The 90858-nt window shown below is 72.7% G+C and carries 90 protein-coding genes; 44 read left to right on the top strand and 46 right to left on the bottom strand.

Annotated features, from left to right (window positions below; all coding sequences use genetic code 11):
• The 6 genes from BMX97_RS27615 to serB all read right to left on the bottom strand — a co-directional run.
• Positions 1-413: 1-deoxy-D-xylulose-5-phosphate synthase N-terminal domain-containing protein (locus BMX97_RS27615; protein WP_280142820.1), on the bottom strand; the 413-nt coding region annotated here is incomplete at its 3' end.
• 69 nt (positions 414-482) lie between these two features.
• On the bottom strand, positions 483-773 hold the full coding sequence (locus tag BMX97_RS27610; protein ID WP_091754365.1) for an exodeoxyribonuclease VII small subunit: 291 nt from the start codon (positions 771-773) through the stop codon (positions 483-485).
• 129 nt (positions 774-902) lie between these two features.
• Positions 903-1415 (bottom strand): tyrosine phosphatase family protein, encoded by a 513-nt coding sequence (locus BMX97_RS27605; protein ID WP_091754364.1) that lies wholly within the window; start codon positions 1413-1415, stop codon positions 903-905.
• A 21-nt stretch (positions 1416-1436) separates the two neighbouring features.
• Positions 1437-2045 (bottom strand): HD domain-containing protein, encoded by a 609-nt coding sequence (locus BMX97_RS27600; RefSeq protein ID WP_091754377.1) that lies wholly within the window; start codon positions 2043-2045, stop codon positions 1437-1439.
• A gap of 26 nt (positions 2046-2071) precedes the next feature.
• Positions 2072-2701 carry a DNA-3-methyladenine glycosylase I gene (locus tag BMX97_RS27595; protein ID WP_091754363.1) on the bottom strand — a complete coding sequence of 210 codons (630 nt, stop codon included), beginning with the start codon at positions 2699-2701 and terminating at the stop codon, positions 2072-2074.
• Positions 2702-2857: 156 nt separating this feature from the next.
• Positions 2858-3754 (bottom strand): phosphoserine phosphatase SerB, encoded by an 897-nt coding sequence (gene serB, locus BMX97_RS27590; protein WP_091754362.1) that lies wholly within the window; start codon positions 3752-3754, stop codon positions 2858-2860.
• Positions 3755-3815: 61 nt separating this feature from the next.
• Here serB and miaA point away from each other — a divergent pair, with 61 nt between their 5' ends.
• The gene (gene miaA, locus BMX97_RS27585) at positions 3816-4748 is read left to right on the top strand and encodes a tRNA (adenosine(37)-N6)-dimethylallyltransferase MiaA (protein WP_091754361.1); all 933 of its coding nucleotides are present in this window, start codon (positions 3816-3818) and stop codon (positions 4746-4748) included.
• Positions 4749-4885: 137 nt separating this feature from the next.
• On the opposite strand, the gene BMX97_RS27580 is transcribed toward miaA, so the two are convergent.
• From BMX97_RS27580 to BMX97_RS27555, 6 genes are all read right to left on the bottom strand, one after another.
• Positions 4886-6964, bottom strand: a complete 2079-nt coding sequence (locus BMX97_RS27580; RefSeq protein WP_091754360.1) for a hypothetical protein — start codon at positions 6962-6964, stop codon at positions 4886-4888.
• Positions 6958-7392: an endonuclease domain-containing protein gene (locus tag BMX97_RS27575; RefSeq protein WP_091754359.1), complete on the bottom strand. Its 435-nt coding sequence runs from the start codon at positions 7390-7392 to the stop codon at positions 6958-6960. The genes BMX97_RS27580 and BMX97_RS27575 overlap by 7 nt, the downstream gene beginning before the upstream one ends.
• Positions 7393-7521: 129 nt before the next feature.
• Complete coding sequence (locus tag BMX97_RS27570; RefSeq protein WP_091754358.1) at positions 7522-10353, bottom strand: DUF4159 domain-containing protein; 2832 nt, start codon at positions 10351-10353, stop codon at positions 7522-7524.
• A 12-nt stretch (positions 10354-10365) separates the two neighbouring features.
• Positions 10366-11280 carry a DUF58 domain-containing protein gene (locus BMX97_RS27565; RefSeq protein WP_091754357.1) on the bottom strand — a complete coding sequence of 305 codons (915 nt, stop codon included), beginning with the start codon at positions 11278-11280 and terminating at the stop codon, positions 10366-10368.
• A gap of 4 nt (positions 11281-11284) precedes the next feature.
• Complete coding sequence (locus BMX97_RS27560; RefSeq protein ID WP_060847601.1) at positions 11285-12295, bottom strand: AAA family ATPase; 1011 nt, start codon at positions 12293-12295, stop codon at positions 11285-11287.
• 138 nt (positions 12296-12433) lie between these two features.
• Positions 12434-12883: a hypothetical protein gene (locus tag BMX97_RS27555; RefSeq protein ID WP_091754356.1), complete on the bottom strand. Its 450-nt coding sequence runs from the start codon at positions 12881-12883 to the stop codon at positions 12434-12436.
• A gap of 307 nt (positions 12884-13190) precedes the next feature.
• Between BMX97_RS27555 and panB the strand changes: the two genes are divergently transcribed.
• Positions 13191-14015: a 3-methyl-2-oxobutanoate hydroxymethyltransferase gene (gene panB / locus BMX97_RS27550; RefSeq protein ID WP_091754355.1), complete on the top strand. Its 825-nt coding sequence runs from the start codon at positions 13191-13193 to the stop codon at positions 14013-14015.
• 67 nt (positions 14016-14082) lie between these two features.
• On the opposite strand, the gene BMX97_RS27545 is transcribed toward panB, so the two are convergent.
• The 3 genes from BMX97_RS27545 to BMX97_RS27535 form a co-directional block, all read right to left on the bottom strand.
• The gene (locus BMX97_RS27545; protein ID WP_091754354.1) at positions 14083-14466 is read right to left on the bottom strand and encodes a hypothetical protein; all 384 of its coding nucleotides are present in this window, start codon (positions 14464-14466) and stop codon (positions 14083-14085) included.
• 101 nt (positions 14467-14567) lie between these two features.
• Positions 14568-16025 carry a UdgX family uracil-DNA binding protein gene (locus tag BMX97_RS27540; protein ID WP_091754353.1) on the bottom strand — a complete coding sequence of 486 codons (1458 nt, stop codon included), beginning with the start codon at positions 16023-16025 and terminating at the stop codon, positions 14568-14570.
• A complete protein-coding gene (locus tag BMX97_RS27535; RefSeq protein WP_091754352.1) occupies positions 16025-17236 on the bottom strand; it encodes a putative DNA modification/repair radical SAM protein in 1212 nt (403 codons plus the stop codon). The genes BMX97_RS27540 and BMX97_RS27535 overlap by 1 nt, the downstream gene beginning before the upstream one ends.
• Before the next feature lie 152 nt (positions 17237-17388).
• Here BMX97_RS27535 and BMX97_RS27530 point away from each other — a divergent pair, with 152 nt between their 5' ends.
• Positions 17389-17598 (top strand): hypothetical protein, encoded by a 210-nt coding sequence (locus BMX97_RS27530; protein WP_048461072.1) that lies wholly within the window; start codon positions 17389-17391, stop codon positions 17596-17598.
• Positions 17599-17759: 161 nt separating this feature from the next.
• The gene (locus tag BMX97_RS27525; protein ID WP_091754351.1) at positions 17760-19109 is read left to right on the top strand and encodes a Gfo/Idh/MocA family protein; all 1350 of its coding nucleotides are present in this window, start codon (positions 17760-17762) and stop codon (positions 19107-19109) included.
• Positions 19110-19131: 22 nt separating this feature from the next.
• Here BMX97_RS27525 and BMX97_RS27520 read toward each other — a convergent pair whose 3' ends face one another.
• Positions 19132-19524, bottom strand: a complete 393-nt coding sequence (locus tag BMX97_RS27520; protein ID WP_091754350.1) for a RidA family protein — start codon at positions 19522-19524, stop codon at positions 19132-19134.
• An 8-nt stretch (positions 19525-19532) separates the two neighbouring features.
• Entirely contained in the window at positions 19533-20678 is a 1146-nt protein-coding gene (locus BMX97_RS27515; protein ID WP_091754349.1) for a DSD1 family PLP-dependent enzyme, read from the bottom strand.
• 102 nt (positions 20679-20780) lie between these two features.
• Here BMX97_RS27515 and BMX97_RS27510 point away from each other — a divergent pair, with 102 nt between their 5' ends.
• The 3 genes from BMX97_RS27510 to BMX97_RS27500 all read left to right on the top strand — a co-directional run bounded on the left by BMX97_RS27510 (position 20781) and on the right by BMX97_RS27500 (position 25265).
• A complete protein-coding gene (locus tag BMX97_RS27510) occupies positions 20781-21701 on the top strand; it encodes a LysR family transcriptional regulator (RefSeq protein ID WP_091754348.1) in 921 nt (306 codons plus the stop codon).
• 72 nt (positions 21702-21773) lie between these two features.
• Positions 21774-23963, top strand: coding sequence for a protein-disulfide reductase DsbD family protein (locus BMX97_RS27505; RefSeq protein ID WP_091754347.1), 2190 nt, complete (start codon positions 21774-21776; stop codon positions 23961-23963).
• Positions 23964-24107: 144 nt separating this feature from the next.
• The gene (locus BMX97_RS27500; protein ID WP_091754376.1) at positions 24108-25265 is read left to right on the top strand and encodes an MFS transporter; all 1158 of its coding nucleotides are present in this window, start codon (positions 24108-24110) and stop codon (positions 25263-25265) included.
• Positions 25266-25326: 61 nt separating this feature from the next.
• Here BMX97_RS27500 and BMX97_RS27495 read toward each other — a convergent pair whose 3' ends face one another.
• Positions 25327-26466: a citrate synthase gene (locus BMX97_RS27495; RefSeq protein WP_091754346.1), complete on the bottom strand. Its 1140-nt coding sequence runs from the start codon at positions 26464-26466 to the stop codon at positions 25327-25329.
• A gap of 93 nt (positions 26467-26559) precedes the next feature.
• On the opposite strand from BMX97_RS27495, the gene BMX97_RS27490 reads away from it, so the two are divergent.
• The 7 genes from BMX97_RS27490 (at position 26560) to BMX97_RS27460 (ending at position 34759) form a co-directional block, all read left to right on the top strand.
• Positions 26560-27948, top strand: a complete 1389-nt coding sequence (locus BMX97_RS27490) for a CoA transferase (protein ID WP_091754375.1) — start codon at positions 26560-26562, stop codon at positions 27946-27948.
• Positions 27949-28181: 233 nt separating this feature from the next.
• Positions 28182-28931 carry an SDR family NAD(P)-dependent oxidoreductase gene (locus BMX97_RS27485; RefSeq protein WP_048427963.1) on the top strand — a complete coding sequence of 250 codons (750 nt, stop codon included), beginning with the start codon at positions 28182-28184 and terminating at the stop codon, positions 28929-28931.
• Positions 28932-28942: 11 nt separating this feature from the next.
• Positions 28943-29806 (top strand): transketolase, encoded by an 864-nt coding sequence (locus BMX97_RS27480; protein WP_091754374.1) that lies wholly within the window; start codon positions 28943-28945, stop codon positions 29804-29806.
• Positions 29803-30834, top strand: a complete 1032-nt coding sequence (locus tag BMX97_RS27475; protein WP_091754345.1) for a transketolase family protein — start codon at positions 29803-29805, stop codon at positions 30832-30834. Before BMX97_RS27480 ends, BMX97_RS27475 begins: the two co-directional genes overlap by 4 nt.
• Positions 30831-31715, top strand: coding sequence for an NAD(P)-dependent oxidoreductase (locus tag BMX97_RS27470; RefSeq protein WP_210187686.1), 885 nt, complete (start codon positions 30831-30833; stop codon positions 31713-31715). Before BMX97_RS27475 ends, BMX97_RS27470 begins: the two co-directional genes overlap by 4 nt.
• Positions 31716-31855: 140 nt before the next feature.
• Complete coding sequence (locus BMX97_RS27465) at positions 31856-32869, top strand: TRAP transporter substrate-binding protein (protein ID WP_091754343.1); 1014 nt, start codon at positions 31856-31858, stop codon at positions 32867-32869.
• A 12-nt stretch (positions 32870-32881) separates the two neighbouring features.
• Positions 32882-34759 carry a TRAP transporter large permease gene (locus BMX97_RS27460; protein ID WP_091754342.1) on the top strand — a complete coding sequence of 626 codons (1878 nt, stop codon included), beginning with the start codon at positions 32882-32884 and terminating at the stop codon, positions 34757-34759.
• Positions 34760-34959: 200 nt separating this feature from the next.
• On the opposite strand, the gene BMX97_RS27455 is transcribed toward BMX97_RS27460, so the two are convergent.
• Positions 34960-35757, bottom strand: a complete 798-nt coding sequence (locus BMX97_RS27455; protein ID WP_244538669.1) for a transporter substrate-binding domain-containing protein — start codon at positions 35755-35757, stop codon at positions 34960-34962.
• Positions 35758-35874: 117 nt separating this feature from the next.
• On the opposite strand from BMX97_RS27455, the gene BMX97_RS27450 reads away from it, so the two are divergent.
• On the top strand, positions 35875-36984 hold the full coding sequence (locus BMX97_RS27450) for an FUSC family protein (protein ID WP_091754341.1): 1110 nt from the start codon (positions 35875-35877) through the stop codon (positions 36982-36984).
• A 6-nt stretch (positions 36985-36990) separates the two neighbouring features.
• On the opposite strand, the gene BMX97_RS27445 is transcribed toward BMX97_RS27450, so the two are convergent.
• From BMX97_RS27445 to BMX97_RS27435, 3 genes are all read right to left on the bottom strand, one after another.
• The gene (locus tag BMX97_RS27445) at positions 36991-38106 is read right to left on the bottom strand and encodes an NHL repeat-containing protein (protein ID WP_091754340.1); all 1116 of its coding nucleotides are present in this window, start codon (positions 38104-38106) and stop codon (positions 36991-36993) included.
• A 201-nt stretch (positions 38107-38307) separates the two neighbouring features.
• Positions 38308-39120, bottom strand: coding sequence for a hypothetical protein (locus tag BMX97_RS27440; RefSeq protein ID WP_091754339.1), 813 nt, complete (start codon positions 39118-39120; stop codon positions 38308-38310).
• A 51-nt stretch (positions 39121-39171) separates the two neighbouring features.
• The gene (locus BMX97_RS27435) at positions 39172-39564 is read right to left on the bottom strand and encodes a PepSY domain-containing protein (protein ID WP_060847583.1); all 393 of its coding nucleotides are present in this window, start codon (positions 39562-39564) and stop codon (positions 39172-39174) included.
• Between the two features lie 338 nt (positions 39565-39902).
• Between BMX97_RS27435 and flhA the strand changes: the two genes are divergently transcribed.
• Together flhA and BMX97_RS27425 are read left to right on the top strand one after the other, a co-directional pair.
• On the top strand, positions 39903-42020 hold the full coding sequence (flhA, locus tag BMX97_RS27430; protein WP_091754372.1) for a flagellar biosynthesis protein FlhA: 2118 nt from the start codon (positions 39903-39905) through the stop codon (positions 42018-42020).
• Between the two features lie 70 nt (positions 42021-42090).
• Positions 42091-42621: a gamma carbonic anhydrase family protein gene (locus BMX97_RS27425; protein ID WP_060847582.1), complete on the top strand. Its 531-nt coding sequence runs from the start codon at positions 42091-42093 to the stop codon at positions 42619-42621.
• Positions 42622-42642: 21 nt separating this feature from the next.
• Here BMX97_RS27425 and BMX97_RS27420 read toward each other — a convergent pair whose 3' ends face one another.
• On the bottom strand, positions 42643-43176 hold the full coding sequence (locus BMX97_RS27420; RefSeq protein ID WP_091754338.1) for a hypothetical protein: 534 nt from the start codon (positions 43174-43176) through the stop codon (positions 42643-42645).
• Between the two features lie 14 nt (positions 43177-43190).
• A complete protein-coding gene (locus BMX97_RS27415; RefSeq protein WP_210187685.1) occupies positions 43191-44660 on the bottom strand; it encodes an AMP nucleosidase in 1470 nt (489 codons plus the stop codon).
• 120 nt (positions 44661-44780) lie between these two features.
• Here BMX97_RS27415 and tsaA point away from each other — a divergent pair, with 120 nt between their 5' ends.
• A complete protein-coding gene (tsaA, locus tag BMX97_RS27410) occupies positions 44781-45332 on the top strand; it encodes a tRNA (N6-threonylcarbamoyladenosine(37)-N6)-methyltransferase TrmO (RefSeq protein ID WP_091754336.1) in 552 nt (183 codons plus the stop codon).
• Here the strand turns inward: tsaA and BMX97_RS27405 are convergent.
• On the bottom strand, positions 45298-46452 hold the full coding sequence (locus BMX97_RS27405; RefSeq protein ID WP_244538668.1) for a GNAT family N-acetyltransferase: 1155 nt from the start codon (positions 46450-46452) through the stop codon (positions 45298-45300). The two genes, tsaA and BMX97_RS27405, sit on opposite strands and share 35 nt — an antisense overlap.
• Before the next feature lie 8 nt (positions 46453-46460).
• Complete coding sequence (locus tag BMX97_RS27400) at positions 46461-47771, bottom strand: lipopolysaccharide biosynthesis protein (RefSeq protein WP_091754335.1); 1311 nt, start codon at positions 47769-47771, stop codon at positions 46461-46463.
• A gap of 207 nt (positions 47772-47978) precedes the next feature.
• Here BMX97_RS27400 and BMX97_RS27395 point away from each other — a divergent pair, with 207 nt between their 5' ends.
• The 7 genes from BMX97_RS27395 (at position 47979) to BMX97_RS27365 (ending at position 54142) form a co-directional block, all read left to right on the top strand.
• Positions 47979-48653, top strand: a complete 675-nt coding sequence (locus BMX97_RS27395; protein WP_091754334.1) for a Uma2 family endonuclease — start codon at positions 47979-47981, stop codon at positions 48651-48653.
• Between the two features lie 72 nt (positions 48654-48725).
• Positions 48726-50069 (top strand): ABC transporter substrate-binding protein, encoded by a 1344-nt coding sequence (locus BMX97_RS27390; protein ID WP_091754333.1) that lies wholly within the window; start codon positions 48726-48728, stop codon positions 50067-50069.
• Positions 50069-51001, top strand: coding sequence for a branched-chain amino acid ABC transporter permease (locus BMX97_RS27385; RefSeq protein WP_091754332.1), 933 nt, complete (start codon positions 50069-50071; stop codon positions 50999-51001). The genes BMX97_RS27390 and BMX97_RS27385 overlap by 1 nt, the downstream gene beginning before the upstream one ends.
• A 31-nt stretch (positions 51002-51032) precedes the next feature.
• Positions 51033-51965 carry a branched-chain amino acid ABC transporter permease gene (locus BMX97_RS27380; protein WP_091754331.1) on the top strand — a complete coding sequence of 311 codons (933 nt, stop codon included), beginning with the start codon at positions 51033-51035 and terminating at the stop codon, positions 51963-51965.
• Positions 51962-52732: an ABC transporter ATP-binding protein gene (locus BMX97_RS27375; protein WP_091754330.1), complete on the top strand. Its 771-nt coding sequence runs from the start codon at positions 51962-51964 to the stop codon at positions 52730-52732. The genes BMX97_RS27380 and BMX97_RS27375 overlap by 4 nt, the downstream gene beginning before the upstream one ends.
• Complete coding sequence (locus BMX97_RS27370; protein WP_091754329.1) at positions 52719-53375, top strand: ABC transporter ATP-binding protein; 657 nt, start codon at positions 52719-52721, stop codon at positions 53373-53375. The genes BMX97_RS27375 and BMX97_RS27370 overlap by 14 nt, the downstream gene beginning before the upstream one ends.
• Before the next feature lie 17 nt (positions 53376-53392).
• The gene (locus BMX97_RS27365; RefSeq protein ID WP_091754328.1) at positions 53393-54142 is read left to right on the top strand and encodes an SDR family oxidoreductase; all 750 of its coding nucleotides are present in this window, start codon (positions 53393-53395) and stop codon (positions 54140-54142) included.
• 257 nt (positions 54143-54399) lie between these two features.
• On the opposite strand, the gene BMX97_RS27360 is transcribed toward BMX97_RS27365, so the two are convergent.
• Positions 54400-55419, bottom strand: coding sequence for an SMP-30/gluconolactonase/LRE family protein (locus BMX97_RS27360; RefSeq protein WP_091754327.1), 1020 nt, complete (start codon positions 55417-55419; stop codon positions 54400-54402).
• 147 nt (positions 55420-55566) lie between these two features.
• Between BMX97_RS27360 and vapB the strand changes: the two genes are divergently transcribed.
• Together vapB and BMX97_RS27350 are read left to right on the top strand one after the other, a co-directional pair.
• Positions 55567-55794 (top strand): antitoxin, encoded by a 228-nt coding sequence (vapB, locus tag BMX97_RS27355; RefSeq protein WP_091754370.1) that lies wholly within the window; start codon positions 55567-55569, stop codon positions 55792-55794.
• Complete coding sequence (locus BMX97_RS27350) at positions 55791-56204, top strand: type II toxin-antitoxin system VapC family toxin (RefSeq protein WP_091754326.1); 414 nt, start codon at positions 55791-55793, stop codon at positions 56202-56204. Before vapB ends, BMX97_RS27350 begins: the two co-directional genes overlap by 4 nt.
• Positions 56205-56225: 21 nt before the next feature.
• Here the strand turns inward: BMX97_RS27350 and BMX97_RS27345 are convergent, their stop codons facing one another.
• Positions 56226-57296: a malate/lactate/ureidoglycolate dehydrogenase gene (locus tag BMX97_RS27345; RefSeq protein ID WP_091754325.1), complete on the bottom strand. Its 1071-nt coding sequence runs from the start codon at positions 57294-57296 to the stop codon at positions 56226-56228.
• A gap of 254 nt (positions 57297-57550) precedes the next feature.
• Between BMX97_RS27345 and BMX97_RS27340 the strand changes: the two genes are divergently transcribed.
• From BMX97_RS27340 to BMX97_RS27315, 6 genes are all read left to right on the top strand, one after another.
• Positions 57551-58711, top strand: a complete 1161-nt coding sequence (locus tag BMX97_RS27340) for an ABC transporter substrate-binding protein (protein ID WP_060847567.1) — start codon at positions 57551-57553, stop codon at positions 58709-58711.
• A 117-nt stretch (positions 58712-58828) separates the two neighbouring features.
• The gene (locus BMX97_RS27335) at positions 58829-59704 is read left to right on the top strand and encodes a branched-chain amino acid ABC transporter permease (protein WP_060847566.1); all 876 of its coding nucleotides are present in this window, start codon (positions 58829-58831) and stop codon (positions 59702-59704) included.
• The gene (locus BMX97_RS27330; RefSeq protein ID WP_091754324.1) at positions 59701-61530 is read left to right on the top strand and encodes a branched-chain amino acid ABC transporter ATP-binding protein/permease; all 1830 of its coding nucleotides are present in this window, start codon (positions 59701-59703) and stop codon (positions 61528-61530) included. The genes BMX97_RS27335 and BMX97_RS27330 overlap by 4 nt, the downstream gene beginning before the upstream one ends.
• Before the next feature lie 13 nt (positions 61531-61543).
• Entirely contained in the window at positions 61544-62287 is a 744-nt protein-coding gene (locus tag BMX97_RS27325) for an ABC transporter ATP-binding protein (protein ID WP_091754323.1), read from the top strand.
• 242 nt (positions 62288-62529) lie between these two features.
• Entirely contained in the window at positions 62530-64083 is a 1554-nt protein-coding gene (locus BMX97_RS27320) for a UxaA family hydrolase (RefSeq protein WP_091754322.1), read from the top strand.
• Positions 64084-64168: 85 nt separating this feature from the next.
• Entirely contained in the window at positions 64169-65467 is a 1299-nt protein-coding gene (locus BMX97_RS27315; RefSeq protein WP_091754321.1) for an MFS transporter, read from the top strand.
• Between the two features lie 24 nt (positions 65468-65491).
• On the opposite strand, the gene BMX97_RS27310 is transcribed toward BMX97_RS27315, so the two are convergent.
• From BMX97_RS27310 to BMX97_RS27275, 10 genes are all read right to left on the bottom strand, one after another.
• Positions 65492-66229, bottom strand: a complete 738-nt coding sequence (locus BMX97_RS27310; protein ID WP_091754320.1) for a class I SAM-dependent methyltransferase — start codon at positions 66227-66229, stop codon at positions 65492-65494.
• 104 nt (positions 66230-66333) lie between these two features.
• Positions 66334-66471: a hypothetical protein gene (locus tag BMX97_RS33200; protein ID WP_167543925.1), complete on the bottom strand. Its 138-nt coding sequence runs from the start codon at positions 66469-66471 to the stop codon at positions 66334-66336.
• 132 nt (positions 66472-66603) lie between these two features.
• Positions 66604-66750: a hypothetical protein gene (locus tag BMX97_RS33195; RefSeq protein WP_177202375.1), complete on the bottom strand. Its 147-nt coding sequence runs from the start codon at positions 66748-66750 to the stop codon at positions 66604-66606.
• 392 nt (positions 66751-67142) lie between these two features.
• On the bottom strand, positions 67143-67658 hold the full coding sequence (fae, locus tag BMX97_RS27305; protein WP_048436284.1) for a formaldehyde-activating enzyme: 516 nt from the start codon (positions 67656-67658) through the stop codon (positions 67143-67145).
• A gap of 219 nt (positions 67659-67877) precedes the next feature.
• Positions 67878-68762, bottom strand: a complete 885-nt coding sequence (locus BMX97_RS27300) for a triphosphoribosyl-dephospho-CoA synthase (RefSeq protein ID WP_091754319.1) — start codon at positions 68760-68762, stop codon at positions 67878-67880.
• Positions 68759-69667 carry an ATP-grasp domain-containing protein gene (locus BMX97_RS27295; protein WP_091754318.1) on the bottom strand — a complete coding sequence of 303 codons (909 nt, stop codon included), beginning with the start codon at positions 69665-69667 and terminating at the stop codon, positions 68759-68761. The genes BMX97_RS27300 and BMX97_RS27295 overlap by 4 nt, the downstream gene beginning before the upstream one ends.
• A gap of 24 nt (positions 69668-69691) precedes the next feature.
• Complete coding sequence (gene mch, locus BMX97_RS27290) at positions 69692-70675, bottom strand: methenyltetrahydromethanopterin cyclohydrolase (RefSeq protein ID WP_091754317.1); 984 nt, start codon at positions 70673-70675, stop codon at positions 69692-69694.
• A gap of 104 nt (positions 70676-70779) precedes the next feature.
• On the bottom strand, positions 70780-71994 hold the full coding sequence (locus BMX97_RS27285; protein ID WP_091754316.1) for an ATP-grasp domain-containing protein: 1215 nt from the start codon (positions 71992-71994) through the stop codon (positions 70780-70782).
• Between the two features lie 5 nt (positions 71995-71999).
• Complete coding sequence (locus tag BMX97_RS27280) at positions 72000-72899, bottom strand: NAD(P)-dependent methylenetetrahydromethanopterin dehydrogenase (RefSeq protein ID WP_091754315.1); 900 nt, start codon at positions 72897-72899, stop codon at positions 72000-72002.
• Positions 72900-73213: 314 nt separating this feature from the next.
• Positions 73214-74194 (bottom strand): beta-ribofuranosylaminobenzene 5'-phosphate synthase family protein, encoded by a 981-nt coding sequence (locus BMX97_RS27275; RefSeq protein WP_177202374.1) that lies wholly within the window; start codon positions 74192-74194, stop codon positions 73214-73216.
• 307 nt (positions 74195-74501) lie between these two features.
• On the opposite strand from BMX97_RS27275, the gene BMX97_RS27270 reads away from it, so the two are divergent.
• From BMX97_RS27270 to BMX97_RS27255, 4 genes are read left to right on the top strand one after another with little or no spacing between them, the layout of a single operon-like run.
• Entirely contained in the window at positions 74502-75605 is a 1104-nt protein-coding gene (locus tag BMX97_RS27270) for a molybdopterin-binding domain-containing protein (RefSeq protein WP_091754314.1), read from the top strand.
• Positions 75599-77239 carry a formylmethanofuran dehydrogenase subunit A gene (locus BMX97_RS27265; RefSeq protein WP_091754313.1) on the top strand — a complete coding sequence of 547 codons (1641 nt, stop codon included), beginning with the start codon at positions 75599-75601 and terminating at the stop codon, positions 77237-77239. Before BMX97_RS27270 ends, BMX97_RS27265 begins: the two co-directional genes overlap by 7 nt.
• Entirely contained in the window at positions 77227-78159 is a 933-nt protein-coding gene (fhcD, locus tag BMX97_RS27260; RefSeq protein ID WP_060847555.1) for a formylmethanofuran--tetrahydromethanopterin N-formyltransferase, read from the top strand. The genes BMX97_RS27265 and fhcD overlap by 13 nt, the downstream gene beginning before the upstream one ends.
• A complete protein-coding gene (locus tag BMX97_RS27255) occupies positions 78156-78953 on the top strand; it encodes a formylmethanofuran dehydrogenase subunit C (protein ID WP_091754312.1) in 798 nt (265 codons plus the stop codon). Before fhcD ends, BMX97_RS27255 begins: the two co-directional genes overlap by 4 nt.
• Before the next feature lie 130 nt (positions 78954-79083).
• Here the strand turns inward: BMX97_RS27255 and BMX97_RS27250 are convergent, their stop codons facing one another.
• The 7 genes from BMX97_RS27250 to BMX97_RS27220 form a co-directional block, all read right to left on the bottom strand.
• Positions 79084-79692 carry a hypothetical protein gene (locus tag BMX97_RS27250; protein WP_091754368.1) on the bottom strand — a complete coding sequence of 203 codons (609 nt, stop codon included), beginning with the start codon at positions 79690-79692 and terminating at the stop codon, positions 79084-79086.
• Positions 79693-79716: 24 nt separating this feature from the next.
• Positions 79717-80574, bottom strand: a complete 858-nt coding sequence (locus tag BMX97_RS27245) for an ABC transporter permease (protein WP_091754311.1) — start codon at positions 80572-80574, stop codon at positions 79717-79719.
• A 10-nt stretch (positions 80575-80584) separates the two neighbouring features.
• The gene (locus BMX97_RS27240; protein ID WP_091754310.1) at positions 80585-81337 is read right to left on the bottom strand and encodes an ABC transporter ATP-binding protein; all 753 of its coding nucleotides are present in this window, start codon (positions 81335-81337) and stop codon (positions 80585-80587) included.
• A complete protein-coding gene (locus tag BMX97_RS27235) occupies positions 81334-81573 on the bottom strand; it encodes a hypothetical protein (protein ID WP_091754309.1) in 240 nt (79 codons plus the stop codon). The genes BMX97_RS27240 and BMX97_RS27235 overlap by 4 nt, the downstream gene beginning before the upstream one ends.
• A 65-nt stretch (positions 81574-81638) precedes the next feature.
• Complete coding sequence (locus tag BMX97_RS27230) at positions 81639-82064, bottom strand: cupredoxin domain-containing protein (protein WP_091754367.1); 426 nt, start codon at positions 82062-82064, stop codon at positions 81639-81641.
• 92 nt (positions 82065-82156) lie between these two features.
• Positions 82157-83161 (bottom strand): YVTN family beta-propeller repeat protein, encoded by a 1005-nt coding sequence (locus BMX97_RS27225; RefSeq protein ID WP_091754308.1) that lies wholly within the window; start codon positions 83159-83161, stop codon positions 82157-82159.
• A 129-nt stretch (positions 83162-83290) separates the two neighbouring features.
• Complete coding sequence (locus tag BMX97_RS27220) at positions 83291-84583, bottom strand: ABC transporter substrate-binding protein (protein WP_091754307.1); 1293 nt, start codon at positions 84581-84583, stop codon at positions 83291-83293.
• Positions 84584-84726: 143 nt separating this feature from the next.
• Here BMX97_RS27220 and BMX97_RS27215 point away from each other — a divergent pair, with 143 nt between their 5' ends.
• From BMX97_RS27215 to BMX97_RS27185, 7 genes are read left to right on the top strand one after another with little or no spacing between them, the layout of a single operon-like run.
• Positions 84727-85254: a DUF3280 domain-containing protein gene (locus BMX97_RS27215; RefSeq protein WP_091754306.1), complete on the top strand. Its 528-nt coding sequence runs from the start codon at positions 84727-84729 to the stop codon at positions 85252-85254.
• A gap of 4 nt (positions 85255-85258) precedes the next feature.
• Positions 85259-85951, top strand: a complete 693-nt coding sequence (locus BMX97_RS27210; protein ID WP_091754305.1) for a (5-formylfuran-3-yl)methyl phosphate synthase — start codon at positions 85259-85261, stop codon at positions 85949-85951.
• A 4-nt stretch (positions 85952-85955) separates the two neighbouring features.
• Complete coding sequence (locus BMX97_RS27205; RefSeq protein WP_091754304.1) at positions 85956-86570, top strand: amino acid kinase family protein; 615 nt, start codon at positions 85956-85958, stop codon at positions 86568-86570.
• Positions 86567-87958, top strand: coding sequence for a DUF6513 domain-containing protein (locus BMX97_RS27200; protein WP_091754303.1), 1392 nt, complete (start codon positions 86567-86569; stop codon positions 87956-87958). Before BMX97_RS27205 ends, BMX97_RS27200 begins: the two co-directional genes overlap by 4 nt.
• 4 nt (positions 87959-87962) lie before the next feature.
• Positions 87963-88556, top strand: a complete 594-nt coding sequence (locus BMX97_RS27195) for a DUF447 domain-containing protein (RefSeq protein WP_091754302.1) — start codon at positions 87963-87965, stop codon at positions 88554-88556.
• 25 nt (positions 88557-88581) lie between these two features.
• On the top strand, positions 88582-89118 hold the full coding sequence (locus BMX97_RS27190) for an SRPBCC family protein (RefSeq protein WP_060847542.1): 537 nt from the start codon (positions 88582-88584) through the stop codon (positions 89116-89118).
• Between the two features lie 41 nt (positions 89119-89159).
• The gene (locus BMX97_RS27185) at positions 89160-90086 is read left to right on the top strand and encodes a YVTN family beta-propeller repeat protein (RefSeq protein ID WP_244538670.1); all 927 of its coding nucleotides are present in this window, start codon (positions 89160-89162) and stop codon (positions 90084-90086) included.
• Positions 90087-90235: 149 nt separating this feature from the next.
• Here BMX97_RS27185 and BMX97_RS27180 read toward each other — a convergent pair whose 3' ends face one another.
• Positions 90236-90496, bottom strand: coding sequence for a BrnA antitoxin family protein (locus tag BMX97_RS27180; RefSeq protein WP_060847540.1), 261 nt, complete (start codon positions 90494-90496; stop codon positions 90236-90238).
• Positions 90497-90858: the final 362 nt, after the last annotated feature.

The following is a 90858-nucleotide window of genomic DNA, read 5'->3' as shown; positions in this document are numbered from 1 at the left end:
GCGAGGTCGCGGCCGATCGCCATGCCCAAGCCCGCGGAGATCGAGGTCGAGGAATGCGCGGCGCCGAAGGGGTCGTAGGGGCTCTCGGAGCGCTTGGTGAAGCCCGAGAGGCCGCCGGCCTGGCGCAGGGTGCGGATGCGGTCGCGGCGTCCTGTGAGGATCTTGTGGGGGTAGGCCTGGTGCCCGACGTCCCAGATGATGCGGTCGTCGGGGGTGTTGAAGACGTAGTGCAGGGCGACGGTGAGCTCGATGACGCCGAGGCCGGCGCCGAGATGGCCGCCGGTGACCGAGACGGCGTCGATGGTCTCGGCGCGCAGTTCCGCGGCGAGCTGGGCGAGGTCGCTCTCGGGCAGCTGGCGCAGATCCGCGGGAATGCGGACGCGGTCGAGGAGGGGAAGGTTGAGCGGTGACACCGGAGCCATCCTCACGTCCGGAAGGAGGAAACCCGCCGCCGAGTCACGGCGCGGGAGGAATGGGAGCGATCAGGCGACATCGAGCGGCGCCGTCCCGGCGGCACGTCCGTCCGCCCCGAGGGTGATGCGCTGGATGCGCGCCTCGGCCCGCTGCAGCAGCGTCTCGCAATGGCGCTTCAGGGCCTCGCCCCGCTCGTAGATCGCGACGGATTCGTCGAGCGGGACGTTGCCCTGTTCCAGGCGCTGAACGATGCCCTCGAGTTCCTCGAGGGCCTTCTCGAACGGCAGATCCGCGGTTCCGGTCGAGCCGGCGGGTGCGGAGGCTGCCGCGCGGCTGGCATCGGACCGGGCTGCGGACATGCGTGACGATGCTCCCATGATGAGCATCGGGTTATGGCGAGTGAGGTGACGTGAAACAACCCTTCCCCGGCGACGCAGGAGTGCCGATGCCCGTTTGCGCGCCAGGGCTGCCTTTCGGCCACAGTGGAATCACTCGATGGTGACGCTGAACGGCTCGCCTTCGAAGGCGTCCGCGCCGCGGCCGATCGCCGCGATGGCCGCCACCATGCGCCCGCCGCGGCCGAGCATCGCGTCCGCCACCGCGACAAGGCGCCGGTTCGGCGTCGCCGAGGGCGAGGCGAGGCGCAGCTCGCGGGCGATCTCGGCCTCGTCGCGGTCCGGCCGCAGGGCGCAGGTGGCGATGAAGGCGGCGGCGGTCGAGCGGCTGATGCCGGCGTAGCAGTGTATCACCAGGGGCTGGGCCCGGTCCCAGGCGCGCACGAAGTCGAGGAGCCGGCGCACATGCGCCTCGTCGGGCAGGACGTGGCCGTCGAGGGCGTCGGTGATGTCGCTGACCCCGACGAACAGGTGGTCGGCTTCCGCGATCGCGGGCGGCCGGACCACCGGCGTGCCGACGTTGATCAGCGTCACCACGTGGCGCGCGCCCGTCGCGTCCACGGTCTCGGGCAGGCGGGACAGGGGGCAGACGTGCAGGGTCGGCATGGTGGCGACAGGTCCTTCGTCTCAGGAAACGGAGCCGTTCTGCAGGGCATCGGCCGAGGTACCGGCCAGGGTATCGGACAAAGCGTGGAAGCGGGCCAGGAAGGCGCCTTGCGCCTCGGCGGTCGGCCAGGGATCCAGCAGGGCAGCGAGATCGGCGTCGACGCGGTCGGGCTTGCCGAAGACCCGCACGGCCTCGACCTGCGAGAAGCCGGCGAGCCGCGTCGCCTCCAGGTAGGCGCTCAGGCGGTCGGCGCGCTTGCTCAGGCGCTGCATCGCCGCATTCGGCGACGGGGTGAGCCCGAAGCGCAGGCGGATCGCCGCGAGCAACCGGGTCTCCACCGCCTTGTAGGAATGGCCGATCGCCGCCTTGAACGGCGAGATGATGTCGCCGATCACGTATTCGGGCGCGTCGTGGAGCAGCAGCTCCAGGCGCTCGGCGGCTCCGAGGCCGGGCTCGAGGGCGCCGCCGATCGCCTCGACCAGCAGCGAGTGCTGCGCCACCGAGAAGACGTGCGGGCCCGCGGTCTGGCCGTTCCAGCGCGCGACGCGGGCGAGGCCGTGGGCGATGTCGGCGATCTCGACGTCGAGGGGCGAGGGATCGAGGAGGTCGAGGCGCCGCCCCGACAACATCCGCTGCCACGCCCGGGCCGGGGCGCTCACGGCGCCGCTCCGAGGCCGCCGGGGCCCGGCAGGGCGGCGCACGGCGCGTGGCGGCAGCAGCCGACGAGGTGGTCGTTGAGCATGCCGACGGCCTGCATGAACGCGTACACGATGGTCGGGCCGCAGAAGCCGAACCCTTCGGCCTTCAGCGCCTTCGACATCTTTCGCGAGATCTCGGTCTCGGTCGGGATCTCGGCGCGGGTCTCGGCCGTGGTCTGGAGCGGGCGCCCGTCGACGAAGTCCCACAGGAAGGCCGAGAAGCCGGGGCCGCGCTCCTGGATGGCGAGGTAGGCCCGCGCACCGCGGATCGTCGCCTCGATCTTGGCGCGGTTGCGGATGATGCCGGTATCCTGCATCAGCGCCTCGACCCGCTCGGGCCCGAAGCCTGCGATCGCCTCGGGCTCGAAGCCCGCGAAGGCGCGGCGAAAGCCCTCGCGCCGGCGCAGGATGGTGATCCAGGACAGCCCGGCCTGGAACCCGTCGAGGATCAGCTTCTCGTAGAGGGCGCGGTCGTCGTGCTCGGGCACGCCCCACTCGGTGTCGTGGTAGGCGACGTAGAGCGGGTCGGTACCCGGCCACCAGCAGCGCTGGCAGCCGTCGGGATGCAGGATCAGTCCGGTCGACATCCGGTCTCGTGTCACGATGCGGGGCTGCGAGGCAAGCGACCCGGCGAACTCACGCTAGAGCATTTTCCGACGAAGCGGATGCCGGTTCGTCGACGAAAATGCGGCAAAATCAAAAACCTAGAGAGCTTCGCGATTGCAACGCGATCGTGACGCGCTCTACCCGACGAACTCGGCCGCCGCGAAGCCCTGCAGGTAGAGGAGCCCGGTGAGGTCGCCGTGATCGATGCGGGCATGGGCCGCGGCGGCGACCGCGGGCTTGGCCCGAAACGCGACGCCGAGGCCCGCCTCCTCCAGCATCGCGAGGTCGTTGGCGCCGTCGCCGACCGCCAGGGTCTCGGCCGGGTCGAGGCCGAGGCGGGTGCGCAGCTCTACGAGCGCGTCGCGCTTGGCCTCGCGCCCGACGATCGGCTCCGCGACGGCGCCGGCGAGGGTGTCGCCCTCGGTCACGAGGCGGTTGGAGCGGTGCTCGTCGAACCCGATCCGCGCCGCCACCGGCCCGGTGAACAGGGTGAAGCCGCCCGAGACCAGGGCCGTGTAGGCGCCGTGGGCCTTGAGGGTGCGTACCAGCGTGAGCCCGCCCGGCATCAGGGTGATGCGCTGCGCGATCACCGCCTCGACCGCCGCGAGCGGCAGGCCCTTGAGCAGGGCGACCCGCTCGCGGAGCGCCGGCTCGAAGGCGATCTCGCCGCGCATCGCCCGCTCGGTGATCGCCGCAACGTGCTCCTTGAGGCCGACCTCGTCGGCGAGCTCGTCGATGCATTCCTGGCCGATCATGGTGGAATCCATGTCGGCGAGGAAGAGCCGCTTGCGCCGGTGGGGCGTCACCGCCTGCACGGCGACGTCGATCGGCTCGCCGGCGAGCGCGGTGCGCAGGCGCTCGGCGAGGCCCGCGGCGGAGGCGGGCGCGCCCTCGACCAGGATCTCGGCCGCGACCTCGCCGTGCAGGATCCGCGGTTGATGCTCGGTCGCCAGCAGCGCCCGTGCCTCGGCCAGCACCGCGTCGGTGATGGCGGGGCGCTCCGGGTTTGCTATCAGGGTGGCGACCAGGGTCATCGGGGATCTCGGGGCTCGTCTCAGGCGGCGCGTCCCGGCCGCGCGCGTGAAAGGAGCAGGCATGGACGGGCGGGTTCGGGCGATCCTCATCGCAGGGCCGACCGCCTCGGGCAAGTCGGCGCTGGCGCTGGCGCTGGCCCGCCGGCACGGCGGCGTGGTGATCAACGCCGATTCGATGCAGGTCTACCGCGACCTCCGCCTCCTGACCGCCCGCCCCGCCCCGGACGAGGCGGCGCAGGCGCCCCACCGTCTCTACGGCAGCGTCGACGGCGCGGTGAATTTTTCCGTCGGGCATTACCTCGCCGCGGCCGGCGCGGCGCTGGCGGAGGCGCGAGACGCGGGCCGCCTGCCGATCGTCGTCGGCGGCACCGGGCTCTACTTCATGGGGATGACCGAGGGCCTGTCGGAGATCCCGCCGGTGCCGGACGCGGTCCGCGCCGCGGTGCGGGCCGAGGCGGAGGGGTGCGAGACGCCCGAGCTGCACGCCGCCCTCGCCGCCCGCGATCCCGAGGGCGCCGCCCGGCTCGACCCCAACGACCGCCTGCGGGTGCTGCGCGCGCTCGAGGTGCTCACCGCCACGGGCCGGCCGATCGCCGCCTTCCAGGCCGCGCGCCGGCCGGGCCCCCTCACCGGCCTGCCGTGCCTGAAGCTCTTCCTCACCCCGGACCGGGAGGTGCTGCGGGCGCGGATCGACGCCCGCTTCCTCGCCATGATGGCGGCGGGCGCCCTCGCCGAGGTCGAGGCGCTGGCCGATCGCGGCCTCGACCCGATGCTGCCGGTGATGCGCGCCCACGGGGTGCCAGGGCTGATCGCCCATTTGCGCGGGACTCTGTCCTACGACGAGGCGGTGGCGCGCGGCCAGGCCGACACGCGCCGCTACGCCAAGCGGCAGGTGACGTGGTTCCGCCACCAGGCCGGGACGGACTGGACCTGGCTGACGCCGGAGACGGCGATGGCCGCCACCGCGACCGGAGCCTGGGGCGAGCCGGGCTGACCGGCGACGCGGCCATTTTCCCTCGTCGCCGTCGGCCCTTGCCGGCGTTTCCTGCCGGCTCGCGTCAGGTGGCCGCCTGGCGGCGTCCGGCTTGAACGCACGCCGCCAAGCTCCTGCCGCGTCGGCGCGATCCGGGTTTACGCCCGTCCGCGCCGCCCCTCCGCCAGCCACATCGCCAGCACCGCCGCCGCGAGGGCCGCGAGCGCCGCGAGGCCGAGGCCCAGCGGGTAGACCGAGACGCCGCGCACCACCGCGCTGTCGCTCGGGCGAAAGCCGATCCAGTCGGAGCCCGACAGCCGCCCGGACCGCGCGAGCTGCAGGCGCGGAATCGCGATCCCGCCGCCGGCCTCGGCGAGCCGCCGCACCGAACCGCCGGTGGCCTCGGCGAGCGGGCGCAGGCGCTCGGTGTCGCTGAACACGTCGACCAGCTCGCGCGGATTGGCCGGCCCGACGCTGACGAAGGCGACGAGGGTGCCGGAGCGCAGGGTGTGCAGCCCCAGTTCCTCGGCCTCGAAGGCGGCGGCGAACAGGCCCGGCTTGTCGGGGTTCAGCGTCAGGGTGCGGGCCTTGCCGCTCGGCGCCGTCACGGTGACGGGCTCTGCGGTGTCGCCCATGGTCTGGCGCTCGACCCGGACCTCGCGGCCGTGGCCTGTGGTGGCGGCGCGCAGGGCCTCCTCCTCGAGCGCCGGCTCCTTCATCAGCCAGTGGCCGAGGCGGCGCAGCAGGTCGAGATGCGGCCCGCCGCCCTCGTAGCCCCGGGCCCAGAGCCAGGCATGGTCGGAGAGGAGGAGCGCCACCCGCCCCTTCTCCTCGCGCGACAGGGCGAGGAGCGGCAGCGAATCGGCGCCGGCCAGGATCGGGGTCACGCCGGGGCGGACCTCGGCGCCGATGAGCCGCAGCCAGTCGCCCCAGGCCGGGGGCGAGGCCTCGGAGCCCGGCAGGTCGCGGGTCACCGGGTGGCGCTGGCCGCTGTTCGTCAGCGCCGCCTTGTAGGGCCGCTCGACCACGCGCCCGTTCGGCTCGCCCGGCAGGATCGCGGCGAGCCGCGTGCGGGCGAGGCTCGCCGCCGAGGCGAATTCGGGGCCCGCCGCGATCAGGAGCGCCCCGCCCTCGCGCACGTAGCGCACGATGTTGTCGAAGTAGCTCGACGGCAGCACGCTCTGGTTGGCGTAGCGGTCGAACACGATGAGGTCGAAATCCTTGATCTTCTGCTGAAACAGCTCGCGGGTCGGGAAGGCGATCAGCGACAGTTCGGAGATCGGCGTGCCGTCCTGCTTCTCGGGTGGGCGTAGGATGGTGAAGTGGACGAGGTCGACGTTGGCGTCGGACTTGAGCAGGTTGCGCCAGGTCCGCTCGCCGGCGTGGGGCTCGCCGGAGACCAGCAGCACCCGGAGCTTCTCGCGGATGCCCTCGATCGGCAGCACCGCGCGGTTGTTGGCGGTGGTCAGTTCGCCCGGCAGCGCCTCGGCCTCGATCTCGACGACGTTGGGCCCGCCATGCTCGACCCGGAGCGTCAGGTTGAACGGCTGGCCGGTGCGGACCGACTGGCGCACCACCTCCTCGCCGTCGCGGCGGACGGTCACGACGGCCGAGCCGGTGCCGCCGCGCTCCATCACCTCCGCCCGGATGGTCTGGTCGCGCCCGACGATGCCGAAGCGCGGCGCCTCGATCAGGCGGATCTGCCGGTCGCGCTCGTCGGGCCGGCCGGTGACCAGCACGTGGAGCGGCGCCTTGAAGCTCGCGGCGGCGAGGCTCGCCGGGATGTCGTGGACGACGCCGTCGGTCAGCATCACCACGCCGGCGAGGCGATCGGGGGGCACGTCGGCGAGCGCGCTCGAGAGCGCCGTGAACAGCCGCGTGCCCTCGTCGCCGCCGGCCTCCGGCACCTCGACGAAGCGCGGCTCGATCTCGGTCAGGGTGCCCAGGCGCCGCTGCAGCTCGGCCTTGACCCTGTCGGTCATCGCCGGCCGGTCGCCGAGGCCCTGCGAGCCCGAGCGGTCGACCACCACGGCGACGATGTCCTTGACCGGCTCGCGCTCCTCCTGGACCAGCGAGGGGTTGGCCAGCGCCAGCAGCACCAGCGCGAGGACGAGGACCCGCAGCAGCGCCACCGGCCCGCGGGCGAGGAACGCCACGACGGCCAGGAGCGCGGCGAGCCCGCCCAGGGCCCAGAGGACCGGGACGGGGACGAGCGGGGCGAGGCTGAGGCTCAGCATATGATTGTCTCTGCGCGGGCTCGCCTTTGAGGCGGCCGCATGTCGTGAAGGTCATAGGGGACGGCTTGCGCATCCGGGATCCCCTCGCCCCCCGGGAATGCCGCTTCCGTGATCCGTTTCAGGGCTGCATCGAGATCCGACAGCACTTCCTCGTTCGCGATGCGCAGCACGCAGAAGCCCAGACGCTCGATCTCCTCCGTCCGCTTGGCATCGTAATCGCGGTGCCATTCGTGCTGGCGGCCGTCGAGTTCGACGACCAGCCTCCGCTCGGGGGAAAGGAAGTCGACCGTGTAGAGAAGGAGAGGTACTTGGCGCTTGAACTTGAGACCATGGAAGCGGCGGCCACGCAGAACAGTCCAGAGGCGATCTTCGGCAGAGGTCGCCTGTTGCCGAAGGGCCCTCGCGAACTGCCTCGGTTCTCGGGCCATGCCGTGTGCTCCCTCAGGAAGATACGTGCCGAGATTTCGGCAATTTCGCAGAAAAACGCGGGATCCCCTCTCCCACACGGGAGAGGGGATCCCGCGTCATTCTCGTCCAACCTTGCGATCAATTCATTTTTACTGCCCCAGCCGCTCCAGCAAAGCCGGAACGTGGACCTGGTCGGCCTTGTAGTTGCCGGTGAGCGCGTACATCACGAGGTTGACGCCGCCGCGGAACGCCATCTCGCGTTGGCGCGGATCGCCGCCGACGAGGGGGTAGAGCGCTTCCCCGCGCCGGCCGACCGCCCAGGCGGAGGCGAGGTCGTTGCCCGTGATGACGATCGGCGAGACGCCGTCGCCGGCCCGGGCCGGGCGGCGCTCGCCGCCCTCGCTCGCCGGCGGCAGGGCCTCGACCCAGGTCTGGCCGGTGGCGTAGCGGCCCGGGAACGCGTCGACGAGGTAGAACGCCTTGGTCAGCACGTGATCGCGGGGCACCGGCTCCAGCTCCGGCACTTCCAGCGTCGCCAGCATCCGCTGGAGGGCGAGGGCCTCGGGCGTCGGCGGGCCGCCCGGGCGGGCGGTCATGGCGTCGCGGGTGTCGAAGATCACCGTGCCGCCGTTCTTCATGAAGGCGTCGATCCGCCGAATCGTCGCCTCGCTCGGCGGCGGCCGGCTCGGCACGATCGGCCAGTAGATCAGGGGATAGAAGGCGAGCTCGTCCTTGGCCGGGTCGATCCCGGCGGGCTCGCCGGGTTCGAGGGCGGTGCGGCTCGCCAGCATCTGGGTCAGTCCGGCGAGGCCCGCCCGGCTGGTCTCGTCGACCGTGGCGTCGCCGGTGATCACGTAGGCGATGCGGGTGACCAGCGCCGATTCGATGCCGTTCGGCCGGTTGGCGGCGGGCTCGGCGGCGCGCGCGGTCTCAGGCGCGGCGCCGAGCACCAGGAGGCCGAGCACGAGGGCGGCCGCCGCCGGACGCCGCCGCAGGCGCGCCGACAGGCGGCCGAGGAAGCCGCCGAGCCACAGGCTCGCCAGGGTGTCGAGGGCCAGCAGCAGCAGGGCCGCGAGGAAGAACGGCCCGCGCAGGTCGCGGGTGCGGGCCTCCTCTAGGCCGCCGAAGCGCGCGCCGGCGAGCGCGGCGAGCGCGGCGAGATCGAGCGTCTTCAGGCGGTCCTCGGCGGTCAGCGCGTTGACGGCGAGCCCGCCGTCGACCGGGCCGTAATAGCCCGGCGGGTGCTCGGGGGTCGCCCGCTCGGTCCAGGTGGCCGGTACCGCCCGGGCGGTGGCAGGCGGGGATTTCAGCGCCCCGAAGCCGTCGAGAGTGAGGCGCGGGGCGAGCACCGGCGGCGCGGCGCCGGGCGCGGCGTCGGCCGTCGGCGGGGTGGTGCCGGCGAGCGCCACGACCCGGCGCAGCATGGTGACGAACAGGCCCGACAGCGGCAGGTTCGACCAGGTCGTGTCGGCGGTGACGTGGACCAGGACCACCATGCCCTCCCGGCGCTTCGCCGCGGTGACGATCGGGGTGCCGTCCTGCAGGGCGGCCCAAGTGCGCCGGGCGAGCTCGCCGTCCGGTTCGGCGAGGATCTGGCGGCGCACGCCGATATCGGCCGGCGGCGTCAGGCCGGCGAAGGGACTCTCGGGGGCGAAGGGCGCGAGCGTGCGGGGGCTGTCCCACGACAGGGTGCCGCCGAGGTTGCGACCGCCCCGGCGCAGGCGCACCGGCACGAGGTCGTCGCTACCGGCGGCGAGCCGCGGCCCGGCGAAGCGCAGGAGCAGCCCGCCCTTGTCGACGAAGGCCGAGACCCGCTCCAGGGTCGCGGGGTCGAGGGCGCCGACATCGGCCAGCACCAGCACCGAGACCTGGGAATCGAGCATCTGGCCGATCGATTCGGCGACGCCGCGCCCGCCCCTGGGCTCCAGCACGTCGGCGAAGGGGGTGAGCGCCCGCGACAGGTAGTAGGTCGGCGAGAGCAGCGGCTGGGCCTGGTCGGCCGTGCCACCGAAGACGAGCCCGACCCGGCGGCGGCGGCCCCGCTCGTCGGCCAGGACCACGGCGCCGGCCGAGTGCTCGCCGGCGATCTCGAACCGCGCGATGGCGTTGCGCAGCTCCACCGGCAGGTCGAAGCGGACCGGCGCCGCGTCGGCCCCGGCCGCGAAGGAATAATTCGTCTCGGCGAGCGGCAGGCCCTTGGCGTCGAGGGCCCGGACCGTGCCGGCATCGCGCCCGTTGGCGGCGGCCCGCACCACGCTCACGCCGATCTGCCCGCCCGACGAATCGGGGCCGGCGAGCGCCAGCGCCGGCGGCCGCTCGGCCTTGAGCACGGTGATCTCGGCGCGGTCGCGGCCGGCCACCGCCGCGAGGCCCTTCGGGAAGGCGTCGCCGTCCGGCCCGGCCACGCCGTCATGGATCCACACCACCGTGCTGCCCGGCGCCTTGTCGAGGAAGGCGGTGAGCGCCGGCAGGTGCGCGGCACGGTCGGCGAGGTGCGGCAGCGGCGCGATCGCCCGCAGGCGCTCCAGGGCCGGCCCGGGGCCGGTGGCCTCGATCCCCGTCGGGCCGGAGGCGGTGGGCAGGAGCGCCACCGGTCGCCCGGCGCGGGACGCCGCCTCGACCTCGGCGGTGGCGACGCGGAGGCGGTCGCGCCAGTCCTGGGCGGCGGAAAATCCGTTGTCGAGGACGAGGACGAGGGGAGCGCGTCCGTCGCCCGCGGCCTGCGGGGTCGGGTTCCAGACCGGCCCCGACACCGCCAGGATCAGGCAGGCGGCCGCGAGCAGCCGGAGCGCCAGCAGCCAGGGCGGGGTGCGGGCCGGCGTCTCGCGCTCGGGCAGCAGGTCGGCGAGGATGCGCAGCGGCGGGAAATCGATCCGCCGCGGCCGCGGCGGCGTCACCCGCAGCAGGTACCACAGCGCCGGAAGCGCGATGAGGGCCGCGAGGGCGGCCGGGGCGGCGAAGCCGAGGGGCAGTCCGAACATCGAGGGCGCTCCTCAGCCCGCGCCGCGGGCGGCGGCGACCAGGGTGACGAGGCGCAAGGCCGCCTCGCTCGCCGGCCGGTCGGTGCGGTGCAGGGTCAGCGTCCAGCCCTGGGCCCGGACGATCTCGCCCAAGGCGTCGCGGTGGGCGCGGATCCGCCGGCGATAGGCCTCGCCCCAGGCGGCGGCGTCGCCGACCCGCAGCGACAGGCCGGCCTCAAGATCGTGCAATTCGGCCTGGCCGGAGAACGGAAACGTCTCCTCGACCGGATCGACCACCATCACGAGATGCCCGCGGCTGCCGGCGGCCGCGATGGCGGCAACCGAGGCCCGCACCTCGTCGGGCGGTGACAGGAAGTCGCCGATCAGCACCACCTCGTCGAAGCGGCCGACGGGCGCGCGGGGCGGCAGGTCCTCGTCGAGGCCCGACAGGTCGGCCGACAACGTCTCGGCCATCCGCTCGACGATGGTGCGGGCGGCGAGCGGCCGCGACAGGCCGAGCAGCCCGACCCGTTCGCCGGCCTCCACGAAGGTGTCGCCGAGCGCCAGCGCCAGGACGAGGGCGCGCTCGATCTTGGGCGCCTGGGCGAGGTCGGAGCCGAATCCCATCGAGGCCGAGCGGTCGACCCAGAGCCAGACGGTGTGGGCCGCCTCCCATTCGCGCTCGCGGACGTAGAGCCGGTCGTCCCGGCCCGAGCGGCGCCAGTCGACCCGGCTCGCCGCCTCCCCGGCGACGAAGGGGCGGAACTGCCAGAAGCTCTCGCCCGGCCCGGCCCTGCGCCGGCCGTGCAGGCCATGCGACAGGGTCGCGGCGACCCGGCGGGATTCGAGGATCAGGCGCGGCATCCGCTCGGCGAGGGAGAGGGCTGTCTCGGTCTCGCGCCGGCCGGGGGCGCGGGCACCCGCGTCGAGGACGCGCGTCGGGGCCACCGGGTCAGAGCCGCCCGACGAGGCGGCCGATCAGGCCGGGGATCGTCTCGCCGTCGGCGCGCGCCGCGAAGCTGAGCGCCATGCGGTGCTTGAGCACCGGCTCGGCGAGCGCCGCCACGTCGTCGACCGAGGGCGCGACCCGGCCCTCGATCAGCGCGCGGGCGCGCACCGCCAGCATCAGGGCCTGGCTGGCGCGGGGGCCCGGCCCCCAGAGCAGCTTGTCGGCGATCGCCGCGTCGCCCCCGACGGGGCGGGCGGCGCGCACGAGGTCGAGGATCGCGTCGACGACGGCCTCGCCGACCGGCAGGCGCCGCACCAGGCGCTGGGCCGAGAGCAGGGACTCGGTGTCCATCACCGCCTGCGGCGCGCGCTCCTCGGCACCGGTGGTCTCGATCAGGATGCGGCGCTCGGCGGCGCGGTCGGGATAGCCGACGTCGATCTCGAGGAGGAAGCGGTCGAGCTGGGCCTCGGGCAGCGGGTAGGTACCCTCCTGCTCGATCGGGTTCTGGGTCGCGAGAACGTGGAACGGCCGCGGCAGGTCGTGGCGGGCGCCGGCCACCGAGACGAAGCGCTCCTGCATCGCCTGCAGCAGCGCCGACTGGGTGCGCGGGCTCGCCCGGTTGATCTCGTCGGCCATCAGCAGCTGGGTGAAGATCGGCCCGCGCACGAAGCGGAACGAGCGGTGCCGGTCCTGGTCCTCGTCGAGGATCTCGCTGCCGAGGATGTCGGAGGGCATCAGGTCGGGGGTGAACTGCACCCGGCGCGCATCGAGCCCCAGCACGGTGCCGAGCGTCTCGACGAGCTTGGTCTTGGCCAGGCCCGGCAGGCCGACGAGGAGCCCGTGACCGCCCGCCAGCACGGTGACCAGCGCCAGGTCGACCACGGCCTCCTGCCCGAAGATGACCTCGTGGATCGCCGCGCGGGCGCGTCCGACGCCGTCGAGACAGGCCTCCGCGGCGGCGACGATGCCGTCGTCCATGGGGGTCGCGGCGGCCGGCGCGCTGGCGTCACTCATGCGGTCTCCTCGATCGTCGCCCTCGGCACCGGCGGTGCCGACGAGGCACGACGGGTGCCTCTCGGGATCCGCGAGTGTGGATCCCTTCCCCACCGCAAGGCAAGGTCGGCGCGACGACGCAGGGCGGCGCGGGGAGCCTCAGGGCTCCCCGGCCGTGCCTACCGTGCCGGGCGCCTCGCTGTCGGCCCGCGGCTCGGCATTGGCGAAGGTCTTGGTGGTCAGCAGCGGCTCGAGGCGGCGGGCGAGCTGCTCGCCGAGGTGGCGGGTATAGGGGCCGGTGAAGTATCGCCCGCCGGCGCCGCGGCCCTCGAGTTGGTCGCGGGCCTTGGTCATCGCGTCGACCTCGGGCCGGCACAGGAAGCCGATCACCCCGGCCGCCTCGTACCAGCGCCCGGCCCGGGCATGGGCGAGCGCCGCCGGGTTGTTGCCGATGGTCTCGGCGAAGCAGTCGGTCGCCGCCTGTTCGAGGGGGGCGAGCACCGCGCGCCGATGCTCGGCGCGGGTCGCCGGGGCGGCCGCGTGGGCTGCCACGGCCAGCTCGACCGTCGCGAGAGTGCAGATTGCGCCGTACAGCAGAGCTCTCATCATCAGGCCTTCGCGTCGAATCGATCGACTGTAACCCGGCGAGCCTCGCGCCGATCAAGGGCGGATCTGCGGCAGGTTCCATCGCCGCGGCGATTTTTTCGGGCTGTGTGCTTTCGGCACGAAGCTTAGCCGAGCAGAGGCCGGGATCGCGGCGGCGCTCATCTCCTTCGCCGTGCCGCCGGATCCGTCCGGCCCCGGGGGCGGCGTCGGCCCTCCTCCCTCCGCCCGGGCTGCCCCGGAGGCCGAGGCCTTCTATGACTGTGTCACCCGGGCGCCCGCGGGGCGTGCCGCAACCCGAGGAGGCCATGCCATGTCGCAGGTCGTGCAGTCCCGCCGCCTGACCGCCCCGGACCTTGCCCGGCGCAAGGCCGAGGGGCGCAGGATCGTCGCCCTCACCGCCGCCTCGGCGCAGATGGCCGGCATCGTCGATCCCCATTGCGACTTCGTGCTGGTCGGCGATTCGCTCGGCATGGTGGCGCACGGGCTCGACTCGACCCTGCCGGTGACCCTGGAGATGATGATCCTGCACGGGCAGGCGGTGGTGCGGGGCACCGCCCATGCCCTCGTCGTCGTCGACATGCCGTTCGGCTCCTACGAGGCGAGCCGCGAGCAGGCCTTTGCCAGCGCGGCGCGCGTCCTCAAGGAGACCGGGGCCGGGGCGGTGAAGCTCGAGGGCGGCGCGCATCTCGCCGAGACGGTGGCGTTCCTGACCCGGCGCGGCATCCCGGTGATGGGCCATGTCGGCCTCACCCCACAGGCGATCAACACGATGGGGGGTTTTCGGGTGCAGGGGAAGGCGCCGGATGCGGAGCGCCTGCTCCTGGAGGATGCCCGGGCGATCAGCGAGGCCGGCGCCTGCGCGATCGTGCTCGAGGGCATCGTCGAGCCGGTGGCCCGCGCCATCGCGCAGGCCCCGGAGGTCGCGGCGCCGACCATCGGCATCGGCGCCTCGCCGTCCTGCGACGGCCAGATCCTCGTGCTGGAGGACATGCTCGGCCTGTCCGACCGCACCCCGAAATTCGTGAAGCGGTTCGGCGCGCTGCGCGGCCATGTCGAGGCGGCGGTGCGCGCCTACGCGGAGGACGTCCAGGCGGGGCGCTTCCCGGAGGAGGCGCAGACCTACGGTGGATCGTAGGCCCGCCCGTCGCGGATCAGCCTCTCGCCGGCCGCCGCGGCATCATTCTCGGCCGCGGCGCTTGCTCTCAGCCGCGGCGTTCGGCGTTCCAGCGGCCCTTGCAGGCGGTGGAGCCGGAGGTGGTCCAGGTGCCGTTGCCGCCGCCGTCGGCGGTGAGCCGGCCGACCACCTGCGCGGCCGCGTCGCCCCGGCTGATCGTCGCCCGCACGCCGCCGCTCGGCTGTACCCGGCCCGACACCGTGAAGTCGCCGCCGCCGGCGTAGCGCGCCTGGCCGTTCTGGATGATCACGCCGTAGCGGTAGGCGCGGTCGCAGGCGCCGCTCTCGGTGATGACCTCGACGCTCCAGTTGCCGTCGAAGCGGTCCGCCTTGGCGCCACCCTTGGCGAAGGCGGGCGACGCGGCGCCCGCCAGGCACAATCCCGCCGCGAGGGCGGACACGATCGTCTTCATGGTCCTCGATTCCCGATTCGGTCTGGCAACAAACTCGGCAGCCCGGGCTTGGTTGCCGCAGCGCAGCGTTTCCCCAGGGTAAGATGCCAGTCGCCGGTCCGTCACGCCGGCTCCGCCACGAGGGCCGCGGCTTGGCGCAGGTCCGCCACGAAGTCCGCATAGGCCTCTGGCCGCGCCGCGTCGGGCAGGCGCAGGAGGTAGGACGGGTGGACGGTGACGAGGCCGCCATAGGGCTTGCCCTCGAACGTCGCCGGCCCGCGGGCCCGGGTGATCGGCACCTGCCGGCCGGTGAGCGCCAGCACCGCGGTGGCCCCGAGCGCCACCACGAGGCGCGGGCCGACGAAGGCGAGCTCGCGCTCCAGCCACCAGCGGTAATGCGCGACCTCGCCGGCGGTGGGCTTCTGGTGGATGCGCCGCTTGCCCCGCGCCTCGAACTTGAAATGCTTGACCGCATTGGTCAGGTAGGCCCGGTCGCGGTCGATCCCCGCCTCCCGCAGGGCGCCCGCCAGGAGTTGGCCGGCCGGACCGACGAAGGGCCGGCCCTGCAGGTCCTCCTGGTCGCCCGGCTGCTCGCCCACGAAGGCGATCCCCGCCCCGATCGGCCCCTCGCCGAGGACGGCCTGGGTCGCGCCCGGCACCAGCGGCTCGGAGGCGCGGATGACCGCGTTCAGCGCCACCAGCGAATCGGGCTCCTGCGCCGCCATGGCGGCGAGCGCACGGGCGGGCACGCGCTTGACCGGGGCTTCGGGCGCCCGCGCGATCATCTCGCCGACCCGCCGTCCGGCCTCGCGCACCAGCCCCGGGATCGCCGCCGTCTCGGGCATGTTGTGCCAGTACTTCTTCGGCATCTCGGCCCGCATCGCCGCAAGGTTGGTGCGGGCGGGGTTGAAGGTGCTGGAATAATAGTCGGTCCAGCCGGCCTCGAAGGCGTCCTGCTCCGGCACGTCCTCGCGCCGGCCGGCGGGCCCGAAGCGCAGGGCGGTGCCGTCCCAATGCGCCGAGCCGTCGGGGGTCAGGATCGACCAGTCGAAGGACGGGAAGCGGGCGGAGAAGAACGGCGCGGCCTCCGCCAGGATGTGGTGGTCGGGCTCGAACCACGCCATGAAGCGCTCGCGCCCGCCCTCGGGCATGGTCCCCTGCTCCGCCCCGGCGCGGCGGAAGCGCAGGAAGGCGTGCATCTTGTGCAGGTCGCGCCCCACCGCCTTGCGCATCAGGTGCAGGCGGTGGACCAGCGGGTCGCTCGCCACCTCGGCGAGGTGGCGCTCGCCGTCGGCGACGCGCCGGATCAGCCGGTGGAGCAGGCCGTAGCGCTCGGGGTCGCGGTGCATGACGACCGAGGCGACGAGGCCGGCCACCGCCCGCGGCAGGGCGAGCGCAGGGCCCGTCGCGTCGGACGGGACCTCGTCGGGAAACAGCGACGGCGCCTCGCCCTCGACCCAGGTCACGGTCTCGGGCGGGATGCCGGCCGGGACGAGCCGCCGGATCGCCCCCCGGAACCCGTCGAGATCGGCGCCGGGGGCGAGCCGGATCGTGCGCGCTTGAACAGTGTGAGCCGGCATCAGAACAGGCTCAGCTGGCGCGGCGGCTCGGCGAGGCGGGCGCGCAGGTCGAGCCGGTCGGTGAGCCGGGTCGGCGCGTAGTCGGCGGCGACGAGGAACGGCCGGGCGCGCTTGAGGCCGGAGGTCAGGCGGGCCACGTCGTCGAGCCGCAGTGTCGCGTGGCGGCGCGCCGCCACGATCTTGTCCACCGCCCGGACGCCGAGCCCCGGCACCCGCAGCAGCATCTCCCGGTCGGCCTTGTTCACGTCGACGGGGAAGCGGTCGCGGTTGCGCAACGCCCAGGCGAGCTTGGGGTCGACGTCGAGGGCGAGCATCCCGGATTCGGTCGCCCCCGCCACGTCGTCGGGCGAGAACTCGTAGTACCGCATCAGCCAGTCGGCCTGGTAGAGCCGGTGCTCGCGCTGGAGCGGCGGCGACTTGCTCGGCAGGATCGAGGCGGCGTCGGGGATCGGGCTGAAGGCCGAGTAGTAGATCCGCTTCAGCCCGTAATGGTCGTAGAGCCGGGCGCTGGTGCGGATCAGCGATTCGTCGGTGCTGGCATCGGCGCCGACGATCACCTGGGTCGATTGCCCGGCGGGGGCGAAGCGGCGCTTCTCCTCCTTGGCCTGCAGGATGCGCTCGCCCATCTGGCCCATCGCGGTCTGGATCGCGGCGCCGTCCTTCTCGGGCGCCAGCCGCTCCAGGCTCGCCTCGGTCGGCAGTTCGAGGTTGATCGACAGACGGTCGGCGTAGAGCCCGGCCTGCTCGATCAGCCACGGGCTCGCCTCGGGGATGGTCTTCAGGTGGATGTAGCCGCGGAAGCCGTGGCGCTGGCGCAGGGTCTTGGCCACCCGGATCAGCTGCTCCATCGTGTGATCGGGCGAGCGGATGATGCCGGAGGAGAGGAACAGCCCCTCGATGTAGTTGCGCTTGTAGAACTCGACCGTCAGCGTCACCACCTCGTCGACCGAGAACTTGGCGCGCCGGACGTTCGAGGAGCGCCGGTTGACGCAGTAGGCGCAGTCGAACAGGCAATAGTTGGTGAGCAGGATCTTGAGCAGCGAGACGCAGCGTCCGTCCGGCGTGTAGGCGTGGCAGATGCCCGCCCCGGTGGTCGAGCCGAGCCCGCCGGCCTCGGCCTTGCGCTTCGGCGCCCCCGACGAGGCGCAGGAGGCATCGTACTTCGCCGCGTCGGCGAGGATGGTGAGCTTCTTCTTCAGGGCGTCGTCCATTCTTGCAACCTGGCCCTCGTTCCTGTTTCGTTCAAGGCGGAAGGCAGGCGATCCCCGTGGTCGAAAGCCGCATCCGGAAAGCCTGGAACCCGCCACCCGGCCCGCCGTTATCCCGTTGATTGGAGCGTTTCTAATCCACAAGGAGATGCCGCATGGCGACGAACCCGTCCGCGAACTGCCGCAGCTGCCGCTACTTCGACGACCACAAGCTCAATGCCGGCGCCCCCCAGGGCGAGGAAGGCTTGTGCCGCTTCAACCCGCCGGTGAGCCAGCCCGAGCCGCAGGGCCACGGCCTCTGGCCGGTGGTCTCGTCCCAGGATTGGTGCGGCCACTTCTCGCCGGAGATGATGGCGGGCGAGTGAGTCTTCCGCCGTAGCGGATCGTCGAGAAGGCCGGCCCTCGCGGGTCGGCTTTCTTGCGTCGGGGTACGCGTGTTCCGCGCGGGGCCGCCTCCCAGGCGGCCCGGAACCCCGCCACCCCCGGCACGTTGCGCAGGCTCCCTTTCCCCACGGATGCCTGCCCGATGCCGGACGATGTCACCGCCCTCTCGCGCCGCAGCCTGATGATGGCCGGGGGCGCCACCCTGGTCGGCCTCGGGACGGCGTCGGCCCAAGGTGCGTCGGGTCAGGGCCTGCCCGGGCCCGAGCGGCCGGTCGATACCGGCAAGGTCGAGAACGGCCGGGTGAGCTTCCCGAACTGGCGCGGCCCCTCCGACCGTCCGGCCCCGCCCCCTGCGGCGCCGCTGCCGCCGGCCGAGCGGGTCGGCTTCGCGATCGTGGGCCTCGGACGGCTGTCGCTCGAGGAGATCCTTCCGGCCTTCGGCGAGTGCCGCAAGGCCAAGCCCGTCGCGCTGATGTCGGGCTCGCCCGACAAGGCCAAGGCGGTGGCGGCGCAGTACGGTATCAAGCCGGAGGCGGTCCACGGCTACGACGGCTGGGACGCGCTCGCCCGCAACCCGGAGGTGAAGGCGGTCTACATCGTCACCCCGAACGCGCTCCACCGCGACCAGGTGCTCGCCGCGGCGGGCGCCGGCAAGCACGTCCTGTGCGAGAAGCCGATGGCGGTCTCCTCGGGCGAGGCGCGGGCGATGATCGAGGCCTGCGCGGCCGCGAAGGTGAAGCTGATGATCGCCTATCGCTGCCAGTACGAGCCCTACAACCGCGAGGTCGTGCGCCTCGTGCGCAGCGCCAAGTACGGCAAGGTCCGGCTGATCGAGGCAACCAACACCCAGACCATGAGCCTGCCCGAGCAGTGGCGCCTGAAGAAGGCGCTGGCCGGCGGCGGGTCGCTGCCGGATATCGGGCTCTACTGCCTCAACGGCGTGCGGGCGCTGATGGGCGAGGAGCCGGTTGCGGTCCAGGCGCAGATCCACTCGCCCGACGACGCGCTCTACCGCGAGGTCGAGGAGACGGTCGCCTTCACCCTGCGCTTCCCCTCCGGCGCGCTGGCGCTCTGCTCGACCAGCTACGGTGCCCACGAGACCCGCTCGCTGAAGGTCCAGGCCGAGGGCGGCGCGATCGATCTCCAGAACGCCTTCGCGTATCGAGGCCAGCGCCTGTTCGTCAGCCACCGCGAGGGCAAGGCCGAGGCCCGGGACGAGCGGGTGCTCGGGGCGAAGAACCAGTTCGCCCTCGAGATCGACCACATGGCGACCTGCATCCTGGAGAACCGCACCCCCCGCACCCCGGGCGAGGAGGGCCTGCAGGACCAGATCCTGATGGAGGCGATCTACGAGGCCGCCCGCACCGGCCAGACCGTGGCGCTCAAGGGCCCGGAGCGGAAGCCGAACCTGACCGACAAGGAGAAGGCCAGGGAGCAGGACGCCAAGGGCCTCGACCCGACCCGCGGGCCCGAGCCCGAGGAGGCGGAGTGAGGCCGCAGGCGCCTCACTCGCCTCACGCGCCCCGCACGGCGATCGCCTCGACCTCGACCAGGTAGCCGTGGTGGAGTTCCGGCACCGGCACCACCGTGCGAGCGGGCTTCGCCCCGCCCATCGCCTCGGCGTAGATCCGGTTGAATTCGGGCCAGTGCGCCACGCCGACGACGTAGGCCGTCACCCGCAGGATGCGCTCCGGCCCGCTGCCCGCCTCGGCCAGGATCGCGAGGAGGCTCGCGAGCGCCTGGCGCGCCTGGACCTCGAAGGGCTGGTCGGCGGTGTGGCTGCCGTCGGGCCGGGCGCCGAGCTGGCCCGACACGAAGACGAGGTCGCCCCAGGCCACCCCTTGCGAGTAGTGCCCGGCGGGCGCCGCCGCGTCGCGGGTGGCGAGGCGGGTGATCGGATCGGTCATGGGGGTTCCTACCAGCCGTTGATGCGGGGCCAGATGGCCGCGACGCGGTTGTCCGCGTCGAGGACATGGTAGCGGTCGTGCTGCGCGCCGGTGGCGCAGGCGTGGTTGGGCAGGATGCGCACCTGCGCGCCGATCGGAAGATCCGGCAGGCGGGCCTCCGCGCCCGGCCGCACGGCGACGATGCCGTGCTCCTGGTTGGCGTCCCGCACCATGAGGTCGGGATAGGGCCGTCCGGCGAGGTCGCAGACGAGGCCGTAGCCCTGGTCCACCGCCTGGCGGGCCGTGCCGCGGTCGCGCGAGAGCGCCATCCAGCCGGCATCGACGATGATCCAGCCCTTCGCCCGCTGGTGGCCGATCACGGTGGCGAGCACCGAGACGGCGATGTCCGCCACCGCGACCGCGCCGACGCCTGCCTGAAACAGGTCGCCGAACATGAACACGCCGGCCCGGACCTCGGTGACTCCGGTGAGGTCGCGGGCGAACTGTGCCGTCGGCGTCGAGCCGACGCTCACCACCGGGCAGGGCAGGCCCGCCGCCCGCAGGATCTCGGCTGCCGTCACCGCGGCGACGCGCTCGTCCTCGGCCGCCGCCGCCAGGGCGTCGGGGTCGGACAGGGAATAGCTGTCGCCGGCATGCAGCAGCACGCCGCGCAGGGTCGCGCCGCCCTCCGTCAGCGCCCGGCCGATCGCCACCAGGGTGTCGCGGTCTCCCGGCGCGACGCCCGAGCGGTGGCCGTCGGCATCGACCTCGATCAGCACCGGCACCGCGTCGCCGCTCGCGCGGGCATGGGCCGCCACCGCCTCGGCCTGGCCGAGGCTGTCGAGGATGACCGCGAGGTCGGTGCCGCCGGCCCGGATCGCCGCGACCCGAGGAAGCTTCGCCGGGGCGATGCCGACCCCGTAGATCATGTCGCGCACCCCGCCGGCCGCGAAATACTCGGCCTCGCGCAGGGTCGAGACGATGGCGGGGCCGGCGGGCGACGCCATCGCCAGGCGGGCGACGTCGAGGGACTTGGCGGTCTTGAGATGCGGCCTCAAGCTCACCCCGAGCCCGCCCAGGTGCACCTGCATCCGTGCGACGTTGGCGCGCAGGATCGCCTTGTCGAGGAGCAGGCAGGGGGTCTCGAGGGCGTGGAGCGGGGTCGGTTCGGCCATGATGTCCGGGCGGTGTCCGTGTCGTCTCGTCGCCCGAAAGAATCACGCCGCGCCCGGGTGCGCCATTAACGCGGCGTGCCTCCTACATTAAGTCTGACGTTAATGCTCGCGACCGACGACCTCCGCTTCTTCCTCGCCATCGCCGAGGCGCCCTCCCTCGCCGCCGCGTCGCGGGCCCTCGACGTGTCGCCGCCGGCGGTGACGCAGCGCTTGCGCGCCCTCGAGGAGCGCCTCGGCACGCATCTCGTCGACCGGGCCGGGCGCCATCTGGCGCTCACCGACGAGGGCGAGGTGCTCGCCGAGCGCGGCCGCGCGATCCTCGATGCGCTCGGCGAGCTCGACGAGGCTTTGGCCGCCCGGCGCGGGCAGGTGGTGGGCCACCTGCGGGTCGTGGCGCCGCTGGGCTTCGGGCGCCGCCACGTCGCCCCGGTCGCCGCGGCGTTCCAGGCGGCGCATCCCGAGGTCGCGATCGACCTCACCCTGTCCGACCGCCTCGGCGGCGTGCCGGAGGGCACCTTCGACCTCGCGGTGCATGTCGGCGAGATCGCCGGGGCGGCCCCCGGGCTGATCGCCCGGCGGCTCGCCCCCAACGCCCGGATCGTCTGCGCGGCGCCCGCCTACCTCGCGGCACGCCCGGCGCCCGCAATCCCGGACGACCTGCGCGGCCACGCCTGCATCGCGCTGCGCGAGAACGACGAGGACGTGACCCTGTGGCGCTTTACCCGCGACGGGCGCGAGGCGCGGGTGCGGATCGAGCCGCGCCTGGCCAGCAACGACGGCGAGGTGGTGCGCGGCTGGGCGCTCGCCGGCCGGGGCGTCATCCTGCGCTCGGAATGGGACGTCGCCGACGACCTGCGGGCGGGCCGCCTCGTCCGGCTGCTGCCGGATTTCGCGGCGCCGGAGGCTCCCGTGCTCGCCTTGCTCGGCGCCCGCCGCCGCGCCCGCGCCGCCCGCACCCGCCGCTTCCTCGACGCGCTCGCCGCCGCCCTCGACCCGGTCCCCTGGCGCGAGCCGGCTGCGTGAGGTGCACGCTTCACGCGAACGCGATGCGCGCCGGCCTCGCCAGCGCCATGGAGTCCGGGTAACCCGGAGACCATGCCCGCCCGTCGCCTCGCCCTCCTCCTCGCGCTTCTCGCGTCCTGCCTCGCCCTCGGGCCCGCGGGGGCGCAGGTCGCGGGACGCTCGAAATACGCCGACCTCGTCCGGGCCGAGCTAGTGGCGCAGGAGGGCGCGGTTGCGCCCGGCGCGCCCCTCACCGCCGGGGTGCGGCTGACGATGAAGCCGGGCTGGCACGTCTACTGGCGCAATCCGGGCGATTCCGGCCTGCCGCCGGAGATCGCCTGGACCCTGCCGGCGGGATTTGCCGCCGGTGCGGTGGAATGGCCGGCGCCGGAGCGGATCCCGGTCGGCGACCTGATGAATTTCGGCTACGAGGGCGAGGTGCTGCTCACGGTGCCGCTGACGGTGCCCGAGGCCGTCGGACCGGGGCCGGTGAGCCTCAGGGCCAAGGTCTCCTACCTCGTCTGCGAGCGCGAATGCGTGCCCGGTGAGGCCAGCCTGTCGCTCGCCCTGCCGGTCGCGCCCGCCGGCACCAGCCCGCGGCCCGATCCCCGCACCGCCCCGCTGTTCGCGCAAGGCCGCGAGCGGCTGCCGGTGCCGGCGCCCTGGCCGGTGCGGATGAGCGAGGGCGGCGCCAACCCGGTCCTGACCCTCGACGCGCCCGGCCTCCGGGCCCGCGACGTCGCGTTCTTCCCCTATTCCGAGACCGCCCTGGAGCATGCCGCCCCGCAAACCGCGACGAGCGACGCGGCGGGCCTGCACCTGCGGCTCCAGCGCAGCAGCCAGGCCGCCCCCGACGCGCCGGCGCCGCGTGCCGACGGCGTGCTGACCCTGACCGAGGAGACCGCCTCCGGCCCGGTCCGGCGCGCCTATGCGCTCGGCGAGGCGGCGCCCGCCCCGGCTCCGGCCGCCGCCGCCGCGCCGGCATCCCCCGCCCCGGCCGCGCCTGCGATCGGGATGGGAGAGGCCGAGGGCCTGTGGCAGGCCGCCCTCCTCGCCTTCCTGGGCGGGCTCCTCCTCAACCTGATGCCCTGCGTCTTCCCGGTCCTGTCGATCAAGGTCCTGAGCCTGGTGCGCCATTCCGGCGAGAGCCCGGGCCGGGTGCGGCTGCACGGCCTCGCCTACGCGGCGGGCGTGCTCGCCACCTTCCTGGGCCTCGCCTCGGTGCTGATCGCGCTCAGGGCCGGCGGCGCGCAGATCGGCTGGGGCTTCCAGCTGCAATCTCCCCTGGTGGTGGCCGGCCTCGCCTACGGGCTCCTCGCCATGGGCTTGAGCCTGTCGGGGGTCTGGCATCTCGGCGGCCGGGCCGCCGCCCTCGGCGACGGGCTGACCCGGCGCGCCGGGCTCGAGGGTTCGTTCTTCACCGGCGTGCTGGCGACGGTGGTCGCCACGCCCTGCACCGCGCCGTTCATGGGCGCGGCGGTCGGCTACGGCCTGACGCAGGGAGCGGGCGTGGCGCTCGCGGTCTTCGCGGCGCTGGGCCTCGGCCTCGCCCTGCCCTTCGCCCTGCTGGCGGCCTGGCCGGCGCTTCTGCGCCGCCTGCCCCGGCCCGGTGCCTGGATGGAGACGCTGAAGGGGTTACTGGCCTTCCCGCTCTACCTCACGGTGGCCTGGCTCGTCTGGGTGCTGAGCCAGCAGGTCGGGCCGACCGGGCTGATGGCCGGCCTCACCGGCCTCGTCCTCGTCGGGTTCGGCGCCTGGGCGATCGAGCGCGGCCGGGCGGCCGGCGATGTCGGCCGGCGCGGGGCCCAGGTCGCGGCCCGGGTCGCGGCGATCCTCGCGCTCCTCGGCCTCGCCGGGCTGATGGCGGTGCTCGACCGGGACCGCGCCGGTCCGGTGGCGATGGCCTCCGCCGACGGAATCGAGCCGTTCAGCCAGGCCCGGCTCGACGGGCTGCTGGCCGCGCACCGCCCGGTCTTCGTCAACATGACGGCGGCCTGGTGCATCACCTGCCAGGTCAACGACCGTGCCACTCTGCGGGCCGACGCCGTCCAGGCGGCCTTCAAGGCCCGCGACGTGGCTCAGCTCAAGGGCGACTGGACCAACCAGAACCCGGAGATCACCCGGGTGCTCGAGGCCAACGGCCGCTCGGGCGTGCCGCTCTACCTGCTCTACGACGGGCGGGGCGGCGTCGCGGTGCTGCCGCAGATCCTCACCGAATCGATCGTCCGCGACGCGCTCGCCGCTCTGCCCGCCACCGCCGGTCCCCGGGCCGCCCTGCGCTGACGCCCCTGGTGCCGGGCAGGCCAGCCATGCGCGAGGCCGCCTGAACCCGGGGCGGCGCCGGCCCTATGCTGCGACGCAGCAATGAGGACGGCGATGCAGCACACCCTCGACGACACCGCCCGCGCCGCGTCCGGCGGACGGTCCGTGGCCCTGGCGCTCCTGGCGCTGGCGGCGGCCTCCTTCGGCATCGGCACCACCGAGTTCGTCATCATGGGGCTCCTGCCCGAGATGGCGGCCGATCTCGGCGTCGACATCCCGACGGCGGGGCTGCTCGTCACCGGTTACGCGCTCAGCGTCACCTTCGGCTCGCCGGTGGTGGCGGTTCTGCTCGGGCGCCTCGACCGGCGCCGGGCGCTCCTGGTGCTGGTCGCCCTGTTCATCCTCGGCAACGCGCTCTGCGCGCTCAGCCCCGATTACCGCCTGCTGATGCTCGCCCGCATCGTCACGGCGCTCTGCCACGGCGCCTTCTTCGGCCTCGGCTCGGTGGTGGCCGCCGATCTGGTGCCGCCGCACCGCAAGGCCAGCGCCATCGCGGTCATGTTCACCGGGCTCACCCTCGCCAACGTGCTCGGCGTGCCCTTCGGTACCGCGCTCGGCCACGCCCTCGGCTGGCGGGCGACGTTCTGGGCCGTGGTCGGCATCGGCTTTCTGGCCGCCGCCGCCCTCCTCGCCTGGCTGCCCCGGCACCTGCCGCGGGAATCCGGCAGTCTCCTGTCGGAGATGCGGGTCCTGCGCCGCCCGCAGGTGGTGCTGGCGATGCTCTTGAGCGTGCTCGCCTCCGCCAGCCTGTTCAGCGTCTTTACCTACGTGGCGCCGATGCTGGCTGCCGCCGCGGGGGCCAGCCCCGCGGCGATCACCGGCGTGCTGCTGCTGTTCGGCGTCGGGCTGACGCTCGGCAACGTCCTGGGGGGCCGCCTCGGCGACTGGCGGATGCTGCCCTCGGTGATCGGCCTCGGCCTCGCCCTCGCGGTGGTGCTGCTGGCCCTGCTGACGATCCTGGCCCTGGTGCCGGGGAGCGCCGCCCTGATGCCGGCGACCGCCGTGATCGGCCTCTGGGGCATCCTCGCCTTCGCCCTGGTGGCGCCGCTGCAGATGCGGGTACTCACCACCGCCGACGGCGCCCGCAACCTCGCCTCGACCGTCAACCAGGGCGCCTTCAACCTCGGCAACGCGCTCGGCGCCTGGCTCGGCGGCGTCGCCATCACGGCGGGGGTCGCCTACGCCCACCTGCCGCTGATCGGCGCGGTCCTGGCGCTCGCGGTGGCGGGCCTCGCCGTGGTGGCGCATCGGCTCGACCGGTGACGAGCGCGCGCGCCCTGTGCCGGGGCGGCCCGGGCGGGGATCGCTACCAATCCGAGGCCCGTCAGGGCTCCGGCCCGACATAGACCGCCCGCGGCCGGATCAGCCCGCCGGCCCGACGCTGCTCGAGCGCCTGGGCGATCCAGCCGGCCGAGCGGCCCAGGGCGAACAGGCCGAACGCGCTCCCCCGGGGCAGGCCAAGATGCCGGCGCAGGGCGACGAGGGCGAAATCGAGGGAGGGCCGCGCCCCGGTCGACGCCTCGGCCGCCGCCACGGCGGCGCGCAGGTGGGGATCGTCGGCGAGGAGCGGCGCGAGAAGGACCGCCGCCCGCGGGTCGCCGGCCGGATAGAGCGGATGGCCGAAGCCCGGCAGGTCCCCGTGCCCGGCGATCCAGTGCCGCAGGGCGGTGCCCGGATCGGCCGGATCGAGGCCGTCCCACAGCGCCTCCACCCGGTCGGTGGCGCCGCCGTGGCGGCCGCCGCTCAGCGCCGCGAGGCCGCCGACCACCGCCGCCCGCACGCTCGCGCCCGTCGAGGCGATGCAGCGGGCGGTGAAGCCGGAGGCGTTGAGCTCGTGATCGGCACACAGCACCAGGGCCTGCCGCACGGCCTCGGCCGCGGCCGGCGCGAGGCCCCAGGCGGCGGCGCAATGCCGATGGACGGGGCGGGCGTCCGGCGCGGCCCCGGTGACGCAGGCGGCGAGGATCCGGACCAGGGCGCCGCACCCGGCGGCGAGGCCGGCCGGATCCTCCTGCGCCAGGGCGGTCGGCGCGTCCGACGTCGCCGCCGCGAAGGCTTCCAGGAGATCGCCTCCCTGCGGCCTCGCCCCGGGCCCGTCCGGCCCGAAGGCCGGGCCGGGCGGCAGGTCCCACAGCCGCGCCGCCGTCTCCTCCAGGGTCGCGGTCTCCGCCAGGACCACGGCGTCCGTGCCGCGATAGAACAGCCGGCCGTCCCGGATCAGCGTCACGGCGGTCTCCAGTACCGGAAGGCCCCAGTCGAGGGCGGCCCGGGCCACGTCCCGCGGGCGCCGTCCCCGCCGGCGGGCCTCCGCGAGGCGGGCGATCGCCTCGGCGGCGTAGGCCCGCACCCGCGGGTCGTCCGTCGGATGGGCCTCGATCAGGCCGCGGCTGACATAGGCGTAGAGGGTCTGGCGGCTCACCCCGAGACGGGCGGCCGCGTCCGCGGCGGTGAGATAGGCGGTCACGACGGCACAGGTTGATCAGAGGAATCAAGATTGACGATCTGACCTGCGCGGCGCGCTCCTGTCACCCGGATGTTCGGCGAAGGGGACGGAGCCATGACCGATGTCGCGGACACGAACGCGTCGGGGACGCCACCCTTCGACGCGCTGCTGACGGCGATCCGCCGCGCCCTCGGGGCCGGCGCCGCTCCGCCGGTGGTCGTGACCGGCGCGGGCGCCCTGCCCTCGGTGTGTCCCGTCAGCGACCTCGCGGCGGCCTCGGTCGCGGCGGCGGGGCTCGCCCTGGCGGAGCTGGTCGCGGCCCGCTTCGGCAGCCGACCGGCGGTCACGGTCGACCGGCGCCTCGCCGCCTCGTGGTTTGCCCGCTCGCTGATTCCGCAAGGGTGGGAATTGCCGCCGGCCTGGGACGCGGTTGCCGGCGATTACCGGGCCGCCGACGGCTGGATCAAGCTCCACACCAACGCCCCGCATCACCGCGCCGCGGCCCTGTCGGTGCTGGGAGCCGCCCCGGAGCGGGCGGCGGTGGCGGAGGCGGTCGCGCGCTGGCGGGCGGACGACCTCGAAGCCGCCATCGTGACGGCGGGCGGCTGCGCCGCCGCGATGCGTTCGGCCGCCGCCTGGGCCGCCCACCCGCAGGGCGCGGCGGTGGCGCGCGAGCCCCTGGTCGACTGGCAGGACGGCGAGGCGGGGCCCGACGGCCTCGCGGGCGCCCGCCCGGAGCGGCCGCTCGCCGGCCTGCGGGTCCTCGACCTGACCCGCGTGCTCGCCGGCCCGGTCGCGACCCGCGTCCTCGCCGGCTACGGCGCCACGGTCCTGCGCCTCGATCCGCCGGATTGGGACGAGCCGGGTGTCCTGCCGGAGACGACGCTCGGCAAGGCCTGCGCCCGCCTCGACCTCAAGGATCCGGCCGGCCGGGCCCGGTTCGAGGCCCTGCTCGCCGGGGCCGACGTGCTGGTCCACGGCTACCGGCCGGACGCGCTGGCGCGCCTCGGGCTCGGCGCCGCGGCCCGGGCCCGCCTGCGGCCGGGGCTGGTCGACGTTGGCCTCGACGCCTATGGCTGGACCGGCCCGTGGCGGGAGCGGCGCGGCTTCGACAGCCTGGTGCAGATGAGCTGCGGTCTCGCCGAGGCCGGGATGCGCGGCGCCGACCGGCCGGTGCCGCTGCCGGTCCAGGCCCTCGACCACGCCACCGGCTACGTCATGGCGGCGGCGGTCCTGCACGGCCTCGCCCGGCGCCTCGCCACCGGCCGGGGCTGCGCGGCGCGCACCGCGCTCGCCCGGACCGCCGCCCTCCTGCTCGCCGCCCCGCCCGCCCCGCCGGAGCCCGCCCCCGCGCCCCTCGGGCCGGACGATTGCATGGACGCGCCCGAGCCGACCGCCTGGGGTCCGGCCCTGCGCCTGCGCCCTCCGATCGTCCTGGCGGGCGTGCCGATGCGCTGGGACCGGCCCGCCGGCCGCCTCGGGACGGCGGCACCGGAATGGTGAGGGCGCGGCCCCACCCCGCGCCCACCCCACTACCCTTAGGTCAAGTGAATCAAATTCACCTCCGGCTGCAATTTCCGCGTTTGTCGCCGATCCTGCCGGCGGGCACTCTGCCTGCAACGAAACGAGGGAGGCACCGTCGAGGACGGAAGGCGACGCGGGGATGAGCCCCGGCGCCGACGTCGCTCCCTCGTGTGCAGCGGGCCGCAACCGGCCCGCCCTGGAGGGAGGACGACATGCTGCTGACCGACAAGGTGTGCCTGATCACCGGCGCCGCTTCGCTGCGGGGCATCGGCCGCGCGACCGCGAAGCTCTTCGCGAGCCACGGCGCCAAGGTGGTGATCCTCGATCTCGATGCCGGCCAGGCCGAGGAAGCGGCGCGCTCGCTCGGCGAGGGTCACGTCGGCCTCGCCTGCAACGTCACCGACAAGGCCGCATGCCAGGCCGCCGCCGACGAGGTAGTCGCCCGCTTCGGCCGCATCGACGTGCTGATCAACAATGCCGGCATCACCCAGCCGCTGAAGTTCATGGACATCGAGCCCGGCAACTACGACGCGGTGCTCGACGTGAACCTGCGCGGCACGCTCTACATGAGCCAGGCGGTGGTGCCGCAGATGCGCAAGCAGCAATCCGGCTCGATCGTCTGCATGTCGTCGGTCTCGGCGCAGCGCGGCGGCGGCATCTTCGGCGGTCCGCATTACAGCGCCGCCAAGGGCGGCGTGCTGGGCCTCGGCAAGGCGATGGCGCGCGAGCTCGGGCCCGACACGGTGCGGGTCAACAGCATCACCCCGGGCCTGATCCAGACCGACATCACCGGCGGCAAGCTCACCGACGAGCTGAAGGTCGAGATCGCCAAGGGCATCCCGCTCGGCCGCCTCGGCGTCGCCGACGACGTTGCCAATGCCTGCCTGTTCCTGGCCTCCGACCTCTCCTCCTACATCACCGGCGCCGTCATCGACGTGAACGGCGGCATGCTGATCCACTGAAGGTGACCATCATGCCCCCCATCGAAACAAAAGCCACAGAACCCGGGCGGAACGGCCCGTCGCTGGCCGAGCGCGCCTACCGCATCCGCCGCAACGCCCTGCTGATGGGCGAGGTCCAGGGCCAGGGCTACATCGCCCAGGCGCTCGGCATCGCCGACGTGCTGGCGGTGTCGTACTTCCACGCCATGCGCTACCGGCCGGACGATCCGGAATGGGAGGGGCGCGACCGCTTCCTGCTCTCGATCGGCCACTACGCCATCGCGCTCTACGCAGCCCTCCTCGAAGCCGGGATTCTTCCCGAGGACGAGCTGACGAGCTACGGCGCCGACGACAGCCGCCTGCCGATGTCCGGCATGGCCGCCTACACCCCCGGCATGGAGATCACCGGCGGCTCGCTCGGCCAGGGCCTGGCGCTGGCGGTCGGCTTCTGCCTCGGGCTGAAGCGCAAGAAGTCGGACTCGTTCGTCTACTGCCTGATCTCCGACGGCGAGCTCGGCGAGGGCTCGATCTGGGAGGGCGCCTGGTCGGCGAGCCACTGGAAGCTCGACAACCTGATCGCCATCGTCGACGTCAACAACCAGCAGGCCGACGGCCCGGCTTCGCAGGTCACCGGCTTCGAGCCGGCGGCGTCGCGCTTCGAATCCTTCGGCTGGCACGTCCAGCGGGTCGACGGCAACGACATCGACGCGCTCGTCCGGGCCTTCGACGCGGCTAAGGCCTGCGCGGAGCCAAAACCCCGCATCATCATCTGCGACACCAAGATGGCGAAGGGCATCCCGTTCCTGGAGGCGCGCGAGCGCAACCACTTCCTGCGGGTGGAGCCACAGGAATGGCAGGACGCCCTGAAGATCCTGGATGCCGGGAGGCCCGCATGAAACGCTCGAAGTACACGCGCCCGGCCTGGCTCTCCGAGGCCAATACGGGGGAACGCCTCACCACCTCGGCGATGATCGCCTCGCTCGCCGGCCCCGACCAGCGCACCGCGCCGGCCCCGTTCGGCCATGCGCTCGCCAAGCTCGCCGAGGAGCGGCCGGAGATCGTCGGGCTCACCGCCGACCTCGGCAAGTACACCGACCTGCACATCTTCGCCCAGAAGCACCCCGAGCGCTTCTACCAGATGGGCATGGCCGAGCAGCTCCTGATCAGCGCCGCCGCCGGCATGGCGCGCGAGGGCTTCCAGCCCTTCGCCACCACCTACGCGGTGTTCGCGGCACGCCGTGCCTACGACTTCATCTGCATGGCGATCGCGGAGGAGAACCTCGACGTCAAGATCGTCTGCGCGCTGCCCGGCCTCACCACCGGCTACGGCCCGAGCCACCAGGCGACGGAAGACATCGCGATCTTCCGCGGCCTGCCCAACATGACGATCCTCGACCCCTGCGACGCGCACGAGATCGCCCAGGCCGTGCCGGCCATCGCCGATCACAAGGGGCCGGTCTACATGCGGCTCCTGCGCGGCAACGTGCCCCTAGTGCTCGACGAGTACGGCTACAAATTCGAACTCGGCAAGGCCAAGACGATCCGGGACGGCAACGACGTCCTGATCATCTCGACCGGCCTGATGACCATGCGGGCCCTCGAGGCGGCCGACGCCCTGAAGGACGACAAGATCGACGTCTCGGTCCTGCACGTCCCGACGATCAAGCCGCTCGATACAGAGACCATCCTGCGCGAGGCCGGCAAGGGCGGGCGCCTGGTAGTCGTGGCCGAGAACCACACCGTGGTCGGGGGCCTCGGCGAGGCGGTGGCGGGGCTCCTGATGCGCTCCGGCACGGTGCCGAAGGCCTTCCGCCAGGTCGGCCTGCCGGACGAGTTCCTGGATGCCGGCGCTCTGCCGACCCTCCACGACCGCTACGGCATCTCGACCAGCGCCATGGTGCGGAGCATCCGCGAATGGCTGTGAGCGCCGAGCGCCCCGTCGCTTTCGTCGGCCTCGGCTCGATGGGCCTGCCGATGGCCCGCAACCTCGTGCGCCACGGCTTTCCCGTCCGCGGCTTCGACGTGCGGGCCGAGGGACGCGCCGCTTTCGCGCAATCCGGCGGCACCCCCGCCGAGACGATCGCGGCCGCCGCCGACGGTGCCGGGGCGCTGGTGCTGATGGTGGTCAATGCCGACCAGGCGGAGGCCATCCTGTTCGGCGAGGGCGCGCTCGAGCGCCTCGCCGCCGGCGCCGCGGTGGTGCTGATGGCGACCTGCCCGCCGGCCGCCGTCGCGGCCCTGGCGAAGCGGGTCACCGCGACCGGCCGGGCCTTCGTCGACGCTCCCGTCTCCGGCGGGGTCGTCGGCGCCGAGGCCGGGACGCTGACCATCATGGCGGCGGCGCCCGCCGGGGTGATATCCGGGGTGCGCCCGCTACTTGAGGCCATGGGCGACAAGGTGTTCCATGTCGGGCCCGAGCCCGGCCAGGGCGCCACCATGAAGGCGGTCAACCAGCTGCTGTGCGGGGTCAACCTCGCGGCGGCGGCCGAGGCCCTGTCGCTCGCCGCCAAGGTCGGGATCGACGGCGCGACGGCGCTGGAGATCGTCTCGGGCTCGTCCGCGTCGAGCTGGATGCTGCGCGACCGCGGGCCCCGGATGCTGGAGGAGACCCCGCGGGTCACCAGCGCGGTCGACATCTTCGTCAAGGATCTCGGCATCGTGCTGGAGGCCGGGCGCAGCGAGAAGGCGGCGCTGCCGCTGGCGGCTTTGGCGCATCAGCTCTTCCTCGCGGCGTCCGGCCGTGGGGCGGGCGCCGAGGACGATAGCCAGGTCATCGGCTCGTACCGGGCGCTCAACGGCAAATAGATCGAGCACACTCCCCTCTCCCGAGTGGGAGAGGGGTTCCCGCGCCTCTTCCTGAATCTGCGGCATCGCCGCGGACAGACCGATCACGTCCAGAGGTCGGCCCAACCGGCCCATCCCCCCATCCCCGAGGAAACGACCAGATGAGCCACACCCTCTCCCGCCGCACCCTCCTCGCCGGCGCCGCCGCCGTCCCCCTCGCCACGGTGTTCACCCGCCCGGTGCGCGCCGCCGAGTTCGAGTACAAGCTCGCCACCGGCCAGGACCCGACCCACCCGGTCAACGTCCGCGCCCAGGAAGCGCTGACCCGCATCCGCGAGGCTTCGAACGGCCGGCTCGACATCAAGCTCTTCCCGGCCAACCAGCTCGGCTCCGACACCGACCTGCTGTCGCAGGTGCGCAACGGCAGCGTCGAGTTCTTCAACCTCTCGACCTCGATCCTCTCGACCTTCGTCGCCGCCGCGGCGCTGCCGAATACCGGCTTCGCCTTCAAGGACTACGACGACGTCTGGAAGGCGATGGATGGCGGGCTCGGGACCTACGTCCGCGAGCAGATCGCCAAGACGCCGATCCAGACCGTCTCGAAGGTGTGGGACAACGGCTTCCGCCACATCACCTCGTCGACCCGCGAGATCAGGACGCCGGAGGACCTCAAGGGCTTCAAGATCCGCGTCCCGCCGTCGCCGATGCTGACCTCGCTGTTCAAGTCGCTCGAGGCCGGCGCCGCCCCGCTCAACTTCAACGAGCTGTACTCGGCGTTGCAGACCAAGATCTTCGAGGGCCAGGAGAACCCCCTCGCCATCACGGCGACGACCCGGCTCTACGAGGTGCAGAAGAGCTGCAGCCTGACCGGCCACGTCTGGGACGGCTACTGGATCCTCGGCAACAAGAAGGCGATGCAGCGCCTGCCGGAGGACCTGCGTACCCTCGTCTCCCGCGAGCTCGACCGCTCGGCCGACGACCAGCGCGCCGACATCGTGAAGCTCAGCGCCTCCCTGCGCCAGGACCTCGGATCCAAGGGGATCACCTTCATCGACGTCGACCGCCAGAAGTTTCGCGATGCGCTCGGCCGCACGACCTTCTACAAGGACTGGAAGACCAAGTACGGCGACGCGGCCTGGGAGCACCTCGAGGCGGTCGCCGGCAAGCTGGCCTGAGGGAGGCACACGATGCATGTCGATATCGCGACGGAGACGCCGGCCCTGCCGGCGGCCTCCGCCAAGCGCGCCTGGGCGCGCACGCTCGACAAAGCCCTCGGCCCGCTGATCGAGATCCCGGCCGCCCTCCTGGTGGTGGCCGAGGTGGTGGTGCTGCTCGCCGGCGTCGTCAGCCGCTACGTCTTTCACGCCCCCATCGTGTGGTCGGACGAGCTCGCCTCGATCCTGTTCCTGTGGCTCGCCATGCTGGGCTCGGTGGTGGCCTACCGCCGCGCCGAGCACATGCGGATGACGGCTTTGGTCAGCATGGCCTCGGTGAAGACCCAGGCCTTTCTGGAGGCGGTGGCGCTCGCCGCCGGCCTCGCCTTCGTGGTGATGCTGCTGCATCCGGCCTACGAGTTCGCGGCGGAAGAGATCTTCGTCCAGACGCCGGCGCTCGAGATCACCAACGCCTGGCGGGCCGCGGCCCTGCCGGTCGGCTTCGGCCTGATGCTGGTCGTGGCGGCGCTGCGACTGATCGAGTGCGCCGACTGGCGCCATGCGGTCGGGGCGCTCGCCGTCACCGCCCTCGTCGTCGTGGCGCTGATACTGGCCGAGCCGCTGCTGCGCACGCTCGGCAACTGGAACCTGCTGATCTTCTTCGTCATCGGCGTCGGCGCGCTGGTCTTCACCGGCGTGCCGATCGCCTTCGCGTTCGGGCTCGCCACCTTCGGCTACCTGATGCTCACCACCCGGGCCCCCGCCATGGTGGTGGTCGGGCGCATGGACGAGGGGATGAGCCACCTCATCCTGCTTGCGGTGCCGCTCTTCGTGTTCCTCGGCCTGCTCATCGAGATGACCGGCATGGCCAAGGCCATGGTGGGCTTCCTGGCGAGCATGCTCGGCCACGTCCGCGGCGGCCTGCACTACGTGCTCGTCGGCGCGATGTACCTCGTCTCGGGCATCTCCGGCTCCAAGGCCGCCGACATGGCGGCGGTGGCCCCTGTGCTGTTTCCCGAGATGAAGAAGCGCGGCGCCAAGGAGGGTGACCTCGTGGCGCTGCTCGCCGCCACCGGCGCCCAGACCGAGACCATCCCGCCCTCGCTGGTGCTCATCACCATCGGGTCGGTCACCGGCGTGTCGATCACCGCGCTCTTCACCGGTGGCCTGCTGCCCGGCGTCGTGCTCGGCATCACGCTGTGCATGCTGGTCTGGTGGCGCTACCGCGGCGAGGACCTGAGCCACGTCCGCCGCGCCACCAAGGGCGAGGTCGGCAAGGCGCTCGTCATCGCCTTCCCGGCGATCGCGCTGCCCTTCGTCATCCGCGCCGCGGTGGTCGAGGGCGTGGCGACCGCCACGGAGGTCTCGACGATCGGCATCGTCTACGCGATCCTCGCCGGGCTGCTGATCTATCGCCAGTTCGACTGGCGCCGGGTCTACCCGATGCTGGTGGCGACCGCCTCCCTGTCGGGGGCGATCCTGCTGATCATCGGGGCGGCGACCGGCATGGCCTGGGCGCTGACCCAGTCGGGCTTCTCGCAGAGCCTCGCCGTGATGATGAAGAGCCTGCCCGGCGGGGCGCTCGGCTTCCTGGTCGTCTCGGCGGTGGCCTTCGTGATCCTCGGCTCGGTGCTCGAGGGCATCCCGGCGATCGTGCTGTTCGGCCCGCTGCTCTTCCCGATCGCTCGCCAGGTCGGCGTGCACGAGGTGCACTACGCGATGGTGGTGATCCTGGCGATGGGTGTCGGCCTGTTCGCGCCGCCCTTCGGCGTCGGGTACTACGCCGCCTGCGCGATCAGCCGGATCCACCCCGATGCCGGCATCCGGCCGATCATCGGCTACATGGCGGCGCTGCTCGTCGGCCTCGTGGTGGTGATCCTGGTGCCGTGGATCTCGATCGGGTTCCTCTGAACAGAACCTGTGGGACGGGGCCGCATGACGGCCCCGTTCCTCCTTCGGTCATCCCGGGGCCGTGAGAACGGAACCCGAAACGACGCGGGTGGGCTATCGATACGCGATCCGGAAGATTGCCTGCCGATCGCGTATCAAATTCGGGAGGCCGGTCGAAGACGGCCGTCACGCGCCCTCGACGCCGGGTGCGTGTCGTTTCCCTACTCCGCCGCCTTCGCCAGAGCCCTGCCGTAGGCGCCGCTCTTCAGGGTCCTCGTCAGCCACTCGTCGACCGCCGCCTTCAGCGCCGGGTCGCGGGTCATCCAGTAGGCCTTGTCGGCCTTGTCGAAGGTGTCGGGCACGGCGGCCGGGCAGAGCACCCCGGCGTTGAGCCGCGACTGGTAGTCGACCTCGGCGCCGTCGGTGACCATCAGGTCGGCCCGGCCCTCGGCCACCTCCTTGAAGATGGCGCGGTTGTCGGGAAACACCCGCACCGAGGCGTGCGGGAAGTTGGCGTCGGCGAAGCGCTGGTTGGTGCCGCCGGGATTGACCACGACGCGCACCTCCGGCTTGTCGATGTCCTTGATCGTGACGAAGCGCCCCCTGTCGGCGCAGCGCACGATCGGGCGCTTGCCGTCGGTCAGGACCGGCACCGAGAAATCGGCCACCGAGGCCCGGTCGGGCGTGACGCTGACCCCGCCCATCGCGACGTCGTAGCGGTCGGCCAGCAGGTCGTCCTTCAGGGTCTTCCAGGTCGTCGGCACGATCTCGACCTTGACGCCGAGCGCCCGGGCGAGCTCGCCCGCCATCACCACGTCGGCCCCCTTGATGCTGCCGTCGGGCAGGCGCAGGGAATACGGCGCGTAGTCGCCGGTCAGGCCGACCCGCAGCGTGCCGTCCTGCTTGATCGCAGCGAGCGGCCGCGCCTGCGCCGGCACCGCCGCCAGCGCGGCCAGAACGTACACTGCACCCACGAACTTGCGCATCGTCACCGCCCTGACCTTCTGCGTCGTCGTCAATTGTTCTGTCGTACGGATATCGCACCGGTCCGGTAAAGCCCGGATGACGCCCCGGCCACAGGTCGAACGATCGCAGGCGGTTGACTCGCGGGGCCGGCACCGGCTCTGACCGCGCCCATGGCCTCTTCGTCGGACAGCCCGCCTCCTCTCCTGCGCCTCCTCGCACGCCAGCGGCCGCGGCTGACCCAGAGCCTGCGGATGACCGCGGCGAGCCTCGCGACCTTCCTGCTCGCCGAGTCCCTCGGGCTGCCGCAGGCCTACTGGGCCGTCATCACCGCCCTCATCGTCACCCAGAGCAGCGTCGGCGGCTCGCTCAAGGCCGCCCTCGACCGGTTCCTCGGCTCGGTGCTCGGCGCCTGCTACGGCGGCGCCGTCGCCTTCGCGCTGCCGCATCACGGCGGCGCCTCGACGCTGCTCGCCCTCGTCGTCGCGGTCGCCCCGCTCACCTTCGCGGCCGCGGTCTCGGCGGGCTTCCGCATCGCGCCGATCACCGCGATCATCGTGCTTTTGTCCACCACCGGCTCGACGCTCGGCCCCCTCGCCTTCGCCCTCGACCGGATCCTGGAGATCGGGCTCGGCTGCGTCATCGGGCTGGCGGTCTCGCTCCTGGTCGCACCGGCCCGGGCCGCCCGGGCGGTGACCGGCCAGGCGGCCGGCCTCGCCCGGCTGCTGGCGAGCCAGCTCGCGGCGCTGGCCCGCCTCGACGCGCAGGAGACGCCGGAGGCGAAGGCCCTGCCGCCGGCGGTGCGACGCAGCCTTTCCCGCCTCGAGACCCTGGCCGGCGAGGCCGCCCGCGAGCGCCGCAGCCGGCTCTCCGCCGCCCCCGATCCGGACCCGCTCCTGCGCACCCTGACGCGGCTGCGCCACGACCTCGTGCTCCTGCGCCGCGCCATCGCGGAGGCCGACGAGGACGTGCTGCGGGTCCACCTCGCGGAGGCTTGGGGACGGGCGGCGACCGCCGCGGCGTCCCGCCTGCAAAACCTCGCCGACGCGCTGGCCGCGGGGCTTAGGCCGACCGGTGACGGCACCGAGCTGGCGGCGGCGATCGCCGGCTACCGCGATGCCATCGACGGGATGCGCCGGCGCCAGGTGACCCGGACGCTCTCAACCGACGGGGTCGGCCGGATCTTCTGGCTCGCCTTCACGCTGGAGCAGCTGCGCCGCAACCTCGACGACCTCGCCGAGCGGGCCGTGGATTTCGCCGGGCCGGCGGGCGCCGACGGGTGAGGCGTCTCACGGGGTGCGCTTGCGCAGCACCATGTTGCCCTGGAGCAGGAACTTCTGGGCCCGCTTGCCGGTATCGACCTCGGTGGTGAAGACGTTGCCCCGGGAATCGACCGCGAGGTTGTGCACCCAGTGGAAGTCGCCGGCCATCCGGCCGTTGCGGCCGAAGCGCCCGAGGATCACGCCGTCCTCCCGCCGCAGGGTGCGGACCTCGTTGTTGGCGCCGTCGGCGTTCATCAAGAAGCTCTGCGCCTCGTCCGGCCACAGAGCGAGTTCCCAGACCGAGCCGTTGGCCCGGGTCTGCGGCTCGACGGTGAATTCCTTGACGAAGGTGCCGTCGCGGTGAAACACCTGGACCCGGTCGTTGGTGCGGTCGCAGACGTAGACGAGGCCGTCGCGGGCGACCTGGATGCAGTGGACCGGGTTGCGGAACTGCCGGGCGGGGGCCGCCGCAGGGTCGTAGGGGCCGAGCGCCACGTCGGTCGGCGGCTCGCCGTAGGCGCCCCACATCCGCTTGAACACCCCCGTCTCGGCATCGAACACGATGACCCGATGGTTGTAGTAGCCGTCCGCGACGTAGAGCTCGTTCGTCTCCGGGTCGACCTGCATGTTGGCCGGGCGGCCGAGCCGCGTGGTGTCGCGGCTGCCGGTCTGCGGCCCCGATTTGCCGATCTGCATCACGAAGCGGCCGTCCTGTGTGAATTTCAGGATCTGACCGTCCTGCTCGCCGTTGCCGGCGAGCCAGACGAAGCCCTTGTGGTTGATATGGATGCCGTGCTCGTTCTGTGGCCAGTCGTAACCCTGGCCGGGCCCGCCCCAGGACTTGACCAGGCTGCCGTCCTGATCGAACACCAGGACCGGTGGGGCCGGGACGCAGCAGCGGGTGCGGGGCGGATCCAGGCTCGCGGCCTTCTCGTCGTCGGTCAGGGTACGCGGGCGCTGGATCACCCAGACGTGGTCCTGCGCATCCACCGCGACGCCCGCGGCCTGGCCCATGATCCAGTTGTTCGGCAGCGGCTTCGGCCAGGCCGGATCGACCCGGAAGGCGGGCGTCTCCTCGGCGCGGGCCGTCCCCGCGGCCGGACACACGCAGACGAGGGCGACGAGGACGGCGATCCAGCGCATGACTTCCTCCCGGTACTGTTGTTGCCGGTACTGTAGAGGAGGATCGTCCGGCTGTCCCGGCGCTCACGCGGTGGATGTGGCGGCCGATGCCGTGTCGACCGTCGCATGCGGCGGCCGGGTCGAAAAAAGGAAGTCGGAAAAAGGAAGCGGCGGCAGGGTCGCCCCTGCCGCCGCGTTCCTCACCGGTCGTCGGTCACGGTCTTAGCGGCGCTCGGTGCCGAGCGGCTGACGGGCCGGGGGCAGCTCGTCCGCGATGCCGAGGTTCCGCTCGCGGGTGGTGCCGGGCAGGCCGGCATCGACGGTCTGGGCGGTCGGCGGGGCGCCGGCCGCGAAGGGCATGCCGCCGGTGTTGAGGCCGGTGGTGGTGCTGCCGGCCGCGCCGACCGCCGACGAGCCGCCGGCGACCGCCGCCGGGTTGGTCAGCGAGGGCGCGGTTTCGTCGTGCCGCCCGGTCCAGCCGTCCTGGCGCCAGGTCTTGGCGCGGTCGTCCATGTCGATCGAGCCGTGCTCCTTCAGGATCGAGTAGACCCGGTCGGCATGGGCGTCGTCGGCCCGCACGGTCACCAGGGTGCCGCCGCGGCGCACGCCCTCGGCGTAGCTGTGGGCGTGCTCCTCGCTGAGGCCCGCGCCGGTGAGCGACCCGATCAGGCCGCCCGCCGCGGCGCCGACGCCGGCGCCGGCGAGCGTCGCGACGAGCCAGCCGGCGGCGACCACCGGGCCGACGCCCGGGATGGCGAGCAGGCCGAGGCCGGTGAGCAGGCCGGCGCCGCCGCCGAGCACGGTGCCGACCGACGCACCGGCGCCGGCGCCGTTCGTGGCGTCGTGCGCGGTCTCGCCGGTCGTCGTGGTGGTGGCAGCGTCACGCGTGCCGAGGTGGCCGGAATAGCGGTCGCCCTGGTTGTTGGCCACGATGCTGACGTCGGCGTGCGGCACGCCCGCCGCCTCCACCTTGCGCACCGCCGCGGAGGCGTCGTCGTAGCTGTCGAACAGGGCCGTGAGGGTACGGGTCGCCATGGGCGTCGTCCTTGTGTTCGGGGAGAGGGAGGGCAGCTGCGAGGGATCGCCTTACCGGGCGGTCGAGACGTTGCCCTTGAAGTCGAGGCCGACCATCACGGTGTTGCCGGCCTGCATGGCCTGGCCGCGCCAGATGCCCTGGTCGTCCTTCTTGAGCTCCTTCACGTCCTTGAAGCCGGCCTGCTCCATGCGGCTGCGGGCCTGGGCCTCGGTGAAGCTGTTGGCGCCGGGCTCGAGCTTGGCGTTTGTGGCGACCGTGCCGGTGGAGCCCGGGTTGTTCTTGTCCATCATGTCGGTGTTGGGCCGGGTCACCGCCTCCTGGCCCTGCGACTGGGTGCTGGGCTTGGCGTCGCGGGCCGGATCGCCGGTCACGGTGGTCTGGGCCTGCGCCGCGCCGGCCCCGAGCATGCCGAGGGCCGCGAGAGTGATGAGGGTCTTGCGCATGGTCTCCTCGAACCTTGTCTGAGCGATCGATGCCTTCTCAATCATCGCCGCGCGTCTTGGTTCCGCAGGTGGAACGTCGTGGATCGAGCTTATTGCGGACAATATAGAGGGAACCGTCGAGCTTGTTCCGGTTTCCGTGGGATTGCATTGCGCGCCATGATGCGATGCACAAAATCGGGTCGGGAAAATCGTTCCGCCGGCGGGCGGATTGTTATGAGAGGGGCGCTCGCGCGGCGTGCCGCCGAGGCCGGTCGCAACGGCTCTCTCCGTGCGCATTAACCATTCCCTAACCATGAACCCGGCAGGAATTGCCGGGTAGTGGCGGGGTGTGGATCGACATGAGCGAGACGGGGGCCGTCGGCGCAGGCCGCATCTTCGCGCTGCCGTCGCGGGCGGATCTGGTCGCCCTCACGCGGCGCAGCGACCTGGTGCTGGCGGTCTCGGTGCTCGCCATCCTAGTGGTGCTGATCTTCCCGCTGCCGGCGCTCCTGCTCGACCTGCTGCTGGCGGTCTCGATCATCCTGTCGGTCCTGATCCTGATGACCGGCCTGTTCATCGAGAACCCGCTCGAGTTCACGGTCTTCCCGACGGTGCTGCTCATCACCACGATGCTGCGGCTGGCGCTCAACCTCGCCTCGACGCGGCTGATCCTCGGCCACGGCCACGAGGGCACGGCGGCGGCCGGCCACGTCATCGAGGCCTTCGGCCACTTCGTGATGGGCGGCAACTTCCTGATCGGGATCATCGTCTTCGCGATCCTGATCATCGTGAACTTCGTCGTCATCACCAAGGGCTCGGGGCGCATCGCCGAGGTCGCGGCCCGCTTCTCCCTCGACGCGATGCCCGGCAAGCAGATGGCGATCGACGCCGACCTCTCGGCCGGCCTCATCGACGAGAAGACCGCGAGGTCGCGCCGCCAGTCGCTCGAGGACGAATCCTCGTTCTTCGGCGCCATGGACGGCGCCTCGAAGTTCGTGCGCGGCGACGCGATCGCGGCGCTCCTCATCACGGTCATCAACGTGGTGGGGGGCATCATCATCGGCGTCGCCCAGCAGGGCCTGACCTTCGCGGAGGCCGGCAAGACCTACACGCTGCTGACCGTCGGCGACGGCCTGGTGAGCCAGGTCCCGGCGCTGGTCGTCTCGACCGCCGCCGGCCTCCTCGTCTCCAAGGCCGGCGTGCGCGGCCCGGCGAGCCGGGCGCTGGGGCGCCAGATCGCCAACTACCCCAAGGCGCTCGGCATGTCGGCCGCGGTGATGATCCTGATCGGGCTCCTGCCCGGCATCCCGATGCTGCCGTTCCTCGCGCTGGGCTTGGGCGCCGCCTACCTCGCCCGCCGCATCGCCCTGCTGCCGACCCCCGCGCAGGCCGACGCCGCGGCGGACAAGGCCGCCGAGGCGACCGCCGCGGAGGCCAAGGAGGAGACGGCGGCCGACCTCCTGAAGCTCGACGACCTCAAGCTCGAGATGGGCTACGCCCTCCTGCCCCTCGTCAACGGGCCGGCCGGCCAGGATCGCCTCACCGACCAGATCCGGGCCCTGCGCCGCCAGCTCGCGGCGGAACTCGGTTTCGTGATGCCCTCGGTGCGCATCCTCGACAACGTCCAGCTCGAGGCCCACACCTACGTGGTCCGGGTCAAGGAGATCGAGGCCGGCACCGGCCAGATCTTCCCGGGCCAGTTCATGGCGATGGACCCGATGGGCGGGCAGGTGCAGCTGCCCGGCCAGCACCTGATGGAGCCGACCTTCGGGCTGCCGGCGACCTGGGTCGACGCGGCGTTGCGCGACGAGGCCCAGCTCAAGGGCTACACCGTGGTCGACGCCGCCACCGTGGTCTCGACCCACCTCACCGAGGTGATCAAGGCCCACGTCTCCGACCTCCTCAACCACGTCGAGGTGCAGAAGCTCCTCAAGGAGCTGCCCAAGGAGCACGGCGAGCTACTGAAGGAGGTGGTGCCGAGCCAGATCGCCACCACGGGGATCCAGCGGGTGCTGCAATACCTGCTCTCCGAGCGGGTCTCGATCCGCGACCTCGGCACCATCGTGGAGGGCATCGCCGAGGTCGCCGGCCACATCAAGAATCCGCGCGACATCGTCGAGCACGTCCGCGCCCGCCTGGGCCGCCAGATCTGCGCCCAGTACCAGGGCCCGGGCGGCGTCCTGCCGATCATCACCCTCTCGCCCGCCTGGGAGACCGCCTTCATGGAGGCGATCGTCGGCCACGGCGACGATCGCCACCTGGCGATGCAGCCCTCCAAGCTGTCGGACTTCGTCACCACGGTGCGCGACCGCTTCGAGGAGGCGGCCCGGATCGGCGAGATGCCGGTGCTGGTCACCTCGGTCCAGGCCCGGCCCTTCGTGCGCTCGATCATCGAGCGCTTCCGCCGCGAGACCCCGGTGATGAGCCAGGCCGAGATCCACCCGCGGGCGCGGCTGAAGACCGTCGGCTCGGTGTGAGCCGCCCCGCTCCGGGCTGACGCCGCCCTCCCGCCATGCGAAAGGGAGGACAGATCACCCGGAGGATCCGATGCCGCTCTACGCCCTCGACACCGTCAGCCCGGTCGTGCCGGAGGATGCCAGCGCCTGGATCGCCCCGGATGCCCACGTGATCGGGAGGGTGCGGCTCGGCCGCGAGGTCGGCGTGTGGTTCGGTGCGGTGATCCGCGGCGACAACGAGCCGATCACGGTCGGGGACCGCACCAACGTCCAGGAGGGCGCGGTGCTCCACACCGATGCGGGCTTCCCGCTCACCCTCGGCGAGGGCATCACGGTCGGGCACGGCGCCATCGTGCACGGCTGCACGATCGGCGACAATTCGCTGATCGGGATGGGCGCGACGATCCTCAACGGGGCGAAGATCGGCCGCAACTGCCTCGTCGGTGCCAACGCGCTCGTCACCGAGGGCAAGGAATTCCCCGACAACAGCCTGATCGTCGGCGCCCCGGCCAAGGCGGTGCGGGTGCTCGACGAGGCGGCGGTGGCGGGCTTGCGCGCCTCGGCCGACCGCTACGTCGCCAACGCCAAGCGCTTCGCGCAAGGTCTGCGGCGGATCGACTGAGCCACCCGCGGCCTTGGTCGATCAGGCCGGCCCGGCGCCCGGGATCCGACCGGGAGCGTCGAGCCGCAGCCGCGTGACCGCGCAGCCCCGCCCGACGATCTCGGCCGGGCCGAGATCGGGAAACAGCTCGGCGTAGCGGCGCACCAGGGCCGCCGCGAGGGCGTCGGCATCGCGGATCGTCGGCAGCGAGATCGCGAATAGCGGCGCCGGCACCTCGGTCACCGGTACGCCCTGACGCACCGCGACGCACAGGCCGGTGCGGAACCGGGTCGGGTCGAGGACCGGCAGTTCCTCCGGCTCGCCGGGCCGGCGCCGCCCGGGCCTGACGATCGGCACCAGGGCGTAACGGATGCCGGCCCGGTTGATCGTGCGCTCGAGGTTGAAGTGGACGAGGTCCCGGCCGACCGCCGCGAGCGCGGCGAAATCCGCCTCGTGCAGGCGGATCAGCGCCTCGGCCCCGAGGGAGGCGGCGAGGTCGGCCACCGCGACGACGCGGGTCGCGGCGCCCTCCGCCACGGCGACGTGGCGGCTGTTCGAGATCGGCAGAGCGGCCATGTGGCGGGTCACCGTTACCGGAACGGCGGCTCGTCGAAGCTGCGCAGCTTGCGCGAGTGCAGGCCGTGCCGGTTGCGCCGCAGGGCGTCGAGGGTGGCGAGCCCGATCAGCAGGTGCTCGCCCACCGCCCGCTCGTAGAAGGCGTTGGCGGCGCCCGGCAGCTTGATCTCGCCGTGCAGCGGCTTGTCGGAGACGCAGAGCAGCGTGCCGTAGGGCACCCGCAGGCGGTAGCCCTGCGCCGCGATGGTGCCGCTCTCCATGTCGACGCCGATCGCCCGCGACAGGTTGATTCGCCGCCGCTCCTGCGACCAGCGCAGCTCCCAGTTGCGGTCGTCGTAGGTGACGACGGTGCCGGTGCGCAGGCGCTGCTTCAGGGCCTCGGCCCGCTCGCCGGTGACGCTGGCGGCGGCCTCCTGGAGCGCGACCTGGACCTCGGCGAGCGCCGGGATCGGCACGTCGGGCGGCACCAGCTCGTCGAGGATCCGGTCGCGGCGCAGGTAGCCGTGGGCCAGCACGTAGTCGCCGATGGTCTGCGACTGGCGCAGGCCGCCGCAATGGCCGACCATCAGCCAGCAATGCGGCCGCAGCACCGCGAGGTGGTCGGTGATGGTCTTCGCGTTCGACGGCCCGACGCCGATATTGACGAGGCTGGTGCCCTGCCCCGGCTGCCCTTGCCCGTCCCGGGCGACGAGGTGGTAGGCCGGCATCTGGAACCGGTGCCAGGGCGAGGCGGCGATGAGCGCCTCGGCCTGGGCGCCCGCCGCCTCCCCGGCCTCGACCGAGACGCCGCCGGGCAGGACCAGGCGGGCGTAGCGCTCCGGCTCGGCGACGAGCGCCTTGAGGCCGACGCGCACGAACTGGTCGACGTAGCGGTGGTAGTTGGTGAGCAGGATCCAGGGCTGGATCTGGCGCCAGTCGGCCCCGGTATAGTGCACGAGGCGGCGCAGCGAGTAATCGACCCGCGGCCCGTCGAACAGGGCGAGCGGGCGCGCCTCGTCGTCGGTGTCGAGCCACAGCCCGTCGGCGATCTCGTCGCCGACGCTCGACAGCATCGGGGTCGGGAAGTGGCGCGCGAGGTCGCTCGACGTGACGCCGCGGGCGAGCTCCGCCCCCGGCTCGACGACGTAGGGGTACGGGATCTCCTGGGCGCTCGGGCCCACCTCGATCGTGGCGCCGTAATCCTGCACCAGCGGGCGCAGCTGCTCGAGAAGGTAGGCGCGGAAATGCCCGGGCTGTGTCAGGGTGGTGGAGAAGACGCCCGGGCCCTGGAACTTCGCGGTGGCGCGGGTGATCCGCGGCATCGGTCCGGTCGGCCGGTAGGTCAGGCGCAGCTCGGGGTAGCGGAAGGTCAGCCGCTCGGCCGAGTCCGGCGGCACGCCCTCGGCGAGGAAGCGGTTCAGCGCGTCCCGCAGGCTCCCGGTGGCGGCGGTGTGCAGGCTCGCCAGGCGATCGACCGCCGTCTCGGGGTCGGCCACCGTCTCCATCGGTCTCAGCTCGTCGGCGAACACGCGATCGGTCTCCCTGATGCCCTGCGCCCCAGCCTATACCGGGTGCCGCGCCGGGGCGACCCGGATCCCGCGGGTTTCGAGGAGCGAGGTGACGCGATGAGCGCAGCGGAAACGGAATTCGGCCCGCGCCCGGGCGAGGAGACGGTCGACCTGCCCGCGGCCTACGATGCCGGGCTCTACTTCGTCGGCCGGGTGCGCACGCCCTGGACCGCGCGCGCCGACTGCCCGCGCAACTCGGCCCAGTCGGACGCGGTCTGCACCCTGGAGGTCGACCCGCGTTTCGCCCCCGCCCTGCGGGAGCTGTCCGGCACCACCCACCTGATCGTGCTCTACTGGATGGACCGGGCGCCCCGGAACCTCGTGGCGCAGCAGCCCCGCCACGCCCCGGCGCCCCGCGGCACCTTCGCGCTGCGCTCGCCGGCCCGGCCGAACCCGATCGCCGTCTCGGTGGTGGAGCTTCTCGGGATCGACGGCGCCTCGTTGCGGGTGCGCGGGCTCGACTGCCTCGACGGCACGCCGCTCCTCGACATCAAACCCTACTTCGCCTCGACCGATGCGAGGCCCCAGGCCCGCGTCGGCTGGCGCGAGGCCGACGCGGCCAGCGAGGCCGAGCTCAGCGCCGGCGCAGGCGGGCGAGCCGGGCCTTGAGCCAGGCCTTGGCGGCGTGCTGCCGTCTCGCCCGGTCGGCGAGCGGCGAAGGCGCGGGACCGCCCGGGGGCGAGAGCATCGTCTCGGCGATGCGGGTCCGCTCGGGATAGAGGTCGTCCAGCACCGCGCTCGCGAGCGTCGCGGAATCGAGCCGGTCGGCGAAAGAGGTCTCGTGCAGGGCCCGGACGATCTCGGCCTCCAGGACCACGCCGGGAGCGAGATGGCGCAGGTCCTCGTCGTAGGCGGTCTTGAGCAGCATCGCGCTGCCGCCGCAGACGAGGGCGAGGCTCGCCGCGACCACCCGCCCGTCGAGGCGCAGGAGGTCGGCGCGCGCCGTCACCGGCCCGTCGCCGGCGCGAAAGACGTCGCGGGCAAAGCCCGCGGTCCGCGGCCGGCAGGCGAGCGCGGTGCCCGCCCGCCCCTTCCAGCCGCTCTGCTCCAGGGCGAGGAATTCCGCCACCGCGCCCGCGAGGTCGCCGTCCGGCCCGACTGCCTCGACCGCGAGGGCGCCGGCCTCCTCCAGCCGCCGGCGGCGCCGGCGCAGGTCCTTGAGCCGGCCCTTGTGCGGGTGGCCCTTCAGGAAGGCGTCGTGGCTGGCGCGCCGGTCGAGGACGGGGCGGTCGAAGCCGGACACCTCCGCCCGGCGCCAGCCGTCGCGGGCGAGCGCTGCGAGGAAGGCCGGCCCCACGCCGTCCCCGGTGGGCAGGAGCGGCCACCACCACGGGCAGCCGAGGCCGCGCATCCCGGTCGCGAGCGCGGCGAGCGCCGGCGCCCCGTCGGGACCGGCCGCCACCAGCGGCGCCGTCACCGTGAGGTACGGGGAGGCGAAGGGCCGCGCGACCCGGCCCCACCCGAGGGGCCCGCGCCCGATCCGGTAGGGCAGCAAGGCCGCGAGATGCGGGCCGCGCCGCACCGCCAGGCAGGGTAGGTCCGCCGGCGCCAGGCCGTGGTCGCGATGCGCCTCCATCACCCGCCGGGAATAGTCGGGCGTCGGCCGGTCGGCGCCGGCCACCAGGGCGTCCCAGGCGGCGGGATCGCGGCAGAGGGCGGCGAGCGTCGTGACCGAGCAGATCATCGCCGCTCCGGTCGTCGTCGTCTCGGGCGTCGGCAGGGGGATCACGGGCGCGTTCATCGGACGAAGGCCGGGGTGAGGAGGCCGAGGCGGCGATGGGCCAGGAGGGCGAGCGCGGCGCCCCGCCCCGCGGTGACGAGGCTCGCGGCCAGCGCCGCGCCGGTGAGCCCGAGGAGCGGCACCAGCGCCAGGGTGAGGAGAACCGCCACGGCGAGGAGCCCGACGGTCACCGCCGCGCAGGCGCGCTCGCCCCCCAGCATGGTCAGCAGATCCTCCGCCGGCCCGCAGGCGGCGGCGAGCCCGTGGCCGGCCACCAGCATGGCGAGCAGCGGCAGGGCGGCGCGGAACTCGGGCCCGAACAGGCCGAGCAGCAGCGGCCCCGCCCCGACCACGCCGAGCCCGGTCGCGAGCGTCGCCAGCAGCGTCAGCCGCGACCAGCGCCGCACCAGGGCCTCGAGCCCGGCCCGGTCGCCCCGCGCCTGGGCCTCCGCGAAGCGCTGCGCGGTGACCGAGGAGGCGGCGTACTGGACGAAGACCACGAATTGCAGCAGCCGCGTCGCCGCGAAATAGGCGCCGACCTCCGCCGGCGGCAGCAGGAAGCCGAGCACCAGCACGTCGACGAAGTTGAAGCCGGAGCCGGCGAGATCGATCAGAGCCATCGGCAGCGCGGCCCGCAGCCACTCGCCGTGCGGGTAGAGCGCCCGGCCCGGCCGCCGCTCGGCCCACAGGCGCCGCGCCAGGATCCCGGCCTGGATCGCCAGCGACAGGGCGGTGGCGGCGAGCGTGCAGGCGACGGCGATTCCCGCCTCCGCCGGCGCGCCGAACCCGACCGCCGCCAGCATCAAGGCCATGATCAGGCCCTGGCGCAGGAGGTAGGGCGGCGCGACCGCGAGCAGCGTCCAGTTGCGGCCCCGCGCCACGCCCTCGCAGAAATCCTGCAGCGCGAAGAGCGGCAGCACGAGCGCGGCGATGAGCGCCGGGGCCCGATAGGCGTCCCCGACGAGGCCGGGCCGGAGCCAGAGCGCGAAGGCGCCCGCGGCCGCCAGGATCGCGGCGGCGGCGAGCGAGAAGACGGCGCCGAAGACCAGGAAACCCCGCTCCGGCCCGGCGGCGCCCTGTGCCCGGTAGGTCGGCAGGAAGCGGCAGGCGGCCTGGGACAGGCCCCAGGTCGAGGCGTGGCCGAGCAACGCCGTCCAGACCCAGACCGTGGCGAAGATCCCGTATTCCTCGCCGCCCATCAGCCGGGCCATCAGCACCTGGGCCACGAAGGCACAGCCCGCGGCGGCGATCCGCACGCCGAACACCGCGAGCGCGGTGCCGGCACTGCCGCCGGCCTCCGCCTCGCCGAGAGATGCCCCGGCCGCCATTCCGCCGCTCCGAACCGCGCCGCGCGAGGTTCCTGCTTAGCGGGCCGGGCTTGCGGGCGGGTTAAGCCCGCCGCGCGAAACGTCCGGGCTCGTCAGGGTGCTCGTCGGCACCCTGCACGGCCTGCGCCCGGGCCGCGGTGCTGGTGCGGGCATTCCGGCTGGCGTGAGACATGGTATCCTCGCCGAAGATGTACGGGAGCGCCCGCCATGCGCGCCGCCGAGACGCGTGACCCTCCGATGAGCCTCGACGGCTTCCTGGCCTTCCTCGCCGAGCGGCCGGCCGGGGAGCGCTGGGAGCTGGCCGACGGGGTGCCGCTGATGAACGCCCAGCCGACGCGGCGGCACGACTGGATCCAGACCAACATCCTCGAGAGCCTGCGGCAGCACAGGCGTCGTCACGGCAGCCCCTGGCGCCCGTCCGGCCCGAGCCAGGTGCCGGTGCCGGGGGAGGCCCGCACCGTGGCGCCCGATATCCTCGTCGCCCCCGATGACGGTCGCCACGATCTTTACATCGTTCCCGCGTCGCTCGTGGTGTTCGAGGTTCTTTCCCCCAGCGACACGCCGCGGCGGCGTACCTCGAAGCTCGCCGCCTACGCTGCCGTGGCGTCGATCCGGAGCGTCGTGCTGGTGCCCCAGGACCGGCGCGCGGTGACGGTGCATCGCCGGAACCCGGAGGGCGGCCTGTCCCCCGCCGCCTGCACGGAGGCCGTCGACCTGCCGGAGATCGGCGTCACGCTGACGCTCGCGGCGATCTACGACGACATCCCGCTCCCCTGCCGGCGGCCCGCCGCCGCGGGCGAGGCCGCCGTCCGCTCCCATATCTCGAACCTCTCGCTCGTGGGCGAACAAGCTATTGGACAGGAGGTCACCGCGCCCCCATGATCCCGCCCGCGGCCAGGCCCCCGACGCCAGTTCCAGAGGGGCCGGTCCGCGCGCGAAGTCAGGGAGGAAGGCATGGCCGGGACGGGTCGTGACGGGATCGTCACGCGGCGCGAGGCGCTGATCGGGGCAGGCGCCGTGGCGGGAAGCTTGATGCTGCCGGGCGCGGGCGCCTGGGCGCAAGGCGCGGGCAAGCCCGCCGAGCTGAAGGTCGGCATCGCCACCTACCTGTCGGGCCCGGCCAGCGTCTTCGGCGTGCCCGGCCGCCAGACCGCCGAGATGCTGTTCGACGAGATCAACGCCGCCGGCGGTATCGCCGGCGTGAAGGTGCGGCCGATCTTCGTCGACGAGGGTCCAGGCGTCGACCACGTCGTCGGCGAGTATCGCCGGCTCGTCCAGTCGGAGGGCGTGCACCTGATCTTCGCGGCGATCTCGTCGGCCGACTGCATCGCCTGCGCACCGCTCGCCGACGAGCTGAAGCGCCCGACGCTGCTGTGGGATTGCGGCACCCAGCGCATCTTCGAGGACAACCGCTACTCCTACGCCTTCCGCACCCAGGCCAACGCCACGCCGGAGATCCTGGCGGCGCTCCTCTACCTCCTGAAGGTCAAGCCGGACTTCAAGTCGATCGCGGTGATCAACCAGGACTACGCCTGGGGTCGCGATTCCTGGGACATCTTCCGCACCGCGATGAACACCCTGAAGCCCGGGGTGAAGGTCTCGGCCGAGCTGTTTCCGCGCTTCGGCGCCACCGACTTCTCGACCGAGATCACCCGCGTGCTGGCGCTGCGGCCCGACGTGGTGCTGTCGACCTCCTGGGGCGGCGACCTCGACGCGCTGATCCGCCAGGCCTCGGACCGCAAGCTGTTCGAGCGCGCGACCTTCGTGATGCCGCTCGCAGAATCCTCGCTCCAGCGGGTCGGCAAGGCGCTGCCGGCCGGCCACATCGTCGGCGCGCGCGGCGACCACTGGTTCCTGCACCCGTCGCCTGCCGATCCGGAGCGGCTGAAGCGCTTCAGCGAATCCTACCGCGCCAAGTACAATGCTTGGCCGATCTACCCGTGCTTCCACATGGCCCAGGCCGTCTCGGCGATGAAGGCCGGCATCGAGAAGGCGGTGGCGGCCAAGGGCGGCGGCTGGCCGACCGACGCGGAACTGGCCGCCGCCTTCAAGGGCCTCGAATTCCCCTCGCCCACCGCCAGCGTGCGCATCCGCGAGGACGGCCAGGGGCTCGAGAACCAGCTCATCGGCACGACGCTGCACTCCGACAAGTATCCGTTCCCGGTGCTCACCGACATGATCGTGTTCCCGGCCGAGTCCGTGACGACGCCGGTCGGCCAGAAGAGCGCCGACTGGCTCAAGACGCTGACCCCCGACATGGTCGCCAAGCTCCCGCAGGCGCAGGCCTTTAAGAGCTGATGGCCTGGCTGTCGGAGAACGGGATCCTCGTCGGGCTCGCCCTGCTCGACGGGTTGTCCTACGCCGCCGCCGTCTTCATGGTGGCGGTGGGGCTGAACCTGGTGTTCGGCGTGCTGCGGGTGCTCAACGTCGCCCATGGCAGCCTCTACGCCATCGGCGGCTACGCGGCGGCCTCGATCGGGCTGTTCGCGACCTCGCTCGGCGCGCCGCCCTGGCTCGGCCTGCCGATCCTGCTCGCGGCCGCCGTGCTGGTGGGCGTCGCGCTCGGGCCGCTGATCGAGCGGCTGCTCCTGCGCCGGATGCAGGACCGCGAGCCGGTGCTGCAACTCCTCGTCACCTTCGCGCTGTTCATGATCCTGGAGGACCTGCAGAAGCTGGTCTGGGGCGTGCAGCCGGTGGTGTTCGACGCGCCGCTGAAGTGGCTCGGCACCGTCGACGTGCCGTTCGGCCAGGACGTCATCCCGTTCACCGCCTACCAGCTCTACGTGCTGCCCGGCGTCGCCCTCGCGACGCTCGCCATCCTGGCCTATGTGCTTCGCTACACGCTCACCGGCCGGATGGTCGTCGCGGTCACGGTCGACCGCGAGGCGGCCCGCGCCATGGGCATCGACGCCGCCAAGGTGACGATGCTCACCTTCACGGTCGGGGCGGCGCTCGCGGCCTTGGGGGGCGCGCTCGCGGCGCCCACCGTCTCGCTGGTGCCGGGGGTGGGCGCCTCGACCATCGTCCTCTCCTTCGCGGTCGTCGCGACCGCTGGCCTCGGCCAGATCGAGGGCGCGGCGGTGGCCGCCCTCCTCATCGGCCTCGGCCGCTCCTTCGCGGTCTACGTCGCGCCCGAATTCGAGGTGGTGGTGCCCTACGCCATCATGGTGGCGGTGCTGCTGTTCCGCCCGCAAGGCCTGTTCGGCGTGGCGGAGACCCGGCGGATATGACTTGCGCTCTCACAACAGGAGGGCTGGCGCCGTGACCCGCCGTTCCGAAACGCTTCTCGCGCTCGCCGGCGCCGTCCTGATCCTCGTCCTCGCCTACGCGGTGCCGTGGCTGCGCTTCGTGCTCACCATCGCGCTCGCCAAGGGGCTCGCCGTGCTCGGCATCCTGCTGCTGCTGCGGGCCGGCCAGGTCAGCTTCGGCCACGCGCTCTACCTGGCGCTCGCCGCCTACACGGTGGCGTTCGGCGCCGTCGTGGTGCCCGAAGCCCTGCTGCTCCTCCCCGCCGCGGCCTTGCTCGCCGGGATCGTCGGCCTGCTGATCGGGCTGTTCGTGGTGCGCTACCGCGAGATCTTCTTCGGCATGCTGAATCTCGCGCTCAGCATGGTGTTCTACTCGGTGCTGGAGAAGTTCTACGCGCTGACCCACGGCGCCGACGGCATCCGGCTCCCGCCCGTCACGTTCCTCGGCCGGCCGCTCGCGGGGGAAGCGGGCGAGTGGACGGTGCTGGGCATCGCGCTGGTGCTCGCCCTCGCCTGCGGTGCACTCGTGCGGGTGGCGCTCGCCTCCCCGCTCGGCGAGGCGCTCGCCGGCATCAAGACCCGCGAGACCCGGCTCGACTTCATGGGCGTGTCGCCGAAGCGCGTGCTGCTCGCCGCCTACGTCGCCTCGGCCGTGATGGCGGGGTTTGCCGGCGCGATCATCGCGCTCACCACCCGGCACGTCACGCCGGCGCTCAGCTACTGGACCACCTCCGGAGAGCTCGTCTTCATCGCGATCCTCGGCGGCGCCGGCAGCGTGCTGGGGCCGTTCCTCGGGGCGGCGGCCTACGAGCTGACCCGGGTCTACGCGGCGGCCACCTTCGCCAATGCCTGGCAGCTGGTGCTCGGCCTCGTGCTGCTGGCCGTCATCGTGTTCGCGCCGGGCGGGCTGTGGGGGATGATCGCGAGCCGCCGGAGGGCCGCATGACCGCGCTGCTCCAGGCCCGTGACCTGCGCCTCGCCTTCGGCGGACTCAAGGCCGCCGACGGGATCGACCTCGACGTCGAGGCCGGCGAGTTCCTGGCGATCATCGGCCCGAATGGGGCCGGCAAGACCACCTTCATCAACATGACGACCGGCTACCTGAAGCCGCAGGGCGGCTCGATCGCCTTCGAGGGCCGGCCGATCCTCGGCCTGTCGCCCCGGCGCATCGTCGGGCTCGGGGTCGCGCGCAGCTTCCAGCTGCCGCAGCTCTTCACCGAGCACACGGTGCTGCAGAACGTGGCGCTCGCGGTCGCCGCCCGCGAGGGCGTGTGGTCGGTGCTCAATCCCTTGCTCCGCCCGCGCTTTCGCGACGAGGCGGCGGAGCTGATCGCGCGCTTCGGCCTCACCCGCATCACCGACGTGCGCGCCGACGCCCTCAACGAGGGCGCACGCAAGCTCGTCGACATCGCCATGGCGGTGGCGCTCCGGCCCCGACTCCTCCTGATGGACGAGCCGACGAGCGGCGTCGCGGCGGCGGAAAAGATGGCCATCGTCGAGACCCTGGTGCGGGTCCTGCGCGAGGCGGGCGTGACGGCGGTGTTCGTGGAGCACGACATGGAGGTGGTCGGGCGCTTCGCCGACCGGGTGGCGGTGTGGGGGCAGGGCAAGATCGCGGCGCTCGGGACTCCCTCCCGAATCCTCAACGATCCGGAGGTGCAGCGCACGGTGATCGGCATCGCGCCGAACGGAGGCGCCCATGCTGCGGCTTGAGGGAGCGGCGGTCGCGATCGCGGGCGCGCCGGTCCTGCGCGGCGTCTCGCTCGACGTGCCGGCCGGCGGGCGCGTGGCCTTGATCGGCCGCAACGGCGCCGGCAAGACCACGACGTTGCGCGCCCTGATGGGGCTCCTGCCGCTCCAGGCGGGCCGGCTCGTCCTCGACGGGCGGGAAGCCGGCACCGTGCCGGCGCATCACCGGGCACGACTCGGCATCGGCTACGCGCCGGAGGAGCGCAAGCTGTTCGGCAGCTTCACGGTGCAGGACAACCTGCTGCTGCCGGCCCAGGTGCTGGGCCTGCCCAAGGCCGAGGTCTCGCGGCGGCTGGATTCCGTCTACGCGCTCCTGCCGGAGCTCAAGGATTTCGCGCCCCGCAAGGCGGCGGGCCTGTCGGGCGGCCAGGGCAAGATGGTGGCGCTCGGCCGCGCGCTCATGGTCGGCACCAGGGCGGTCCTTCTCGACGAGCCGTTCCAGGGCCTCGCCCCGGCACTGGCGCTGCGCTACGCCGAGGCGCTGGCCCGCCTGCGCGCCGCGCTCCCCGACGTCGCGATCCTCATCACCGAGAGCAGCCCCGACCTGCTGCGGGCGCTCGTCGACACCACCATCCAGATCGAGCGCGGCGAGATCTCGGCCGCGTGACGCAAGGAGATTGTCTCATGAGGCTCAACGGCAAGGTCGCGATCGTCACCGGTGCCGGCGGCGGGTTCGGCGAGGGCATCGCCAAGCGCTACGCCGCGGAGGGCGCCAAGGTCGCGGTGCTCGACCTGCGGGGCGATGCCGCCGAGCGCGTCGCGAAGGAGATCGGCGCCTCGGCCATCGCCATCGCGGCCGATGTCGGCAGCGCCGAGGACGTGCAGGCGGCGGTCGCGCGCACCATCGAGGCCTTCGGCACGCCGCACATCCTCGTCAACAACGCCGGCACCACCCATCGCAACCAGCCGCTGATGGAGGTCGACGAGGAGGCCTTCGACCGGGTCTTCCGGGTCAACGTGAAGTCGATCTTCCACTTCGTCCGGGCGCTGGCGCCGGCGATGCGCGACAACGGCGGCGGCGTGATCCTCAACGTCGGCTCGACCGCCGGCATCCGGCCCCGTCCGGGCCTGACCTGGTACAACGCGTCGAAGGGCGCGGTGAACCTGATGTCGAAGTCGCTCGCCGTCGAGCTGGCGCCCTGGAAGATCCGCGTCAACGCGCTCTGCCCGGTGATGGGCGAGACCGGCCTGCTCGAAGCCTTCATGGGCGTGCCCGATACCCCGGAGAACCGGGCGAAGTTCGTCGCCACCATCCCGCTCGGCCGGATGTCGCGGGCCTCCGACATCGCCAACGTGGCGCTCTTCCTGGCCTCCGACGAGGCGGAGTTCATCACCGGCGTGGAGATGCCGATCGACGGGGGGCGGACGGTGTGAGCGCCGGTCCGGCCCGCCCCTCCCCGCGAGCGCGACCGATCGCGGGCAGACCCGGGATCGGCCGGGGAGGAGAGGCGCACGACCGTCGATGGGAAAAGCAAGCGAACCGGGCGGCGTGAATCCGCTCGAGCACCGCACGACCGCGTCGCGATCGTGCGGTGCTCTCGGGTCGCCGGGTTCGTCCCCCTGTCCTGCACCGGAGGAGATCGGGCCGTCGCGGTCCGTGAGCCTTCTTCCAACGACCGTCTTCGAGACCGTTACGGCACCATCGCGCCTTGCGTCTCGACGTATACCGCGTAGATCGACGTGCTCGCCGCCATGAACAGCCGGTTCTTCTTCGGCCCGCCGAAGCACAGGTTGGCGCAGGTCTCGGGCAGGTGGATCTTGCCGATCAGGTCGCCCGACGGCGCGTAGCAGCGCACCCCGTCCTCCTTCGGGTCGGCCCAGCCCATCGAGCACCAGACGTTGCCGTCGACGTCGGTGCGCACCCCGTCGGTGAAGCCCGGCGCGAAGCCCTCCGCGAACACCCGGTCGCCGGTGAGCCGGTCGCCCTCGACGGTGAAGGCGCGGATGTTGGCCCGCCCGCCATGGGTGGCGCCGGAATCGACGACGTAGAGGATCTTTTCGTCGGGCGAGAAGGCGAGCCCGTTCGGCCGGTCGATGCCCTCCGCCGCCACCTTGGCCTGGCCGGTCGCGGGATCGAGGCGGTAGACCCGGGTCGGCAGTTCCGCCTTGTCCTTGTGGCCCTCGTAGAACCCGTCGATGCCGTAGCCCGGATCGGTGAACCAGACCGCGTTGTCGGCCGCCACCACCACGTCGTTGGGGGCGTTGAGCGGCTTGCCGTCGAACCGGTCGATCAGCACCGTGATCTTGCCGTCGGGCTCGGTGCGGGTCACCCGGCGGGTGTCGTGCTCGCAGGTGATCAGCCGGCCCTGCCGGTCGCGGGTGTTGCCGTTCGAGTAGTTGGCATTGGCCCGGTACACGCTGACATGGCCGTTCTCGAGCCAGCGCATGATCCGGTTGTTCGGGATGTCGCTCCACAGAAGGTAGCCGCCGTCCCGGAAATAGACCGGCCCCTCGGCCCAGCGGAAGCCGGTGGCGATGCGCTCGATGGCGGCGTTGCCGACCTTGTAGCGGAAGCGCTTGTCCAGGGCCTCGACCCGCGGGTCGGGATAGCGGGTGCCCGGCAGGTCGCCGAGGGGCAGCCGGTCGGCCCGGGCCGCGACCGTGGTTGCGGCCAGGGCGGCGGCGCCCGCGAGGACGTCACGTCGGTTCATCACTCGTCTCCTCCCGTCCGGTCTTCGTGCCGGACGGAGGGGATTGTACGGAAGCGGGGCGCGGTGTCTCGCTGTTTTCTACGAGCCGACCGCCGTTGTGGCGATCGGACGGCCGATGTATATATGTCGGGTATATACGGAGGCATCATGACTGTCGCCAAGCTCTTCATGTCCGGAGGCAGCCAGGCCGTCAGACTGCCGCGAGAGTTCCGGTTCGACGGCAGCGAGGTCGAGATTTTTCGCCGTGGTGACGAAGTCGTCCTGCGCGAGCGCCCGGCCAATCTCTCCGTGCTCCTCGACATCATCGACGACATGCCCGCCGACATGCTGACCGATCTGCAGGATGGCCCGCCGCAGGAGCGCGAGGGCCTGTGAAGCCTCGCTACCTGCTCGATACGAACGTCATCATCGCGCTCAGGCGCAGGCGGCCACGCTCGGTCGTCGCTCGGTTGACGGCACTCCGCATCGGCGAAGCCGTCATGTCGCCAGTCACTTACGGCGAGCTGTGCTTCGGGGCGGAGAAGAGCGCGGACCGGGACACCGCTTTCGCTGTCCTCGCCCGGCTGGTCGCGGTCGTTCCGATCGAGATCGCCGAGCCGCGGGAAACCGGCCACCGCTATGGTGAGATCCGGGCCACGCTCGGACGACAAGGGCAGCTGATCGGCAACAACGACGTCTGGATCGCCGCACACGCGCTCGCGGCGAACCTCACGCTCGTGACCGGCAATGTCGGTGAGTTCAGCCGAGTGCCCGGTCTCGTCATCGAGGATTGGGCGGCCCAATGAGGACCGCCCGGATCCGCGGCACTATGTGCGATACGTCTCCCCATCCAACCCGAACGGCCGTCCTGCCGCCAGCAGGGTCTCCCACACCGGATCGGGCAGCGGCACGCCGTCCGCCAGGCGCTTCGCCCGGGTCCGCCGCTCCGGCTCGCCCGGCAGCAGCACCTCGCCGCCCGGCACCGGCCGCGCGCCCTTGAAGAAGTCGAGATAGGCGCGGGTCTCCTGCACCATCGCGTCCTGCGACCCGAAGGCCTCGGGTGTCATGTAGAGCGACAGCATCCCGTTGCAGAACCGCCGCGGCCCGGGCCCCGCGGTGCCCGATCCGGTGAGCGCCCCGGCGAGCAACTCGCATAGCAGGGCCAGCCCCGAGCCCTTGTGCTCGCCGAAGGCCCGGATCGCGCCCGCACCTTTGAGGTTGTCGCGTTCTGGGCCGTCGAGGGGGCCGTACAGCGTCGCGGGATCGCTCGACAGGCGCCCGTCCGGCTCGATCAGCACGCCCTCGGGCAGCGCCTTGCCGCCCTGCGAGGCGACCAGAACCTTGCCCTCGGCCACCGCCGAGGTGGCGAAGTCGAGGATCACCGGCTCGGCACCCTGGACCGGGAAGCCGGCCGCGAAGGGCGCGGTCGAAAAGCGCCGGTCGACCGAGCCGAACGGCGCGACGAGGAGGCTGCCGGCCACGTTGACGAAATGCACCGAGACGAGGCCGGCGGCGGCCGCCTGTTCGGCCCACTCGCCGATGCGGCCGAGATGGCCGGCGTGTCGCAACGCCACGATGGCGACGCCGTTCTCCCGCGCCTTCCGGATGCCGAGCTCGGTCGCGAACGGCCCGGCGGTCTGGCCGAAGCCGTAATGCGCGTCGACCAGCGCGAAGGCCGGGCCGTCGGTCACCACCTCGGGGGTCTTGTCGGCCTCGACCTCGCCCTCCTGCAGCCAGGACACGTAGCGCGGCACCCGGATGACGCCGTGGCTGTCGTGCCCGGTCAGGTTGGCGGCGACGAGGTAGCGGCCGATCCGCTCGGCCTCGGCCTCCGAGCAGCCGGCGTGGGAAAAGATGTCCCGCACGTAGGTGGTCAGGCCGCTGGCTGAGATCTGCATGGTAGAATCCTCCCGGTTTCTTGGTTCTGGGCTTCTTGGTTCCGGCGGCCGGTCGAGCCGGCCGCGCAGTCTGGCGCGCGGGAGAATGGCCGCGCCGCAGCCGCAGGTCGAGGGCGTCCGGTGCAGATCAGGCCCGGCAATTTTAATCCCGGGCCGTCGGCGTTGGGGATGGACATGGCAGCGCTGCCGGTGTCTCATCCGGGCCAAGGCCGGGCCTCGAAGCATCGGCCAATTCCCACGGGAGGAACATGCCGATGAGGACGACGCGTCGCGTTTTCCTGAAGAGTGCGGCCACGGTCGCGGCGGCCGGCGTCGTCGCGCCGTCGATCATCCGGCCCGCGAGCGCCCAGGGCGGCACGGTGCGGATCGGCATGGTGCTGCCGGTCACCGGACCCGGGGCGGATGCCGGGCGCTTCGCGCTGAACGGCGCCAAGATCGCGCTCGAGGCCGTCAACAAGGCCGGCGGCGTGCTCGGCAAGCCGCTGGAGCTCGTCACCGAGGACGACCAGACCACCAATCCGGGCGCGGTGCTGGCCTTCTCGAAGCTCGCCTCGCAACCCGACCTCGTGGCGTTCCTCGGCTCGATCCGCTCGACCCAGAACCACGCCATGGCGCCGGACATCCTCAAGACCGGAAAGCCCGTGGCCTTTGGCGGCACCGATCCGGTGCTGACCCAGCTCGGCAATCCCTGGCTGTTCCGCTTCCGCCCGAACGACAGCTTCTCGGCCCGCGTCATCGCCGAGTACGGCGTGACCACGCTCGCTAAGAAGAAGTGGGCGATCATCCACTCGACCGACGCCTTCGGCACCAGCGGCGCCAAGGCGCTGACGGAAGCCCTGGGCAAGGCCGGCGCCACGGTGGCGCTGGACCAGGGCTACACCAACCAGAGCCAGGACTTCACGCCCGTCGTGCTGGCGATCCGCCAGTCCGGCGCCGACGTGATCGGCTCGTACTTCACCTTCGAGAACGACCTCGGCATCTTCGCCCGGCAATTGCGCCAGCTCGGCGTGCAGGCGCCCTGGGTCGGCTCGGCCTCGATCGTCAACGTCACGGCGCTCAAGCTCGCCGGGCCGTCGCTCTACAACACCTATGGCGTCGCCGATTACGCGGAAGAATCGAGCGACGCGGCGCGCAACTTCGGCAAGGCCTACCGGGGCGTGATGAAGCTCGCCCCCGACAACCAGTCCTCCTGGACCTTCGACGCCGTGACGGTGCTGGCGAAGGCCATCAACGCCGCCGGCAAGACCGACCCGAAGGCGATCCGCGAGGCGCTCCTCGCCATTCGCGGGCACGAGGGCGCCGAGGGCACCTACAACTTCGACCAGAACGGCGACGGCCTGCACGGCTACAACGTGGTGCGCAACGACAAGGGCAACATCGTCTTCGACAAGCGCATCGACTTCTACAAGGCCTGACCTTCGGAAGACCCCGAGCGGGACGGTGCGCCGTCCCGACGCCGTCTCGGCCGCTGCAAGGGTCTCCACGAGACGCGCGGCGGCACGACCCTTCTCATCCGATCGGGGCGGGCCCGCATGGACCTCATCCTCCAGCTTCTGTTCACGGGAATCGGCATCGGCGCCGTCTACGCCCTCGTGGCGCTCGGTTTCGTGCTGATCTTCCGTGCCACCAACGTGGTGAACTTCGCGCAAGGCGAGTTCTCGATGGTGGCCGCCTTCCTGATGGTGGTCTTCGCCGTGGACCTGCAATGGCCGTACTGGCTGTCCTTCCTGCTCGCCATCGGCGGCATGGCGGCGCTCGGCGCGCTGTTCAACCTCGGCGTCTATTATCCGTTGCGCCACCGCACCTACCTGCCGGTGATCATCTCGACCATCGGCGCCTCGATCTTCCTCGCCAACACCACGCTCGCCCTCTACGGGCCGCAGCCGCAGGTGCTGCCGCCGGTCTTCGAGACGCAAGGCTTCCTGGTCGGCCCGGTCTACCTCGACACCCAGTACCTGCTGATCATCGCCGTGACCGCGGTGCTGGTGGCGTTCCAGTACTGGTTCTTCGAGCACACGCTCATCGGCAAGAAGTTGCAGGCGACCTCGCAGGACAAGGAGATGGCGGCCCTGCTCGGCATCCCGGTCGCCGGGATGATCATGCTGACCTTCGTCTACAGCGCGGTGCTGGGCGGCATCGCCGGCATCCTGGTCGCGCCGGTGCTGTTCGTATCGATCCAGATGGGCGCCACCATCGCGCTCAAGGCTTTTGCCGCTACCATCATCGGCGGCTTCGGCGACGTGACGGGCGCGATCATCGGCGGGCTGGCGCTCGGCATCATCGAGACCTTCGGCGCCGCCTATATCTCGGTGCCCTATAAGGACGCCTTCGCCTTCATCGTCCTCGTCGCCTTCCTGGCCCTGCGCCCGCAGGGCATCTTCGGCGAACGCATCGCGGAGAAAGCATGACCGGCTCCCCTCGCCCCGTCGCGGCGGACCCGGTGTCCGTGGCTCCCGCCCGCCGCTTCCCCATCGGCACCCTCGCCTACGTCGCCTTGGTCGCGGTCGCGGTCTTCCTCGCCGCCACGACGCCGTTCAGCGGCTACGTGCTCAACATCCTGATGCAGGCCGCGACCTACGCCATCGCGGTCATCGGGCTCACGGTCGTTCTGGGGCTGTGCGGGCAGATCAACCTCGCGCAAGCGGCCTTTTTCGGCATCGGCGCCTACGCGGTCGGCCTCGGCACCGTCGATCTCGGGATCAGCTTCTGGCTCTGCCTGCCGATCGGCCTCGCGCTCGCGCTCGTCCTGGGCGCGGTGCTCGGGGCCTCGACGCTGCGGCTCGGCGGCCACTACCTCGCCATGGTGACGATCTCGTTCCAGCAGATCCTGACGCTGATCATGATCAACTGGATTCCCGTCACCCACGGGCCGGACGGCGTGCCGAACATCAAGCGCCCCGGCCTGTTCACCGACGGCCAGAGCTACCTCGCGCTCTGCGTCGTCGTGCTGGCGGCGGTCGCCTACGCGGTGTGGCGGATGCCCAGGACCCGGCTCGGCCGCGCCATGCGGGCGGTGCGCGACAACGAGCTGGCGGCGGGCGTCACCGGCATCGACATCTACCGCACCAAGGTGGCGGCCTTCGCCATCGGGGCGCTGCTCGCGGGGTTGGGCGGCGGGCTGTTTGCCGGCAGCTTCACCTATATCAGCCCGGACCAGTTCTCCTTCGCCGAGTCGGTGGTGTTCCTCACCATGGCGCTCTTGGGCGGCGTCGGCTCGCCGGTCGGCGCGGTGATCGGCACCGGTCTCCTGATCCTGATCCCGGAATGGCTGCGGTTCCTCAAGGAGATCCCGGGCCTGTACCTGGCGATCTACGGGCTCGCCGTGATCCTGATCGTGGTGTTCATGCCGGAGGGCATCTGGGGCTTTCTCGGCGACCAGGTGAAGCGCCTGCGGCCGAAGAAACCCGCCGCTCCCCGGGCGCAGGAGCTGACGCTGACGCAAGCGGCGGCCTCCACCGCCCCGGTGCTCCAGGTCGAGGGATTGTCCAAGCACTTCGGCGGCCTGAAGGCCGTGGACGAGGTGAGCTTCACGGTGGCCCGCGGCGGCATCCATGCGCTGATCGGCCCGAACGGGTCGGGCAAGACCACGACGCTCAACGTGCTGTCGGGCCTCTACACGCCGACCGGCGGCCGCGTGCGGCTCGACGGGCAGGACATCACCCGCTTCGCGCCGCACCGGCGCGCGGCCTCGGGGCTGGGGCGGACGTTCCAGAATATCCGGCTCTTCCGCTCGATGAGCGCGCTCGAGAACGTGGTGATCGGCGCCGAGCGGCCGGGCAACGGCATCGTCGCCCAGGACCGCGCCTCGCTGGAAGCCCGGGCCCGCGCGGCGCTCGCCTTCGTCGGGCTGGAGGCGCGGGCCGACGAGTCGATCTCGTCCTTCTCCTACGGCCACCAGCGCCTGGTCGAGATCGCCCGGGCGCTCGCCGGCAACCCCGTGCTCCTCCTCCTCGACGAGCCGGCGGCGGGCCTCAACTCGACCGAGAAGAACGCGCTCACCGTGCTGCTGCGCCGGATGGCCGCCAAGGGCCTGACCATCCTGATCATCGACCACGACATGACGCTGGTGAGCGACGTGGCGAGCCACATCACCGTGCTCAACTTCGGCCGGCGCATCGCCGACGGGGTGACGGCCACGGTGCTGCGCGAGCCGGCGGTGATCGAGGCCTATCTCGGCCAGGAAGCGTCCGAGGGGCCGAATGTCGGCCTCAAGACCGACCTCGCGACGGTGTGAGCAGGAGAGACGGATGGCACTCCTGGAAATCCGCGACCTGACCGTGCGCTACGGCGAGATCGAGGCCGTGCGCGGCATCTCGTTCTCGGTCGAGGCCGGCGAGGTCGTGACGTTGCTCGGCTCCAACGGCGCCGGCAAGTCGACGACGCTGAAGACCGTCTCGGGCCTGGTGAAGCCCGCCGGCGGCGAGGTGCTGTTCGAGGGCCAGTCGCTGCTCGGCTTGAAGCCCGAGGAGATCGTGCGCCGCGGCGTGGCGCATGTGCCGGAGGGGCGCCGGGTCTTCCCGGGCCTCACGGTGCGCGAGAACATCATGCTCGGCGCCTCCAACCGGAAGGGACTCTCGACCCGCCAGATCAAGGACGAGGCGGAGGGCATGTTCGAGCTCTTCCCCGACATCCGCCGCTTCGGCGACGCGCTCGGCTGGACGCTCTCCGGCGGCCAGCTCCAGATGGTGGCGCTCGCCCGCGGGCTGATGGCGAAACCCCGCATCCTGCTCCTCGACGAGCCGTCGCTGGGCTTGGCCCCGGTGATCGTCCAGGCGGTGTTCGCGATCATCGCCGAGGTGCGCCGGCGCGGTACCACCGTGCTCCTCGTCGAGCAGAACGCCCGCATGGGTCTCTCGGTCGCCGATCGCGGCTACGTGCTGGAGACCGGGCAGCTGGTGCTCAGCGGCGCGCCGCAGGACCTGTGGGCCAACGACGACATCCGCGCGGCCTACTTGGGCGGGCGGGCCAAGGCGGAGGCCTTGGTGCAGTGATCGCCGTTCCGGCAAGCAGGTTTGGATTCCCACCCACCACCTCATCCTGAGGTGTCAGTCGATCGCAGATCGACTGACCTCGAAGGAGGGCTCAAGGGATCGCGGTGGTTTCTGGAGCCCTCCTTCGAGGCTCACTTCGTTCGCACCTCAGGATGAGGTCGCGGGTGGGGTGACATCGACGACGTTCCAGACCGCTTCACGCGGCCGTATGGTTCAAAGACAGTTCCCAAAAGGTCCCTCCCATGTCCGCCCCCACCCCGCTCCACCCCACCAACCCCCGCATCGTGCGCCTTGCCCACGAGGACAACGTCGTGGTGGCGGTGGACCCGATCGTGCCCGGCGCCGTCGTCGAGGGCGTGACCGCCTCCGCCCGCGTGCCGCGGGGCCATAAGTTCGCGGTGGTGGCGATTCCGGAAGGCGCGCCGATCCGCAAGTTCGGCCAGATCATCGGCTTTGCGAACCGGCCCATCGCCCCGGGCGAGTGGGTGCACGAGCACAATGTCGGCCTCGGCGAGGCCAAGGGCGACTTCGCCCGCGACTACCGCTTCTGCGAGGAAGCGCGTCCCATCGCGATGGTGCCCGACGCCCAGCGCGCCACCTTCGAGGGCTACCGCCGGGCGGACGGCAAGGTCGGCACCCGCAACTACGTCGGCGTGCTGACCTCGGTGAACTGCTCGGCCACGGTCGCCCGCTTCATCGCCGAGGAGGCCCGCCGCTCCGGCCTCCTCGACGAGTTCCCGGGCATCGACGGCATCATCCCGCTCACCCACGGCACCGGCTGCGGCTACGACATCCAGGGCGAGGGCGCCGACATCCTCAAGCGCACGCTGTGGGGTTACGCCGCCAACCCGAACATGGGCGGCGTGATCATGGTGGGCCTCGGCTGCGAGGGGCTCCAGATCGACCGCTGGAAGCGCGCCTACGGCATCGAGGAGAGCGAGACCTTCCGCAGCTTCACCATCCAGGATACCGGCGGCACGCGCCGCACCATCGAGGCCGGCGTGGCGGCGCTCCGCGAGATGCTGCCCGCCGTGGCGAAGGCCCGGCGCGAGACCGTGCCGGCCTCCGAGCTGATGCTGGCGCTGCAATGCGGCGGCTCGGACGGCTATTCGGGCATCACCGCCAACCCGGCGCTGGGTGCGGCGGTCGACCGGCTGGTGGCCGAGGGCGGCACCGCGATCCTGTCCGAGACGCCGGAGATCTACGGCGCCGAGCACCTGCTGACGGCGCGGGCCGCCACACCCGAGATCGGCCACAAGCTCGTCGAGATGATCCACTGGTGGGAGGCCTACACCGCCCGCAACGGCGGCGAGATGAACAACAACCCCTCCCCCGGCAACAAGGCCGGCGGCCTCACCACCATCCTGGAGAAGTCGCTGGGCGCCACCGCCAAGGGCGGCTCGACGACGCTGACCGGCGTCTACCGCTACGCCGAGCCGGTGACCGCCAAGGGCTTCGTCTACATGGACACGCCCGGCTTCGATCCGGTGGCGGCCACCGGGCAGGTCGCGGGCGGCGCCAACGTCTTGTGCTTCACCACCGGCCGCGGCTCGGCCTACGGCTGCAAGCCGACCCCGTCGATCAAGCTCGCCACCAACAGCGAGATGTACCGGCGGATGCAGGACGACATGGACATCGATTGCGGCGACGTGCTCGACGGCGTCTCGATCGAGGAGAAGGGCCGGCAGATCTTCGAGACGGTCCTGCGCGTGGCGTCCGGCGAGCGCACCAAGTCGGAAGGGTTCGGCTACGGCGATGCCGAGTTCGTGCCCTGGCAGATCGGCGCGGTGATGTAGCGGTCGCAACATAGCGACGCCGGCCCGACTGCATTAAGGGGCGCTCCGGGGGCACAAGAACGATAAGGCCCCGGAGGGCACCACGATGACACCGGATGCGAGCGGCGGGCACGATCTCACCCGCCGCCAGTGGAAGATGACGCTGCTCGCGAGCCTCGGCGGCGGGCTCGAATACTACGACTTCATCGTCTACGGGATCTTCGCCAAGGACATCGCCGCCGCGTTCTTCCCGGCGACCGACCCCGTGGTGGCGCTCACCCTGTCGCTGGCGGTGTTCGCGGTCGGCTACCTCGCCCGGCCGCTCGGCGGTCTGGTGCTGAGCCATTTCGGCGACCGCTACGGCCGCAAGACGGTGTTCGTGGTCACCGTCTTCACCATGTCGGCCTGCACCCTCGCCATGGGGCTGGTGCCGTCCTACGCCTCGTGGGGCGTGTGGGCGACCCTGCTCCTCGTGACCCTGCGCTTCGTGCAGGGGCTCTGCATCGGCGGGGAACTCCCCGGCGCCATCACCTTCGTGGTCGAGACCGCCTCGCGTCGCCCGGGGCTCGCCTGCGGCATCGTCTTCTGCCTCGTCAACGGCGGCGTGCTGCTCGCGGCTTTGGTCAATCTCGCCCTGCAATCGGTGCTGCCCCCGGCCGCCATGGCCGAGTCGGGCTGGCGCCTCGCCTTCCTGTTCGGCGGCGTCGTCGGGCTGGTGAGCTTCTGGCTGCGGCGCTCCCTGGAGGAGACGCCGGAATTCCTGCGCCTCCAGCACCGGGCCGCCCGCAGCCCGGTCGGAGAGGTCCTGCGCGATCACCGAGGCCGGGTGCTGCTCGGCGTCGGCATCGTGGCGCTCACGGCGGGCTTCAACGGCATCCTGTTCGCCCACATGCCCGCCTACCTGATCCAGGTGCTGAAATACCCGCCCAAGACCGTGGCGGTGGCGATGAACGTCGCGCTCTTCGCCATGTCGGCCTCGCTGCTCTTCGCCTCGTTCTTCGCCGACCGGGTGGCGCCGCGGCGCCTGATGCAGGCCTCCGCGCTGATCGTCCTGATCGGCGTGATTCCCGCCTACCAGGTGCTGGCGCGGGGCGACGCGAACCTGTTCCTGGTGCTGCCGCTTCTCACCATGGCGGTGGCCGGCGCCAATGGCAGCTTCGCCTATCTGCTGGCCGGGCTGTTTCCGACCCGGGTGCGATTCAGCGGCGTCGCGCTCTCGCTCAACATCGGCTTCACGCTGCTCAGCGGCCTCGGGCCGTTGGTCGCCAACGCGCTGATCGGCGCCACCGGCTGGACGGCGGCACCGGCCCTGATCATCGCCGCCTCCGCGCTGATCGGGCTCGTGGTCGCGAGCCGCCTCTCCGACCGGCCCGACACCCTCGCCGAGGCGGCGGCCGCCGGCTGAGCCCTCCGATCCCGGGCGCGCCGCTCAAGCCGCGTCCGGGACCCTGCGGGCGAGCCAGGCGCCCCAGAACAGGCTCGAGAAGAACCGGAGCGGCGGCGCGAAGCCGCCCTCGCGCAGGAGATCGGCCACCGCCTCCTCGGACGGGGGCGGATCGGCCCCTTGCAGGATCCTGGCGCGCTTGGCCTCGACCTCCGCGGGCCCGGCCCCCTGCTGGCGCCAGCGCTCGCCCCAGGCGGCGAGCAGCAGCGGCTCGCTCGCATAGGCCCGGTAGTTGCCCGCGAGGATCAGCGGTGCGCCGGGGCGCAGGCGCCGGGCGATGTCCCGCAGGATCCCCCGCTTGGCCTCGTCCCCGGGCAGGTGGTGGAGCACCCCGATCAGGGTCGCGGCGTCGAACGCCGCCTCGTCCGGCAGGTCGGCGACGGTGCCGCGCACCACCTCCGTCCGCGCCGCCAGGCCGGTCTCCGCCAGCCGGGCGACGGCGAGCGCCAGCATCGGCTCGGACGGATCGACCGCGGAAAAGCGCCAGCGCGGCTCGAGGGCCGCCGCCGTCACGATCTCGGTCGCCCCGCCGCCGGCCCCCGCCACCAGGATCCGCGCCTCCCGGCCGGCGCCGAGGGCGGCGGCCAGCATGCAGGCGGAGAGCTCGTGGCAGGCCTCGTAGCCGGCGAGCGCGATGCGGCTCTGCTGTCGGTATTCCCCAGCGCGGGAGGCGTCGAACTTTCGGGCGGAGTCTTCGTGGGCGGGATCGGGCGCTGTGCTCACCGGCGGGCTCCGGTCGTCGAACGGGGCCGCGAGCTGGGACCGATTCGCAACCGGCGTGCAAGACGGCGCGCCCGGACGACACCCGGCCCGGACGAGCGGGGGCGTCAGCCCTCGGGATGCCGCTCGCGCCAGCGCGGGCCGGGGCCGCGCATGTAGTGCAGCTCGGGGCGGTAGGGGTCCATGAACTCCGCGACGAGGTCCCGCCAGGACTGGGCGAGGCGTCCGACGAAGGCCATCAGCATGGAACCGTCCTCCTGCGCGCGATCGATTCGCTGTCGGTCCGGACCTGGATCGTGCCGGCCGTTCCTTGCGAAACCCTTGCCGGCGACGGTGATCGGGAGCTTTGGCGAGAGTGCGACCGCGGCGTGGAGGGGTCAGGGCAGGATTCCGGCGAGCTTCAGCACACCCGCGGCGATCACCGCCAGCACCACGCCCCAGAGGTCGAGGGGCATGGCCGCCCACCAGGCGGTGCTCTCGGTCCGCGGCAGCGGCGCGTCCGGCGCCCGTGCGACGTCCTGCATGGTGTGTCTCCCTCCGGTCCCGCGCATCCTCAGGGCGCCCGTCTGCCGCGGGCGTCCCTGCCTCACCCTACAGCACGCTGCCGAAGGGAACAGCGGAGAGGCCAAAAATCGCTCAGGGGCCGGCGCTCAAAGATGCGCCGTTTCGGGATTCTGCCCATGCGCTGGGCGGCCGACGGCCGTGTCGAATCCGGCGACCCCGTGGAGCCGATGCCCGCCGCGCGGCGCACGGATGGCCCATGCCGGGAAAAGAAAAAGGAGGGCCCCTGAGGGCCCTCCCGATCGTGCGTTCAGCGTCCGAGGAAAATGGAGGCCAGTCGCTGGAACAGACCCTGCGGCGGAGGCGGCGGGGGCGGCGGGGGAGGTGCCGCTGACTGTTCCGGACGGTTTCCTGTCTAAGCGACGTTCGCCGCGAAGGGGTGCTGGGCGGTCTTGTACTGCTGCGTGACCTCGGCGGCGGTCGGCGTGCCCTTGATGGCGCGCTCGATCGACAGCTTGGTGGCCTCGTAGTTGTACTTCTCGATCTTGGCGTCGTCCGCGGCTTCCCAGTGGATGAACACGCCGACCAGGATGTACAGGTCGTCGGCCTCGTTCGCCGGGATGATGCCCTCGGCGACGCAATCCTGCACCGCCTTGGCGACGGCGTGCTGGGCGGGTCCGAACATCTGGACCGCCTGGCGGGCGTCGTTGATCGTGACCTTGTTGAACAGCAGGGTGTTCGGCTTGCAGGGCAGGTTCGGCGCCACGACCGCGAGCAGGCTGGTGAAGCCGTGCTTGTTGTTGGTCAGGCTGTTGCAGAACGCCGTCTCGGCGGCGCTGCCGCGCGGGCCGATGATGAGGTCGATATGGGCCACCTCGTTGCCGTCGCCGACGAGGGCCTCGCCCACCATCACCTTGTTGATCGTCGCCATGTGGGGCTTCTCCCAGGTGTCGATAAGGTTAGCCGGCCGCCAGGTCAGTGCGGCGCAGCACCGCCATCCTTGCTGTCGGCGTTCAGCGGGAGCCGAACCGGTTGTCTGGATGGCGGGCGGACCCTACAGCGCCGCTGGACTCCGAACAAGCCGGCCCGCCCGGTACCTTGGGCCATTTCCGTCCCGGCGACGGAAGGAAAGCCGTGTTGCGGTTAAGACTTATTGGCGGGTTGCGCCTGTTCGCGCCTGACAGTCGAGCTTGAGGTTCTGCAGCGCGTCGAGGAACAGCGTCGCGACGGTGAGGTCTGCACTCGTGCCGGGGTTGAGCCCGGCGGCCTTGAGGGCGGCATCGTGGGTGAGGAGCGCTGCCCGCGCGCCCTCCCCGAGGACGAGGTGGCCGAGGGCGGCCTCGGCCTCCGCCCGCACCGCCTCGGCCGCGGCGGCGCCGAACTTGCGCGCGACGTGGCTGTCGGGAAAGCCGGTCAGGAAGGCCAGGTGGACCGCCGTGGTGGTCCAGGGCTCGGCGAGGCCGCGGGCGCGGGCCGCCGCGAGGGCGGAGAGCCCGGTGGCGAACAGGTCCTCGAACCCGGTGACGTAGGCCCGCGCGATGCGGTCGCGCGCCGCCGCCTCGCCCATCGCGGCGAGCACCGGCGGCGGCGGGCCCTGCGCCGTGACGTCGTGGCGCTCGGCCCTTCCGAGCCCGCCCGGGCTCGCGAGCCGGATCGCCGCGTAGATCCCGCTCGCATCGGCGTCGTCGAGGTTGGCCAGCACGGCCTCGAGCGCCGGGCGCAGGGGCCCGGGCCGCTCGGCCGCGCGGGCGAGCGGCGCGCAAAGGAGCACGATGCCGAGGTTGGTGTTCTGGCCCACGCCGGTCCGGGTGGCGGCGACCGCCGCCTCCGCCCGGGCGCCGACCCGCGCGCCGGGGGCCGCGACATGGAGCGCCGAGAGCGTCGCGCTCGCCTCGAAATCCGCCACGCTCATCCGGTGGCCGGCGGCGTGGACGTGGACGTTGCCGGGCTTGATCGCCGCGAGCTCGGCCCGGCAGGCCGCCCGGTAGGCCTCGGCGATCGCGGCCGCGGGCAGACCCGGCACCTGCGCGCTCACAGCGCCACGAGCCGCGGCGTTTGCCCGGTCCGCACCGCCGCCAGGAAGCCGGCGGCGACCTCCCGGGCGATGTCGACGCTCGTCACCTGCTGCAGCCCGGACCAGGCCGGCATGCTGTTGACCTCGAGCACCTGGAAGCCGCCCTCCCCGTCCTCGACGAGGTCGATCCCGGTATAGCCGCAGCCGACCGCGGCGGCGGCGGCCTCGGCGAGCTCCGCCGCCCGGGCCGGCGGGCGCCAGGGCAGCGGCCGGCCGCCCCGGTGGACGTTGGTGATCCAGCCGTCGCCCTCGCGGATCATCCCGGCGACCGCCCGGCCGGCGCAGACGAAGACGCGGTAATCCTGCCAGGCGCCGTCGCGGCGGGCGACGTAGCGCTGGAGGTAGTACACCCGGCCGACCAGCTCCTCGGGCGGCAGTTCCTCGGGCCGGGTGATCAGCTGCAGGCCCTCCCCTTGCGAGCCGAACAGGGGTTTCAGCACCAGGGGCCGGCCGGGGGCTGCCTCCCGGGCCACCACCGCGGCGGCGTCGTCGCGGCGCGAGAGCACGAAGGTCTCCGGCGTCGGGATGCGGTGGCGGGCGAGCAGCAGGCTCGTCATCGCCTTGTCGACCGAGCGCTCGATCGCCGAGGGCCCGTTCCACACCACGGTGCCGGCGGCGACCAGCGCGTGGAGCACGCCGAGCCGCATCGTGGTGGCCTCGAAGGTGCCCCCCGCGATGGTGCGCAACAGCACCCCGTCCGGCAGGGCGCCGTCGAAGCCCGGCACCCGCAGGGGCTCCGGGTACCCGGTCTCCACCGTGACGTCGGCGAGCGAGAACAGCACCGGCGTGGCGCCGAGAGCCGTCAGCGCGAACAGCAGCCGGGCCTTGTGCCAGGCGCCGTTATCGGCCGCGAGCCCGATCCGCATGACCCGATCCCCTCGATTCCCGCCTCAGGCGAAGGAGCGCGCCACCAGCTCCGGCACCAGCCGGCCGGCCCGGTGGCTGTGGCCGGAGCGCAGCGAGGTCACCACCACCTCGGCCGGGCTGAACAGGTGCTTGTCGATGGCGTAGAAATCGCCGTTGAAGCGGGAGAAGATCTCGGCGAACGGCTCGCCGTGGTCGCGCGAGGTCGTGCTCGGCAGGGCCTCGGCGAGCCCCTTGGCGTCGGCGTCGTCCGCCTCGACGAAGAGCTGGACCCGGCCGCCATAGATGATGGCGTCGTTGGTGCGGCCCATCGCCTGGATGAAGTCCGGGTGCGGCGGGCTCAACGGGGCGGCGCCGATCCCGTCGACTATGGCGCCGAGATCGAACCCGACCGAATGCGCCTTGTGCAGCGCGACCTCGAGCACCCGGGCGACCACCTGGGTCGCGCCGGCGAGGCTCTGGGTCGGGGCGTACACGAAGGTGACGTCGGCGGGCGTCACGCCCGCCGCCTCGGCCACCTTGGCGGTGACGGAGGCCGGCGGCGGGCTGCCGGATTCGAGCACCAGGGCGATGCGCGCGGCGGAATCGCGGTAGCCCAGCTCCTCGAACAGGGGCTCGACCGCCGCCGCGGCGCGGCCCGGGCCGGAGCCGAGGGCGAAGAAGCCGGAATCACCCCCCTCGTCGGCGAGGCTCCAGCCGGCATACTGGCTGCCGAGGCAGGCGAGCACCGGATCGGTGCTGTGCACGGTCAGCGTGAACGGCCAGGCCTCGAGGGGCCCGGCGGGGGCTACCGTCACGGTGCCGAGGCCGCCGAGGCAGATCTCGGCCATGCGCCGGCCGGCCTCGATCGAGCCGCGCGCGCCCGCGCCGGCATCGATCAGCCGGGATCCGTCCGGCGCCCGCGTCACGGCGAGCCGCAGGCGCACCGCCTCGGCGGCCAGGGCCTCGACCAGGGGGGCGGCGAGCGCGTTGACGCTCGGGCGGGCGGCGGAGGTGGGGGTGGAACTCATCGGGTGGACTCCCTTGGGCCGGGCCGGGGCGGGTTTCGCCAAAGGCCGGTCGAATCGGTCGGGGTCTTCGCGGCCCCGTTGGAAGATGGGTGGCGCGGGACCCCCTACCCCTCTCCCGTCCGGGAGCGGGGATCCTGCGCCGTGCCGCCAAGCATGAAGCCGCGGCCTGCGAAAGCCAACGCGGCGTCGGCTGGCCTTTTCTCCAACCGGGCCCGCAGCGCCGCCGACCGCACGGCGAGGGCATGACGGGCCGCGGCGGCATCCGCGCCCTCGGCCATCACGGTGCAGATCGGCGATCCGGCCGCGATGCGGCTGCCGGCGGCGGGCCGGTCCATCGTCCAGCCGGGCCAGTCGAGGGCCGGCACGGCGGGGATGTCGGTTTCGGCATACAGGATCTCGATCGCCGCCGCGCCCGCCGGGATCGGCGGCGCCTCGGGCAGCCGGCCCCGGCTCGCCGCGATGTGGGCGGCAAGGAGCGGGACGGGCCCGCGGTCGAGGAGGTCGAGGGTGGCGCCGGGGCGTGGATTGACCTCGAGGAGCCACCAGGCCGTGCCGTCGACCAGGAGATCGGCGCTGACGAGGCCGCGCAGGCCGGTCGCGGCGACGAGGCCGGCGAGGGCCCGCTCGGCTGCCGCCCGGACGGAATCCGGCAGGGCGACGGGACCGGCGGCGCCGGCATAGCGGAAGGGCCGGTCGGTGCCCGGCGCCGTCCATTGCTCGGTCGCTCCCAGCACGGCGAGGCCGCGCCCGTCGGCCAGGGCCGCGAGCGCGTGGGGACGCCCGGCGACGCGGCGCTGGAGGTAGGTTCTCGCCGAAAGCCGCCCGGCCCGCGCCGCCCGGATATGGCCGCCGCCCGAGGCGCCGCGCCGTTTCGCCAGCCAGGCGCCCGGGTCCGGCACCGGTGCCAGGGCGATCTCCGGGTGCGGGATGGCGAGGCGCGCGCAGAGCGCCGCGAAGGATTTCGGGTCCTTGAGCGCCGCGACGGAATCCGGCGAGGCGCCGAGCAGGGGGTAGCGCTCCGCGAGCCGCCGCATCAGCCCGGGCGATCCCTCGAAGCCGGAGCCGAGGACGAGGCCGACCGGCCGGCCGGCCTCCGCCGCCAGGGCGGCGAGCGCGGCGTCCACGCCACGCGCGCGCGGCCCGGCACCGAGGCGGCCGGGCACCAGGCGATAGCCGGCCGCGAGGGCCCGGGTGTCGTCGTCGCCGAACAGGTCGGCCACGAAGGGGCGGTAGCCGGCCCGGCGCGCCGCAGCGGCGAGCGCCCGGCCGGATTGCGCCGCGATCAGGATCGCCGCGCCGGTCGCGCCCCCGAGGCCCATGCCGGTCAGGCTTGGCCGGTCAGCTCGACGGCGAGCCGGTAGGCGTCGCGGAAATCGAGGACGAGGGGCTGGTCGGCCTGGAGCAGGCGGCGGAAGAGCCCGGCCTGGGTGCCGTACTTGACGTTGCCGATGGCGAGCGCGCCGATGCCGACGCCGCGCCCGCTCGGCAGCGCGACCGCATCGGCGTTGACGTCGATCCCCGCGATGCCGGCCGGCGGCACGGCGTTGACGTCGGCGGCCACGAGCAGGCGGCCGGCCTGGGTCAGGTCCTCGGCGCTCAGCACCTGCACGCCGGCGGCGGCGGCCGACAGGATCACCTCGGCGTCCCGGGCCGCCGCGAGGCGGCCGGCCTGGTCCGAGCCGTCGGCGGCCTCGACCGCGACGCCGAACCGGGTCCGGATGCTCTCGGCGATCGCCGCCACCCGCTCGCGGCCGTTATAGCCGACGAGGACCGGGTGGGCGCCCTCCTGGGCGGCGATGACCGCCGCGCAATAGGCCACCACCCCGGTGCCGCCGTAGATCGCGACGCGCTTGCCGGCGAGGCCCTCGTCGAACTTGTCGCGCAGGGCCTTGCGCACGCAGGCCACCATGGCGGCCCCGGTGGTGAAGGAGCCGGCCGGGTCGGCGAAGACGTGGTTGGCGAAGGGCGGCACGAAGGCGCTCCTCGCTGCGTCCACCATGTCGAGGGAGGCCTCGGCGTTCTTGCCGGCGATGAAGATCGCCGTGCGGGTGCCGTCCTGGGGCGCGCGCGAGAAGATCGAGTCCTGGACCAGCGGCACCACCTCGGCGAGCTCCACGGCGGTGTAGGTCGAGACGACCTCGAAGCCCGCATCCACCGCCATGTTCACGTCGAACGGGCTCATGTGCTTGAGCGGCGTCAGCATGTGCAGGATCGAGCGGGCCATGCGAACCTCCTGTCGGGCGCGGTGCGCGCGTGCGGACGCGACGGCGACCCGTGCTGCGGGGATGGACGGGCGCCGTCCGCCTTCTAAGCCGCGCGGCCCCGCCTGTGTCTTGGACGATAGTGCTGTTGCGCCGGCTCGAACCCGGCCCCGGCGGCCAGTGTCCCGGAAAAATGCTTCCGAATTCCCTCTCATGCCATCGGCCCAAGATGCTGACGCATCGGGCCGACGACCCATCTCGAATTTTCGACGCCAAGCCAAAGGCTTGACGAAAATTCAAGAGCGGAACCAAAGGTCGTTTTCAACGACCGTTGGTATCAGTCGATCTCGGCGCCGCGATTGCGCCCGCGGGCAATCCGGTAGGTCAGGTCCGGGTGGCGGGCGCGCAGGGTCGCGACCAGCGCCTCGGCCCGCGCCGCATCCGCCGCGAGGGCGAAGCCGGTCGGCCCCCAGGAACTCTGGCCGAATCCCGCGACGCCCTCCGCCTCGACGGTGGCGAGCGCGGCCGCCACGGCCGCGCTGGCGTAGCGCCCGCCCTGGTGGGGCGCGAAGTAGTCGCCGATCCGGCGCTGGATGTCCGTGATGCCGGCGCCGAAGCGCGGCAGGTCCGCGGTGACGGCGGCCGGCAGCACCTGCATCAGCACCGTGCGGCAGATCTCGGCCGCCTCCGGGGCGGGGAACCGGGGCAGCTCGCGGAAGGCCCGTCGCTCCTCCGGGCCGTGGACGCCGGTGCGGCCGGCATCGAGCAGCAGCACCACCCGCCAGGCCTCCGGGAAGGCGAGCCGGGCGATGACCGGGGGCGGCGCGTCGGTGTCGTCGCGCCCGCCATCGACGATGAGGCCGCCGGTGACGAAAGCGGCGAGCCCGACGCCCGAGCGGTTGCCGCGGTCGAGGGCGTCCGCGAAGGCGGCCGGCGCGAAGGGGGCGCCGTGCAGCGCGGCCAGCGCCGCGGCGACCGAGAGGGCGAGCTGCGTGCCCGAGCCGAAGCCCGCATGGGCGGGGATCGCCTCCGCGAGGTGGAATGCCCCCGTTTCCGGCACGCCGAGGTGCCGGGCCGCCAGCGCCGCGTAGCCGCGCACCCGCTCGCACTCGGCGGCGAGGCCGGGGGCGTCGGCTCCGGTGACCCGGAGGGTGTCGGCCCGCGCGGCGGTGAGGTCGATGCCCGGCGCGTCGAGCCCGAGCCCGATGCTGCCGAAGCGCCGGCCGAGCCCGCCATGCAGGTCGAGGAAGCCGAAATGCAGCCGCGCCGGGGCGCGCACCCGCACCTCCGCCCGCGCCGTCGCCGTCCCGTGCGCCAAACCGGCCTCGCTTCCTGCCCTGTCGCCCGGGCGATCACGCCGGGCCGTCCGTCCCGCCCGCGGGACTGTCCCACACCGCCGGTCGCCTGGGCAACTCTCGGGCTGGCCGTGCCGGCCGGATATGTCGACCGGATATCATGACGGGCGGAACTTGTGCCCGGCGGATATTTTTTAGCGCCCGGCGCGGCGAGCCGGACTTTCGGGGGACTTGCCTCGCCGCCCTCCCGGATGCGACCGTCCGCCCCGGAATCGTGGCGGTTCCGGGATCGGGCGGTCCGCGGGGCCGCGAAGACGTGAGCGAGGGCGGATGACGGCCTGGATCGACGGGCGGGCGGTGGAGCGCGACGCGGCAGTGGCGGCGGCGGCGGAGCTGCTGGCGGGGGCGCGCAACCCCCTCGTCGCCGGCCTCGTCGCCGAGGCGGCGGGCGTGCAGGCGGCCTACGACCTCGCCCGGACGCTCGGCGCCTCGGTCGATCCCGCCGCCGGCGCGGCGATCTACGCCGATCTCGGCGCCCTCGCCTCGGCCGGCGCCATGGCCACCACCCCGGCGGAGACCCGGGGCCGGGCCGATCTCGTCCTCCTCATCGGCCGGGCGCCGTGGGCGTCGGGCCTCGCCCGCGACCTCTCGGCGGACGCACCCGTGCGCGGCCGGGCTGCGGGCCGCCCGCGCACGCTCGTCGCGCTCGGCGGCACCGGCGACGGCGCGGTGCAGCACGTCGCCTATCCGGCGGGCGAGGCCGGGATCCCGGCGGCGCTCGGGCTGCTGCGTGGCCTCGTCGCCGGCCGGGTCGCCGGTCCCCATCCCCTCGCCGACCTCGCGGCGCGCCTGCGCGACGCCCTCTACGGCGTGGTGGTGTACGATCCGGCCGAGATCGGCGCCCTCGGGGCCGAGATGCTGACCGGCCTCGTCAAGGACCTCAACGAGACCACGCGCTGCTTCGCGCTCGCCCTCGGCGATCCCTACCAGGGCCGCACCGCCGTCCAGGTCTCCGCTTGGAGCACCGGCCAGGGGCCGCGGGTCGGCTTCGGCCGCGGCCGCCCGGAGCACGATTCCTGGCGCTTCGACTCCGATCGTCAGGTCGCCGCCGGAGAGGTCGACGCCGCGCTCTGGCTCGCCGCCCTGCCGGCCCCCCTGCCCGCCTGGGCCGGCACCCTGCCGACCGTGGCGCTCCTCGGGGCGCCGACCGGAACCGAGGCCCGGGTCGTGATCGGCGTCGCCGTGCCGGGCGAGACCGAGGGCGCCGCCCTGTGGCATCCGGGCCGGGCGGTCATCGCCTGGCGGGAGGCCGGGGCGCCCGCGTCCGACGCGCCGCCCGGCGCCGCCGCGATCCTCGCCGACATCCATGCCCGCCTCGCCGCCGCGCCGCCGCGCGTGTCCGCGGCCACTTCGGAGCTTTCTGCCTCATGCTGACCCGCATCGCCGGCGGCCGGGTGGTCGATCCGACCGCCGGGCGCGACGCCGTCAGTGACGTCTGGATCGAGGACGGCCGCGTCGTCGCAGCCTCGGACCGCGCGCCCGACCGCACCATCGACGCCGCCGGCTGCATCGTCATGGCGGGCGGCGTCGAGGTCCATTCCCACATCGCCGGCGGCAACGTGGTGCTGGCGCGCCTGCTGCTGCCGGAACTCGGTGTCGCCGAGCCCGACGCGCCGAACCCGCACGGGTCGGGCCGCGACGTCGGCCTGCTCTACGCCCGGATGGGCTACACCACGGCGGTCGAGCCGGCGATGCCGCCGGTCAACGCGCTCGCCACGCAGCTCGAACTCGCCGAGATCCCGCTCCTCGACCGGGGCGGGCTGTGCGTGATGGGCAACGACGACCAGCTGCTCCAGCTGCTGCGCGACCGCGAGAGCGCGGACGCGGTGCGCGACCTCGTGGCGCTGAACGTCGCGACCTCGCGGGCGCTCGGCGTCAAGGTGATCAATGCGGGCGGCGCCGACGCCTTCAAGGACGGGGCGGTCCGCTTCTCCCTCGACGACGAGGTGCCGGCCTACGGGTTGACCTCCCGCACCATCCTCGACGGGCTCCTCGACGCGGTCGAGGCGCTGAAGGTGCCCCACCCGCTCCACGTCCATTGCAGCAATCTCGGCCTGCCCGGGGCCGACGACAGCCTGATCGAGACCCTTGAGGCGGCGGAAGGCCGGCGCATCCACTTCGCCCACGCCCAGTTCTACGCCTACGCGGCGGTCGACAAGGACAACCCGCTGACCGGCGGCTTCCGGTCGGCGGCGCCGCGCATCGCCGAGGCGCTGGCGCACCATCCCAACGCCACGCTCGACATCGGCCAGGTGGTGTTCGGCCAGACCGCCACGATCTCGCTCGACATCCTGCGCCAGTTCTCGGGCCGCAAGGCGGCGAGCCCGCGGAAGTGGATCGTCAACGCGGGCGACGCCGAGGGCGGCGGCATCGTGCCGTTCCGCTACCGCGACCGCGGCCCGACCTCGTCGCTGCAATTCGCCATCGGGCTCGAGATGATGCTGCTCTCGCCCGACCCGGAGCGCACCATCCTGACCACCGACCACCCGAATGGCGGGCCCTTCACCGCCTATCCGCGCATCCTCCACCTGCTGATGGACAAGGAGGCGCGCGACCGCGAGGTTGCCGCCCACCCGAAGATCGCGGCCGAGCGCTCGGGCCTCGCGGCGATCGAGCGCGAATACACCCTCTCGGAGGTGGCGCAGCTCACCCGCTCGGGGCCGGCGAAGCTCCTCGGCCTCACCGATCGCGGCCACCTGCGCCCGGGCGCACGGGCCGACGTCGCGGTCTACCGCGACCAGGCCGATCGGACCGCGATGTTCGCCCGCGCCCATCGGGTGATCAAGGACGGCACGGTGATCGTCGAGGACGGCGAGGTCGTCGCCTGGACCCGCGGCCGCACGCTCCAGCTCTCCGTCGAGGCCGATGCCGGCATGGCGCGGCGGACGGAGTCCTATCTCCAGGGCCGCTTCGGTGCCGGCCTGTCGAGCTTCACCGTTCCCGACGCGGCCTTCCCGGGCCGCCGGGCGGACGAGCCGGTTTTCGAGGCGGTGGCATGCCGGACCTGATCCTCAACGGCATCCGGGTCGAGGACACCTTCGCGGAGGCCTTCGACATGGCGGGCACCGCCCTGGTGCTCACCGCCGACACCGCCGAATGGGCGATGATCGCCGCCGTCACCATGACGGGCTTCGCCACCTCGGTGATCGGCTGCGGGGCGGAAGCGGGCATCGACGCCGTCTTGTCGCCCGACGACACGCCCGACGGGCGCCCCGGGGTGCGGGTCCTGCTGTTCGGCTTCGATGCCGGCGGCCTCAAGGACCAGCTCCTGCGCCGGGTCGGGCAATGCGTGCTGACCTCGCCGGGCAGCGCGGTCTATGCTGGCATCGCCTGGGACGACCCCAACGCCGCCAAGGCGATCAAGCTCGGCGGGGCGATCCGCTACTTCGGCGACGGCTTTTCCACCGCCAAGCGCATCGACGGGCGCCGCTACTGGCGCACGCCGGTGATGGACGGCGAGTTCGTCTGCGAGCATTCGGTGCCGACGATCCAGGGCGCGGTCGGCGGCGGCAACCTGCTCTTCCTCGGCCGGCGCTTCCCCGACACCCTGCGGGTGGCCGAGATCGCGGTGGCGGCGGCCCGCACCATCCCGGACGCGATCCTGCCCTTCCCGGGCGGCGTGGTGCGCTCCGGCTCCAAGGTCGGCGCGCGCACCAAGGGCATGATGGCCTCGACCAACGACGCCTATTGCCCGACCCTGAAGGGCCGCGCCGGCTCGCTCCTGCCGCCGGAGGTCGACGTGGTGCTTGAGATCGTCATCGACGGGCTCTCGGCCGGCGCCGTCTCGGCGGCGATGCGGGCGGCGCTCCACGCCTCCACGGCGGCCGGGGCCGATCTCGGGCTCGTCGCGGTCACGGCGGGCAATTACGGCGGCAACCTCGGCCGCCACCACTTCCACCTCCGGGACCTGCTCGGGGCCGCCGCATGACCACCCTCACCCTGCGCGCCGCACCCCCCGAGCGCCTCGACCTCGCCGGGCTCACCCCCGCTGCCCTCGCCGGCCTGTCCGACGACGAGGCCGCGCGCCTGATCATCGGTACCGGCCGCCACGCCCTCACCTCGGGCGATTGCTTCGCGATCGCCCTCGACGGGTCCGACGAGCTGCGGATCGTCGGCGCGACGGAGCGCCTCGATCGGATCGGCGCCGGCCTCGCGGCCGGACGGATCGTGGTCGAGGGCGATGTCGGCCAGCGCCTCGGCGCCGGCATGACGGGGGGCACCATCACGGTCTCGGGCTCCGCCGGCCCCTTCGCCGGCACGGCGGCCAGGGGCGGCACGATCCGCATTGCCGGCGATGCCGCCGAGAGCGCCGGCGGCGCAATCCACGGTGCCCCCGCCGGGCTCGACGGCGCGACGCTGCTGATCGGCGGCCGCGCCGGCGACCGCCTCGGCGACCGGATGCGCGCCGGCTTGATCGTCGTGAGGGAGGCTGGGGACCACGCCGCGTCGCGGATGATCGCCGGCACGATCGTGGCGGAGGCGGTCGGCGACCATCCGGGCTACGGCATGCGCCGCGGCACCCTGGTGGCGGCCCACCACGGCGCCCTTCTGCCGACCTTCGTCGAGACCGGACGGCAGGATCTCGTGGTGCTGCGCCTGCTGGCGAAGTCGATCGCCGCACATGCACCCGAGGCGGCGGCGCTGCTGCGCGGCCCGATGCGCCGCTACGGCGGCGACCTCGCGACCCTGGGCAAGGGGGAATTGTTCACGCCGGTGGGGTGAGCGAGGGGCGGAGCCGTCTCGTCTCCTGAACTCCCGCCCTGAACTCCCGGTCCAACCCAGAAACCTCATCCCGGGGTGCCGCGTAGCGGCCTCGAAGGATGAGGTCGTGGGTGGGATTCCACCTACATCGCTACAACCGCGCCTGGATCTTCTTGGCGATCGCGCCGAGCCGTTGCTCCAGCAGGGTCGGCACCTCGCAGACATAGGTCAGCGACTGGCTGCGTTCCTGGAAGATGCGCTTGTCCCAGTTGAAGCGGGACTCGAGCTCGGTCAGCTCCTTGGTGTCGGGCACGTCCGGGGCGGTCTTGACCTCGCTGATCCGCCCGGCCTCGTCGCGGATGCGCTCGGCCATCACCTTCTGGCCGCGGGCGTAGCGGCCGATGCCGGCCACCACCTTGTCGCGCTCGCCGTTCAGCACCTCGAACACGCCGGCGAAGACGCGGGTCAGGCGGGTGTCCTTCTCGCCCTTGTCGAGCTTGCCCGCGAAGGCGTCGAGGAGGCCGTCGACCTCTTCCAGCGGCAGCCGGCGCGACGCGATCTTCTGCGCCAGCAGGGCCGCGTCGGTGTCGTTGCCCCATTCGGCGAGCGCCGGGGTCGGGTCGGGCCCGGTCCAGACCGCGCCGGGGCCCAGCGTCGAGACCTTGCGCTGGGCGCAGGGCCAGTCGGGATCGGCCTTGGGCTGGGCGAGCGCCGGACCGGCGCCGACGAGGAGGAGCGTGACGAGAACGGGACGGAGCATCGTGGGCATCTCTCTCAAGGGCGGTCAGCTCGCCTCCCCGGCCGGGCCGCCGCGCCGGGCGAGCAGCCCGCGGCCGGGATCGTAGGCGGCCACCGCCATGACGAAGAACGCGACGCCCGTCCCGACCACGACCGCGCAGGAGACCGGGTTGAAGGCGCCGTAGAGGGCGAAGCGCACGAGTTCGACCGCGTGGGTGAACGGGTTGATCTGGCAGATCCAGTACAGCGTCGCGCTCGATTCGTTGATCCGCCACAGCGGGTAGAGCGCCGAGGAAGCGAAGAACATCGGGAAGATCACGAAGTTCATCACGCTGGCGAAGTTCTCGAGCTGGCGCACCAGCGAGGACAGGAAGAGGCCGATCGCGCCGAGCATCAGGCCCGACGCCAGGAAAGCCGGAAGGGCGAGGAGGTAGCCGGACCAGGGGATGTCGGTCTCGAAGAAGCTCGCCACCGCCAGGAAGACGTAGGCTTGGATCAGCGAGACGATCACCCCGGCGATCAGCTTGGCCAACAGCAGGCTCCAGCGTGGATACGGGCTGGTGAGCAGCACCCGCATCGACCCGACCTCGCGGTCGTAGACCATCGACAGCGAGGATTGCATGCCGTTGAACAGTTGGATCATCACGGCGAGCCCCGGCACGACGTAGACCTCGTAGAGCACGTAGGTCTCGTAGGGCGGCGTGATCGACAGGCCCAGCGTGTTGCGAAAGCCGGCGGCGAAGATGAACAGCCAGACCAGCGGCCGCACCAGGGCCGAGAAGAACCGCTCCTTCTGGTTGAAGAAGCGCAGGAGCTCCCGGCGGACGATGCCCGTGAGCGCGATGAGGTAGCCGCCGGCATCGAGCCGGCCGCGCACCCGGGTGAGGCTCGCACCAGCGCTCATGCCATCGTCCTCATGCGACCCTCTTTGTGGTGTCGGGGCCGCGCTCGGCGGTCATCTGCCGGAACGCGGTCTCGAGGGAGCCGGCCGGCTCGCTGAGGCTGCCGGCGAGGCCCCGGGCGATGATGCGGCCGCGATGCAGCACCACCACCCGGTCGTCGGCCTCGATCTCGTCGAAGATGTGGGTGGCCCAGAGCACCGACAGCCCCTCCTCGCGCACCAGGGCGCGGACGATGGCGACGATATCGGCGCGGGATTCGAGGTCGAGGCCGACGGTCGGCTCGTCGAGGAGCAGCAGGTCGGGCGAGTGGATCAGCGCCCGGGCGATCTCGATCCGCCGCGACTGGCCGCCCGACAGGGTGCGGATCTTGTCGTCGCGCCGCTCGACCAGGCCGATGCGGGACAGCAGCACCTCGATCCGGGCCAGCGCCGCCTTGCGGGGGATGCCGTGGAGGGCGGCGTGGTAGAGCAGGTTCTGGCGCACCGTCAGGTCGGTGTCGAGGGTGCGGGCCTGGAAGACCACGCCGAGGCGGGCGAGCGCCTGCGACGGCTCGCGATCCAGGTCGTGCCCGAGCAGCGCGACCCGTCCGGCCTGGCTGGCGTAGAGCCGCGTCACCACCGAGAACAGCGTGGTCTTGCCGGCGCCGTTCGGCCCGAGCAAAGCCACGAAGGCGGCCCGCGGCACCTCGAACGACACGGCGTCGAGGGCGGTGCGGGCGCCGAAGCGGTGGCTCACGCCCTCGACCGCCAGCGCCGGCCCGCTCATCGGCTGAGCGCCCGGCGGGCGTCGCGCACCGCGTCCAGGCACTCGTCGTATTCCTTCTCGCCGAGTTCCCGCTCGGCGACGCGCAGTTCCTTCCTGAGGGTCTTGGCGACGGCCTCGGCCGGTGACTTCGCCAGCTCGGCCTTGATCATCGCGATGCCGTCCCGGCACGACGCTGCGTCGTCGGCGCGGGCGGGCAAAGCCGTCAGCAGGAGCAGGGCGGCGATGAGCGCGCGCATCCGGGGGTGTCCTCCTTGGTATTACGGTCGATGTAGGCCGGCGGTGGCGACCCGCCCACCCTCGATCATTTCACGATGAAGCGCCCGGTCATGCCCCGGCCTTCCAGCCCCTGGACCGACCACGGGAACTCGCCGGCCCGCACGGTGACGAACTCCACCGCGATCGTGCCCTGGTCGTCGAATTCGAGGTGGTGCGGCGGGCCGGCCATGTGCACTTCGAGGTGGTTGATCACGATCTGGTTCATCCACACGCCGCGGAAGAACTCGCTGGCGAAGAACTTGTATTCCTTCTGCCCCTTGGCGGTGATGCGCAGGCGGTAGGACTTGCCCGCCTCCATCTCGATGTCCTTCACGGGCACCGCGTAGTCGTTGTCCTCGGCGCCGAGGAACAATTCGGGCAGGTCGGTGCGGCCCTTGGTCAGGTCGCCCGCGGAGGCGTGGGTGGCGAGGAGACTTGCCGTGAGAGCGGCGGCAGTGAGAAGGGCGCGCATGAAGAATCCGGGTGGGAGGTCGAGCACACTCCCCTCCCCCACTCGGGAGAGGGGATCCCGCGCCGCATCCGTCTTGCGGCGCGGCAGGGGAACTACTGCGGCGAAATCGCGACGCCCCAGGGCAGCAGCCCGACCGGGATGCTCTTCGTCACCTTCATCGCCTCGACGTCGATCACCGAGACGTCGTTCGAGGTCCCGTTGGTGGAAAACAAGAGCTTCTGGTCCGGCGTGAAGGCGAGCTGCCATACCCGCTGGCCGACCGGCAGGTACTTCTGGACCTCGTAGGTCTTGGCATCGACCACCGCGACCCGGTTGGCGGGCCCGAGCGCGATGAAGGCCTTGGTGCCGTCGTTGGTGAGGCGCACGCCGACCGGCTGGATCTGCTCGTCGGTGACGCCCGGGATCTTGAAGGTGATCTTCTTCACCACCTTGCGGGTCTCGACGTCGATGACCGAGACGGTGCCGCCGACCTCCGCCGAGACCCACAGCCACTTGCCGTCGCGGCTGAACTCGGCGAAGCGCGGGCGCGCGTCGACCAGCACGTTGTCGATCACCTGGAAGGTCTTGGTGTCGATGAAGTGGGCCATGTTGGTGGTCTCGGAGGTGTTGACCAGGATCGACCCGTCCGGGCTCAACCCCATCCCCTCCGGCTCGACGCCGACCGGCACCTCGGCCACCACCTTGTTCTTCTCGATGTCGAGCACCGTGACCTGGCTGTCGTCCTCGTTGGCGACGTAGAGCGGGTTGCCGGACGGGTGCGCGATGAACTGCTCCGGGTCGGGCCCTGAGCGCAGCGAGCGCACGATCTTGCCGGTCTTGGTGTCGAGCACGTCGATGCGGTCGTCGTCGCTGGCGCAAACGTAGAGCAGGCTCCCGTCCTTCCCCACGGTGATGCCCCGCGGCCGGCGTCCCACCGGCCAGGTCGCCGTGACCTTCAGGGTCTCGACGTCGATGACGCTGACCGAGTTGCCCTTCTCGTTGCTGACATAGACCGTGGTGGCCTGGGCGGGCGCGGCCAGCAGAGCAGCGGCGAGGGCGGCGGACAACGCCGCTGCGAGCGCCGCGGGGCGCGCCGATCCGATCCGGTGACGGCTCATTCGTCCTCCCTTCCGGCCGCGCTCGTCCCGCGCGGTCCGTCTCTTCGTGCTCTTCGGATCTTACCTGGCCTGTCGCGGGATCGCGGGCGAGGCCGACTTATGGCTGACGCGGGGGCGGGCGTGTCGCGATCACGATTTCGGCAGCTTGCACTGCGTCTCCGGCAGGTCGATGCCCAGCGTGTCGAGCGGCGTGCGCTGGTGCAGGTAGCCCTGCTCCGGCGCCACCGCCACGAGGGCCTGGGGCTGCACCAGCAGCATCGGCTGGCGCAGCTGGTGGTCCCAGGGGCGGAAGCTCAAGGCCACGCCCTTGTAGCCCGGCAGGCTGAAGGCCGGGTCGGCGATGGCCGCCGTGAGCGCCGCCGGGTCGGTGGTCTTCTTCTGGAAGGCGGCCTCGCCGACGGCGCGCAACGCCGCCCAGACCTGGTAGTCGAGAGGGCGCATCAGCCGGCCGGCGAGGCGGCGGAAGCGGTTCTGGGCCTGGGCGGCGCCCCAGACCTCCAGCGTCGGGTGCCAGGTGGTGGGCACGAGCCCCTGCGTGCCGACGACGGGACGCGGATCGACGGTGTGGAACGGCACGTAATCGCCGAAATCGCCCGCCTCGTCGGCCACCACGGCGACGTCGTAGTCGAGACCGCGGGTGAAGACGAGGGCCTCGGCTCGGGTCGGGGTGTCGCCCCGCGCCCGCGCCAGGGGCCCGAAGGTCCAGGGGCGTTCCGCCGTGATCTGCAGCCCGAATTTCTTGGCCGAGCGCTTCAGCGCCTCGGCCCAGAGCTTGTCGCCGTCCTGCGGGCCGGTGATCAGGAAGAGCTTGCGCCAGCGCATGAAGGCCAGGAACTGCGCCAGCGCGTCGGTCTGCATCGCCCGGCTCGGGGCGACGTGGAAGATGTCGGCCCGGCAATCGGCGCCGCGCAGACGGTCGTCCGGGGCGCTGGCGTTGAACAGGACGATGCCGGACCCTTTGAGCGCGTCGGCCACCGCCAGCAGCTCGTCGGCGGGCAAAGCCAGCACGATGAAGCGCAGGCCCTTGGCGGCGAGCTCGCGGGCGGCGTCCACCGGGCTCTGCGGCGGCGGCGCGCCGGGGGCGGCGGTGCCGAGCGCCACCGCGTCGAGAGCGTAGCTCTGGCCGACGAAGCGGCCGGTCGTGGTGTTGTCGCGGATGGCGAGGTTGGCGCCCGCCAGCCCCTCGTCCTCGGGCGCGGCCTGCGCGTCGTAGGAGGACGGCGCCGGGGCCGGCCGGTAGATCAGGCCGATGCGGATCTCCGCCGCCTTCGGAGCCGCGGGCTGGACCGCCGGCGGCGCGGGTGCCGGCGCCTGCGTATCGGGCGCTTGCGCCCGGGCTGCGACGGCCCACGGTCCGGGCGCCGCCGTCAGGGCGACGAGGAGGCCGAGGGGGGCGAGGGCGCGCTTGCGGAGGGAGGCCATGCCGAGGCAGGCTAGCCCGGATCGTCGCTCACCCTCAACGCCTGTTCGATGAGGAATTTCTGAGAAATCCTTCGCCCAAAGTCCGAGGGCGGCGTCGCGCGGCCGCGTTGCGCCGGCCCGCACCGCCATGCGAGGGTCCCCCGATGCCGGTTCTGCGCGCCCTCTCCGCCTTGGCGATCCTGCCCGCCCTCGCGGCCTTCTCCGTCGGCTCGTCCGCCCAGGCGGCGTCGAGCCCCGCGGCGGTGTTCGCGATCGAGCTGGCCGAGCCCGGCGTGATCGGGCCGCGGCCGTTGAAGCCCGAGGAGGCGCGGCGCCTGGCGCTCGCCACCGAGGCTCTGCGGCGCGAGGTCGCCGGGCGGGGTCTCGAGCCCGTCGACCTGGCGCCCCAGGCCGCGGCGATCCGGCGCGACGCCCCGCTCTACAAGTGCGAGGGCTGCGCGGAGAAGATCGCCCAGGCGGCGGGGGCGGCTCTGGTCGTCTACGGCTACGTCCAACGCAGCGCGCCGCAGGTGCTCAACCTGAACATCACCATCACGGACGTGGCGAGCGGCAAGGTGCTGCGCGGCGGCCAGGTGGTGATCCAGGGCGACACCGACGAGACCTGGCTCCACGGTGTCCGCTCGCTGGTGAAGAACCGCCTGTTTGCCGAGCCGCTGCCGAACCGGTCCTGATCCCGTGCCCGACTCGTCTTCCTCCCGCGTCCGCCTCCTCGTCAGCGTCCGCGACGCCGCGGAGGCCGCGCTCGCCCGCGACGGCGGCGCCGACCTGATCGACGGCAAGGATCCGGAGTGCGGCGCCCTCGGGGCGCTCCCGGCCGAGATCGTGCGGGCGATCGTGGCGGTCTCCGGCGACCGGCTCACCAGCGCGGTGGCGGGCGAGCCGCGGGACGCCGTAGAGGCCTCCGCCTGCCTCGCGGCGCTCGCCGGCACGGGGGTCGGCTACCTCAAGATCGCCTGGGCGCCGGGGCGCGACGCGGCGGGCCTGATTCTCCCCGCCGGCACGCCGGTGATCGCGGTGCTGTTCGCCGAGGACGGCCCGGACGGGGACGACGTCCCGGGGCTCGCTGCCGCGGGTTTCTCCGGCGCGATGATCGACACGCGGGGCAAGGACGGGCGGCGCCTCGCCGACCACCTGGCCCTGCCGCGGCTCGCCGGCTTCACGGCGGCGTGCCGGGCGCACGGCCTGCTCTCGGGCCTCGCCGGCTCGCTCCGGCTCGACGACATCCCCGATCTCGCGGCGTTGCGGCCGGGCTATCTCGGTTTTCGCGGCGGCCTGTGCGCGGCGGCGGACCGCACCGGGCGGCTCGATCCGGCCCGGATCGCCGAGGCGGCGCGGCGGCTGGCGGCGCCCCGCGTCGCGGCGGCCTGAACCGGTGCCGCGGCAGGGGACGGGGTTCCCGGCAGCCCTCACAATCGTCAAGGTCGGCGGTAGCCTCGTGGCCGACCGCGACCGGCTGCGCCGGGTGCTCGCGTCGCTCGCCGACGGGGAGGACGGGCCGGTGGCGATCGTGCCGGGCGGCGGCGCGCTCGCCGACGCGGTGCGCACGACGCAAGGCGCCCTCGGCTTCCCCGATCCCCTCGCCCATCGCCTCGCCCTCGACGCGATGGCGGGCATGGCGCGGATCTTCGCGGCGCTCGAGCCGCGCCTCGTCGTGACGCAGGATCCGGCCGGGGGCCTCGCCGCCGGGACCGTTCCGGTCTGGGATCCCTCCCCCCTCGCCGCCGGCCATCCGGAGATTCCGGAGAGCTGGGACGTGACCTCGGACAGCCTGGCGCTCTGGCTCGCTGCGCGGCTCGGGGCCGCGCGCTGCCTGCTGGTGAAGTCCGCCGATCCGGCGCCCGGCGCCGCCCTCCCGGATCTCGCGCGGACCGGACTGGTAGACGCCGCCTTCCCGGCCTTTGCGACTCTCTTCGCCGGTGCGATCGTGCTACGGGGCCCCGGCGGCGACCGGACCTGCCGCGGATCCCTGTCGGAGCGCGCCGCGTGAGGGAGCACCTCGTCTTCATCACCGGACGGCTCGCCAAGGCGCGGCTGGAGAAGATCGCCGCGAGCCTGCCGCCGGAACGCTTCGCCTGGACCATCGCGGATGCCGGCGTGAAGGTCGCCGCGCTGATGACCGAGGAGATCATCCGCCGCCGGGTGACGATCCCGGCCGACGCAACGCGGGTCATCCTGCCTGGGCGCTGCCGGGCCGATCCCGCCGTGCTGGCCGGGCATTTCGGCGTGCCGGTGGAGCGCGGGCCCGACGAGATCGTCGATCTGCCGGTCTTCCTCGGGCTCGCCGGGCGCAAGGTCGACCTGACGCGCCACGACGTGCGGATCTTCTCCGAGATCGTCGACGCCTCGCGGATGACGCCCGAGCAGATTCTCTTTCGCGCCAAGGACCTGGCCCGGCGCGGGGCCGACGTGATCGATCTGGGCGGCCTGCCCGACACGCCCTTTCCCCATCTCGACGACACGGTGCGGCTCCTCAAGGCCGAGGGGCTGCGGGTCAGCGTCGATTCGTTCTCGGCCGACGAGCTGCGGCGCGGCGCGGCGGCCGGAGCCGACTTCCTGCTCAGCCTCAACGAGGAGACCCTCGACCTCGCCTTCGAGACCGACGCGGTGCCGATCCTGGTGCCGATGCGGCCCGAGGACCTGCCCTCCCTCGACCGGGCGATCGAGCGGATGCAGCGGGCGGGCAGGCCCTTCATCGCCGACCCGATCCTCGAACCGATCCATTTCGGCTTCGCGGCGTCGCTGGTGCGCTACCACGAGACCCGGCGCCGCCACCCCGACATCGCCATGATGATGGGGACCGGCAACCTGACTGAGCTCACCGAGGCCGACAGCCTTGGGGTGACGGCGCTCCTGATGGGCGTGTGCTCCGAACTGGCGATCGGCAACGTGCTGATCGTGCAGGTCTCGAACCACACCCGCCGCACGGTCGAGGAGCACGACGCCGCCCGCCGGGTGATGTACGCCGCCAAGGCCGACGCCGCCCTGCCCAAAGGTTATGGCCGCGCCCTCCTCGCCCTGCACGACAAGCGGCCCTATACCCAGAATGCGGACGAGATCGCGGCGCTGGCCGCGGACGTGCGCGACCCCAACTACCGCGTCGCGGTCGCGGAGGACGGGGTCCACATCTACAACCGCGACATCCACGAGGTCGGGCACGACGCGATGGCGTTCTTCCCCAGGCTCGGCGTCGAGGCGGATGGCGGCCACGCCTTCTATCTCGGCGGGGAACTGACCAAGGCGGAACTGGCCTGGCGCCTCGGCAAGCGCTACGTGCAGGACGAGCCGCTGGATTGGGGCTGTGCGATGGACGCCGACGCCGAGGACACCACCCGCTTCAAGGCCCCGGGCCATACCCGCCAGAGCGGGAAGCCCTGAGGCCGTGCCGCTGATCCTCGAGACCATCGTCACGACGCTCGCGCCCGACGGCGCCCTGCACCTCGTACCGTTCGGGCTGATCCGGGACGGCGAGGACTTCTGGGTGGCCCCGTTCCGGCCCTCGCCGACCATCGCCAACCTGGAGGCGCTGCCGTTCTTCGCCGCCGCCGCGCCCGCGGACGTGCGGGTGATCGCCGGCTGCGTTACCGGCCGGCGCGACTGGGCGAGCGTGCCTTGCCGCGACATCCCGGTGCCGCGCCTGGAGGCGGCCTACGGCCACATGGAACTGCAGGTCGTGGAGGTGCGCGACGATCCCGTCCGGCCGCGCTTCCGCGGCCGGGTGGTCAGCGCCGAGGCGCACCGGCCCTTCCTCGGCTACAACCGGGCGCAGAGCGCGGTGCTGGAGGCGGCGATCCTGTCGACGCGCCTGCACATGCTGAACCCCGACACGGTGCTCGCCGAGCTGCAGCACCACCGCATCGCCGTCGAGAAGACGGCCGGGCCCGCCGAGCGCGAGGCCTGGAACTGGATCGCCGCGAAGGTCGCGGCCGCCCTGCCCCAGGCGGCCGGAGGCTCCCTCGCGGTCGATGACGCGTGAGACACGCGTGAACAGGAGAGATCCGATGAAGCGCATCATCGCGGCGGCCCTGCTCGCCGCCGTCGCGGCGGCCCCCGCCGCCCAGGCCCACGGCCCGACCCGCAAGAAGGTCGAGGAGAAGGTCACGATCAACGCCGCGCCGGACAAGGTCTGGGCGGTGGTCGGCAACTTCCAGGACATGAGCTGGCTGCCGCCGGTCGAGAAGACCGAGGGCAAGGGCGGCAACGAGGTCAAGGCCACCCGCACCCTCACCCTGAAGGGCGGCCCCACCGTCGACGAGGAGCTCTACAAGTACTCGGCCGAGCAGAAGAGCCTGTCGTACCGCATCAACAAGGTCGACGTGAAGGTGCTGCCGGTCAACAACTACTCCTCGACGATCAAGGTCGAGCCGGCCGAGGGCGGCAAGTCGGAAGTGGTGTGGGACGGCGCGTTCTACCGCGGCTACATGAACAACGATCCGCCGCCCGAGCTGAGCGACGAGGCGGCGATCAAGGCGGTGTCGGGCCTGTACCGCGCCGGCCTCGACAACCTGAAGGCGAAGATCGAGAAGAGCGGCTCGTGAGCCGTCGGCGCGCCCGGTCCCTCGCCGGGCTCTGCCTCCTCCTGGGGATCGGTCTCGCGCCGATCCCCGCCGGGGCGGAGCCGTCGGGGGTGACCGAGGCCTTCGTCACCGCGCAGAACGCCGATGCCGTCGACGTGGTCGACCTCGACGGGCTGAAGCGCGTGGCGACGATTCCCGTACCGGGCGCGCCGGCCGGGATCGCGCTCTCGCCCGACCGGGCCCGGGTCTACGTCACGGCACCCGAGGGCAAGGCGCTGGTGGTGATCGACGCCGCCACGCGCCGGGTCGTGCGGACGGTCGCCCTCGGCGGCGGTCCCCTCGGGGTCGGGGTCAACCCGGTGAGCGGCGCGGTCTACGTCGCCGACTGGTACGCCAAGCGGCTGTGGCAGGTCGATCCCGAGACCCTGGCGGTCGCGGGCGAGATTCCGGTCGGCACCTCGCCGTCGGGGATCGCGGTGACGCCGGACGGCAAGTTCCTCCTGGCGGCGGACCGCGACGACGACGCGCTCTCCCTCGTCGACACCGCGACGCGCCAGCGGGTCGCGGTGATCCCGGTCGGGACCCGGCCGTTCGGGGTCACGATCGATCCGCAGGGCAAGCGGGCCTATTCGGCGAATGTCGGCTCGAACGACGTCTCGGTCGTCGACATTGCGTCGCGCCGCGAGGTCGGCCGGGTCAAGGTCGGCGAGCGGCCCTACGCGGTGGCGCTGGCCCAGGGCCGCGCCTTCGTCACCGACCAGTATGGCGGCACGGTGAGCACCTTCGACGCCGCCACCCTGGAGCCCGGTCCTCGCCTCGATGTCGGGGAATACCCGGAGGGCATCCAGGCGAGCCCGGACGGCCGCACGGTCTACGTCGCCAACTGGGAATCGAACACCCTCACGGCGATCGATGCGGCGACCCTGCGGGTGACCGGAACGGTGAAGACCTCGGACGGGCCGCGGGCCTTCGGGCAGTTCCTGCGCTGAGGCGCGGCGGGGTCGCCCGCGCGCCGATCGGCACCGAGCGGTAGTTCGACGCGAACGGGTTGGTCACCAGCCCGCCCTCGGCCTGCGCCGGCCCGGCGAGCAGCAGGAGGAGCGCCGCGCACCGCAGCCGCATCAGAGCGCGGCCGCCATCAGAGGCCCGCGACCTTGCGCAAAGCCGCGTTGATGCGGTCCTGCCAGCCCGGACCCTCTCCCTGGAAATGCTCGAGCACGTCGCGGTCGAGGCGCAGGGACACGGTCTCGCGCACGCCCGGGATCGCGGCCCTGGCGGCGGGCTTCGGCTTGGCGTCCTGCGGGGCCGGGCCCTCGGCGGGCTTGCGGGTCACGGCCCGGAACGCGGCCTCGGCAGTCTGGCGCGGGTCGCTGCCGCGGCGGGAACGATCGAATGACATCGGGAGTCCTCCTGCCCCCGCCGTAGCACGGCGCCGGCCCGGCCCCAATCCGGATGGCGTGCCGTCCGGCCGGACCGCCCATTCTCAAGGGGATGACCCGGATCGATCCGGGCACGTCGCTCGCGGCGGCGTCCCCGAGGGCGCGATCACCCCCTTCCCCGCGCTCGGGACGCGGATGCTCGGGATCCCGGGTCGGCTCGTTGCCCGGGCCGCCGCGGAGAACGGCCGACGCCGCTCGTGCAGGCCCCTTGAAACGCGAAGAGCCCGGCCGTGAGGCCGGGCTCCGCTCCGTCCGGGGACGGAGAGTTCAGACTAGAAGCCGTTGAACTTGTAGTTCAGGCCGGCGCGGACGACCGCGAACT

It is taken from the genome of Methylobacterium sp. ap11, assembly GCF_900110515.1.
Classification (GTDB): domain Bacteria; phylum Pseudomonadota; class Alphaproteobacteria; order Rhizobiales; family Beijerinckiaceae; genus Methylobacterium; species Methylobacterium ajmalii.
This window is presented reverse-complemented; position numbering and strand designations above follow the sequence as displayed.

Bases quoted from the DNA above. Each gene is read 5' to 3' on its own strand.
- BMX97_RS27475 (WP_091754345.1), top strand. From the start codon at position 29,803: ATGAAACGCTCGAAGTACACGCGCCCGGCCTGGCTCTCCGAGGCCAAT.
- BMX97_RS27450 (WP_091754341.1), top strand. From the start codon at position 35,875: ATGGCCTCTTCGTCGGACAGCCCGCCTCCTCTCCTGCGCCTCCTCGCA.
- BMX97_RS27270 (WP_091754314.1), top strand. From the start codon at position 74,502: ATGACGGCCTGGATCGACGGGCGGGCGGTGGAGCGCGACGCGGCAGTG.
- BMX97_RS27325 (WP_091754323.1), top strand. From the start codon at position 61,544: ATGGCACTCCTGGAAATCCGCGACCTGACCGTGCGCTACGGCGAGATC.
- BMX97_RS27255 (WP_091754312.1), top strand. From the start codon at position 78,156: ATGACCACCCTCACCCTGCGCGCCGCACCCCCCGAGCGCCTCGACCTC.
- BMX97_RS27390 (WP_091754333.1), top strand. From the start codon at position 48,726: ATGGCCGGGACGGGTCGTGACGGGATCGTCACGCGGCGCGAGGCGCTG.
- BMX97_RS27400 (WP_091754335.1), bottom strand. From the start codon at position 47,771: ATGGCGGCCGGGGCATCTCTCGGCGAGGCGGAGGCCGGCGGCAGTGCC.
- BMX97_RS27320 (WP_091754322.1), top strand. From the start codon at position 62,530: ATGTCCGCCCCCACCCCGCTCCACCCCACCAACCCCCGCATCGTGCGC.
- BMX97_RS27580 (WP_091754360.1), bottom strand. From the start codon at position 6,964: ATGCTGAGCCTCAGCCTCGCCCCGCTCGTCCCCGTCCCGGTCCTCTGG.
- BMX97_RS27435 (WP_060847583.1), bottom strand. From the start codon at position 39,564: ATGCGCAAGACCCTCATCACTCTCGCGGCCCTCGGCATGCTCGGGGCC.
- BMX97_RS27365 (WP_091754328.1), top strand. From the start codon at position 53,393: ATGAGGCTCAACGGCAAGGTCGCGATCGTCACCGGTGCCGGCGGCGGG.
- flhA (WP_091754372.1), top strand. From the start codon at position 39,903: ATGAGCGAGACGGGGGCCGTCGGCGCAGGCCGCATCTTCGCGCTGCCG.
- BMX97_RS27330 (WP_091754324.1), top strand. From the start codon at position 59,701: ATGACCGGCTCCCCTCGCCCCGTCGCGGCGGACCCGGTGTCCGTGGCT.
- BMX97_RS27570 (WP_091754358.1), bottom strand. From the start codon at position 10,353: ATGTTCGGACTGCCCCTCGGCTTCGCCGCCCCGGCCGCCCTCGCGGCC.
- BMX97_RS27485 (WP_048427963.1), top strand. From the start codon at position 28,182: ATGCTGCTGACCGACAAGGTGTGCCTGATCACCGGCGCCGCTTCGCTG.
- BMX97_RS27340 (WP_060847567.1), top strand. From the start codon at position 57,551: ATGAGGACGACGCGTCGCGTTTTCCTGAAGAGTGCGGCCACGGTCGCG.
- BMX97_RS27525 (WP_091754351.1), top strand. From the start codon at position 17,760: ATGCCGGACGATGTCACCGCCCTCTCGCGCCGCAGCCTGATGATGGCC.
- BMX97_RS27265 (WP_091754313.1), top strand. From the start codon at position 75,599: ATGCTGACCCGCATCGCCGGCGGCCGGGTGGTCGATCCGACCGCCGGG.
- BMX97_RS27440 (WP_091754339.1), bottom strand. From the start codon at position 39,120: ATGGCGACCCGTACCCTCACGGCCCTGTTCGACAGCTACGACGACGCC.
- BMX97_RS27515 (WP_091754349.1), bottom strand. From the start codon at position 20,678: ATGGCCGAACCGACCCCGCTCCACGCCCTCGAGACCCCCTGCCTGCTC.
- BMX97_RS33195 (WP_177202375.1), bottom strand. From the start codon at position 66,750: ATGCAGGACGTCGCACGGGCGCCGGACGCGCCGCTGCCGCGGACCGAG.
- BMX97_RS27420 (WP_091754338.1), bottom strand. From the start codon at position 43,176: ATGGCCGCTCTGCCGATCTCGAACAGCCGCCACGTCGCCGTGGCGGAG.
- serB (WP_091754362.1), bottom strand. From the start codon at position 3,754: ATGACCCTGGTCGCCACCCTGATAGCAAACCCGGAGCGCCCCGCCATC.
- BMX97_RS27360 (WP_091754327.1), bottom strand. From the start codon at position 55,419: ATGAACCGACGTGACGTCCTCGCGGGCGCCGCCGCCCTGGCCGCAACC.
- BMX97_RS27540 (WP_091754353.1), bottom strand. From the start codon at position 16,025: ATGCCGGCTCACACTGTTCAAGCGCGCACGATCCGGCTCGCCCCCGGC.
- miaA (WP_091754361.1), top strand. From the start codon at position 3,816: ATGGACGGGCGGGTTCGGGCGATCCTCATCGCAGGGCCGACCGCCTCG.
- BMX97_RS27230 (WP_091754367.1), bottom strand. From the start codon at position 82,064: ATGCGCGCCCTTCTCACTGCCGCCGCTCTCACGGCAAGTCTCCTCGCC.
- BMX97_RS27335 (WP_060847566.1), top strand. From the start codon at position 58,829: ATGGACCTCATCCTCCAGCTTCTGTTCACGGGAATCGGCATCGGCGCC.
- fhcD (WP_060847555.1), top strand. From the start codon at position 77,227: ATGCCGGACCTGATCCTCAACGGCATCCGGGTCGAGGACACCTTCGCG.
- BMX97_RS27285 (WP_091754316.1), bottom strand. From the start codon at position 71,994: ATGGGCCTCGGGGGCGCGACCGGCGCGGCGATCCTGATCGCGGCGCAA.
- BMX97_RS27575 (WP_091754359.1), bottom strand. From the start codon at position 7,392: ATGGCCCGAGAACCGAGGCAGTTCGCGAGGGCCCTTCGGCAACAGGCG.
- BMX97_RS27225 (WP_091754308.1), bottom strand. From the start codon at position 83,161: ATGAGCCGTCACCGGATCGGATCGGCGCGCCCCGCGGCGCTCGCAGCG.
- BMX97_RS27560 (WP_060847601.1), bottom strand. From the start codon at position 12,295: ATGAGTGACGCCAGCGCGCCGGCCGCCGCGACCCCCATGGACGACGGC.
- BMX97_RS27600 (WP_091754377.1), bottom strand. From the start codon at position 2,045: ATGTTGTCGGGGCGGCGCCTCGACCTCCTCGATCCCTCGCCCCTCGAC.
- BMX97_RS27180 (WP_060847540.1), bottom strand. From the start codon at position 90,496: ATGTCATTCGATCGTTCCCGCCGCGGCAGCGACCCGCGCCAGACTGCC.
- BMX97_RS27510 (WP_091754348.1), top strand. From the start codon at position 20,781: ATGCTCGCGACCGACGACCTCCGCTTCTTCCTCGCCATCGCCGAGGCG.
- BMX97_RS27425 (WP_060847582.1), top strand. From the start codon at position 42,091: ATGCCGCTCTACGCCCTCGACACCGTCAGCCCGGTCGTGCCGGAGGAT.
- panB (WP_091754355.1), top strand. From the start codon at position 13,191: ATGTCGCAGGTCGTGCAGTCCCGCCGCCTGACCGCCCCGGACCTTGCC.
- BMX97_RS27445 (WP_091754340.1), bottom strand. From the start codon at position 38,106: ATGCGCTGGATCGCCGTCCTCGTCGCCCTCGTCTGCGTGTGTCCGGCC.
- BMX97_RS27295 (WP_091754318.1), bottom strand. From the start codon at position 69,667: ATGCGGATCGGGCTCGCGGCCGATAACGGCGCCTGGCACAAGGCCCGG.
- BMX97_RS27610 (WP_091754365.1), bottom strand. From the start codon at position 773: ATGTCCGCAGCCCGGTCCGATGCCAGCCGCGCGGCAGCCTCCGCACCC.
- BMX97_RS27490 (WP_091754375.1), top strand. From the start codon at position 26,560: ATGACCGATGTCGCGGACACGAACGCGTCGGGGACGCCACCCTTCGAC.
- BMX97_RS27595 (WP_091754363.1), bottom strand. From the start codon at position 2,701: ATGTCGACCGGACTGATCCTGCATCCCGACGGCTGCCAGCGCTGCTGG.
- BMX97_RS27375 (WP_091754330.1), top strand. From the start codon at position 51,962: ATGACCGCGCTGCTCCAGGCCCGTGACCTGCGCCTCGCCTTCGGCGGA.
- BMX97_RS27395 (WP_091754334.1), top strand. From the start codon at position 47,979: ATGCGCGCCGCCGAGACGCGTGACCCTCCGATGAGCCTCGACGGCTTC.
- BMX97_RS27190 (WP_060847542.1), top strand. From the start codon at position 88,582: ATGAAGCGCATCATCGCGGCGGCCCTGCTCGCCGCCGTCGCGGCGGCC.
- BMX97_RS27545 (WP_091754354.1), bottom strand. From the start codon at position 14,466: ATGAAGACGATCGTGTCCGCCCTCGCGGCGGGATTGTGCCTGGCGGGC.
- BMX97_RS27370 (WP_091754329.1), top strand. From the start codon at position 52,719: ATGCTGCGGCTTGAGGGAGCGGCGGTCGCGATCGCGGGCGCGCCGGTC.
- mch (WP_091754317.1), bottom strand. From the start codon at position 70,675: ATGAGTTCCACCCCCACCTCCGCCGCCCGCCCGAGCGTCAACGCGCTC.
- BMX97_RS27415 (WP_210187685.1), bottom strand. From the start codon at position 44,660: ATGGAGACGGTGGCCGACCCCGAGACGGCGGTCGATCGCCTGGCGAGC.
- BMX97_RS27520 (WP_091754350.1), bottom strand. From the start codon at position 19,524: ATGACCGATCCGATCACCCGCCTCGCCACCCGCGACGCGGCGGCGCCC.
- BMX97_RS27315 (WP_091754321.1), top strand. From the start codon at position 64,169: ATGACACCGGATGCGAGCGGCGGGCACGATCTCACCCGCCGCCAGTGG.
- vapB (WP_091754370.1), top strand. From the start codon at position 55,567: ATGACTGTCGCCAAGCTCTTCATGTCCGGAGGCAGCCAGGCCGTCAGA.
- BMX97_RS27235 (WP_091754309.1), bottom strand. From the start codon at position 81,573: ATGCGCGCGCTCATCGCCGCCCTGCTCCTGCTGACGGCTTTGCCCGCC.
- BMX97_RS27220 (WP_091754307.1), bottom strand. From the start codon at position 84,583: ATGGCCTCCCTCCGCAAGCGCGCCCTCGCCCCCCTCGGCCTCCTCGTC.
- BMX97_RS27280 (WP_091754315.1), bottom strand. From the start codon at position 72,899: ATGGCCCGCTCGATCCTGCACATGCTGACGCCGCTCAAGCACATGAGC.
- BMX97_RS27535 (WP_091754352.1), bottom strand. From the start codon at position 17,236: ATGGACGACGCCCTGAAGAAGAAGCTCACCATCCTCGCCGACGCGGCG.
- BMX97_RS27345 (WP_091754325.1), bottom strand. From the start codon at position 57,296: ATGCAGATCTCAGCCAGCGGCCTGACCACCTACGTGCGGGACATCTTT.
- tsaA (WP_091754336.1), top strand. From the start codon at position 44,781: ATGAGCGCAGCGGAAACGGAATTCGGCCCGCGCCCGGGCGAGGAGACG.
- BMX97_RS27555 (WP_091754356.1), bottom strand. From the start codon at position 12,883: ATGATGAGAGCTCTGCTGTACGGCGCAATCTGCACTCTCGCGACGGTC.
- BMX97_RS27480 (WP_091754374.1), top strand. From the start codon at position 28,943: ATGCCCCCCATCGAAACAAAAGCCACAGAACCCGGGCGGAACGGCCCG.
- BMX97_RS27245 (WP_091754311.1), bottom strand. From the start codon at position 80,574: ATGAGCGCTGGTGCGAGCCTCACCCGGGTGCGCGGCCGGCTCGATGCC.
- BMX97_RS27215 (WP_091754306.1), top strand. From the start codon at position 84,727: ATGCCGGTTCTGCGCGCCCTCTCCGCCTTGGCGATCCTGCCCGCCCTC.
- BMX97_RS27250 (WP_091754368.1), bottom strand. From the start codon at position 79,692: ATGCTCCGTCCCGTTCTCGTCACGCTCCTCCTCGTCGGCGCCGGTCCG.
- BMX97_RS27605 (WP_091754364.1), bottom strand. From the start codon at position 1,415: ATGCCGACCCTGCACGTCTGCCCCCTGTCCCGCCTGCCCGAGACCGTG.
- BMX97_RS27385 (WP_091754332.1), top strand. From the start codon at position 50,069: ATGGCCTGGCTGTCGGAGAACGGGATCCTCGTCGGGCTCGCCCTGCTC.
- fae (WP_048436284.1), bottom strand. From the start codon at position 67,658: ATGGCGACGATCAACAAGGTGATGGTGGGCGAGGCCCTCGTCGGCGAC.
- BMX97_RS27240 (WP_091754310.1), bottom strand. From the start codon at position 81,337: ATGAGCGGGCCGGCGCTGGCGGTCGAGGGCGTGAGCCACCGCTTCGGC.
- BMX97_RS33200 (WP_167543925.1), bottom strand. From the start codon at position 66,471: ATGCTGATGGCCTTCGTCGGACGCCTCGCCCAGTCCTGGCGGGACCTC.
- BMX97_RS27505 (WP_091754347.1), top strand. From the start codon at position 21,774: ATGCCCGCCCGTCGCCTCGCCCTCCTCCTCGCGCTTCTCGCGTCCTGC.
- BMX97_RS27530 (WP_048461072.1), top strand. From the start codon at position 17,389: ATGGCGACGAACCCGTCCGCGAACTGCCGCAGCTGCCGCTACTTCGAC.
- BMX97_RS27460 (WP_091754342.1), top strand. From the start codon at position 32,882: ATGCATGTCGATATCGCGACGGAGACGCCGGCCCTGCCGGCGGCCTCC.
- BMX97_RS27465 (WP_091754343.1), top strand. From the start codon at position 31,856: ATGAGCCACACCCTCTCCCGCCGCACCCTCCTCGCCGGCGCCGCCGCC.